The sequence below is a fragment of the Streptomyces sp. NPDC005811 genome (assembly GCF_040630405.1).
Taxonomy (GTDB): Bacteria; Actinomycetota; Actinomycetes; order Streptomycetales; family Streptomycetaceae; genus Streptomyces.
In genome coordinates this window covers 1-115,343 of sequence record NZ_JBEXXK010000006.1, presented here as the reverse complement: position 1 = coordinate 115,343, position 115,343 = coordinate 1, and the positions used below count along the sequence as shown (strand labels likewise).

Here is a 115,343-nt window from a genome sequence, read left to right as displayed (position 1 = left end):
GGGCGTGCAGCAGCGCGGCCGCCTGCTCGTGCAGGTCCTCGTAGGCGACCGTGCCGAACATCCGGGCCCGCGGCCGGTGCACGGCGGAGGCGAGCAGGCCCGGCGCGCGGGCCTCGGGGGCCCGTCCGCCGAAGGCGATCCGGGCGATGTCGGTGACCTCGGCCACGGTGAGGTGCCTCGTCGTGGCCGGTGCAGTGGGCTCCGTGCTCATTCCCCGAGCCTCCTCAGCAACGCGGCATGGGCCCCGGCGAGCCCTTCGGCGACCTCCCGCACCCTGGCCCCCTCCGCACCCAGACGCGCGCGTACGGCGTCCAGCACGATGTCCTCCGGCCCGCACCCGGTGGCGTCCGCGAGGTCCACGAGGGCACGGTGGAGGTCGGGTTCGAGGGGGAGCGAGAGCACGGTGGTACGAACCGGGGGCGGAGAGGGGGCGGGGGCCGAAGTGGGCGCCGGGGCCGGAGTGAGGGGCTGCATGGGGGTGAGGGTAGGAAGGGGCGGGGCGGAGGGCGAGGGGATTTAGGGGGCGATGAATTCGGCAGGCGGCGGACGGGGAAGGTGGCGAGTGTGAAAGACGGCGGACGCGGGGGGCGGCGAGTGTGAAAGACGGCGGACGCGGAGGACGGCGAGCGTCAAAGGCGGCGGACGCGGAGGGCGGCGCGCAAGTCGCGTGCCCGTCAGGCCGCCCGCCCCGGCCGTACCCCGAAGCCGCACCACTCCGCCCAGCCTCACCCTGAGCCGCACCACTCAGCTCGGCCTCCCCCGCCCTCCCCTGAGCCGCACCACTCAGCCCGGCCTCCGCCCCCCCCTGAGCCGCACCACTCAGCTCGGCCTCCGCCGCCCCCCGTGAGCCGCACCACTCAAGCCGTCGCCCCCGCAGGGCGCCGCTCGTCGAGTCGCGTGGTGACCCAGGCCCCGATCAGGGCCACGACGGCCATCGGCAGGAAGACGGCGGCGAAGGCGGCCGGATGCGAGGACCCCGCGGCGGACCCCCCAGTGGTGGCCGCCGCCGCGGCCGTGTGCGCGACGCTCCCGCCGCCGAGCGCCGCGAAGGCCGCACCGCCGGCCGCGAGCAGCAGCGCGTTGGACAGGCCGTCCGAGATCTGGAGCGCGGCGGAGTGGGCACCGGCCTCCTCCGGTGCCGACAGCTTCAGCAGCAGCACGCTGGTGGAGGAGATCACGAGGCCCATCCCGAAGCACCCGACCCCCCAGGCGACGGCCACGGTCCAGGCGGGCACGGAGGGCACGAGCACCGTGGGCGCGGTGGCGATCGCCGCGGCGACGAGCACCATCCCGGCCGTCATCAGCCGCTCCCGGTACGGCTCCGCCCAGGCCCGGGTCTGCACCCACGAGCCCAGCGCCCACGTCCCGCCGGAGGCGGCGAGCGAGAACCCGGCGAGCGTCGGGCTCAGCCCGCGCTCGGTGACGAGCATGAGCGGGACGAAGGCCTCGGCGGAGATGAAGGCCCCGGCGGCGAGGCCGCGCAGCAGCACCACGGACGGCAGCCCGCGGGCCGCCCGCCAGGTCCCGCGCGGCAGCAGCCCGAGCACGGCCGGCACGAGCAGCGCGAGCCCGGCCGCGAGGGGGAGGAGGGAGAGGGGCCGCGGCTCCTGGGCGCCGTACTGGAGCAGTCCGGCCCCGAGGGAGATCATCAGGGCGAGCCGGATCCGCCGCCCGTCGAAGGCGGGCGCGGGCCCCTCCCCCACGGCTCCGCCGGCCCGCCGCCGTATCTGCGGCAGCGCGAGGGCCAGCGGGGGCAGGACGAGCACGGGTATCCCGAGGAACACCCACCGCCACCCGAGCTGTTCGGTCACGGCCCCCGCCGCGAGCGGCCCGACGATGGACGGGACGACCCAGCAGGCGGCGAAGGAGGCCATGATGGCCGGTCGCAACCGCTCCGGGTACGCCCGCCCCACCACCACGTACAGGGCGACGATCACCAGCCCACCCCCGAGCCCCTGCACGGCCCGCCCGAGGATGAACACCCACATGCTCGCCGCGGTCCCCGCCACCACCAGCCCGGCCCCGAAGGCGGCGATCCCGCTCCCCAGCGCGCCGAGCGGCCCCCGCCGGTCCGACCACTGCCCGGCGAGGACCATCCCGAACAGGCTGGTGGTGAAGTACCCGGAGAACGCGAAGGCGTACAACGACACCCCGCCGAGCTCCCGGGCCGCGACCGGCATGGCGGTGCCCACCGCCGTGGCCTCGAACGCGATGAGCAGCACCACGGAGACGATCCCGACGGTGAGCGCCCGGTAGTCCCTCCCGAGCACCCGCTCCCCGTCGGGGGCGCCGGCACTCGCACACGCGTCGTCCACGACCTCGGCGTCGCGGGGTTCCAGGGCTGTCATGCCCGCAAGCGTAAGGTCCGCCAGCGACATTGACCCCTGTCAAAGGGCGGACCTCGGTCTCCACCCTTGGTCGTACGCCTCCCCCGTTCATGAACGCAACATGGCAGCCTCGTTGCAGCGCCCCGGTTCCCCTTGAGCCGCCCTCCACCCGCCCCATACGGTCATCACACCGAGACGGAACGGGCCCCAACCCCCGCTCCCTCCCCGGCCGTGTGCCCGAGTGGCTTAGGGACTCGCCTGCAAAGCGAGGTACGTGGGTTCAATTCCCGCCACGGCCTCCCACACCGCCGTACGGCCGGTCACCTCTGTGTGGCCGGTCGTACGGCCGTCCGCGCGTCGGATGCCGTCCGCCGGTGGCCAAACCCCGTACTGTTCCCCGGATTTAACCTCCGCCCCCTTGGCGGTCTCTCCTCTACGCGCGTAACTTGAGCCGACCCCCACAGGTTTCACGAAATCGGCCGTACCGACGACGTACGAGGAGACCGCCAGCGTGTCCAGAACCGCAGGGAGCAGAACCCGCCGTAGCGTCAACACCCTGATATCCGTGGGTGTGGCCGGCGCGTTTGCCATCGTCTCGCTTCCCGCCGCCTACGCGACGCCGTCCGCCGCGGTGGTGATCTCCGAGGTGTACGGCGGTGGCGGCAACTCGGGGGCGACCCTGACCCGGGACTTCGTCGAGCTCGGCAACGCGGGGTCGGCGGCGTACGACCTGGGCGGGTACAGCGTGCAGTACCTGCCCGGTTCGCCGTCCTCGTCCTCGACGTGGCAGGTGACCGCGCTGAGCGGGTCCGTCGCGCCGGGCGGGCGGTTCCTCGTCGCCGAGGCGGCCGGGTCCGGGGGGACGACCGCTCTGCCGACCGCCGACGCCACCGGTTCCATCGCCATGAGCGCGACGAGCGGCACCCTCGCGCTCGTCTCCGGCACCACCGCGCTGACCTGCAAGACCGCCGCCGACTGCGCCGCCGACGGCCGGATCGTGGACCTCGTGGGGTACGGCACCGCGGTCGTCCGGGAGGGCAGCGGGCCGGTCACCGGGGCCTCCAACACCGCCTCCGTCGCGCGTGGCGCCTCCCTCGCGGACACCGACGACAACGCCGTCGATCTCACGGCCGGGACGCCTTCGCCCGTCAACTCGGCGGGGCAGACGCCCGGTTCGGGTGAGGGTGACGGGGGCGGCGGGGGAGACGACCCCACGCAGCCGGGGACCGTCCGCATCCATGACATCCAGGGCACCACCCGGCTCTCCCCGCTCGCCGGGCAGACCGTCACCCGGGTCCCGGGCATCGTCACCGGCGTCCGGGCGTCCGGGTCGAAGGGGTACTGGATCCAGGATCCGGCCGCCGACACCGACCCCCGGACCAGTGAGGGCGTGTTCGTCTACACCGGGTCCGTCACCCCCACCGTCGCGGTCGGTGACTCGGTGCTGGTCAGCGGCAAGGTGAGCGAGTACTACCCGAGCAGCACCAGCCAGTCCGTCACCGAGCTCACCGGTGCGACGGCGACCGTGCTGTCCAGCGGGAACGCCCTGCCCGCCGCCGTGACCCTGGACGCCACGAGTGTGCCGTCCGCCTACATCCCCACGGCCGGGGGCGGCAGCATCGAGTCCCTCGCCCTCGAACCGGCCGTGTACGCGCAGGACTTCTACGAGGCCAACGAGGGCATGCGGGTCGCGTTCTCCGACGCGCGGGTCGTCGGCGCCGCCAACTCGTACGGCGAGATGTGGGTGACCGTCAAGCCGGACGAGAACCCGACCGTGCGCGGGGGTGCCCTGTACTCGTCGTACGACCGGCCCAACACCGGGCGGATCGAGGTGATGTCGCTCGACTCCGGCACCGCCTACCCGGCCGCCGATGTCGGCGACGAGCTGTCCGGCACCACCACCGGCCCCCTCGACTACTCCACCTACGGCGGCTACAACGTCCAGGCCACCCAGCTCGGCACCCGCGTCGACCACGGGCTGAAGCAGGAGGTGACCCGCCGGCAGAAGGGCGACGAGCTGGCCGTCGCCACCTACAACGTGGAGAACCTGGACGCGCTGGACGACCAGACGAAGTTCGACCGGCTCGCCCAGGGCGTCGCGGTCAACCTCAGCTCTCCCGACATCGTCGCCCTGGAGGAGATCCAGGACGACAACGGCGCCACCGACGACGGCACCGTCACCTCCGAGGCCACCCTCACCCGCTTCACCGACGCCATCCGCGCGGCCGGCGGCCCCCGCTACCGGTGGCGCTACATCGCCCCCGTCAACGACCAGGACGGCGGCGAGCCCGGCGGCAACATCCGTCAGGTCTTCCTGTTCAACCCCAAGCGGGTCTCCTTCACCGACCGGGCGGGCGGGGACGCGACCACGGGCACGAGCGTCGTGAAGTCGCGCAAGGGCGTGCACCTCACCTACTCGCCCGGCCGGATCGACCCGACGAGCGACGCCTGGAGCAGCAGCCGCAAGCCGCTGGTCGGTGAGTTCGTCTTCCACGGCGAGTCCGTGTTCGTGATCGCCAACCACTTCACCTCCAAGGGCGGCGACCAGCCCCTGCACGGCCGCTACCAGCCGCCGGCCCGCAGCTCCGAGACCCAGCGTCAGGCGCAGGCGGCCGAGGTGAACACCTTCGTGAAGTCGCTGCTCGCCGCCGACAAGAACGCCAAGGCGGTGGTTCTCGGCGACCTCAACGACTACGAGTTCTCCCAGACGGTGAGCACCCTCACCGAGGGCAAGGTACTCACCCCGCTGATCACCACCCTGCCGGCCGCCGAGCGCTACACCTACGTGTACGACGGCAACTCGCAGACCCTGGACCACATCCTGACGAGCCCGGCGGTCACCCGCTTCGACTACGACGTGGTGCACCTCAACGCCGAGTTCGCCGACCAGGCCAGCGACCACGACCCGCAGATCGTGCGGATCGACGTCAACCGGTGCCGTTAGGCATACAGCCCTCCGCCCGGCTCGTCCTCGAACATCTCCGGCCAGTAGCGCCAGCCGTCGTCGGTGGGGGTGTTCGGGGTCGGGTCGCAGGCGACCGGGTCCACGGCTGCCAGGGTGCGGCACATCGTCTCGGCGAGCTGGTCGTAGGCCTCGGTGAGTTCGTGGACCGCGTCCAGGGCCTTCTCCCGGCGGATCAGCCAGAGGGTGAACGCCAGGGTGGAGACATCGGCGTTGAGCGGGCGCAGGGCGAGGTCCGGCTCGCTCCAGCTGAGCACCGCGCCCGAGTCGCCGTCGACGACCAGGCTGGTGTCCTCCAGGAGGTGGCCGAGGCGGATCAGCCGGTCCGCGTTGAGCGGGAGCCGCTCGTCGGTGAGGACGCCCTCGTAGGCGTCGGCGCAGTACTCGGCGAGGGTCTGCAGCGGCATGTCCGTCTCCAGCGAGAACCAGACGACCTCCTCCGGCAGGCCCACCTCGCACAGGAAGCGGCGGGTCGGGGCGTGGCTGAGGGCCTTGGGGCAATCGACGTCCTCGAAGCGGGCGATCTCACCGCCGCCGAACTCGTCCTCCAGGAGGCGGGGCGGCAGGTCCAGGGCCAGTCCGGACGCGGTGCCGGGGCCGGCCACCAGGGCGAGCGGGCGGATCACGGCGGCCAGCTTCCAGAACAGACCGGTGCCGTCGCCGGCCGCCCCCGCCTCGAACACGGCGAGGAGCTGCCGGCTCGCCTCGGCGACCGCCTGCGGGCCCAGCCGGCCCGCGTAGGAGGCGAACTGGCCGCGCAGGGCGGCGAGTTCGTCCACCGCCGTGGCGAAGCGCAGCAGCTTCTCCAGGGAGGGGGCCAGGGGACGGGTGTCCATCAGGTCGGGGCGGTCGTGCAGGAAGTACGTCGTGGAGATCTCGCCCGTCGCGCCGTCCAGCAGGACGGACTCCCGCTCGCGGCCGTCGGTGCCCAGGATGCCGCCTATCACCAGGCGGTCCCGCAGCTCCGCCGCCAGCCGGCCCTCGGGGTCGCCAGTGGAGTCGGCGACGGTGCGCAGGCCGTCCGTGCGCAGCGCCTCGAACGTCAGCAGGCCGCCCTCGCCCGGCAGTCCGGGGCCGGTCAGCCAGCGGCGCGTCGCGGCGTGCGTGACGTAGGGGTTCAGCTCGTCATCGGTGAAAACGATCGTGGTGGTGCTCCTGGTCGTGCTCATCGGTCCCCCGTGCGTGAAAGGTGCGTGCGCCGTCCCACTGCTCCGCAGCCTACGCGGGCCCACTGACAATGGCCCCGACCTGCGACGACGCCTCGGCGGCGGCAGCCGCCCCCACTGAAGAGACGTCAAACCACCCTGGCGCGTTCCCTTCCCGCCGGAATCGCCTCGACCGTCTCCCCCACCGTCCACACGGTGGTGTCCGCAGCTGGGCCTTCGGATGCTCAGGTGAAGTAGATGCCGCCCAGGACCACGGCCAGTGCCGCCAGCGCGAACACCGCGATCCACAGCAGCAGTTTGCCCACGCTGGGCGGGGGTTCGTAGCGCTGCGGATCGCTCACTGGCCCGTCACCACCGCGGCCTGGGGGCGGATCGGGAGGCGGTTGACGGGGCGGCCCGTGGCGGCGCGCACGGCGGAGGCGATGGCCGCCGGGGAGGTCACCACCGGTACCGCGCTGGCCGCCTTCGCGCCGAAGGGGGCGACCACGTCCCGTTCCTCGACCAGTCTGACGATCCGGATGTCCGGGGCGTCCAGGGCCGTGGGGAGGGCGTAGCCGGTCAGGTCGGGGTGGCGGACGAGACCGCGCGGGGTGCGCAGGTTCTCGGTGAGCGCGATGCCCACGCCCTGGGTGACGCCCGCCTCGATCCGCGCCACGAGCTGCGCCGGGTTGAGGATCCGGCCGACGTCCTGGGCGACCGCCAGTTCCACGACCCGCACCGAACCGATCTCGATGTCGACGTCGACGACCGCGCGGACCGCGCAGAAGGCCATGCCCACGAACGCGTCGCCCTGGCCCGCGCCGTCCAGCGGCTCGGTGGGGTGCGGGCGGCACTGTGCCGTCGCCCACAGTTCCTTGCCGTGCAGTTCCTCGGCGACCGTCGTCGACAGCACGCCGTCGTACGAGGTGATCTTGCCGTCGGTGATCTGGAGCAGCTCGGTGGACATGCCGAACTTGTGGGCGAGGGGCTGGAGGAGCTGGGTGCGGACCATCCTGGCCGCGCGCTCCACCGCGCCGCCGGACACCCAGGTGTGCCGGCCCCGGCAGCCCGCGCCGGCCGGGGGCTGGTCGGTGTCGACGGGCGCGACGTGCACCTCTTCGACGCCGAGGGTCTCCTGGACGATCTGGCGGGCCAGGGTGGTGAAGCCCTGGCCGGTCTCCACCGCCGCGCACAGGACGGTCGCGACGCCGTCCTGGACCTTCACGGTCGCCGTGGAGACCTCGTCGGCGCCCTCCGCGCCGAGCATGTGCACCATGCCGAGGCCGTAGCCCACGCCCCGGCGCACCGCGCCCGGTTCGCCCGCGCCCTCGGGGCCGCCGGGCAGCAGCCACTCCTCCTCGGGGGTGTCCTTGGGGAGCGGCGGCAGCGGGTACTCCTGGACGGCCTGGAGGAGTTCGGCGACCGGCGCCGGGCAGGTCACGGTCTGGCCGGTCGGCAGGACGTCGCCGGTCGCCATGACGTTGCGCATCCGCAGCTCGGCCGGGTCCAGCCCGAGTTTCTTCGCCAGCTTGTCCATCTGCGCCTCGTAGGCGGCGCAGACCTGCATCGCGCCCTCGCCGCGCACATGGCCCGACGGGGGGTTGTTGGTGCGCACGGCCCAGCCCTCGATGAAGGCGTTCGGGACGACGTACGGGCCGCAGGCGAAGGAGACGGCGGCGGCGAGCGCCTCGGCGGAGGTGTCGGCGTAGGCGCCCGCGTCCAGCAGGATCTGGGCCTCGACCTTGATCAGCCGGCCCTCGGCGTCGGCGTGGTGGCGGTAGCGCAGGAGGGTGGGGTGGCGGTGGACGTGACCGAGGAAGGACTCCTCGCGCGTGGCGGTGAGTTTCACCGGGCAGCCGGTCTTCAGGGCCAGCAGACCGAGCGGGAGCTGGAAGCCCTGGTCCTCGCGGTCGGCCGTGGCGCCGGGCACCCCGGTGACGACGATCTTCACCTGATCGGGTGCCAGGCCGTAGACGGCCGCGGCCGTGTCGCGGTCGGTGTGCGGGTCGGTGGAGGCGAGATAGAGCTCGACGCCGCCGTCGGGGCGGGGCACGGCGAGTCCGGCCTCGGCGCCGATGGGGGCCGGGTCGGCACGGCCGATGCGGTACTGGCCCTCGACGACGATCTCGCCGGCCGCGCTCTGGTCGCCGTGGTGCAGCGGGATGTGCCGGATCAGGTTGCCGTCGGGGTGCAGGGCGTCGGCTTCGAACGCCAGCTCGGGGTCGGTCACCGGGTCGAGCACCTCGTACTCGACGATGACGGCCGCGGCGGCCATCCGCGCAGTGTCCGGGTGGTCGGCGGCGACGGCCGCGATGGGCTCGCCGTGATGGCGTACGACCTCGGAGGCGAACACGGGCCGGTCGGCCTTGCCGCGGCCGTGCACCGGGCTGCCGGGGACGTCCTCGTGGGTGACGACGGCGCGCACACCGGGCATCTCGCGCGCGTGGGAGGTGTCGATCGACACGATCCGCGCGCGCGGGTGCGGGGAGCGCAGCACGGCCGCCCACAGCAGGCCCTCGGCCCACAGGTCGGCCGCGTAGGGGAAGGTGCCCTCCGTCTTCGCGCGCGCGTCGGCGGGCTGCAGGGAGGCGCCGAGACCGTGCGGGATCGGCTCGGGGGCCGGGGCGGCCTCCACGGTGGTCGTCGCGGTGGCGGCTTCGTTGCTCACGCCTGGCCTCCGTCCTGGCCCTGTCCGTACACCGGGTCGTGCGGGTGGGGCTGTGCCGGGTTCTCGAACGCCGACGGGTGGACGCCGCCGGCGCCCGGGCCCGCCTGGTGCGGGATACGCGCCTCGTCGCCGTCCGCGTCCGCCTCGGCCTCGCGTTCGGCGACGACGTCCTTCACGGCCCGCAGGACGCCCTTGTAGCCGGAGCAGCGGCACAGGTTGCCGCACAGGGCCTGGCGGGTCTCCAGCTCGGTGGGGGCGGGGTTGCCCTCCAGCAGGTCGTGCACGGTCATCGCCATGCCGGGTACGCAGAAACCGCACTGCACGGCCCCGCACCGGGCGAGCGCCCGCTGCACGTCGGAGGGCTGTCCGTCGACGGCGAGGCCCTCGACGGTGCGGATCTCGCTGCCGGCGGTGGTGACGGCCGGGACCAGGCAGGAGGCGACGAGGCGTCCGTCGACCTGGACGTTGCAGGCGCCGCACTCGCCCTGGGAGCAGCCGTCCTTGGCGCCCGCGAGGCCGAGGCGCTCGCGCAGGACGTAGAGCAGCGACTCGCCGATCCAGGCGTCGGTGACGGGCCGGTCGGAGCTGTTGACGCGCAGGACGTAGGAGGCGAGGGGGTGTTCGTCCGCCGGGGGCGGGGGGAACTCCTCGGCGGCTTCGTCGGTGTCGTCGGCGGCTTCCCCGTGGACATGGCCGGCCGGGTCGGCGGAACCGGGGGGCCCGGCCTGCCGGTCGGGCGGGGTGTCGTGTCCGGAGGGCGGCTCGGTGGAGGGCTCGGTGGGCCCCTGAGCGGCCCCTGCGGGCTCGTGGGCGTCCCGGCGGCCCCCGGGGGCCCCGTCGGCCTCTTCGGCCTCCGAGGCGTCCTCCAGGGCCTCGGCGCCCTCCAGGCCCCCCACCGCCTCCACGGCCTCCTCGGCGGGGGCTGCCGGGCCGGACGCGTCGGCCGGGTCACCGCCCGGCCAGGGCTCGGCCGCGGGGTGGGCGGGCGCCGCGGTGTCCTCGGGCGCGTGGTCCACTCCGTGCGGGGGCGTGTGGTCGGTGCCGTGCGCGGGGGCGTGGTCCGTGCCGTGCGGCGCGGGCGGGTGGAGCACGTCGTGGACGGGCGTGTGGCTGGTGCCGTACGCGGGCGTGTGGCCGTTGTCGTGCGCCGTCCCGGTGGGCAGGCCGTACGCGGTCCCGTGCCCGGTGTCGTGCGGCGCGCCCCGCTCCTGCGGGTGCCCGAACCCGGGCGTGTCCGGTGCCGGCCGGCCGGTCTCCCGAACGCCGGTGTGCGCGGCCTCGGCATGGCCGGGCTGCTGCGCCTGCTGGGCCCAGTCCTGGCCCGCGCCGTTGGTGGAGCCGGTCGCCCAGGGCGCGGCGGCGCCGCCCGGCAGGGTGGCCGGCGGGGTGCCGCCCCACTGCTCGACCAGGGCCGACGTGGTGAACTCGCCCGACTCGTCGGGCAGATCGCCGCCTGCCACCGGGATCGACCACTGGCCGGTCACGTCGTGGCCCGGGCCCTGCGCGGACGGTCCCCCCGGGTCGGCCGGGCCGGCCGAGGTGTCGGTGAAGCTCCACTGGCCGGTCGAGCCCGGAGTGTACGTGAACCGGTCGCCGCCGGAGGTCTCCGGCGGCAGCTGCGGCGCGGGCCACTCGGTGCCGCCGGCCGGGGCCGCCCAGGTGCCGTCCGTCGCGGGGGGCGCGGCCGCTATCTGCGGCGGCACGTACCCGTGCCCGGGCGCGGCGAGCGGGCTGTCGGCGGCCAGGAGCGCGTCGATGCCGCCCTCGGGGAGCTTGACGAACGCGGTGGCCCCGTCGTCGTAGTCGCCCTGGGGCAGCGGATCCCAGCGGCCGCCGCTCCGGGGCTGCGCGCCCTCTCCGTGCTGGTCGTCGGTCACGACAGCGCCCTCCCCAGTGCTCGTCGGGCCAGCGCGGCGACGGTGCGCCGCAGGTGCAGTACGGCGGGCGGCAGCTCCGGTACGGAACCGTCCACGCCCGGGGTCGGGTCCGGGATGCAGGCGGCGGCGACGTACTCGCCGAACGCGGTCAGCGCCTCCGGGACGATCGTGCGGTTGTTGTCCCAGTCGATGAGCCGGGCGACCCACTGCTCGGCGTCGAGGGGCCGCAGCGGCATCGGCGCTATGGCGCCCACCGCGCAGCGCACACCGCGCCGGGCGGGGTCGAGGACCACCGCGACGGAGGCGACGGCGCGGCCGGGGCCGGTGCGGCCGGTCGCCTTCAGGAAGACCTGCGGGGCGTGCAGCAGCGGCACGCGCACGTACGCGATCAGTTCGCCGCCGCGCAGCATGTCCACACCGGCCAGCAGGTGCGACACCGGGATCTCCCGGCGGGCTCCGCCCTGGCCGGCGATGATCAGTGTCGCCTCCAGCGCGGCCAGCACGGGCAGCGCGTCGCCGGTGGGGGCCGCGCTGGCGATGTTGCCGCCGAGGGTGCCCGCGTTGCGGATCTGCGGCGGGCCCGCGGCGCGCGCGGCGGCGGCGAGCGCCGGGATCAGGGCGGCGAAGTCGGGTCGGCCCATGCGCGCGTGCGTGAGCCCGGCGCCGAGCAGCGCGTGTCCGTCCTGGTACTGCCAGCCGCGGATCTCGCTGATCCGGCCGAGGCCGACGAGCCCGGCGGGCCGGAGCTGCCCCGAGTTGACGGCGGCCATCAGGTCGGTGCCGCCGGCCACGGGCACGGCGGCGGGCATGGCCGCGAGGGCCGCCACCGCCTCGTCCAGCGTCGTCGGCAGCGTGACGGCCTGCGCCGCCTGCGGTGCGTGCGTGCTCAAAACCGGCTGCCCCTTCCCGCTGCCCCACGTGGTCCCGCCTGTGCGCCGTACGGTACGTGCTGACAGGGCGGACGTGGCAACTCTGGCACATGTTCGCCACACCCGAAGACGGGGGTCCGCTAGGAGGCATTCGCCCACCTCGCCCGGGAGATGGTCCGTTTTCGTACGGCATCACCGGTACGCGTGAATTGCCACTCTTCGGTGACAGTGCCGGGGTTTTTCCCTGACGCCGCGCACCGCACGGCGGCTACCGGCGCGGGGGCGGGCCGTCGATCGGGCGGCCGAGGACGCCGGGGCGCCGCTGCCACGGCCGGGGCCCCCCGGGCGGGCGGTAGCCGACCCCGAGGGCGTCGAGCCGGCCGTAGTGGGCCTCCATCCGCCGCTCGAAGTCCGCGAAGTCCCGTTCCCCGGGGGCGGGCAGGGCGCTCCAGGCGACCTCGGCGAACGCGGCGAGCCGGGGGAACGCCTGGTAGTCCACGCGCGCGTGGTCCTCCATCACCTCCGTCCACACGTTGGCCTGGGTGCCGAGGACGTGCGCCCGCTCCTCGGGGGTGAACTCCTCGGGAACGGGCTCGAAGCGGTAGACGTCCTCCAGGGTGCGGACGTACCCGATGGGCACCGGCTCGTCCGGGCCGCCGTCCTGCCGGTGGTCGAGGTAGACCTGCTGCTCGGGGCACATGACGACGTCGTGGCCCGCGCGCGCGGCGGCGGTGCCGCCCGCGTAGCCGCGCCAGGACGACACGGCGGCGCCGGGCGCGAGTCCGCCCTCCAGGATCTCGTCCCAGCCGATCAGCCGGCGGCCGCGCGCGGCGAGCCAGGTGTCGAAGTGCCGGACGAACCAGGACTGCAGCGCGTCCTCGTCGGCGAGCCCGAGTTCCTTCATCCGGGCCTGCGCGGCGGGCGACCGACGCCACTGGTCCTTGGGGCATTCGTCGCCGCCGATGTGGACGAACGCCGAGAACCCGGAGACCGGGGCGGCGTCCGCGGGGAACAGCTCCAGGACTTCCTCGAACACCCCTTCGTAGAAGCGCAGGGTGTCGTCCGTGGGGGCGAGGACGTTCGGGTTGACGCCCCAGGTGTCCCAGACGGAGAGGCGGGCGGTGTCGACGACGTCGGTGTTGCCGAGTTCCGGATAGGCGGCGATCGCGGCCTGGGAGTGGCCCGGTACGTCGATTTCGGGGACGACGGCGATATGCCGTTCGGCGGCGTACGCCACGATCTCCCGGATGTCGTCCTGGGTGTAGTAGCCACCGTGCGGCTTCTCGTCCCACAGGGGTGAGGCGCGATGGCCGAATTTCGTGCGGGCCCGCCAGGAGCCGACCTCGGTCAGCCGGGGATACCTCTTGATCTCGATCCGCCAGCCCTGGTCGTCCGTCAGATGGAAGTGGAAGACGTTCAGTTTGTGCGCGGCCATCAGGTCCAGGTAGCGCAGGACGCCTTCCTTGGGCAGGAAGTGCCGGGAGACGTCGAGCAGGAGGCCGCGCCAGCGGAACCGGGGGGCGTCCTCGATGATCTGGTGCGGGATTCCGTAGCGGATGCCGGGGCGCACGGGAGCGCGGCGGAAGGCGTGCCGGCCGAGGAGCTGACGCAGGGTCTGGGCGCCCCAGAAGACGCCGGCCGGGTCCCCGCCGCGGATCTCGACGCCCCCCTGCGCGACGACGCTCAGCCGGTACGCCTCCGGTTCCAGCGTGTCGTCCACGAGCAGCCGGACGGAGTCGCGGGCGTCCTCGGGGCCCGGCGGCAGGCTCAGACCGAGGGCGGCACCCAGGGTGGAGCGCAGCCAGCGCTCGGTGGTCCCGGTGCCGGGCCCGGCCCACAGCGTGGTGTTCTCGTCGCACACGACACCGCAGCGCATGGGGCCCTCCACGGCGCGCGGCGCGGGAATGAGATCCGTCGGAGAAGTCACGTCAGTCCTTTACCTGCGAAGTGCCGCTGACGGCGGTCGAGTCGGCGGAGAGGAAGCCGTTGCGGGGCGAAAGGAATCCACCCGTGGAAAGCGCGTGCGGCAGCCCCGTCGAGGCCGCGGACATGATCGACAAGGGGGTTCGGAAGCGAAACCGGAATCGGGTCGCGGGGGTCGCGGCGAGAAACGCGATCGACCGGCCGGCGAGGAAGTGATCGAGGAAGTGACGGCCGAATTCCTGCCACCGTCGGCGCTTCATGGGGCATGCCTCCACCAGGGGGTGCGTTGCAACATGCGCAATGGTGATTTCGCTGTACGCAACGCGTGGAGGGCCCAGGCTAGGGACTCCAGGAACACGACGGCAAGAGGTCTCCACCACTCCATGACACGCCGAAGGCCCCCGAGGAGCGCCGAAACGCGCCCGAGGGCCTCAGGGATGCAGAACGACCGGGAGGCTACTTGCCGCCGCCCTTGCCGCCCTTGTCGTCGCCGCCGATGCCCATCGACTCGAAGATCTCCTTGCACATCGGGCACACGGGGTACTTCTTCGGGTCGCGGCCGGGCACCCACACCTTGCCGCACAGCGCCACGACGGGCGTGCCGTCGAGGGCGCTCGCCATGATCTTGTCCTTCTGGACATAGTGCGCGAAGCGCTCGTGGTCACCGTCGCCGTGCGACACCTGCGGTGTCGGCTCGACGAGGGTCCCCGTACCAGTACCGCGCTCGGGCTCAAGTGTGCTCATGCCGCCAAGGGTACTGAAGGTCACAGCGATCAGTTGAGCGAAGGGTCGTCCGGGTACGTCGCCACCATCGCGAGTTCGCTGCGCTGGCGGCGCAGGACCTCGCGCCAGAGTCTTTCCGGGGACGGGGAGGAGACGTCGCCGGGTTCGGACTCGACGACGTACCAGGCGCCCTCGACCAGTTCGTCCTCCAGCTGGCCGGGACCCCAGCCGGCGTAACCGGCGAAGATCCGCAGGGAGCCGAGGGCCGAGGCGAGGAGTTCCGGCGGGGCCTCCAGGTCGACGAGGCCGATCGCGCCGTGCACCCGGCGCCAGCCGAGCGGACCGCGGTCGCCCGAGGAGTCGCCGGGGATCACGGCGACGCCCAGCGCGGAGTCGAGGGACACCGGGCCGCCCTGGAAGACCACGCCCGGTTCCCCGGTGAGGTCGGCCCAGCCCTCCAGGATGTCGCCCACGCCGACGGGGGTCGGACGGTTGAGGACGACACCGAGGGAGCCCTCCTCGTCGTGGTCGAGAAGGAGCACCACCGCACGGTCGAAGTTCGGGTCCGCCAGGGCGGGCGTGGCCACGAGCAGCCGCCCTGTGAGCGAGGACACCTCGGTCATGCCAGACATGATCCCGCATCTTCCCGTGAAGTGGGGAGCCAATGCGGACACCTGGGCGAGGGGCAGGTCGGGCGCACGGATGCGGTCCGGGCGCACGAACACGAAGGGGCCTTCATGGTGACCGCACGTACCCGCCGCGGAACGGTTCGTGTTGTGACACAGCTATGACCTTCCTGGGTCCTCCTCGGGCTTACTAGAGGGGCCCCGGTGGCGATTACCCTGTCTGCTCTGGCCCTTGCCCCGATCCATCGGCCCCTGCCCCAGTCCACCACCCATGGAACGCGAGATACATGACCGTCAACGGCTCTGACGACGTACTGGTTGTCCACGGCGGAACCCCGCTCGAGGGCGAGATCCGTGTCCGCGGTGCGAAGAACCTCGTACCGAAGGCCATGGTCGCCGCCCTGCTGGGCAGTGAGCCGAGTCGCCTGCGCAACGTTCCGGACATCCGTGACGTGCGGGTCGTACGCGGTCTGCTGCAACTGCACGGGGTGACGGTCCGTCCGGGTGAGGAGCCGGGCGAGCTGGTGCTCGACCCGACCTACGTGGAGAGCGCGAACGTCGCCGACATCGATGCCCACGCGGGCTCGAGCCGTATCCCGATCCTCCTGTGCGGTCCGCTCCTGCACCGTCTCGGCCACGCCTTCATCCCCGGTCTCGGCGGGTGCGACATCGGCGGCCGGCCCATCGACTTCCACTTCGAGGTGCTGCGGCAGTTCGGCGCGACGATCGAGAAGCGGGCGGACGGGCAGTACCTGGAGGCGCCGCGGCGGCTGCGCGGCACGAAGATCCGGCTGCCGTACCCGTCGGTCGGCGCGACCGAGCAGGTGCTGCTGACGGCCGTCCTCGCGGAGGGCGTCACCGAGCTGTCCAACGCGGCGGTCGAGCCGGAGATCGAGGACCTGATCTGCGTCCTGCAGAAGATGGGCTCGATCATCGCGATCGACACCGACCGCACGATCCGCATCACCGGTGTGGACAAGCTCGGCGGCTACACCCACCGCGCGCTGTCGGACCGTCTGGAGGCCGCGTCCTGGGCCTCGGCGGCGCTGGCGACCGAGGGCAACATCTACGTCCGGGGCGCCCAGCAGCGCTCGATGATGACGTTCCTGAACACCTACCGGAAGGTGGGCGGTGCCTTCGAGATCGACGACGAGGGCATCCGCTTCTGGCACCCCGGCGGCCAGCTGAAGTCCATCGCGCTGGAGACGGACGTGCACCCGGGCTTCCAGACCGACTGGCAGCAGCCCCTGGTGGTCGCGCTGACCCAGGCCACGGGTCTGTCGATCGTCCACGAGACGGTGTACGAGTCCCGGCTGGGCTTCACCTCGGCGCTGAACCAGATGGGCGCCCACATCCAGCTCTACCGCGAGTGCCTGGGCGGCTCGGACTGCCGCTTCGGCCAGCGCAACTTCCTGCACTCGGCGGTCGTCTCCGGCCCCACCAAGCTCCAGGGCGCCGATCTGGTCATCCCCGACCTGCGCGGCGGCTTCTCCTACCTGATCGCCGCCCTCGCGGCCCAGGGCACCTCCCGCGTCCACGGCATCGACCTGATCAACCGCGGCTACGAGAACTTCATGGACAAGCTCATGGAGCTCGGCGCGAAGGTCGAGCTGCCGGGCAAGGCGCTCGGCTGACCCGTTCGGTTTCCGGTACGACGATGGGGCGGCCCCTGGAGGGGGGCCGCCCCGTTTGTCGTTGTCCGCGCTCACGCCGGACGACGCGCCCCCGAAGGGGCGCGGGGAACTGCGCGACCAGCCGCGGCCGGCCCGCAGTCACCTACGGCGCTCTCAGCGGAGCGTCACTTGCCCTTGGCCGCTTCCTTGAGCTTCGAGCCCGCGGAGACCTTCACGCTGTAGCCGGCCGGGATCTGGATCGGGTCGCCGGTCTGCGGGTTGCGCGCGGTGCGAGCGGCACGGTGGGTGCGCTCGAAGGTCAGGAAGCCGGGGATGGTGACCTTCTCGTCGCCCTTGGAGACGATGTCGCCGACGACCTCGGCGAACGCGGCCAGCACGGCGTCGGCGTCCTTGCGGGTCACCTCGGCGCGGTCGGCCAGCGCGGCCACCAGCTCACTGCGGTTCATGTTCTTACTCCCGTGTTCTTCTTGCCGTTGCGGCGTGCCACGCGGCGGAGCCGCATAGCGGGCACAGCGAAGTGCGATGTGCTCGCGCCCAGGGACGCATCCTGCCCCTACCTGCGGCGGGAAAGCCAATCCGGCACCCGCAGGAGTCGGGAGAACACCCTTGGGAGTCACCCGAAGCGCGCCTGTGGCTCTGGCCACGATAGACACAGCCCCCCGACAGGGGTCCCGCGACGCGCCGGAGGCGGGGACCGTGGTGATCCTCACAGTCCCCGCCCCCGCAGGATTACGAGGCCGACGCGCCGGCCGCCTTCGCGGCGTCCCGGACGGCGCCCGCGACCGCGCCCGCGACCTTGTCGTTGAAGACGCTCGGGATGATGTAGTTCGCGTTCAGCTCGTCGTCGCTGACGACGTCCGCGAGGGCCTTCGCGGCCGCGAGCATCATCTCGGTGTTGACGGTGCGGGACTGGGCGTCCAGCAGACCGCGGAAGACACCCGGGAAGACCAGCACGTTGTTGATCTGGTTCGGGAAGTCGGAGCGGCCGGTGGCCACCACGGCGGCCGTCTGGCGGGCGACCGCCGGGTCGACCTCGGGGTCGGGGTTCGCGAGCGCGAACACGATCGCCCCTTCGGCCATGGCGGCCACGTCGTCGCCGTCGAGGACGTTCGGGGCGGAGACGCCGATGAAGACGTCGGCGCCGCGCACGGCCTCCTTGAGGGTGCCGGTGAGGCCCTCGGGGTTGGTGTTGTCGGCGATCCAGCGCAGCGCCGAGTCGGGGGCGGCGTCGACCAGGTCCTCGCGGCCCGCGTGCACCACGCCGTGGATGTCGGCGACGACCGCGTTCTTCACCCCGGCCGCGAGCAGCAGCTTGAGGATGGCGGTGCCGGCGGCGCCGGCGCCGGACATCACGACGCGGATGGACTCGATGCTCTTGGCCGCCACACGCAGGGCGTTCGTCAGCGCGGCGAGCACGACGATCGCGGTGCCGTGCTGGTCGTCGTGGAAGACGGGGATGTCGAGGGCCTCGCGCAGCCGGGCCTCGATCTCGAAGCAGCGGGGGGCGGAGATGTCCTCGAGGTTGATGCCGGCGAAGCCCGGGGCGATGGCCTTGACGATCTCGACGATCGCGTCGGTGTCCTGGGTGTCCAGGCAGAGCGGCCAGGCGTCGATGCCGGCGAACCGCTTGAACAGGGCCGCCTTGCCCTCCATGACGGGCAGCGCGGCCTTGGGGCCGATGTTGCCGAGGCCCAGCACCGCGGAGCCGTCGGTCACGACCGCAACGGAGTTGCGCTTGATGGTCAGGCGGCGGGCGTCCTCGGGGTTCTCGGCGATCGCCATGCAGACCCGGGCCACACCCGGGGTGTAGATCATCGAGAGGTCGTCACGGTTGCGGATGGGGTGCTTGGACGCCATCTCGATCTTGCCGCCGAGGTGCATGAGGAACGTACGGTCGGAGACCTTGCCGAGCGTGACGCCCTCGATGTGGCGCAGCTGCTCGACGATCTCGTCGGCGTGCGCGGTCGAGGTGGCCGCGATGGTGACGTCGATGCGGAGCTTCTCGTGCCCGGAGGCGGTGACGTCGAGGCCGGTCACCGAGCCTCCGTGGGACTCGACGGCTCCGGTGAGCTGGGAGACCGCGGTTCCGCTCGCGGGCACCTCCAGCCGGACCGTCATCGAGTAGGAGACGCTGGGCGCCGTTGCCATGGCCGACTTCCTCTGCACTGCTGGGTGGGTCGCTGGATTGCCGTCCGATCGTCGCACCTACTGACGAGTACGGGAAAGTCGCCTCAAATTACGGTCGTTTTGTTCGTGCGGGGCGTCACGCGAAGAGGCCCACATCACATCGGATGTGGGCCTCCCCGTCCGTTCATGACACCGACCCGCCATGCTCGCCTCGCGGCAAGTGGTCGCTCGTAGCGACGAAGGTTGGGCCCGGGGGCTTGGATCGAGCCGGTGTCACACCCAGGCTAACAAACGGATCCCCGAACACCATTCCCGTGCGGGGCGGTTCACAGGAAACGTTCGTCCGGACGCGGGCGGGGTCAGTCCCTGAGCAGGTCGGGCACCCCCCGTACGTCCGGTTCGTCCCGCTCCCCCGACACCACCGTGAGCTGCTGGGTGGCCCGGGTCAGGGCGACGTACAGCACCCGCAGGCCGGCCGGGGACTCGTCGGCGATCTCGGCGGGCGAGACGACGACCGTGGCGTCGTACTCCAGGCCCTTGGCCTCCAGGCTGCCGAGGGCGACGACCCGGTCGCCGAGCCCGGCGAGCCAGCGGCGGGCCTCCTCGCGGCGCTGCATGGCGACGACGACGCCGACGGTGCCGTCGACCTGGCCGAGGAGGCGTTCGGCCTCGGCGCGGACGGTGGCGGCGAGGGTGTCCCGCACGGCGGTGAAGCGGGGGACGATCCCGGTGGAGCGGACCGCCCTGGGGGACTCGGCGCCGGGCATGGCGAGGGCGAGGACCTTGGCGGCCAGCTCGGCGATCTCCGCCGGGTTGCGGTAGTTGACGGTGAGCTGGAAGCGGCGCCGCGGCCGGGTGCCGAGGGCCTCGTCGCGGGCCTCGGCGGCCTCGTCGGGGTCGGACCAGGAGGACTGGGCGGGGTCGCCGACGACCGTCCAGGTGGCGTGCCGGCCGCGGCGGCCGACCATGCGCCACTGCATCGGGGTGAGGTCCTGGGCCTCGTCGACGATGACGTGGGCGTACTCGACGCGTTCGGCGGCGAGCCGCTCGGCGCGCTCGCGCTGGGACTCCTCACGCACCGGCATCAGCTCCTCCAGGCCGGTGAGCTGGTCCAGCGGGTCGTACTCGCGCTTCTTGCGGGGGCGGGCCGGGGCGCCGAGGATCGCCTGGAGCTCGTCGAGCATCGCGATGTCGTGCACCGTGAGACCGTCCCGGCGCAGCGAGCGGGCGACCCGGCGGACCTCGCCGGGGTTGAGGATCCGGCGGGCCCAGCGGCCGAGCCGGCGCTCGTCGGCCATCGCCGCGAGGACGGCCGCGGGGGTCAGCTCGGGCCACCAGGCGTCGAGGAACGCGAGGAACGCGTCCTCGGTGGTGACGTCCTCGTCGAAGGAGGAGCGCAGTTCGGCGGCCAGTTCGGGGTCGGTGTGCCGGCCGGCCGCGCCGGAGCGCTCCCACAGGGCGTCCAGGAGGAGCTTGCGGGCGCGGGGGCGCAGCAGGTTGACGGGGGCGGTGCCGCCGAGGGCGCTCTGCCGGATCCGCTCCAGGTCGGCGCCCTCCAGCTCCAGCCGGCGCCCGAAGACGACTACGCGGAGCCGGGTGGGGGTGCCGGCCGCGGTGCCGGTGGGGGCGTCGCCGAAGGCGAGCTGTCCGTCGCGGTCGTCCTCGGTGCCGCCGTGCGTCCGGGTTCCGCCCGATCCCAGCTCCAGGGCCCCGCGGGCCGCCTTGCGCAGCACCCGGAGCATGCGGGAGGAGCCCTTGGCGCGAGCCACGGAGGGGGCGTCGTACAGGGTGGCCTCGGCGCCGTCGACGAGGGAGCCGATGGCGCGGATCGCGACCTGGCCCTCCTCGCCGAGGGAGGGCAGGACGCCCTCGGTGTAGGCCACCAGCAGCGGGGTGGGCGAGACGATGAGGATGCCGCCGGCGTATCTGCGGCGGTCCTGGTAGAGGAGGTAGGCGGCGCGGTGCAGGGCGACGGCGGTCTTGCCGGTGCCGGGGCCGCCCTCGACGTAGGTCACGGAGGCGGCGGGGGCGCGGATGACCAGGTCCTGCTCGGCCTGGATGGAGGCGACGATGTCGCGCATGGTGTGGCCGCGGGCCTGGCCGAGCGCGGCCATCAGGGCGCCGTCGCCGATGACGGGCAGTGCGCCGCCGTCGAGGAAGGCCGTCAGCTCGGGGCGCATCAGGTCGTCCTCGACACCGAGGACCCGGCGTCCCTTGGAGCGGATGACCCGGCGGCGCACGACCCGGCCGGGGTCGACCGGGGTGGAGCGGTAGAAGGGGGCCGCGGCGGGGGCCCGCCAGTCGATGACCAGGGGCGCGTACTCGGAGTCCAGGACTCCGATGCGGCCGATGTGGAGGGTCTCGGCGATGTCGGCGGTGTTGTCCTGCCGCACGGCGCCCTCGGCGGGTTCCACGGCCGTGTAGGCGCCGTCGGGGCCCTTCTTGCCGTCCTTGCCGAGGAGGAGGTCGATCCGGCCGAAGAGGAAGTCCTCGAACTCGTTGTTGAGCCGGTTGAGGTGGACGCCGGCCCGGAAGACCTGGGCGTCGCGTTCGGCGAGGGCGCCGGGTGTTCCCACCTGGCCGCGCTTCGCCGCGTCGTTCATGAGGAACTCCGCCTCGTGGATCTTCTCCTCGAGGCGCCGGTACACCCGGTCGAGGTGTTCCTGTTCGACGCCGATCTCGCGCTTCCGGACCGTGTCCGATGCGGCGCCGACCGCGGTTTCCTGCTGAGCCTGTGCGGCCACCGGGCCCCCTTCTGACGTGCTGGGCAGCCGTCAACCGTACGCGAAGGGAACCCGGTAAAGCTACGAAGGCTACGCGTCGACCTGGACGAGCTTCTCGCCGTCGAAGGTCATGACCTCGAAGTGGTCGATCTCGTTCGGCTTGAAGGCCGCGCCGCCGACGACGTAGAGCGGGTTCTTGGCCTGCTCGGTCTTGGCGCCCGGGAGGCCGTAGCCCCACTCCGGGACGGACCAGGAGGAGACGGTCTCGCGCTTGCCGTCCTTGCCGACGGCGATGAGCGAGCACTTCTCGGGGCCCGAGACGTTCTTCAGTTCGACGCCGACCTCGGTGCCCCAGGCCTTCTCGCCCATGGCGACGGTGGCCGTCACCTTGGAGGAGGAGTCGGTCGCGGAGACCTTGTCGGAGAGCGTCTCGAAGGTCGACTTGGCGGGGTTGGCGGTGCTGCTGGCCACCGGTGCCTTGCCGCCGTCGTTGCCGCCGGTCGCGGCCATGACGCCGACCGGGCCGCCGATGATCAGCGCCGCGGCGGCCGCCACGAGGTAGAAGGAGCGGCGGCGCTTCTGGGCGCGCCGTTCGGACACCTCGTCGACCAGCTTCTCCACGAGGCGCGGGCTGGGCCGGGCGGACAGGGAGTCGCCGATGGCCGGGGTGCCGGAGCCGGGCAGGTCCGCGAGCGCGGCGAGCATCGGTTCCATCCCGGCGAGCTCGTCGAGCTGCTGGGCGCACCACTCGCACCCGGCGAGGTGTGTTTCGAAGGCGGTCGCCTCGGCGTCGTCGAGGATGCCCAGGGCGTAGGCGCCCACGGTCTCGTGTTCGCTCGGGCTCGGAGATCCCACTGATCCCTGCATGGGGCCAGACATACCCGTACCACCTGATCCGAATCCCCCGTACATGCTCATCACGCCGTCACCCCCCGCTCCTCCAGAGCCAGCTTCATCGACCGCAGGGCGTAGAACACCCGGGAGCGGACGGTGCCGCTGGGTATGCCCAGCGTCTCGGCCGCCTCATTGACGGTACGCCCCTTGAAGTACGTCTCGACGAGCACCTCCCGGTGGGCCGGGGTCAGGTCGTCGAGCGCGTCGGACAGCGTCATCAGCCACAGCGCCTTGTCGATCTCGTCCTCCGCGGGGATGACCTCCAGCGGCGACGGGTCGACCTCCTGCGGCCGGGCCTGCCGGCTGCGGTGGCCGTCGATGACGATGCGGCGAGCGACCGTCACCAGCCAGGGGCGTACCGATCCGGTCGCTCGATTGAGCTGGCCGGCGTTCTTCCAGGCACGGATGAGTGTTTCCTGCACCACGTCCTCGGCACGCTGGCGGTCTCCGGCAACCAGGCGAAGGACATACGCAAGCAGGGGTCCGGCGTGCTCCCGATACAGAGCACGCATCAGCTCCTCGTCGGGTTCCGAGGGCTGGGACATGCGATGTCGGGCCCTCGATCCATGTTCATTGGCCACGGCCGCATCCTTGCGCACGCCCACCTCCGGTGTCCGGGGGATCCCCCAGTCGGTCGCTCGGTGACAGGTACGGAAGGGGTGTTCGCGGTGTTCAAACCGGGGCGACAGTTTTCTTCGGGGTGTCATGACGAGGGGGACATGGCGGCACATTCCCACCGCTTCTTCTTCACATTTTCGCCACACGGGCGGAATCAGGCGGGCTGCCCTTACCCAGGCGTGGGCAAACATGATGTTGTCGAAATCACTTCGACAATTTTCCGGCCAGGGTGACACGAGACGCTGTGCAATTGCTGTCAGCTCATCAGAGAAGGCGTATACCGGGCAGTTGGTCACGTGCCAAGGCGGCGCGCCGACGATGCCGTGCGACGCGCTCCCGGTTGCCGCAGACCTCGCTCGAACACCAACGCCTGCGCCGGCCACGGGAGGTGTCGAGGTAGACGATCGGGCAGCTGTCCCCCGCGCACTGCCGCAGCGCCGCCCGGGCCACGGGATCCGTGAGCAGTTCGACGGCGTCCCGCGCCACGGCGGCCAGCAGCGCGGCACACTCCGGCGGTCCGTCCAACTCCCGTACGAGGGTGCCGTCCTCGTCGCGTACGGCGCGGGGGGCGGGCGGCGCGACCCGCGCGGCGTCGTTGAGACGCCCGAGGTCGACCTCGTAGGGGCCGGGGTGCGTGCGCGCCAGCCAGTCCCGCACCAACCGGTCGACACCGGAGCGCAGTTCACGGAAGGCCGGCGGCCAGGAAGGGTCGGCGTGGGCGAGCGGGGTGCCCGGCGGGACGAGTCCGGCGCCGCGGATCCACGCGCACAACGGGCCGACTCCGTCGAGCTGTTCCCGGGGATGGCTGGTCGCGAGGAGGTCGAGGCAACTGCGTCCGGCGTCGAACCGCAGCTCGTAGGGGTCCGTGGCCGTGCCCAGTGTCATGCGCCACCGCCTGCACCGACAGAAGAACGGGAACGAGAGAGAGGAACGGGAAAGCGTTCCCCTCACAGTGCCCTGCGCCCCGCCCCGGCCGGAACCCCCCGTACCACCGGTCCGGCCGGTTCAGTCGTGGCTCACACGTCCGCGTACTTCGCGTCGGCGGCGGGGTCCAGGGCCAGCCGGTAGCCGCGCTTGACCACCGTCTGGATCAGCTTGGGGGTGCCGAGGGCCGTGCGCAGCCGGGCCATCGCCGTCTCCACGGCGTGCTCGTCCCGGCCGGCGCCGGGCAGCGCGCGCAGCAGGTCGGCGCGCGGAACGACCCAGCCGGGCCGCCGTGACAGCGCCCTCAGCAGGGACATCCCGGCCGGCGGCACGGGCCGCAGACAGCCGTCGACCAGGACCGCGTGCCCGCGGATCTCCATCCGGTGCCCGGCGACCGGCAACGCCCGGGCGCGGGCCGGAAGTTCCTGGCAGAGCAGCTGCACCAGCGGGCCGAGCCGGAAGCGTTCCGGCTGCACGGTGTCCAGGCCGCGCGCCTGGAGCGGCAGCGCGGTGACCGGTCCGACGCAGGCCGGCAGCACGTCGTGATGGAGCGCGGCGAGCAGTTCGGACAGCAGACCGCGCTCCTCGGCGCGGGAGAACAGGGACACGGCGGCCGGCGCGCTGGTGAAGGTGATCGCGTCCAGGCCGCGCGAGACGGCCGCGTCCAGGAGCCGGTCGAGCGGCGCGATGTCCTCGGGCGGCATCCACCGGTACACCGGTACGCCCACCACCTCGGCGCCCCCGGCCCGCAGCGCCTCCACGAACCCGGGCAGCGGCTCCCCGTGGAGCTGGACGGCGACCCGGCGGCCCTCGACGCCCTCCTCCAGGAGCCGGTCGAGCACCTCGGCCATGGACTCCGACGACGGCGACCAGTCCTCGGTGAGCCCGGCGGCGCGGATCGCGCCCTTCACCTTGGGGCCGCGGGCGAGGAGTTCGACCTGGCCGAGTCGGCCGAGCAGCGGCTCACCGAGCCCCCAGCCCTCGGCGGCCTCGACCCAGCCCCGGAAACCGATCGCGGTGGTCGCCACGACCACGTCGGGGGCCTGGTCGATGAGGTCCTTGGTGGCGGCGAGGAGTTCACCGTCGTCGGCGAGCGGCACGATCCGCAGGGCTGGCGCGTGCAGCACCGACGCCCCGCGCCGCTGGAGCAGCGCGCCGAGCTCCTCGGCCCGGCGCGCGGCCGTCACGCCCACGGTGAAACCCGCCAGGGGGCCGTGTTCCACGGATCCCGGGGTCGCGGCGTCCGGTCGCTGCTGTTCCACGTACATCACTCTCGTCCCGCACTCGAGTCGCCCTGCACCTACATGCCGACGAGCCTGTCAACGGTGCGTGACAGGCTCGGTTCGGCTTCATGTCGCCGGTGTTACGTCACACCTCGGCATAGCTGAGCTGCGGCTTCGCCTCCGAGGAGGAGCTTGCGGCAGTGATCCTCCCCGCCGGGCGGCGAAGGTATACGGCCCACGTGACCACGAAGCAGGCCGCGTAGAAGGCGAGGAAGGCGACGAACGCGCCGGTGCCGGAGCCGTAGGAGAGGAAGGACTGGCGGAAGGCCAGGTTGATGCCGACACCGCCGAGCGCGCCGACCGCGCCGATGAGCCCCATGGAGGCCCCGGAGAGCCGGCGGCCGTACGCGGCGGCCTCCTCGCCCTCCAGCCCCTTGGCGACGGCCTTCGCCTGGAAGATGCCGGGGATCATCTTGTACGTCGACCCGTTGCCGAGGCCGCTGAGCACGAACAGCACCACGAAGACGGAGACGAACAGCGGCAGCGACTTCTGCATGCTGGCGAAGACCAGGACGGCGGTCGCGGCGGCCATGCCGACGTAGTTGTAGAGGGTGATGCGGGCGCCGCCGTACTTGTCGGCGAGCCAGCCGCCCAGCGGACGGATCAGGGAGCCGAGCAGCGGGCCGATGAAGGTGAGGTAGGCCGCCTGGAGGGGCGTACGGCCGAACTGGTTGGTGAGGACCTGGCCGAAGGCGAAGCTGTAGCCGATGAACGAGCCGAACGTGCCGACGTACAGGAAGGACATGATCCAGGTGTGGGCGTCCTTGGCGGAGTCGATCGCGGCGCCGGTGTCGTTCTTCACGGAGGCCAGGTTGTCCATGTACAGCGCGGCGAGGGTCGCGGCGATCAGGATCAGCGGGATGTAGATCCCGAGGAGCACGCGCGGGCCGCCGCTCGCGCCGATCACGGCGAGGCCGACGAGCTGGAGGACCGGCACGCCGATGTTGCCGCCGCCCGCGTTCAGACCGAGCGCCCAGCCCTTCTTCCGCAGCGGGAAGAAGGCGTTGATGTTGGTCATGGAGGAGGCGAAGTTACCGCCGCCGATGCCCGCGAGCAGGCCGACCAGCAGGAAGGTGGAGAAGGAGGTCCCCGGCTCCATCACCGAGAACGCGGCGACGGTGGGGATCAGCAGCAGCGCGGCGGAGATGATCGTCCAGTTCCGGCCGCCGAAGATCGCGACGGCGAAGGTGTACGGCACCCGGACGACCGCGCCGACCAGCGTCACCATCGACGTCAGCAGGAACTTGTCGGCCGGGGTGAGGCCGTACTCCGGGCCCATGAAGAGCACCAGCACGGACCACATCGTCCAGATCGAGAAGCCGATGTGCTCGGAGAGGACCGAGAAGACGAGGTTCCGGCGGGCGGTCTTCTCACCCTTGTCGTTCCAGAAGGTCTCGTTCTCCGGGTCCCACTCCTCGATCCAGCGGCTCCCCTTCTTCGTGGGGGACACGGTGGGGGACGGGGGTGCGGTGTCTGTGCTCGGGGCTGTCATGACGCCTCCACGTGCTCCGGACTCGGGCGGTTCGGGGGGATGAGCGGTGATGAGTCCCGAAGGTAGGGAGGGCGCGTTTCCGGTCCGGTGGCTGTCGGTGACCGGAAGGGAACGTTGCTCTCACCTCCGGCGACGGGCGGGTGAGAGGTTGTGGGCACAGGTGCGCGCACCGTCGGGCCACAGCCGGGGCCTGCGCCGGGCCGCGAGGTCCTCGGCCCAGCCGAAGCAGACCACGCACAGCGCGGTGAGCAGCCAGACGGCCGGGAGCTGCGGCCAGGGGCTCACCAGCAGCCAGGACGCGTGCTGCTCCAGGCCGGGGACGCCCCACAGCCGGTCCCACAGCCCCTCGACGACGTCGATGCACACGTTGTGCCACAGATAGATGGTGACAGCGCGCGAGTTGAGGAGCGTGACCAGCCGGTCCCAGCGGCGCAGCGGGCGGGGCCAGTCGGTCCAGGACGGGCTGAGGTGCAGGAGCAGCAGGACCGTGGCGAAGGACCACAGGGACTGGGCGAAGGGCATGTCGTCCAGGTCGTGGCCCGCCTCGAAGCCGTGCCCGAGCGCGTACCAGAGGCCGATTCCGGCCACCCCGGGCGCGAGCGACGGCACGACATAGCGGGGCAGGCGGCGCAGTACGCCCTCCTGGTGGGCCATGCCGAGCAGCCAGCACGCGCCGAAGGCGCCGACGTCGCTGAGGTTGGACTCCAGCCGCCAGCTCGTCACCGACACGACATGGAACTCCAGGGCGGCGGACAGGGCGAGCGGCGCGAGGACCGTCGGCCAGGGCGCGGCCCGCAGGGCGCGCAGCAGCAGCGGGGAGAGCAGGACGAACCAGAGGTAGGCGCGGAGGTACCACAGGGGTACGGCGAGGTCGACGGCCCAGCCGTCGGCGATCAGCGTGTGGATCCCGGGGAGGTCCGCGCCGTACGGCGGGTCGCTGAGCGGGAGGATCCAGAAGGTGAGGTGGACCCACCACCAGCCGGGATGCCCCTCGTCGTCCGGTCCCCACCCGGCGAGCAGCATCCCGCTCACCCCGACCGCGCCGAGCAGCCACAGCGGGGGCAGCAGCCGGCGCATCCGGCCCCGGACGACCTCCAGGGCGGGCCGGCCGCCGAGGGAGCGGGCCATGAGGGTGCCGGCGAGGGCGAACATCACGCCCATGGAGGGGAAGACGACGGGCAGCCAGGCCCAGCCCATCAGGTGGTAGAGGACGACCCGGAAGAGGGCGACGGCGCGGAGCAGATCGAAGTAGCGGTCGCGCCCGCCGCCCTTGGGCGCGGGGGCCGGGGCGGCGATGTCGGCGGGCTGTGTGGCGGTCATGCCGCGCTCCCCTCCCTCACGGCGGTCCCGGCGGGCGGCGCCGCCACCTGGCCCTTCCTCCGGAGTTTCTGCCAGCGGAGCCGGCCGCCGGTGAGGGCGGTGATCCAGGACTGGAGCAGGACGACGTACATGAGCTGGCGGTAGAGGATCTGCTGGAGCGGCAGGGAGATCAGCGGGGTGAGCTTCTCGCGGTCGAGGACGAACGCGTACGCCGCGCAGCCCGCCTGGACGGCGAGGACCCCGAACCAGGCGGCGACGGTCCGGGCCGTCGGGCCGAAGAGCAGCCCGTAGACGAGGAACAGGTCGATGAGGGGGGCGAGGAGCGGGGCGACGACCATGAAGAGGGAGACGAGCGGCAGCCCGACGCGTCCGAAGCGGCCGGAGGGCCCCTTCTCGACGACGGCGCGCCGGTGCTTCCAGATCGCCTGCATGGTGCCGTAGCACCAGCGGTAGCGCTGCGACCACAGCTGCTGCACCGATTCCGGGGCCTCGGTCCAGGCCCGGGCCTTCTCGGCGTAGACGACCTTCCAGCCGTCGCGGTGCAGGGCCATGGTGATGTCGGTGTCCTCGGCGAGGGTGTCGTCGCTCATGCCGCCGACCCGGTTGAGGGCGGAGCGGCGGAAGGCGCCCACGGCTCCCGGGATGGTGGGCATGCAGCGCAGGACGTCGTACATGCGGCGGTCGAGGTTGAAGCCCATCACGTACTCGATGTGCTGCCAGGCGCCGATGAGGGTGTCCTTGTTGCCGACCTTGGCGTTGCCGGCGACGGCACCGACGGCCGGGTCGGCGAACGGCTGCACGAGTTCACGGACGGTGGCCGGCTCGAAGACGGTGTCGCCGTCCATCATCACGATCAGGTCGTGGCGGGCGTTGGCGACCCCGCGGTTGAGGGCGGCGGGCTTGCCCGCGTTGAGCTGCCGCACGACCCGCACGCCGGGCAGGGCGAGGTCCTCGACGATCCGGGCGGTGCCGTCGGTGGAGCCGTCGTCGATGACGACGACCTCGATCGGGTGCTCGCTCGCCCTCAGTGAACGGACGGTGTTCTCGATGCACTTGGCCTCGTTGTACGCGGGCACGAGCACCGACACCGGTTCCGTGACGGGCGCGTCCGGGCCCCAGGTGAAGCCCCGGCGGCGGGTGCGGCGGGTGTGGACCGCGGACAGCAGCAGCATCAGGCCGAAGCGGGCGAGGACGAGGAGGCCGATGGCGGCGAGACCGACGACGAGGACGCCGGTGAGGTCGTCGGCCGCTGTCACCAGGAACACCCAGGCCCTGCCCTTCCACAGGTCCGCGCCGGTGACGGGGGTGTGCGCGCTGGGTGCGTCCAGGGCCTCGGTGAGGTTCTGGAAGGCGTACCCCTTCTTCCGGAGGTCGGGGAGGTAGGTGTCCAGGGCCCGCACCGTCTGGTGGCGGTCGCCGCCGGAGTCGTGCATCAGGACGATCGCGCCCCGGCCGCCCTTCGGGGTGGCGTTGCGGATGATCTGCCGGACGCCGGGCCTGCGCCAGTCCTCACTGTCGGCGGTGGTGAGGACGGTGAGGTAGCCGCGGCTGCCGATGTAGCGGGTGACCGGCCAGGACGCGTTGTCGAGGGCGTCGGCGGAGGAGGAGTACGGCGGCCGGAACAGCGAGGTGCGGATTCCGGCCGCGCCCTCCAGGGCGAGCTGGTTCTGGGTGAGCTCCCAGTCGATGCGCTTCTTCGACTGGTAGGAGAGGTCGGGGTGGTTGAAGGTGTGCAGCCCGATCTCGTGACCCTCGTCCACCATCCGCTTCACCAGGTCGGGGTAGCGGGAGGCCATGGTGCCGGTGATGAAGAAGACGGCGTGCGCGCGGTGCTTCTTCAGGACGTCGAGGACCTTCGGCGTCCACTTCGGGTCGGGGCCGTCGTCGAAGGTGAGGACGATCCGGTGGTCCGGCACGTCCAGGCTCGCGGTCCGGCCGCCCCGGGTGTCCACGACCGGCCCGCCGTCGAGGATCTGCCGCGGCACCCGGTCGGCGGGGGCCTCGGAGCGGATCCGGTGGTCGGCGAGGATCTCGCTGTGCACATAGCCGCGCAGCATGAGCATGGCCATCGTCGCCAGCAGGAGGGCGAGCGGAAGCAGTCGGCGCAGCCGCAGCGGCGGCAACAGCCGCCGGGGGGGCCGGTGGTGGGTGCGTGCAGGCATGAGTGGTCGTACTCCGGGGACGGGAAGGGACGACGGGAGACAGAGAACAGAGACGGGAGAGGGGAGGGAAAGAGGGCGGACCGGGGGAACCGGGCGCGGGAAACCAACGGGTCGGCGCGCGGCCGGTCACACTCCTGGGCGCCGGGGGCGGACGCCTCGGCCCTCTCGGTACGGCCCCACAGCCCCCGGCACGGGACGGGTGCCGCGGGCCAGGGCCGGGCGGACCCTGGCTCAGGCCCCCGGGGACGCCGCCACGGGTGCCCGACGGGGGGCGCCGTCGGCGACCGTGTCGGTGCCGTCCGCCGGGGTCGGGGAGGAGTCGGGCGGGGGGCTGGTGTCCGGGGTGGACTCCGTGGGCTGGGGGCTGGTCGAGCCGCCGCCGACGGGGTTGCCGGGGCCCGGGTCGGAGGGCGTGGCGCTGGATGCCGTACTGGCGCGGGGGCTGCCGCTCGCCGAGGGGCGGGCGCCCGTGGAGCCGGTCGGCGCCGCGGCGCTGCCGGAGGCGCTGGGTCCGCCGCTCGCGCCGCCCCGGGACGGGGCTCCGGCCGAGGCGGAGACGCCGGGGCTGCGGGGTGCCGCGAAACCGGGGGCGCCGGAGGCCGTGCCGGCGGAGGCGCTGGGCGCCCGGGTGGTCTCGACCTGGCCGGCCGGCGGATCGTCGTCCGGCCCCGGCACGGGCAGCCAGGGCGCGCCCGCGTTGCCGGACAGCAGGGTGGCGACGATGACGACGGCGTAGGCCCCGCAGGCGAGGCCCGCGAGGATGCCGATGCGGCGGAAGGTACGGCTGCGGCGGCCGGACTCGTCGACGAACACGGGTGCGTCGGAGGCCGATTGCCGGGCCGCCGCGGCGGCGTGCGGGGTGTCGAGCTGGACGGTCACCTCGTCGGGGTCGTTGCCCTCACCGGAGCGCCCGCTCGACCGTTCATTTTCGGAAAGGGTGTTCGAGGGTGAGCCTCGACGGCTTCGCCCCGCTTTATCCGATAAAGCCACTTCCGGCCACCCCGAGGGCTCCGGTTGGGCGTCTTCCGGCCATTTCTCCATGTGTGCACGTACCCCCAAAGAACCTGTTCAGGGTGCGCCCACGACCTTGAGCGCACGTCGACGAGACCGGGCCCCACCCGGAATCCGCGCCCCATTTACCCCACTGCGTTCAGGTCGACGAATCTAGCGCAGGTGTGGGACCCGTGTGCGCGATGTGTCATTTGTGTGCAGACGTCATGCCCATGTCCATGGCTGGAATCCATCCATCGACGGGCTGCCGGAGCCAGCCTTCCGCTCCGGCGATCTCGGCCGCGGACCGTCGAAGCGCATCGAGCCCGGGATGGACCAGCCCCTTTCGCCACACCAGTGACACGGGGGACAGCGGGACCGGGTCGATCAAGGGCCGCGAGACGGTCCCCGTCATGGCCTGAAAGCCCACCACGGCAAGTACGGGATTGCCCAGCTTTGTGGTGATACGCCGGAACTCCTCCTCCCCGATGGCCAGCGGCGCGGGCGGGGCGAGACGGATCCCGCGCCCCTCGAACAGCCGCTCCGCGAGATCGGTCCACTCGGGCGTCCGGGGGTTGCCGGCCCCGGCGTACACCGTCTCCCCGGCGAGCGCGGCCAGCGGCACCTCGGCCAGCCCCGCCAGCCGGTGCCCCTCGGGCAGCACCACCGCCATCGGCTCATAGCGCACGAGCAGGTGCTCCAACTGCCCCCGCAGCATGGGGTCCAGCCCGGCGTACCGCCCGAACGACGCGTCCAGCCGGCCCGCGACGATCTCGGCCGCCGCACCCGTCAGCCCGCTCTCGTACCGGGCCATCAGCTCCAGCTCGGGGGCGAGTTCCCGGGCCCGGTGCAGGACGCGCCGCCCGGTGGCCAGGTTCGGCGAGTTCAGGTCGACCAGCAGGGGGCGGGCCCGCCCGAACGCGGCGACGAGGTCGTCCTGCGCCTGGAGCACCCGGCGGGCGAACGGCACCAGCCGCTCCCCGTCCGCCGTCAGCGTCACCTGCCGGGTGGTCCGGACGAACAGCTCGGCCCCGAGCTCGCGCTCCAGCCGCCGTACGTCCCGGCTGAGCGCCTGCTGGGCGACGTACAGCCGGGCGGCGGCACGGGTGAAGTGCAGTTCCTCGGCGACGGCGAGGAAGGCGCGCAGCAGACGGGGGTCGACGTGGGAACGGCCGGGTGCGGACATCCGGCGAACTTACAACGGGAGTGCGTGAATCGGCACCGAACAGGTGTTGGACCCCCTGATCACCGGCGGGAGACGGTTTCCTCCATGCCGGACAGCCCTCAGCGTCTCTTCACCGTCACTTCCGACACCCTCGTGATCGCCGACCTCACCCCTCGCCGCGCCGCGGAACGCCACCCCCGCGAGCACGGCTCCTACCGCCGCCTCCTCGCCCTCCCCGGCGCCCGCGCCTTCACCGCCGGGAACCTCCTCGCCCGGCTGCCCATGGGCATGTTCAGCGTGAGCGCGGTGGTGATGATCGCCGGGACGCGCGGCTCGTACGCCCTCGCCGGCGCGGTCACCGCGACCGGCCTCGCGGCCACCGCGCTCCTCGCGCCCTGGATCGCCCGGCTGGTGGACCGGCACGGACAGGCCCGGGTGGCGGTCCCCGCGACCCTCTTCGCCGCGCTCGGCAGCCTGGCCCTGCTGCTCTGCGTCCACTACGGCGCCCCGGACTGGACCCTGTTCGCCGCGTACGCCGCGACCGCGACGACCCCCAACACCGGAGGGATGTCCCGCGCCCGCTGGAACCACCTCCTGAACGGCGACCCGGCCGCCCTGCACACCGCGAACGCCTTCGAACAGGCCGTCGACGAGCTGTGCTTCATGCTGGGCCCGGTGCTCGCCGCCTTCCTGTGCGGCACCTTCTTCCCGGAGGCGGGCACCCTGACCGGGGTGGTGCTGCTGGTCACGGGCATCCTGACGTTCGCCGCCCAGCGGGCGACGGAACCACCCCCGCACCCCCGCCCCGCACCCGGATCGCCTTTGCGCACCCCCGGCCTGCCACCGCTGCTGGGCGTCTGCCTCCTGCTCGGCGCGGTGTTCGGGGCGACGGAGGTGGCGACGATCGCGTTCGCCGACGAGCACGGCCACCGTACGGCGGCGGGGATCGTCCTCGCCCTCCAGGCGGCCGGCTCCTGCGCGGCCGGTCTCGCCTACGGGGCGATACGACCGTCCGGCCCCGCCGCCCGACGACACCCCTGGTGCGTCGCCACGATGGCCACCCTCCTCACCCTCCCCCTCCTCGCGGCAACCGTGCTCGACTCGCTCCCCCTACTGGCCGCGGCCCTGCTCGTCTCGGGTACGGCGACCGCCCCGACGATGGTCACCACCATGGCCCTGATCCAGGAACGCACCCCCGTGGCCCGCCTCAACGAGGGCATGACCCTCGCGGTGACGGGCCTGCTCGGCGGCATCGCCTGCGGCAGCGCGACAGCCGGCTGGCTCACGGACCACACGTCCCCGGCGACCGCGTACACGATCCCCCTCGGGGCGGCGACGACGGCCCTGCTCATCGCCCTCGCCGCAGGTCGGCGCGGGCGCCTCACTCGACGGACAGCATCGGAACCCAGTGCGCGGTGACCTCGTGCAGGCGCCGCCGATGATCGGCGATCCAGCCGTCCGGCGGGAGGAGCGGCACGTGCACGGTGACCATCGATCTCGACTCGTCCTCCACCACGACCTCCGGACAGTCGTGTTCGCCGCTGAGCCGGACCCAGATGGACGGCCCTCTGTCCCACTCCATCCAGGCGGCATCCTCACCGGCGTCCAGCCTGTGCAACGCGTCGCCCCAGCCTTTCAGCTTCGAGACCGAGAGCACCAAGGGGATTCGGCCCGCCACGAAAGGCGTGTCGACGACGATCTCGGCCTCGAGCCCCACCGCCCATCGGGGGTGCCGCCCCTGAACGGTGACAGTGACGCTGTTGCCCTCGTCGTCGGCGAGAACGATGAGGTCTCTGGGCACGGAGCCGGCCATGTGCGTCAGCGCCTTCGGGGGCGAAGGGGCTTGGCGCGTATGCCTGCCAGGAGGTAGGCGAGGGCGGTCGGTGTGGGGGTGAGGACGGTGTGGGGGGTGTCGGATTCGCGGAGGTGGAGGGTGGTGGGGGTGGCGGCGAGTTCGAGGCAGTTGTTGCCGTCGCCGCTGCCGGAGAAGGACGACTTCTGCCAGTTGTCGATAGTGGTCACAGTTCCTTCGCCAACCTGTGGATGAAGTCCCGCGATGGGTCGGGTTCGAGCGATACGGACTCCACCTTACGGAAAAGCGTTCGAAAGGCGCCGAGTTGTGCCTCGGAGTCGATGAAGCCCGCTCCTTGGGGGCCGTCACGCAGGGCCGTGTCCAGCTTCGGCACGACCCCACCCACGTACATCATCGCGTTCGTGGCGCCGGCGAACCTGTCCAGGTCGAAGGGGATGACCCGTACGGTGATGTGCCCCTCCGCCGCGAACTCGAGGATGCGGATGAGTTGAGCCCTCATGGCTGCGCGGTCGCAGGCTCGGATGCGCAGCGCGGCTTCGTGGATCACCGCTGTGTACGGAACGGGCGACGGCCCCCTGATGATCGCCTTGCGTGCCGTCCGATGCCGGACTCGCAACTCCAGGTCGGCATACGGCAGTTCGGGAACTCGGTACGAGAAGACGGCGCGAGCGTAGTCCTCGGTCTGGAACAGCCCCGGTACGTGCAGAAACTCGACGTCGAGCCGGTATGCGCCGTGGTGTTCCAACTCGGCGAGGTCCAGGAACGACGAGGGCAGCAGCCCTCGGTACTCCTCCCACCAGCCCCGAGTGCGATCGGTCGCCATGTCCACGAGTGCGCCGATCAACTCAGCGTCCGTGCAGGAGTAGTGGGCGGCCAGCTGTCGTACGCGCGCCTCACTGACTCCCGCCGTACCGAACTCGATCTGACTCATCTGCGCCGAGTCCGTGCCGAGCAACGCGGCAGCCTCGCGCCCCTTGAGTCCTGCCGCCTCGCGTAGTTTCCGCAGTTCAGCACCCAGGCGAGCCTGACGTGCAGTCACCTGCGTCCTGCGGGCCACGACGTCCTCCTTGAACTCGTTCGGGTAGCAGATTACGGCAGCGGCTTGCATGGTCCCAAAATATGGCCCTACCTTCAGTGATGAGACATTCACCCAGCGGAAGCGCACCGCTTCGTCCTGCCACGACGCCTGCGGCACTGCCACCGCACCCTGCCACTCAACCGCTCGGAGCTGACCCATGTCTGAGAACGACTCCTGGGAGTACTCCCTGTACATCCCCACCGACCCCAGATCGGTTACGGTTTCCCGCCGCACCCTCCGCCTGATCCTCACCCTCCACGGTCTCGCCCACCTCACCGAGACCGCCGAACTCCTGGCCTCCGAGCTGGTGTCCAACGCCGTACTCCACACCAAGGGTCCCGCCTGCCTCCGCATCCGCCACCGGGACGGCGTACTCCAGCTCGGCGCGTGGGACGCGGATCCCGAACCGCCGGAGCCCCCGGGTGACTTCACGGAATCGACCGACGCCGAGAGCGGGCGCGGGTTCGCCCTCGTACGGGCCTGCTCGGATCTGTGGGGATGGCAGCCGCTGTCCCGGCTGGGGCTGCGCGGCAAGCTGGTCTGGTGCGAACTTCCAGCGGCATAGCTCGTTGATCACGTCGGACAGAAAGGAGAGCCGATGGTCAGCTCGTCGCACGAGGCTCTGCACCGCATCTTCCAGAAAGACCCCGCGCTCCTCACCCGCGCCCTCCAGCAAGTGCTGCACGTCCCCTTCCCCGAGCCGCGTGACTTCGCCGGCATGAACGTCGACCTCACCGAGATCGAGCCCGTCGAGCGCCGCGTGGACACGCTGTTGCGGGCCGAGACCGATGACGGCGCCTATCTCCTCGTCGTCGAATCGCAGGGCAAGCCGGACGAGCGCAAACGCAGCAGCTGGCCCTACTACCTCAGCTACCTTCACGAGAAGTACCGCGGCGAGCCCGTCCTGATCGTCGTCACGCAGAGCAGGGCCACCGCCCGGTGGGCGGCCGAGCCCATCCACCTCGGCGTGCACGGCATGCCGTCGCTGACGGTCCGGCCGTTCGTGCTCGGCCCGGAGAACGTCCCGCTCATCGCGACCGAGCAGGAGGCCAGACAGGATCCATCCCTTGCGGTGCTCTCGGCCATGACACACGGCCGTGGGCGGCAGGCTCCGGCGATACTGGAATCGCTGGAAGCCGCCCTGCGGACCCTGGACCGCGAGACCGCCCTGGTGCTCGCGCAGTTCGTCGACTCGTGCCTGGGGGACGCCCAGGCCCGGCAGATGTGGAGGGACATGATGACGGCGATGCAGTACTTCTGGCGCCACCCGTGGGCCGAGGAAGGCCGGGAAGAAGGCCGAGAAGAGGGGCGGGAAGAAGGGCGGATCCAGGAGCGGGCGGAAATGGTCCTGAACATCCTGCGCTGGCGCGGCATCGACATCCCCGACGAGGTACGCGACCGCGTCGAGGCCTGCACCGACCTCGACCAGCTCACCACCTGGTCCCAGCGTGCCGTACACGCCACCACCGCCGACGACCTCTTCAACACCGCCCCCGCCGGCTAGAGCGACAGATGGACCCCGACCCGTACATATCCCAGAGCTTCACCAGGCATCCCAAGCGTTACGCCGTTGCCCTCCTCGTTCTCCCGCTGCTGCTCGTGTCCGGGTGCAAGGGCAGATATGCGGAGCAGTACGAGGAGGGCTACCGCTTCGGCCAAGGGGGACCTGCGAGGCATCTCGGGGATCCCACCTCTTTCGACAACACCGGTGCGGCAAGGGGCGAGTGCGTCGAGCACGCAGAGGCGCTGGATCTGGAAACATCCCAGAACTGGATGGCGGGCTGCGTCGACGGCGCGCTGGGCCGGCCGGCCGCCCCACCGACATCCCGTTAGCGGTCTACTTGCTCTTCCGGCGCTCGGGCGGATGAACCTTCCTGGCCCCGGGCGCGGGACGCGAGGCGGTCCGCGAGGGCGGTGACGAGGTCGCGCAGTTCGTCGGGGCGCTCGATGACGAATGGGCGGTCGAGCGAGGCGAGTACCCCAGGCAGCCAGTCGAGGCGCTCCACCCGCAGCTCGACGCGCAGCCAGCGCTCGGTGGCAGGGTCCCGGTCCGCCTCGGGCTCGTGTTCCTCCACACTCGCGACGCTCGCAGGAAAGTGGGCGCGGATCTGTTCGACCGTCCCCTGGATCCGCAAGGTCACCTCATGCCGGTACTCGGCCGTGGCGAACCCCGACAGCAAGCGCTCCGCAGGAGCGGGACCCTCGGGCGCTTCGAAGGAGCCGGGCAGGATTCGCGCGTCCGCGATGCGATCGAGCCGGAAGGTCCGGTCCTCGCCGCCGTGGGGGTCCTCGCCCGTGACGTACCACCGGCCCCCGTGGGCGACGATCCCGTACGCGTGCAGTGTGCGTTCGCTGCGCCGTCCGCCGCGGTCGGTGTAGCGGATCGAGACCGGTCGGCGGTGGCGTACCGCATCGGCGAGGGTGAGCAGGACCCCGGCGTCCGGGGTGTCCGACTCGGCGGGCCGATCCGTGAAGGCGAGGGAGTCCAGGAGGGCGTCGAGCCGACGGGCGATGTGCCGGGGCAGCACCCGCCGGATCTTCGCCGACGCCGTCTCGCTCGCCGTGAGCTGCGACGACGTCAGCCCCGCCCGGCGGCCGGCGACCAGGCCCAGCAGCACGGCCAGCGCCTCGTCGTCGCTGAGCATGAGCGGAGGCAGGCGGTACCCGGGGGCGAGCCGGTACCCGCCGTAGCGGCCGCGCACCGATTCCACGGGCACGTCCAGGTCGATCAGCTGGGCCACGTACCGCCGCACGGTGCGCCCTTCGACGCCGAGCCGGTCGGCGAGTTCGGCCACGGTCCGGGTGCCGCCCGACTGGAGCAGTTCCAGGAGTGTCAGCACGCGGCCGGTGGGGCGAGGCATGTGCACAACCTAGCGCGCATACAGGACCGATTCCGTCCCCTATTTCTCCTAGCCTGCGACACGCACGCCTCCAGCACAACCAAGGAGAACCACATGGACTTCGTCTCTATCCGCATCATCACCGGCGACGTCGCCCGCCTCGTCGCGTTCTACGAGCGGGCCACCGGGGCGCGGGCCACGTGGGCCACCGAGGACTTCGCCGAGCTCAGGACGCCGGGTGCCACCCTCGCGATCGCCGGCACCCGTACCGTCCCGCTGTTCGCCCCGGGTTCCGCACGCCCCGCGGACAACCACAGCGTGATCACCGAGTTCCTCGTCGACGACGTGGACCGTGTGCACCGGAACCTGACCGGGTTCGTCACCGACTTCGTCACCGAGCCCACCACCATGCCCTGGGGCAACCGGTCGCTGCTGTTCCGCGACCCCGACGGCAACCTCGTCAACTTCTTCACCCCCGTCACCCCTGCGGCCATCGAGAAGTTCGCACGCTGACCCGCGAACCGACTCACCCCCCGTCGGTCAATTCCCGCCCGCCCCATTGACGCGCGTCACAGCCGCCCCCTACCTTCCCCCGTCGAAGCGCTTCGACGTCACGCATCGAAACGGTTCGACGACCTCGTCGAACGCCGCGTGACGGCTGTTCCTGCCCGAGAGAACCATCCCGAACTCCCCCGGAGGCAGAGGATGTTGACGGCGAGAAGGCGTGCGGCGGCGAGTGCGGCGGCGGCCCTGGCGGGTGCCCTGCTGCTGGCCTCCTGCGGCGGCACGAACGACAGCGGCAGTTCCGATCCCCAGACCCTGCGACTGTGGCACTACGAGGGCCCGACCAGCGCGATGGGCGTCGCCTGGGCGGAGGCGATCAAGGAGTTCGAGGCCCAGCACCCGGGCGTGAAGGTGAAGTTCGAGGAGAAGAGCTTCGAGCAGATCCAGAAGACCGCCCCCATGGTCCTCAACTCCTCCGACGCACCCGATCTGATGGAGTACAACAAGGGCAACGCGACGGCCGGCCTGCTGTCGAAGCAGGGGCTGCTCACCGATCTGTCCGCCGAGGCGAAGAAGCGCGGCTGGGACAAGCTGCTGAGCCCGGGCGTGCGCACCACCAGCCAGTACGACGACAACGGTGTCATGGGCTCCGGCAAGTGGTTCGGCGTGCCGGACTACGCCGAGTACACGATGGTCTACTTCAACAAGGATCTGTTCGCGAAGTACGACCTACCCGAGCCGAAGACGTTCGACGACCTGGTCACCGCGATGGACACCTTCGTCGAGCACGGCGTCACCCCGCTCGCCGACTCCGGCGCCGAGTACCTCGCCCAGCAGTACCTCTACCAGCTCGCCCTGTCCAAGGCCGACCGCTCCTGGGTCGACTCCTACGAGCTGTACCGGGGGAAGACCGACTTCCATGACCCGGCGTGGACCTACGCGGCCGAGACCTTCGCGGACTGGGTGAAGAAGGGCTATCTCGGCAGGACGGCGAGCGGCGCCAAGGCCGAGGAGGCCGGGGTCTCCTTCATCCGGGGCAAGGCTCCGATCCTGTTCTCCGGCAGCTGGTGGTACGGCCGTTTCCAGGCGGAGGCGACGGCGTTCGACTGGGGCACCACCCTGTGGCCCGGCTCGGACCTCACCCTGGGCTCCGGCGGCAACCTCTGGGTCGTCCCCAAGAACGCCGGCAACAAGGAACTCGCCTACGACTTCATCGACATCACCCTGTCGAAGAAGATCCAGAACCTGCTCGGCAACAAGGGCGGGGTCCCGGTCGCGGCGGACCCGGCCGCGATCACCGACCCGAAGGCCAAGGAACTCATCGCCCAGTTCAACACCCTCTCCGACCGCGACGGGCTCGCCTTCTACCCCGACTGGCCGGTCCCCGGCTTCTACGACGTCCTGGTCTCCGAGACCCAGAAGCTGCTCACCGGCAGCACGAAACCGGACGCCTACCTGGACGCGTTGCAGAAGGCGTACGACAAGGGCGTGCCGCAGCGATGAGGGCGCGCGGCGCTCACGGTTCCTACGCCCTGTTCCTGCTCCCCGGTGCGCTGGCCTTCCTCGCCGTCGTGATCGTCCCGTTCCTGGTGAACACGGGCGTGAGCTTCACCGACTGGCAGGGCGTGGGCAGTCCGTCGTGGTCCGGGCTCGCCAACTACCGGGAGCTGCTGGACGACGCGGAGTTCTGGGCGAGTTTCCGGCACAGCCTCTTCATGGTCGTGGCGATGGCCGCGATCCCCACGGCCCTCGGGCTGGTGCTCGCGGCCGCCCTGTTCGACCACGTCGGCAAGCACTTCGGCTCCCGGATCACCGCCGTCCTGCGCGCCTGCTTCTACCTCCCGCAGGTGCTGCCGATCGCGGTCGCGGGGATCGTGTGGAGCTGGATCCTCGCCCCCGACGACGGCGCCCTCAACACGTTCCTGAACGCCGTCGGGCTGGGCGGCCGGCAGCGGGACTGGCTCGGCGACCCCGACTTCGCGCTGTACAGCGTGATGGGCGTGATGGTGTGGGTGCAGATCGGCTTTCCGCTGGTGATCTTCATGGCCGGTCTGCAACGCGTCGACCCCCAGCTCCACGAGGCGGCCGAGTTGGACGGCGCCGGCTGGTGGAACCGCTTCCGGCACGTGACGCTGCCGCAGCTCCGCCCGGAGATCTCCGTCGTGCTGACCTGGTGCACGATCGCCGCGCTGAAGGTGTTCGGCGCGGTGTACGTCCTGACGAAGGGCGGACCGGGCGGCGCGACGGACGTCCCGTCCTACTTCTCCTTCACCACCTTCTTCGAGAAGACCCAGGTCGGCTACGGCGCCGCGATCTCCACGGTCCTGACCGTGATCATCCTGGCCCTCGCCCTGATCGGCCTGGGACTGCAGACCCGCGCGGAGGACGCCGAGGAAGGGACACGCCCATGAGGGCCGTCCGCCGTTACCCGGTCCTGGTGGCCCTCTGCCTCGCCGCCCTCTTCATGATCGTCCCCTTCCTGATCGTCGTGGTGAACGCGGTCAAGTCCCCGGCGGAGTACGCGCGCAACGGCCCGCTGAGCCTGCCGGACGGCCTGTACCTGGACGGTCTGGAGGACTTCTGGGAGCGGGTCGACTACAGCCGGAAGCTGGTCAACTCGGTCCTCATCAGCGGCTCGGTGGCGGTGCTGGCGGTGGCCCTGTCGATCCTGAACGCGTACGCGATCGGCATCGGCAGGATCAGGGGCCGCACCTGGGTCCTGGCCTTCTTCGTCCTCGCCACCATGCTCCCGCAGGAGGCACTGGTCTACCCGGTCTACTACCTGAGCAAGCAGGTGGGCCTCTACGACACCCGGCTGAGCGTGATCATCGTCTTCACGGTGCTCCAGGCCGCCTTCGGCACCTATTTGCTCTCCTCCGTGCTGAGCCGGTTCCCCCGGGAGATCGTCGAGGCGGCCCGCATCGACGGGGCGAACAAGTGGCAGGTGCTGTGGCGGATCGTCGTCCCCGTCAGCCGTCCCACCCTCGGGGTCCTCCTCGTCCTCTTCTTCGTCTGGACCTGGAACGAGTTCCTCCTCCCGCTGGTCATGCTGATCTCCAACGACAACCAGACGGTGTCGGTGGCCCTCGGCGTCCTCCAGGGCCAGCGGCTGATGGACGCCACCATGACCAACGCCGCCGCCCTGCTCGGCGTCCTGCCCGCGCTCGTCTTCTTCCTCGTCTTCCAGCGCACGCTCACCCGCGGCATCGCGGTGGGCGCCGTGAAGTAAGGAGACCCCCCACCATGAAGTTCTCCGACGGTTACTGGCTGCTGCGCGAGGGCGTCACCGCCGCGTACCCGGCCGAGGTCCTCGACGTCACCGAGCCCGACGGCCCCGACACCGGCGCCGGCGCCGGCGCCCTGGAGATCCACGCGCCGACCCGGCCCATCCGCAGCCGCGGCGACCTGATGACGGGACCGGTCATGACGCTCACCGTCCGCACCCCGATGCCGGACGTCATCGGCCTGACCCTGCGCCACTTCACGGGCGAGCGGCCGCGCGAGCCGGTCTTCGAGCTCACCGGCTCCGCCGCCACCCCGCTGCTCTCCCACGACGACGACCACACGACCCTCACCTCCGGGGCGCTGTCGGTCCGGGTGGCCCGCTCCGGCCCCTGGCGGGTGGAGTTCCTCGCCCACGGCCGCCCCCTCACCGCCAGCGGCCCCAAGGGCATGGCCATCCTGCGGGACGCGGCCACCGGCGGCCACTACCTGCGCGAACAGCTCGACCTCGGGGTCGGCACCTCCGTCTACGGCCTCGGCGAACGCTTCGGCCCGCTCGTCCGGAACGGCCAGGTCGTCGACATCTGGAACGCCGACGGCGGCACGGCCACCGAACAGGCGTACAAGAACGTGCCGTTCTACCTCACCGACGCCGGCTACGGCGTCTTCGTCGACCACCCCGGCAGGGTGAGCTTCGAGGTCGGCTCGGAGGCCGTCTCCCGGGTGCAGTTCAGCGCGGAGACCCAGGAACTGACGTACTACGTCATCCACGGCCCGACCCCGAAGGACATCCTCCGCCGGTACACCGCCCTCACCGGCCGCCCCGCGCTCCCGCCCGCCTGGTCGTTCGGCCTGTGGCTGTCGACCTCCTTCACCACCTCCTACGACGAGGAGACGGTCACCTCCTTCATCGAGGGCATGCGGGAGCGCGAACTTCCCCTGTCCGTCTTCCACTTCGACTGCTTCTGGATGCGGGAGTTCCACTGGTGCGACTTCCGCTGGGACCCCCGGGTCTTCCCCGACCCGGAGGGCATGCTGACCCGGCTGAAGGCCAAGGGCCTGCACATCTGCGTGTGGATCAACCCGTACATCGCCCAGCGTTCCCCGCTGTTCGCCGAGGGCAGGGCGCTCGGCCATCTGCTGCGCCGCCCCGACGGCAGCGTCTGGCAGTGGGACATGTGGCAGCCCGGCATGGCGCTGGTCGACTTCACCAGCCCCGCCGCCCGCGAGTGGTACGCCTCCCACCTGGAGGCGCTGCTCGCACAGGGCGTCGACTGCTTCAAGACCGACTTCGGCGAACGGGTGCCGCTGGACGTGGAGTGGTCCGACGGCTCCGACCCGGAGCGGATGCACAACTACTACACCTACCTCTACAACCGCACCGTCTTCGACGTCCTGCGCAAGCACCGGGGCGAGGGCGAGGCGGTCGTCTTCGCCCGCTCGGCGACCGCCGGCAGCCAGAAGTTCCCCGTCCACTGGGGCGGCGACTGCGAGGCGACGTACGCCTCGATGGCCGAGTCGCTGCGCGGCGGGCTGTCGCTCGGCCTGTCCGGGTTCGGCTTCTGGAGCCATGACATCGGCGGCTTCGAAGGCACCCCGACGCCCGCGCTGTTCAAGCGCTGGCTGGCCTTCGGGCTGCTGTCCTCGCACAGCCGGCTGCACGGCAGCTCCTCGTACCGCGTCCCCTGGCTCTTCGACGAGGAGTCCGTGGACGTCCTGCGCCACTTCACCCGCCTCAAACTGCGGCTCATGCCCTACCTGTACGACGTCGCCCGCGTCGCCCACGAGGAAGGGCTGCCGGTGATGCGGGCGATGGTGCTGGAGTTCCCCGACGACCCCGGGTGCGCGCAGGTCGAGCGGCAGTACATGCTCGGCCCGGATCTGCTGGTCGCCCCCGTCTTCAGCGACGAGGGGGACGTCACCTACTACGTCCCCGAGGGCACCTGGACCGACTTCCTCACCGGGCGCACCGTGACCGGACCGCGCTGGGTGCGCGAACGGCACGGGTTCCGCAGTCTGCCGCTGCTGGTGCGGCCGGGCGCGGTGCTCCCGGTGGGCGCGCACGCCGACCGGCCCGACTATCCGCACGCCGACGGGGTGACGCTGCGGACGTACGGCCTGGAGCGGGGGGCGGAGGTGACGGTGCGGGTCGGCGACACGGTCTTCACCGTCGTACGCGAAGGGGACACCCTGCGGGCCTCCGCGGGCGACTCCCCCGCGCCCTGGGCGCTCGCGGCCGGCGACCGGGTGGCCCGGGCCGAGGCGGGCACCGGCTTCCTCACGCTGGAGCTGCGCTGATGGTGAAGATCACGGACGTGGCGCGGCGGGCCGGGGTCTCCGCCAGCACGGTGTCGTACGCGCTCAGCGGCAAACGCCCGATCTCGACGGAGACCCGGCAGCGCGTCGAGGCGGCCGCCCGCGAGCTGGGCTACCGCCCGCACGCGGGCGCCCGGGCCCTCGCCGGACGGCGCTCCAACGTCCTGGCCCTGGTCGCCCCGCTGCGGGCCGGCATCCATGTCCCGGTGGTCATGCAGTTCGTGGCGTCGGTGGTGACGGCGGCCCGGCGGCACGACCACGACGTCCTGCTCCTCACCCAGGAGGAGGGCGAGGACGGTCTGCGCCGGGTCGCGGACACCGCCCTGGTCGACGCGCTGATCCTGATGGACGTCCAGCTCCACGACCCCCGGCTGCCGCTGCTGCGCAGCCTGGACCGGCCGTCCGTGATGATCGGCTTCCCGCGCGACTCCGCCGGGCTGACCTGCGTCGACCTCGACTTCCGGAGCGCGGGCGAGCGGTGCGTGGAGCATCTTGCCCAGCTGGGGCACCGGGTGGTGGCGCTGGTCGGCTCGCCCCCGGAGGTCTACGTCCGGGGCACGGCCTTCGCCCAGCGTGTGGTCCAGGGCTTCACCGCGGCCGCCGACCGCGGCGGGCTCGCCTCGGCCGTCCACCCCTGCGAGGCGACCCCGGCGGCGGCCCGGCGGGTCGCGGAACGCCTCCTGCGCGACCAGCCGGCCCTCACGGGCGTGGTCGTCCACAACGAGGCGGTCCTCGAACCCCTGGTCACCGCCTTCGAGCAGCTCGGTCTCCGGGTCCCCGGAGACCTCTCGGTGACGGCGATCTGCCCCGACGAACTCGCCGACCGCCTCCACCTCACGTCCGTGGCCCTCCCGTCGGAGGAGCTGGGCGAACGCGCGGTGGACCTGCTGATGGAGAAACTGACGGGCGCCCCGGTCCCGGAGGCCACCCTCCTCCAGCCGACGCTGACGCGGCGGGCGAGTACGGCGGCGCGGACGACCGCGTGACCGTATGACCGCGTGACCCCCACGGAAAAGGGGCCCGCACTCGGGTGAGTGCGGGCCCCTCTTCCGTGCGGTCACGCGGTCAGGGCGTCTCCACCAGGAACCGGACGCGGTCCACGACGAACTCGCCGTAGTGGAGGGCCGTCCCGATGCTCTCCATCGCCCGGTACTGCTCCGGGGTCAGGGTCGCGCCGGGCGCGTGCTCGACGGCGTTCAGCAGCACGCGGAGCGCCAGATCCGGGGTGCAGTCGCGGGCGCACTCGACGAGCGCCTCCCGCACCTCGGCCGGGAGGAACCGCGCCCGCTCGATCTCGGCGACGACCGCGTCCCGCCGGGACAGGCCGTCCTCCGTGTCCGCACCGGTGAGGGGACGCACGTCGGCCCGCGCGGACAGCACGGCGTCGCACAGGCCGACGACCGTCCGGGTCCACTCGGCTCCCGTGATCCCCACGAATCCCGGCATGTACTGGGCTCCGGCGGTCCACAGCACCTCGAGTGTCTCCGAGGGCAGCCGGTCGGCGAGCGCGAGGGCGTCCCGGCGTACCGCGAGGACCTCCTCGTCGCTCTCCTCCGCCAGGTGTTTCGCCACGACGTCGGTGGCCGTCGGCCCGTCGTGGATCCAGTCCTGGTGGAAGAACCCCATCACCCATGGGACTCCGAATCCGAAATCGGTGAAGCGCGGCACCGTGTGTCTCTCCTTGCCTCGGGCTTACTTCGGGTAGCAGGTCTGCACGTAGTAGCCCCGGGGGTGCTTCGGGATCCCCGGACCCTTCGGTGCCCTGACCAGCTTGATGTAGTAGCCGTTGCCGGCGGCCGTGGGGGCCCGGCCCGCCGCGGTCCCGTTGGCGTAGTACACCGTGCCGAGGGAATCGCTCTTCGGTCCGAAGAAGCCCGACCAGTCCAGATCGACCTTCTTGCCCCGCAGCCAGTTGCTGATCATGCTCGCCTTGTCGGCCAGGGCGGCGTCGACGACCTTCTGGGCCGTGTCCTGGTCCACCCACACGCTGTTCGGGGTGTCCTTGCCGTACTTGGCCGTCTTCTGGGCGGCCAGGGCCTCGGCCGCCGCCCTGTTGGGCGTCACGTGCTCCGTGATCGTGTGCGCCAGGCCGGGGAACTTGGCGCCGTCGAACACGATGTCGTTGCAGTTGTGGACCAGCACCGGAGTGCTGCCCGCCACCGCGTAGAACGTGTGCAGGCCCGACACCGTCAGGTCGTAGACCGTCCGGGGTGCCCGGTCGTCCCGGTCCCTCACCGCCGCCACCGTACGGAGGGTGCCGTCGGAGGTGCGCACGCTGTCGCCTGCGCGCAGGTCGGACGCGAAGGTCCAGTCCCGGCCGGTGACGTAGAAGCGGTGGCCCGGCGTGCTCGTCAGACGCCCGCCGTCCGCCAGGGTGATGTCCAGCAGGTCCTCGGTCGGGTGCGAGAACGTGCGGGTGACCGGCTCGGCCTGGGTACGGCCGGTGAGCGGGTCCGTGGCCAGCAGGAGGTCGCCGAGCCGGACGTCACTGATCGCCTTGCGGCTGCCGTCGGCCAGGACCACCTCGGTGGCGCCGGGGAAGCTGTTGATCTTGCACGCCGTGCGCGCGTCCTCGTACGCCTTCACACTGCGCTCGATCTGGGCCAGTGTCTCCGGGTCCAGGTTGTCCAGCGTCTTCAGCGCCTTGAACGCGTCGGTGACCCCGATCCCGGTCTTCATGGCGGCGTCCAGGGCGCGCAGCCCCTCGGCGACCTTCGTGAAGGCCTTGCCCGGGATGAAGTTGGACGCGAACCAGGCGCAGCCCGCGGCGTCACCGTGGTAGCAGCGGACGGCGTCGCCGAGCACGACCTCGTAGAGGACCGCGCCGAGCGTGTCCCCGAAGAGGGCCTGCCAGCCCAGGCGCGTGATGTCACCTGCGGAGAAGTGGTGCGTCCACTCCTGCTTCTGGTTCTTGAGGACCACCGTCTTGAGGAAGAGCGTGTCCTCCGCCGGGCAGCCCGACTCGGTGGCCGGGACGTCCGGGTTGGTGCAGAGGTAGTAGCTGACCGTGAGGTCGAGGTGCAGTTCGTACGTCACCGTGCAGCCCTGGAGCGTGTAGTCGCACTTGTTGAGCTGCTTGGCCGGGGCCGCGTCGGTCATCTTCTCGATGACGTAGAAGACCCCGTTGGCACCGGTGCCGGCGCCCGCCTGGACCTGCCCGTTGGCCTCCTTGCGTTCGGCCGAGTCCGCCGCCTGCTGGGCCGACTCCGCGTACTTCTGGGCGTCCTTGGCGGCCTGCTCGGCCAGGGTGGCCTCGGCGTCGGCGCGGTCGGCCGCCGCGCGGGCGTCCTTGGCGGCCTGCTCGGCCTGGGAGGCGGCCGTGCGGGCGGCCTCCGCGTCCAGCGCGGCCTGGTCGGCCGAGGCACGCGCGTCGGTCGCATAGCCCTCGGCGCGTCCCGCGGCCTTGTCGGCCGCCGCTGCGTCGGCGCCGGCCTGCTGGTCGTACTCGATGGTGCGGGCCAGCGAGGACTGCGCGTCGGCGGCGTACTGGGCGGCCTCGGCCGCGTAACCCAGGGCCTCCTTCGCCGACTTGCGGGCCGTCGCGGCGAACCCGGCGGCCTCCGCGGCCAGCGTGTACGCCGCCTTCGCGTCGCCCGTCGCCGCCGCGGCGAGGCTCGCCGCCTGGTCGGCGTTCTTCTGCGCGTTGGCGGCATGCGCCTCCGCGACGGCCTTCTGCTGCTCGGCGATCGTCTTCGACGACTGGCCCGTCAGGACCACCAGCCCCGCGGTCGCGTCGGTGTCGACATACGGCGAACCGAGCTGGACGGCGTCGTTGGCCGGCACGGCGACCTGCTGCGCCGAGGCACCCGCGTCCGCCGCGGCCTGCGCGGTGGTGTACGCGTGACCGGCCGCGTCGGCCGCTCCGGCGACCGCCTTGACGGACTCCGCCTTCGCCGCGTCCGCCTGGGCCTTCGCGTCGGCCGCGTGCTGGTCCGCCTCGTCGGCCAGCTTCACAGCCGTACGGGCGGCGGAGGCGGCGGCCTCGGAGGCCTTGATGGCGTCGGCGGCGGCACTGGTCGCCGTACGGACGGCCGCGTCCGCCTTCAGCTTGGCGGCCTGGGCCGCGTCCGCGTCCGAGCGGGCCCGCTTGGCAGCGGCCTCCGCGCGGGTGGCGGCGGCGTCCGCGTCCGCGGCCGCCTGGGTCGCGGCGTTCGCCTCCGCACGGGCCGAGGTCGCCGCGGACTCCGCGTCGTCGGCCGCCGAGTCGGCGGCGTCGGCCGCGGCCCGCGAGTCCTTGGCGTCGGCGTCCGAGTCATGGGCCTCGGCGTAGGCGTCCTTCGCGTCGGCCTTGGCCCGGGCCGCGTTCGCCTTGGACTCCGCGTCCCAGGCGTCGTCGCGCTTGCCCTTGGCCCGGTCCCGGGCGGCCTCGGCGTCCTGCCGCTTGGCCCGCGCGGTGGACTCGGAGGTCTCCGCCCGGCCCTTGGCCTCGGTCGCGGTCGCCGCGTAGCCCTCGGCGTTCTTCTTGTGCTGGGCGGCCTCGGCCTGCTTGGCGGCGGCGGTCTCCTTCTCCGCCTTCGCCGTGGCCTCCTCGGCCTCCGCCGCGAGCCGCTTGGCGTGCGCGTCGGCCGCCGCGGCCTTCGCGTCCGCCTCGGCCTTCTGCGTCTCGGCCAGCTTCGCCTTCGCCAGGTCCCGGGCGGCCTTGGCGGCCTGCGCCTGGACGGCGGCAGCGTCGGCGGCGGCCTTCGCCTGGGCACGGGCCTCGTTCGCGGCGGCCGTACGGAACGCCGCCTTCGACTGCGCGGCCTGCGTCAGGGCGCGGGCCGCGATGGTCTCGCTGTCGCCGACGGCGGCCTTGGTCGCGGAGTACGCCGTGTCACCGGCCTTGGCCAGCGCCTCCAGGGCAGCCGCCGAGGCCTTGGTGACCTGGGCCTTCTGCTGGGCGACGAGCAGGCCCCGGCCGCGCGGGGCGCCCGCCTTGTCGGCGATGGCGTAGGCGGCCTGGGTCGCCGTGTCGGTGTCGGTGGCCGCCTTCTTCGCAGCGGCGGCCTGCGCCTTCAGCAGGTCGAGCTGCTTCTTCGCCGCGGCCTGGGCGTCGGTGACGCCCTTCTTCGCCTTGTCGAACTGCGCCTTGGCCGGGTAGTCGAGGTCGTCGGTGCCGTTGTGCCCGGAGGGGACGACGTCGAACTGCTGCGGGGCCTTGCCCGTGCAGTCCCACATCCGCCCGTCACGGCTGTTGGTGTAGTCGGCGAGGTCGAGGCAGTTGGCGGTACCCGGGTTGTAGAGGCGGGTGGTGCCGTGGGTGCCGTACTCCCACTGCTGCGAGGCACCCGTGCCACAGGTGGAGATCTGCACGGCGGTCCCGTTCGCGCTCGCGCCGCCCTTGACGGTCAGGCACTTGCCCGAGTTCGGGTTGACCAGCTGGTCGCCGGAGATCTGCCACTTCTGCCCGGCGCCGCCGTTGCAGGTGTAGAGCTGTACGGCCGTGCCGTTGTCCTTCTTGGCGCCCGCGACCTCCAGGCACTTGTCGGTGGCGCCGTGGGCGTGGATCACGAACGGGCTGTCGCCGATCCAGCCGGGGCCGCCGGCCGACCACCAGTCCTGCCAGCGGGCGAGATGGTCGGCGATCCAGGACTGGCCCAGCATCTCGCCGAGCGCGGAGGCGCCGTCGGCGAGGGCCTTGGTGGCGTCCCGGCTCGCGTTCAGGATCTGGTTGCGCTGGGTCGCCTGGGCGGCGATCTCCTGCTGCCACTCGGCGGAGGCGTCCGCGACCTCCTTGCCGAGGACCTTGTTCGGGTCGGCGGGGCTGTGCCAGTCGCACGAGGCGAACCGGGACTTCAGGTCCTCGACGGCGATGCGGTGCTCGACGCTGCCCGGCTCGGGCGCGGTGCGCGGGAAGCCGCCGGAGGAGAGGAAGATGCGGGCGTCGTCGGCCCACTGCTTGTGCATGAAGACGCGGTCTTCCCAGGCCCGCTGCTCGGCCAGGGCCCGGTTCCACTCGGCCTGCGGGAGGTGCGGGTCGGGGTCCTTGCCGTAGAGCGGGGTGCCGAGGTCGGTGACCGCCTTCGCGGTCGCGTCGTCGGCCTTCGGGGTCGGGTCCTCGTAGTAGTCGCCCTCGCTCTTCCACCACTGGGCGCCGAGCCACGGCGTGATGCCGACCTGCGCGAAGTAGTCCTTGCCGCGCCCGGCGAGGCCCGGCGGGTCGGCGAAGTCCGCGACGCTCTGGAAGCCGCCCGGGTAGGAGAGCCCGGACAGGGGCTTCTTCCACTCACCCAGCCGCCCGTACAGGTCGATCTTGTCGATGTCGTCGCGGTCCTTCTGGAACGCGGTGCTCAGCGGGGTGGTGTTCCAGTACTCCCGGTTCGCCGCCGTGTGCAGCGAGTCCGGTGGCTGGTTCAGTCCGTTCTGGGCGACGCCGTACATGGCCGGTCCGCCCATCCGCAGGACCTCGGTCATGAGGCACTGGTCCTGGCGGAGCTGTTCGGCCGCCTTCGCGTCGAAGCCGTCGTAGCTGTCGGCCACGGGCGCCATGTCGTCGGCGGCGTACCGGCCGAGCAGCGACGGCTGGACGGCGAGACCGCCCAGTACGGCGGCCGCGACGGTGGCCGTCAGCAGTGTGGTGAGTGGCCCGGACCGTGGTGATCCGGGCCTGATGAACCCTCGTACGGGGCGCAAGAGGCATCCCTTCATCGCATGGAGGCGACCGGGGGCACCCGTGGATCAGGGCATGCGTGAAGAGTCGGCTCGCGGCACGACGAAACGGTCTGTCTCTCCCCGTGGCGACGGACATCCCCCCGGTCGCCTGTGGTCGCGCACGATGACGGAGTGGTCGGCTCCGTCGGGCGCGGCGAACACCATAGGCAGAGGTGACGGGTTCAGGACAAGAGTTTTCTGAGAGAATTGTGAGAAACGTGATGCTGCTGTGGCGTCGTCGGCCTGTGCTCCCGGGCTGGCCCCGTGGGCCCGGGCAGCACGAAGGCCCCGCCGCGATGCGACAGGGCCTTCGTCCACATGGGATGAGTGGAGATGGCGGGAATCGAACCCGCGTCCAACGGTGCGGAACCAGGGCTTCTCCGTGTGCAGTTCGCTGCGCTTTTCTCGGCCCCGGCGATCACGCGAACAAGTCGCCGACGGGCCCAGTCACTGTTTGATTTCCCTCTTCACCCCGTGACCGGGATCAAGGTTTAGTCCCCTAGCTGATGCCAGGAACCGGGTCGGGAACGAGCCCGGGCTGACACTCCCATGAAGGAGCTAAACGATCACTACCTGATCAGGCAGCGAGAGCGTAGAGCTCGGGAGAATCGCTCTTGGAATTGGCGATTATTTTTTTCGGCCTGTGGTTTACGAGATCATGGCCGCTTTCTCGACACGCTTCACCTGCTTCGACAGCCGCTGTCGAAACCGATCATCCCCATGTTGTTTTTTCAAACCCCTCCGGAGAGGGCCCTCCGGAGAGGGAGCCGCACCCTCTGTGGGGTGCGATGCCATCGTACGTGACCAACGCACGCGGATGCCACTGTATTCCGGGGGGCTAGACGCCCCGCTGCCGCCGCTTCGCCGCCGCGATCGCCCGGTCCGTCTCCCGGCGGTCCTGCTGCTCGCGCAGGGTCTGCCGCTTGTCGTACTCCTTCTTGCCGCGCGCCAGCGCGATCTCCGCCTTCGCCCGGCCGTCCTTGAAGTACAGGGCGAGCGGCACGATGGTGTGCCCCGTCTCCTCGGACGTCACGGCCAGCTTGTCGATCTCCTCGCGGTGCAGCAGCAGCTTGCGCTTGCGGCGCGCGGAGTGGTTGGTCCAGCTGCCCTGGCTGTACTCGGGGATGTGGGCGTTGTACAGCCACGCCTCACCGCCGTCGATCTGGACGAAGCCGTCGGCCAGCGAGGTCCGCCCCTGGCGCAGCGACTTCACCTCGGTGCCGGTGAGGACGATCCCGGCCTCGTAGGTGTCGATGATCGCGTAGTCGTGGCGGGCCTTCTTGTTCTGGGCGACGATCTTGCGCTTGCCGCCCCTCTCGCCGTCCTTGGCCTTGGCGGCCGCCCCGCCCTGCTTGGGCTGGGACTCCTTCGGTACGTACATTCCCTTGCTCATAGTCCCGCCATTTTCGCACCTGGAGGGGGCCGGAGGGAAAGCCGATTACGCGCGGGCCGCGGACACGTTCAGGAAGGGTCGCCGAGGCCGCCGAGCACCGTCTCGGCCCGTTCCAGGGCCCCGTCGGTGGCGTCCAGGTCGGGGGTGATGCCGGTGCCGTCGACCGCGCGGCCGGACGGGGTGCGGTAGTGGCCCACGGTCAGCTCGGCGACCGAGCCGTCGGGCAGCTCGCTCGGCATCTGCACCGAGCCCTTGCCGAAGGTGCGCGAGCCCACGACGACCGCGCGGCCGCGGTCCTGGAGGGCGCCGGTGAGCAGTTCGGCCGCGCTCATGGTGCCGCCGTCGACGAGGGCGACGAGGGGGCGGTCGGTGTCACCGCCGAGGTCGGCGTGCAGGGCGCGCTGGTCGCCGTCCACGTCGTAGGTGGCGACGAGGCCGCCGTCGAGGAAGACGGAGGCGGTGGCGGTGGCCTCGGCGACCAGTCCGCCGGAGTTGCCGCGCAGGTCCAGGACGATGCCGGCGCCGGCCGGGGCCGCCCGGACGGCGGAGCGTACGGCGTCACCGACGCCCTTGGTGAACGCGGAGATCTTGATGACGACGGCGCCGCCGGAGACACGGCGGACGGTGACGGAGTCCGTGGACAGCAGGGCCCGGCGCAGTGTCTCGCGCCACGCGCGCGTACCGCGCTGAAGGCCCAGGGTGACGGTCGTGCCGGCGGCCGCGTCCGTGGCGTCACCGCGCAGTAAGGAGACCACCTCGGTGACCGGGCGGCCGTCGACCCCGTGGCCGTCGACGCTGCGCAGCCGGTCCCCGGCGCGGATCCCGGCGCCGGCCGCGGGCGACCCGGGCCGTACCCCGGTGACCTCGATCCGCCCCTGCGCGTCGCGCCGCGCCCACAGGCCGACGCCGGTGTAGCGGCCGTCGAGGGACTCCTCGAACTCCTCGTACTCGCCCGCGGAGTAGACGGCGGCCCAGCGGTCCCCGCTGCGGCTGACCGCGCGCTCCGCCGCCTCCATGGGGGACTTGCCGACCGCGGCGGCCTCCTCGGCCGCGCGGGTCACGTCCCGCGTGTGCCCGGCGGGCGCCTCACGCGTCCCGTCCGGGGCGGTCCGGCCCCCGTCGCCCGGCAGCGACCCGGTCGCGGCACCGGCGACGAGCACGCTCGCGAACACCAATGTCAGGGCGGCCCCGCGGCCGAAACGGCGGGGCTGACAGAACAGGTCGCGGCCTGACATGGCGGTGAGTCTAGGGGAACGCGAAGAGCCGTACGGTCGCTTGACCGTACGGCTCGCGGGGCGTGCGTCACACCTTCAGGTACTTGCGCAACGCGAAGAACGCCGCCAACGCCGGCATCAGCAGGCTGGTGGCGAGGATCAGCGGAAGCTTCGTCAGGACCGCGTCCCAGCCGATGAAGTTGATCAGGTTCAGCTTCTCGGACAGGGCGAGGCCGTGGTCGATGATGAAGTACCGGGCGATCACCAGGAAGCCGCAGGCGACCGTGCCGCCGATCAGTCCGGCGACCGCGGCCTCGGCGATGAACGGGGCCTGGATGTAGAAGCCGGAGGCGCCGACCAGGCGCATGATCCCGGTCTCCCGCCGGCGGCTGAACGCCGAGACCCGCACCGTGTTGACGATCAGCATCAGCGCGACCACCAGCATCAGCGCCATCACCGCGCGCGCGGCCCAGTTCATGCCGTTGAGGAGCCCGAAGAGGTTGTCCAGGATGCCCTTCTGGTCCTGCACCGACTGCACGCCGTCCCGGCCGTCGAAGGCGGTCGCGATGACCTGGTACTTCTCCGGGTCCTTCAGCTTGATCCGGTACGACTCCTGCATCTGGTCCGGGGTGAGGGAGGCGGCCAGCGGGGAGTCGCCGAACTGCTCCTTGTAGTGCTTGTACGCGTCGTCCTGCGACTCGTACGTCACGTTCTCCACCACCGACATCTTGCCGAGGTCGGTCTTGATCTGCTTCTTCTGGTCGTCGGTCACCGCGCCCTTGGCGCAGTTGGGGTCGGACTCGGCGTCACTCTTGTTGCAGAGGAAGATCGAGACGTTGACCTTGTCGTACCAGTAGCCCTTCATGGTGCTGACCTGGTCGCTCATCAGCAGCGACCCGCCGAACAGCGCGAGCGACAGGGCCACGGACACGATGACGGCGAAGGTCATCGTCAGATTGCGACGGAGACCGACGCCGATCTCGGAGAGTACGAACTGGGCACGCATGGCGTGTACTTGAGGCCTTTCCGGGAACGTCTGCGGGGGCGGTCAGTGCTGGTAGCCGTAGACGCCGCGCGCCTGGTCACGGACGAGGCGGCCCTTCTCCAGCTCGATGACGCGCTTGCGCATCTGGTCCACGATGTTCTGGTCGTGCGTGGCCATCACGACGGTCGTGCCGGTCCGGTTGATCCGGTCGAGCAGCTTCATGATGCCGACGGAGGTCTGCGGGTCGAGGTTGCCGGTCGGCTCGTCGGCGATCAGCAGCTTGGGCCGGTTCACGAAGGCCCGCGCGATCGCGACGCGCTGCTGCTCACCGCCGGACAGCTCACCGGGCCTGCGGTCCTCCTTGCCGCCGAGCCCGACCAGGTCGAGCACCTGCGGCACGGACTTGCGGATCTCGCCCTTGGACTTGCCGATGACCTCCTGCGCGAAGGCGACGTTCTCCGCCACCGTCTTGTTGGGGAGCAGCCGGAAGTCCTGGAAGACGGTCCCCAGCTGGCGGCGCATCTGCGGCACCTTCCAGTTGGAGAGCCGTGCGAGGTCCTTGCCGAGGACGTGCACCTGGCCGTGGCTGCATCGCTCCTCGCGGAGGATCAGCCGCAGGAAGGTGGACTTTCCGGAGCCGGAGGACCCCACGAGGAAGACGAACTCGCCCTTCTCCACTTCCAGGGAGACATCCCTGAGTGCGGGGTGGGTCTGCTTGGGGTAGACCTTGGAGACGTTGTCGAATCGGATCACGGGTGCACCACGGGTCGCCGGGGGTAGATGAGCGTGACCATACGCGAATAGGGCGCGCGGGCGCAGTCGCCGGGAGGGGTTGCGGCAGGCTTGTGCGTTTTTGTACGGGACTTTGTCCCGGAGTTCGTCGGGGCCCCTCTCCGGCAGGGCCGCGCGGGCCCGGCGGGAACCTGGCACAGTGGAGGGGGAACGTTCTCGGTGGCGTGAGCGTTGAGATACGTGGAACCGGTGCAAGGAGGGCGAGGCGCATGACGTACGACCGGCTGGTGTGCGCTAACTGCGCGGCGCCCGTGAGCGAGGGCCGGTGCCCCGTGTGCCGTGCGAACCGCGAGCGGCTGCAGCAGGAGAACTTCTTCGCGGGGCTGAACCCCATGGCGCTGATCGCGCTGCTGGCGGTCCTGGTGGCGGCGGTGGCGCTGCTGGCCCACCAGACCGCGTAGCGGCCCGTCCTACGACGCAACGAGAAGGGCCCGGAGCCGATCGGCTCCGGGCCCTTCTCGCGTACGTCACCTCACGTCACGCGCAGGTACGGCTACCGTCAGGCAGCGGCCCCGCCACGGCCCGCCACGAGGCGCGGCAGAACGCGGAAGGCGACACCGCCCGCGATCATGGTGGCGGCACCGAGGATCAGGAAGGTGGTCTCGCCGGCACCGGTCTCGGCGAGTTCCCCGCCGCCGCCCTGGGCGGTGGTGTCGGAGGCGCTGTCCGAGGTGTCGGTCAGGGCGGAGGTGCCCTCCTCCTGGGTGGAGGTGCCGTCGGTGTCGGTGCCCCCGCTGGTGGAGGAGGAGGAGCTTCCACCGTCGGTGGAGGACCCACCGGTGCTGGAGGACCCACCGGAGGTGGAGCTGCCACCGTCGGAGGAACCTCCGGTGCTGCTGCTCGACCCGCCGTTGGACTGGTCGCCCGTGGAGGACGAGGACGAGGAGGAGTCCGACCCGCCGTTGCTCTGGTCGCCCGAGGACGACGAAGAGGAGGAGGAGGAGGAGTCCGACCCGCCGTTGGACTGGTCGCCCGAGGACGACGAGGAGGAGTCCGACCCACCGTTGCTCTGGTCACCCGAGGACGACGAAGAGGAGGAGGAGGAGTCCGACCCGCCGTTGGACTGGTCGCCCGAGGACGACGAGGACGAGGAGGAGTCCGACCCACCGTTGCTCTGGTCGCCCGAGGACGACGAGGAGGAGTCCGAGCCGCCGTCGCTGGACGTGCCGCCGTCCTCACAGCTGGGGTCGACGATGATGTCGCACGGGTCGTCGCCCGTGGTGGTGACACCCTCGGCGGCCGTGGAGACCAGGTTGCTCTCGTTGCCGTCCACGGCCGAGGCGACGCCCGCCACGGTCAGGGAGGCGCCCGCGGCGATCACGGCGCCGGCTGCGAGCCGCGCGACCCGGATCCGCGTCTTCTTTGTCATATAGCTGCTACCCCCAGTAGCTGAATCGTCGATGAGGGCGCGCTCGGGGCGGTGATCGACGGGGGTAGCTGAACTACTGGCTGAAACCCCCCGGTTCACATGCGCCCCGAAGATACGCATGCCACACTGCACCCTCCCGATTTTTCATACCAACGTCAAGGTCGTTGCGGGCGCAATGTCCAAGTCGGGAGTCTTTGACCGAGGTTGAAGCTGTGAATGTGACGTAAAAGGCAAGACGAAAGGCAACCACCCCTGAAGCAGGGGCGGTTGCCTTGTCGACAAAACTACTTCTCCTGCTGCTTGCGCCAGCGAATTCCTGCTTCGAGGAACCCGTCCAGCTCACCGTTGAAGACGGCCTCGGGGTTGCCGACCTCGAACTCGGTGCGGAGGTCCTTGACCATCTGGTACGGGTGCAGGACGTAGGACCGCATCTGGTTGCCCCACGAGTTGCCGCCGTCGCCCTTCAGGGCGTCCATCCTGGCCTGCTCCTCCTGCCGGCGCCGCTCGAGGAGCTTGGCCTGGAGGACGTTCATCGCGGTCGCCTTGTTCTGGATCTGCGAGCGCTCGTTCTGGCAGGAGACGACGATGCCGGTGGGCAGGTGGGTCAGGCGCACCGCGGAGTCGGTGGTGTTCACGCCCTGGCCGCCGGGCCCCGAGGAGCGGTAGACGTCCACCCGCAGCTCGGACTCGTCGATCTCGATGTGGTCGGTCTGCTCGACCACGGGGAGCACCTCGACGCCCGCGAAGGAGGTCTGGCGGCGCCCCTGGTTGTCGTAGGGCGAGATGCGCACCAGCCGGTGCGTGCCCTGCTCCACCGAGAGGGTCCCGTAGGCGTACGGCACCTGCACGGCGAAGGTGGTCGACTTGATGCCGGCCTCTTCCGCGTACGAGGTCTCGTAGATCTCGGTCTTGTAGCCGTGCTGCTCCGCCCAGCGCAGGTACATGCGCTGGAGCTTCTCGGCGAAGTCGGCGGCGTCCACGCCACCGGCCTCGGCGCGGATGTTCACCAGCGCCTCGCGGGAGTCGTACTCCCCGCTGAGCAGCGTCCGCACCTCCATCTCGTCGAGCGCCTTGCGGACGGCGGCGAGCTCGGACTCGGCCTCGGCACGGGTGTCCGGGTCGTCCTCCTCCTCGGCCATCTCGAAGAGCACGGCGAGATCGTCGATCCGGCCGCGCAGCGCTTCCGCCTTCCTGACCTCGGCCTGGAGGTGGGAAAGCTTGCTGGTGATCTTCTGCGCCTCGTCCGGGTTGTCCCACAGGGACGGCGCGGCCGCCTGCTCCTCGAGCACGGCGATGTCTGCCCTCAGCTTGTCGAGGTCCAGAACGGCCTCGATCGACTCCATGGTCGAGGAGAGGGACTTGAGCTCTTCGGATACATCGACGACTGCCACGCCTCCAGCGTAACGGACCCGTCATCCGCTCCCCTCCGGCGCCGGTCGCGGCCCCCGGAGGGGCTGCGCGTGGCTACGGGGTGGACGGGGCCGAGGTACCGCTGTCCCGGGGGGACGCGCCCGCGTCGTCGCCCGAGGTCGCCGCCCAGGTGCCGACGCCCACCGCCGCGACGAGCGCGACCGCCGCCGCGCCCAGGGTGATCCGGCGGCGCCGGGTGACCGCCCGGTTCCGCGCGGAGCCGGGGCGGGGTGCCCCCGCGGCGCGCGGCACCCGTGCCGTCCCGTGCGCCCCGCCCGCCAGCTCGTCGGGCGCCGGCACCCGCATCGAGGTGTGGGTGTCCCGGTTGGAGTCCGGCTTGGCGCCCGGCACCAGCGGCACCGAGCCCCGCCGTACCCTCCCGGAGGGTGCCGCCGGGGCGGGCGCGGCCGGGTCCGCGGGCTCGCCGCCCTCGGCCGCCGGCTCGGTGTCCGGCTCGTCCACGTCGAGCGGCGGCATCCCGGCCAGCATGGGCAGCTGCTCCCGCAGCCGCGCCGCCAGCTCGGAGGCCCGCAGCCGCGAGGCCGGACCCTTCGCCAGGCACTGCACGATCAGCTGCCACAGCTCGTCGGGGATGCCGGGGAGCGGGGCGACCGTCTCCGTGACGTGGCGCCGCAGCACGGCCCCCGGATGTCCCCCGCCGAACGGCGTGAACCCGGCGAGGAGCTCGTAGAGCACGGTCGCGAGCGCGTAGATGTCCACGGAGGCGCGGGGCGGCAGGCCCTCGACGATCTCCGGGGCGAGGTAGTCCGGCGTGCCGATGATCTTCGTGGCCCGGGTCCGCTTCGGGGTGTCGATCAGTTTCGCGACCCCGAAGTCGGTCAGCAGCGCGCGGTGCGAGCCGCCGGGGCCCAGCGGGCCCTGCATGTCGAGCAGGACGTTCTCCGGCTTGACGTCCCGGTGCACCACCCCGGCGGCGTGCGCCGCGGCCAGTCCCTCCGCGACGTCGGCGACGATCGCCACCGCGGCCTCGGGCGCGAGCCTGCGGTCCCGGTCGAGCCGGGTGCGCAGATCGGTGCCCCGGACCAGGTCCATGACGAGCGCCAGGTCGTTGCCGTCGACCACCAGGTCCCGTACGGAGACCACGTTCGGGTGTTCGAGCCCGAGCAGCGCCGTGCGCTCCTGCACGAAGCGGCCCACGAGCTCCTCGTCGGAGGCGAGGTCCTCGCGCAGCAGCTTGATGGCGACGGGCCCCTCGGGGCCCTCGCCCAGCCACACCGTGCCGGCGCTGCCCCGTCCCAGGATCTGGTGGGCGGTGTACCGGCTGCCGATCTTCCGTGCCAAGACTGCTCCTACAGACGCGTGTTGCCGAACAAAGTACGCGTCCTACGAGCCAACCTTCACCGCGGAGACGGAAATCACCCGCCAGATGTCGACAAGTCAACAGGTCAGGGCTTGCCCGGGCCGCCGGAGTCGCCGCCGACATCGGCGAGGTCACCGACGAAGCTCGTGAACTGGCCGAACAGATGGGTCAGCTCGCCCCACCAGGTGCGGCCCGTGCCGATCCATCCCTGGAGCGGGCTGAACTCCCAGATGAGCCAGCCGGCCACGAAGAAGATGACGAGGGTGAACAGGCAGCCCTTCAGACAGCCGAGCCCGGGGATCTTCATCGGGTTGGCGCTGCGCTGCCTCGGCTCGCGGGGCTCCCGGGGCTGCCGCGGCTCGGGCGCGGGCGCGGGCCGCGGGGCCTGCCGCTGCGGCTGGGGCTGCGGAGCCGGTGCCGGGGCGTACCGCTGCTGCTGGGGCTGCTGCGGCGGCGCGTACTGCTGCTGGGGCTGCTGCTGATAGCCGTACCCGCCGCCCTGCTGGGGCGGGTAGCCGCCCTGCTGGGGCCGCTGCTGCGGGCGCTGCGGCGGCTGCTGCGGCGGCTGCTGCCGGGACACCTGCCGCTGGGGGCGGCGGCGCAGCGGGTCCTCGCCGGGGTCGAGGTACTGCTGGACCTGCGTCTGTTCGTTGCGGTCGCGGGCCGCCCGGAGCTGGGTCTGCCAGGGGTGCGGCTGCTCGGGCTGCGGCTGCCCCGGCTGGTGCGGGGGCACCGGCGGCAGGACGGCCGTCGGGTCGGCGCCGCCTCCCGGGCCGCCCGTGTGCGGCAGGACGGCGGTGGGGTCGGCTGCGCCGGCGGGCCCCGCGGCGGCACCGGTGTGCGGGAGCACGCTGGTCGCGGCGTTCGGGTCGTACGCCCCCTGGGGCAGGCCCGCTCCGGCGTCCGCGCCCGGCACCTGTGCGGGCGCCGGGTCCGGGGTGAGGAGATGGACGACGCCGTCGGCGGCGGCGATCTGCATCGCGTTGGCGTGCACCCCGATGCCCTCGGCGACGATCCGCAGTCCGCGCGCCAGGTTCTGGGCGCTCGGCCGGCCCTCGGGGGTCTTGCTCAGACAGCGCTCGATGACCGTCCACAGCGGGTCGGGGACGGTGGAGGGGCGGCGCGGTTCGGCGCTGAGGTGCTGGTGGAGCACTTCGAGCGCGGAGCCGCCGGCGAACGGCGGACGGCCGGTGACCAGTTCGTACAGCAGGATGCCGGCGCCGTAGATGTCGACCGCCGAGGTCTGCGGACGGCCTTCGGCCGACTCGGGCGCAACGTACGCGGGCGTGCCGACGAACTCGCTGGTGCGGGTCAGGCCCGGGGAGTCGGCGAGGCGGGCGATGCCGAAGTCGGTGAGCATCGGGTGCATCTGGCCGCCCTCCTGCATCAGCAGGACGTTGGCCGGCTTCAGGTCGCGGTGGACCACGCCGTCGGCGTGGCTCGCGGCGAGCGCGTCGGCGACCTGGGCGGTGAGCAGCGCGGCGGCGACGGGCGTCAGCGGTCCGTTCTCGCGCAGGTAGCGGTGCAGGTCGGGGCCGTCGACGAGGTCCATGACCAGCGCCAGCAGATCGCCCTCGACGACCAGGTCGCGGACCCGCACGATGTTCGGGTGGGTCAGGCGCAGCAGCACCGACCGCTCGCGCAGGAACCGCATCACGACATCGGGGTCGCTCGCGAGCTCCTCCTTGAGGACCTTGATCGCGACGGTCTCTCCGGGCTGACCGGGCACGGCCGCCTCGGCGCCCGCGGTCTCGCGCTGGCGGGCTCGCCAGACGGTGCCCGTGGCGCCGCGTCCGAGCGGCTCCTCGAGCAGGTACTTGCTGCCGACTGGCCGCACGTCACGCGCTCCCTGCTGCTTGCTTGCCTGTTCTGCCTGTGTTCCGACCCACTGTAGTGCCGGGGTCTCCGGACCGGGCTGTCCTCTTCCTATGGGCCTTACGTACGGTTACGTGCTTTCTTCCCTGCCCGTTCGAAGGGAAGACGCGCACCCCGGTCCCCCGGTTGCCGCACCCCGGCGTGACCGATCTCAACTGATCGTCGTCCGATCGCCCGCGATCGAATGGTCAGGCACTTTTGCGGGCAGAGCCGACCAATCAAGATCACTTGCATGCGGGCGGTGGGCGGATTGTCGGTGACAGGTGCGAGGATGCCTGGAGTACTGGCCGATGTGCTCGTGCGGGGTGGGGGGTTGTCCGCGCCCGGGCAGAAGGGACCGCTGACGGCGATGCAGATCCGGCTGACCGTCGTAGACCCGTTGGGCGCGTCCGCGGAGGGGCGGGGTCGCGCCGCGAGCTGCGACGTACTGGTCACGGCGCCCGCCGGCACGGCGCTGGCCGAGGTCGCGTCCGCCCTGTCCGCCGCGGTCTCGGGGGAGAGCGCGAGCGGCGCGCCCGTCGTCCTGTACGCGGGCGCGGAGCGGCTCGACAGCCGGCGCTGCACCCTCGGCGAACCTCCCCTGACGGACGGCGCGGTCCTCGCCGTGGGCGCCCCGGCCGACCCCGAGCCGCATCCCGAGGTGGACGACGCCCCGGCCCGGCTGCACGTGGTCGCGGGCCCGGACGCCGGCGGGGTGCACCTGCTGCACGGCGGCCAGGTCCGGGTGGGCCGCTCGGCGGAGGCCGACGTCCCGCTGGACGACCCGGACGTCTCCCGGCTGCACTGCGCGGTGACCCTGACCCCCGACGGGCGCGCCACGGTCACCGACCTCGGCTCCACCAACGGCACCACCCTGGACGGCAGCCGGATCCAGTCCCGCCCCGTCCGGCTGGCCCCGGGCGCGCTGCTCCGGGTCGGCGAGTCCGCGCTGCGGCTCGCTCCGCCCGGCGGCCCGGGGGCCCGTGTGCCCACCACCCCGGACGGCGAGGGGCACGTCCGCGTGCCCTGCGGCGCCGGTACGGCACAGGGCGCCCCGCCCTCGACGGCCGCCGCCGGGGGAAACCCGGGCGAGGCGGCTGCGACCGGCGCGTCTCCCGCGCGCGAGACGCCCGACCCACGCTCCGGCGGCCTCGCGGGCACCGCCCACGCACGCGTGCCGGGCGCGCGGACCGACGGCCCGCACCCGGCGGGCACCCCCGCACCGCCCCACGGCCCGACCGGCCACGCCTACGGCACGGTCGACTGGACCGGTTCCGCGGCTCCCCGCCCCGAGCACCCCCACCCCTCCCGCGAGACCCCCTCGGTGCCGGGCCAGGGCGGCGCCCCGCGCATCGAGAGCCACCCGGCCCCCGGCACGGCTCGCCGCGCGCCCTCGCCCGGCGCGTCCCACGACACCCACGCCGGCCACGCGGGCGTGGGCTCCTTCACCCGGCCGCACCACGACGAGCCCGACCACGGCGCGTCCCAGCACGGCACGCCCCACGACGGCGGGCCCCACGACTCCGGCCCGCAGGACGGCGCCCGAGGCCCGCACGGCGCCTCCCCCGACCCCGACGACGACACACCCTCCGCCTCCCGCCGCAAGGGCACCCCCCTGCGCGGCACCGACGTCCCGCCCGGTCTGCGCAAACGCGGCGGTCTCTCCGCCTGGGCGCGGAAGCTGGCCGGCGGCCGCGGCAGCGCGCAGGACGCCCCCGACCCGGACGCCCACGACGACGCACCGGGCGCCGCGGCCCCCTCGGCGGCCGTCGCCGCGCCCGCTCCGGAGACCTGGCCGGACCCGGCGGCGCTGCTGCTGACGGCCCTGGCCCCGGGCCCCCGGCTGTGGGAGCGCGCCCCCGGTCACCCGGAGGCGCTGACGGTCCGGCTCGGCACGGCGGACCGGCCGGCGCCCGACGGCTCGGGCCTGCTGCCCGCCGTCCCGGTGACGGCGGGGCTGCGCGAGGCGGGCGCGCTGGGCCTGGCCGGGCCGCGCCCGCGGCTCGCGGGGCTGGCCCGCGCGGTGCTGGCGCAACTGGCCGCGCTGCACTCGCCGGACGCCCTGGAGATCGTCCTGATCAGCACGGACCGGGCGCGCGGCGAGCAGGAGCGCACCGCGGAGTGGGCCTGGCTCGGCTGGCTGCCCCATCTGCGTCCCGGCCACGGCCAGGACTGCCGTCTGCTGCTCGCCTACGACCACGACCAGGCGGCGGCCCGCACCGACGAGCTGCTGCGCCGGCTGGCGGACCGGCAGCCGGACGGCGGCGCCCCGGCACCGGCCACCGCGCACCGCCCGTCCTGGGCGCGGGCCGAGGACGGGGCGGGCTTCCCCGGCCCCTACACGGTGGTCGTCGTGGACGGCGACCCGGGCGGCGCCGATCTGCGCGAGGCGGTCACGCGGCTCGCGGTGGCGGGCCCCCGGGCCGGCATCCATGTGCTGTGCCTGGCCGAGACGCCCGCCGTGTCGCCGGCCGCCCCGGTGACGCAGGCGTACGAGACGGCCTGCGCGGCGGCACCGGCGTTCCGCGCGTGCGGGGCGGTGGCGCTGCTGAGCGGGGACGTGGCGACGGCGCTGCGGCTGTTCCGGGTGGCGCCGGAGGGCGACGGCCGGTCCGGCCCGGTGGGTCAGGGCACGCTGGCCGCCGTGGACGCGGTCTCCCCCGCCTGGGCCGAGCGGTTCGCGCGCGCCCTGGCCCCGCTGCGCCCCGACGGCGGCGGCGAACGGCACGCCCGCGTGTCGGCCCCCCTGCCGCCGTCCGCCCGGCTCCTCGACGAACTGGGCCTGGCCCGGGCCACCCCGGCCTCCCTGATGGCCCGCTGGGCCGACGCGGCCGACGACACCGAGGCGCTCGGCGGCCGGGCCTGGGCCGTGCTGGGCGCGGGCCCGCGCGGTCCGGTCGCGGTGGACCTCGCGGCCGAGGGCCCGCATCTGCTGATCGAGGGCCCGTCCGGCAGCGGCCGTACGGAACTGCTGCGGGCGGTCGTGGCCTCGCTGGCCGCGGCCGAGCGCCCGGACCGGCTGAGCGTGCTGCTGCTGGACGGCGGCGACACCACGGGCCAGGGCACCGCCGGCCAGGGCGACGGGCTGCGCGTCTGTACGGACGTCCCGCATGTCACCGGTCATCTGACCGCCAACGACCCGGTGCGGATGCGGGAGTTCGCGCAGTCGCTGAGCGCCGAGCTGAAGCGGCGGGCCGAGCTGCTCGGGCTCTCCGACTTCGCCGAGTGGCACACGCACCGCGAGGTGTCCGGCCGGATCGTCCCGCAGCGCACCCCGGCCGCCCCCGCGCCCGCGCCCTCGTCCTCCGGGGCCGCCGACCTCGACACCCCGCCCAGCGCCACGATCCGGCTGCGCCCCTCGGCGGCCGCCCGGCGCCAGGCGGAGACGCCCGCCCCGCTGCCCCGTCTGGTGGTCGTGGTCGACGACCTCGACGCGCTGGTCTCGCCGGCCCTGGGCTCCCCCGGGCGCCCCGCCGCGGGCTCGGTGATGCGGGCGCTGGAGGCGGTGGCCCGCGAGGGCGACCGGCTGGGCGTGCACCTGGTGGCGGCGACGGCTCCGGACGCCCGCACGGCCGAGTCGGAACCGGCCCGCCGTTCCAGCGTTCGGGTCAATCTGGAGCCCCCGGGTTCGGGCGCGGACGAGCCCGCCCCCGGCCGGGGCCGGCTCAGGGGCGCGGACGGCCGTCTCACCCCCTTCCAGGGCGGCCGCGTCACGGGCCGTATCCCCCGCACGGCGACCCTGCGCCCCACGGTGGTCCCCCTGGAGTGGCAGCGCATGGGCGACCCGCCTACCCGCCGCCCGGTCCGCGAGCTGGGCAACGGCCCGACCGACCTGGCGCTCCTGGCGAGCGCGCTGGAGCGGGCCTCGCGCAGCCCGTCGGGGGTCTGACGGGAAGCACACCCCGCTCAGCGCCCCCGCACAAGCGTGCACCGTGCAGTCACGACGCGGTCACGATCTCCCGGTGGACAGGGTGGGCGCTCTTGCCGACCCCCGTCACCCGGCGTAGACCAGTGCTCACGGGACAGCGCTCGACGTTCGACGAGAACCGAAGAACGGGGTCGTGATGCGCAGGACGAGCCACACCATCCGGACACGCAGGACCGTGAAGACGGCCGCCGCGCTGGCGGCGGGAGCCCTCGCGCTCTCGCTGACCGCGTGCGGCGGGGACGACGACAAGAGCAGCGGCAACGGAAGCGGAACCGGCACCGAGGACACCGGCGGGGGCCTGAGCCTGCCGAAGCTGGACGGGACCACGCTCGAGGTGGCCGCCGTGTGGACCGGCGCGGAGCAGGCGAACTTCAAGAAGGTCCTGGCGGAGTTCGAGAAGCGCACCGGCGCGAAGGTGACCTTCGTGCCCGCGCAGGACCCGATCATCAACTTCCTGGGGTCGAAGATCGCGGGCGGTGCGCCGCCGGACGTGGCGATGCTCCCCCAGCCCGGTGCGATCAAGCAGGCGGTGGACCAGGGCTGGGCGAAGCCGCTGGGCGCGGCCCCCCTGAAGGAGCTCCAGAAGAACTACGCGCAGGGCTGGCAGGACATCGGCAAGGTCGGCGGCAAGCAGTACGGCGTCTACTACAAGGCCGCCAACAAGTCGCTGATCTGGTACAACGCGCAGGTCTTCGAGAACGCGGGCGCGAAGGAGCCCGCGACGTGGGACGAGCTGCTGGACACCGCGCAGACGGTGTACGACTCCGGTGTCACGCCGTTCTCGATCGGCGGCGCCGACGGCTGGACGCTCACCGACTGGTTCGAGAACGTGTACCTCTCCCAGGCGGGCCCGGAGAAGTACGACCAGCTCGCCCAGCACAAGATCAAGTGGACGGATCCCTCGGTGAAGGAGGCGCTGACCACGCTGGCCCAGATCTGGGGCAAGAAGGACTGGATCGCGGGCGGTGCGAGCGGCGCGCTCCAGACGGAGTTCCCGGCCTCGGTGACGCAGACGTTCACCGGCGGCGACCAGCCGAAGGCGGCGATGGTCTACGAGGGCGACTTCGTGCAGGTCAACATCGCGGACACCAAGGCGAAGGTGGGCACGGACGCGAAGGTGTTCCCGTTCCCGAAGGCCGGTGACACCGCGCCGGTGGTGTCCGGCGGTGACGCGGCGGTCGTCTTCAAGGACTCCGAGGGCGCGCAGGCGCTGGCGACCTTCCTGGCCTCGCCGGAGGCCGCGACGATCCAGGCGAAGCTGGGCGGCTACCTCTCGCCGAACAAGAACGTCGCGATCTCCTCGTACCCGAACAAGGTCCAGCAGACGATCGCCAAGGCCCTGATCGCGTCCGGCGACGACTTCCGCTTCGACATGTCCGACCAGGCCCCGCAGGCCTTCGGCGGCACACCCGGCAAGGGCGAGTGGAAGGATCTCCAGGACTTCCTGAAGAACCCGACGGACGTGGCCGGCGCCCAGAAGAAACTGGAGTCGGACGCGGCGGCGGCGTACGGGAACTGACCCGGCGATGAGGCAGTCCGTAACCGGCACGCGCAAGACCGTGGCGGCCCTGTTCCTGCTGCCCTGCCTCGTGCTGCTGGGCGCGCTCGTGGTCTACCCCATCGGGTACTCGGTCGTGCGCAGCTTCTACGACCCGTCGGGCGACGGTTTCGTCGGCGTCGACAACTACCGGGCCCTCTTCACGGACGACGGCATCCGTACGGCCCTGAAGAACAACGTGATCTGGGTGGTGTTCGCGCCGACGGTGGCGACCGCCCTCGGACTGATCTTCGCGGTGCTGACCGAGCGGGTGCGCTGGGGCACGGCGTTCAAGCTGGTCGTCTTCATGCCGATGGCGATCTCGATGCTCGCCGCCGGGATCATCTTCCGGCTGGTGTACGACCAGGATCCGGACAAGGGGGTCGCGAACGCGGTGTGGGTGGGGGTGCACGACACGTTCGTCCAGGCGTCCGCGTTCCCCAAGGCCCACCCCGGCCGTGACTCGCCCCTGGCGGCCGAGGGCGGCGGTTACGTCACCAGGGCGACCGTGCGCACCGGTGAGACGGTCGCCCTCCCCCTGGTCGGTGTCGCGCCCGACCGGATGCCCGACGACGCGAAGAAGGCCGTACCGGCCGAGGCCGACCCCGCGAAGATCACCGGCACCACCTGGCAGGACTTCACCCGCGGCAAGGGCGTGGGCACGCTCGGCGCCCCCGACCCCACCGAGCTGGGCTATGCCGGGATGAGGATCGAGGCGGTGAAGGACGGCAAGGTGGTCGCCTCCACCCAGGCCGCCGACGACGGCACGTTCACCCTCCCCGCCGCAGCGGACGGGGCCCGGCTCAGGCTGCCCGCGGGCAACTTCGCGGAGCCGTACAACGGCGTGGACTGGCTGGGCCCCTCGCTGGTCACCCCGGCGATCATCGGGTCGTACATCTGGATGTGGGCCGGTTTCGCGATGGTGCTGATCGCGGCCGGGCTCGCCGGGGTGCCGCGGGAACTGCTGGAGCAGGCGCGGGTCGACGGCGCGACCGAGTGGCAGGTGTTCCGCCGGGTCACCGTCCCGCTGCTGGCGCCGGTCCTCGCGGTCGTCACCGTCACTTTGATGATCAACGTGCTGAAGGTGTTCGACCTGGTGTTCATCATCGCCCCGGGCTCCTCGCAGGACGACGCGAACGTGCTGGCGCTGGAGCTGTACCGCAAGGGCTTCTCGGAGAACCAGCCCGGCATCGCCAGCGCGATCGCGGTGTTCCTGCTGCTGCTGGTGATCCCGGTGATGTGGTTCAACGTCCGCAGGCTCAGGCGGGAGGTGCGGCGATGACGACCGCGGGCAGGTGGCTGATCGAGAAGGTCAACGGCGGTCTGGTCCGGGGCTTCCTCCTCGTCGTCGGCCTGTTCTGGCTGGTGCCGACGATCGGTCTGCTGATCTCCTCGCTGCGCTCCCCGGCGGACCTGAGCGCCAGCGGCTGGTGGACGGTGTTCTCGAAGCCCTCCCAGCTCACCTTCGACAGCTACCACAAGCTCCTGGAGAACGGCGACATCACCGGCTCGCTCGTCAACACGGTGCTGATCACCGTCCCGGCGACCCTGCTGGTGGTCTTCATCGGCTCGCTCGCCGGATACGCCTTCGCCTGGATGGAGTTCCCGGGCCGCGACTGGTGGTTCCTGGCCGTCGTGGGGCTGCTGGTGGTGCCGGTGCAGGTGGCGCTGATCCCGATCGCCGAACTCTTCGGCAAGCTCGGCCTGTTCGGGTCGGTCTTCGGGGTGATCCTGTTCCATGTCGGCTTCGGCCTGCCGTTCGCGGTGTTCCTGCTGCGGAACTTCTTCGCGGAGATCCCGCGCGAGCTGCTGGAGGCGGCCCGGCTGGACGGGGCGGGCGAACTGCGCCTGTTCTTCCGGGTCGTGATGCCGCTGGGCGGCCCGGCGATCGCGAGCCTGGCCATCTTCCAGTTCCTGTGGGTGTGGAACGACATGCTGGTGGCGCTGGTGTTCACCGACGCCGACAGCCAGCCGATCACGGTCGCCCTCCAGACCCAGGTACGGCAGTTCGGCAACAACATCGACGTGCTGGCGCCCGGCGCGTTCCTCTCGATGGTGATCCCGCTGGCCGTGTTCTTCGCGTTCCAGCGGCAGTTCGTGTCCGGGGTGATGGCGGGCGCCGTCAAATAGCCCGGAGGACAACGTGCGGGAGGGGGCGGGACGTCACGGTCCCGCCCCTGCTCGTTCACCCGGAATCCCCCGAATGCCGTACGAACCGTAACCGATTCACTCCATCGGCCGTTCCCGGGCAAGGCCCTGCCCGCGCCGACCCATGGATGTCCCTTGCCCAGGTTCAGTGTCATCGTCCCCGCGTACAAGGTTCAGGCGTATCTGCACGAGTGCCTCGAATCGGTGCTGTCCCAGTCGTGGACCGATCTCGAACTGATCGCCGTCGACGACTGCTCGCCGGACGCCTGCGGAGAGATCATCGACGAGTTCGCGGCGCGCGATCCACGGGTGCGCGCGGTGCACCTGCCGGAGAACGCGGGTCTGGGCCGGGCCCGCAACGCCGGGATGCGGGTGGCGGTCGGCGACTATCTGCTGTTCCTGGACTCCGACGACACCCTCACCCCGGACGCGCTGCGCGCGATCGCCGACCGGCTGAAGGAGACCGGCGAGCCGGACGTCCTGGTCTACGACTACGCGCGCACCTACTGGACGGGCGAGGCGGAGCGCAACAAGGTCGCCTCCGTGCTCGGCGAACAGGGCCCGGCCCCGTTCCGGCTGGAGGACCGCCCGGAGCTGTTCCGGCTGCTGATGGTGGCCTGGAACAAGGCCTGCAAGCGGGAGTTCGTCGACCGCGCGGGCCTGGCCTTCCCGCCGGGCTACTACGAGGACACGCCGTGGACGTACCCGGTGCTGATGGCGGCGGAGTCGATCGCCACGCTCGACCGGGTCTGTGTGCACTACCGCCAGCGCCGCCGCGGCAACATCCTGTCCACCACCAGCCGCCGGCACTTCGACGTCTTCGAGCAGTACGACCGGGTCTTCGCGTTCGTCGAGGAGCACCCCGAACTGGCCCGCTGGCGGCCGGTGCTGTTCCGCCGCATGGTCGACCACTTCACGACGATCTTCGCCAAGCGGGACCGGCTGCCGCGCGCCGCGCGCGCCGAGTTCCTGCGCCGGGCCCGCGCCCACTACCGCCGCTACCTCACCCCCGGTACCAGGATCCCGCTGCGCTCCCGGCTGCGGCACAGCCTCGTCCACCTCGGCCTGCACCGCACCTACCGGGGGCTCCAGGCGGCCATGACCCTGCGCCGCCGCACCCTGAAACTCGCCGTGAAGCTCGCCCGCGCGCTGCGGGCCGGTCTGCTCCAGACGCACTACCGCGTCCAGCTGCGGCTGCCCCTGTGCGCCGACCGCGCGGTGTTCGGGGCGTACTGGGGGCGCGGGCACGGCTGCAACCCGGGCGCGCTGGAGGCCGCGTTCCGCGCCCACGCGCCCGAGGTGCGCACCGCGTGGATCGCCCGCCCCGAGCATGTGCGGGCGATCCCGCCGGGCCCGCGCCCCCTGACGCCCGGCACGGCCGCCTACTGGACGGCGCTGGCCCGCTCCAAGTACCTCGTCAACAACGTCAACTTCGACCGCCGGCTGGTCAAACGGCCCGGGCAGGTCTTCGTGCAGACCCAGCACGGCACCCCCCTCAAGCACATGGGCCTCGACCTCCAGGAACGCCCGGCGGCCGCCCGGGACATGGACTTCGAGGAGCTGCTGCGCGGCGTCGACAAATGGGACTACGTACTGTCCGCCAACCGCCACACCACCCTGACCTGGGAGCGCGTCTACCCCGGCCGCTACCGGACCCTGGAGTACGGCTATCCGCGCAACGACGTCTTCCAGCGGGCGACCGCGGCGGACGTGGCCCGGCTGCGCGACTCCCTCGGCATCCCCCGCGACACGGTCGCGATCCTGTACGCGCCCACCCACCGCGACCACCGGCGCACCCAGCACCCCGCCCTGGACCTGGAGCGCGTCCTGCGCCGTCTGGGCCCGCGCTTCGTGGTGCTGGCCCGCGCGCACCGCGGGCAGGGCGCCTTCCTCGCCCGGCGCACGCCCGGGGTCATCGACGTCGGCGACCACCCCAGTGTCGAGTCGCTCTGCCTCGCCTCGGACGCCCTGGTCACGGACTACTCGTCGATCATGTTCGACTACGCCAACCTGGACCGCCCGATCGTCGTGCACGCGCCCGACGAGGACTGGGCGGCGTACCGGGCGGCGCGCGGCGTCTACTTCGATCTGCGGGCCGTCCCGCCGGGCGCGGTGGCCCGCAGCGAGGACGAGCTGATCGACATCTTCAGCACCGGCCACTGGCGCGGCTCCCGCTCGACGCAGCTGCGGGCCGGGTTCCGCGAGCGGTTCTGCCCGTACGACGACGGGCGCGCCGCCGAGCGGGTCGTCCGGCGGATCGTGCTGGGCGAGACCCAGCTGCCGCCGGTCGTGCCGCTCGCCGAGCGCCGGCCCGTGCCGTCCGCGGCGGCCTCGGGCCACCCCCCGCTCACCGCCGTACCGCAGCCTTCCGGCGCGCACCCCGTCACCGACGGCCACTGACCGCCGTTCACCCGACGAACACACCGGCGCAGCACGCCCGACAGAGCCCGCAGAGCCCAGAGCCCAGAGCCCACAGAGCCCACAGAGCCCACAGAGCCCACAGAGAAAGAGCAGCATGCCCCGCTTCAGCATCATCGTCCCGTCCCATGGGGTCGCGGGCCGGCTGTCCCTGGCGCTGGACTCCGTCCTCGCCCAGTCCTTCGGCGACTTCGAGCTGATCCCGGTCTGCGACGCCCCGGACGCCCCGGCCGCCGGCCTCGTCGCCGGGTACGCCGGGCGGGACCCCCGGGTGACGCCGGTCCACTCGCCGCCGTCGGCGGGCCTGGCGGGGGCGCGCAACACCGGGACGCGGGCGGCGCGGGGGACGTACCTGCTGTTCCTCGACGGCGACGACACCCTCGCCCCGGGCGCCCTGGCGGCCCTGGACGCCCGCCTCGCCGCCACCGGTGACGTGGACGTGCTGTACGCCGAGCACGAGCGCGTCCCGTGGTGGGAGGGCGAGCCGGCCAACCCGGCGGCCCCGCTGCTGGCCAAGGCCCCCCGGGACGCCTTCACCCCGGCCGAGGCGCCCCGGATCACCGGGGTGCTGCTGCCCGCCTGGAGCGCCGCCTACCGCCGCGCCTTCCTCACCGAGCGGCGGATCGCCTTCCCCGAGGGGCACTTCACCGACATCGGCTTCGGCTCCCTGGTCACCCTGCACGCCGAGCGGATCGCGGTGCTGCGCTCGGTCGTCGTACGGCATCTGCTGCGCCGGCAGGGCAGCCGGCTCAACCTGCCGGGCGAGCACCACACCGAACTGCTGGACCGGATCGAGCCGGTGCTGGCGGCGGCCGGCGGACTCGGGCTGCCCGCCGACCGGTCGGGGCCGCTGTTCGAGCAGCTCTTCGCGCTCGTCCTCAAGACGGCCGCGCATCCGCGCCGGCTGCCCCACCGCCGTCGCCGGGCCTTCTTCCGCCGCGCGGGCCGGCTCTACCGCCGCCACCGCCCCGCCGGTCTGCGCCGGCCGGGTGGCAGCCTCGGGGTGCAGCACCGGCTGCTCGCGGCGGGGGCGTACACGGCGTTCCGTGCGCTGCGCGGCGCCCGTCAGCGGCTGTCGGCCGCCGCCCGGCTCCTCCCGCGCCCCCGCGGGCTGCGCACCCGCCTGTACTACCGGCGTCAGCTGCGCCGCCGTATCGACCCGAACCTGGCGGTGTACTGCGCCTACTGGGGCCGCGGTTACGCGTGCAGCCCGGCCGCGATCCACGCCAAGGCCGCCGAACTCGCCCCGCACATCCGCTCGGTGTTCCTCGTCGAGCCCGGCCAGGCGCACACCGTGCCGGAGGGCGTCGAGCACGCGGTGATCGGCAGCCGCCGCTCCTGGCAGGTCCTGGCCCGCGCCAAGTACCTGGTCAACAACGCCAACTTCGCGGAGGGAGTGGTCAAGCGGGAGGGCAGTGTGCATGTGCAGACCCAGCACGGCACCCCGTTGAAGAAGATGGGCGTCGACCAGTCGACGTACCCCGTGGTGGCGGCCGCGAGCGGCTCGTTCACCAAGCTGCTCGGGCGGGTGGACCGCTGGGACTTCAACCTCTCCTCCAACACCCACTCCACGCAGATGTGGGAGCGCGCCTTCCCGGGCCGCTACGAGCACCTGGAGTACGGCTATCCGCGCAACGACGTCCTCTACACGGCGACCGCCGAGGACGTGGCCCGGATCCGGCGCGAGCTCGGGGTGCCGGAGGGGCGGACGGCCGTGCTGTACGCGCCGACCCACCGCGACTGGTCGACCGGCTTCGAGGGCGGCCTGGACCTGGAGGCCTTCTGCGAGGCGGCCGGCGAGGACGTCGTCGTCCTGCTGCGCGCCCACTACTTCTACGACCTGGGCCGGGCCCGGGGGACGGGCCGGATCCTCGACGTCACCGGCCACCGCTCCTCCGAGGAGGTCTGTCTGGCCGCCGACGCGCTGGTCACGGACTACTCGTCGATCATGTTCGACTACGCCAACCTGGACCGCCCGATCGTCGTGTACGCCGACGACTGGGAGGTCTACACCGAGACGCGGGGCGTGTACTTCGACCTGATGGCGGAACCGCCGGGACCGGTGGCCCGTACGCCGCAGGAGCTGGCGCGGGTGTTCCGCGACGGCGTGTACGCCTCGCCGGAGTCCGCGGAGCTCAGGGCCGCCTTCCGGGCCCGTTTCTGCCAGTTCGACGACGGCCGGGCCGCCGAGCGCGTGGTGCGCAGGGTGCTGCTCGGCGAGCCCCCGGAGGCGATCGGGCCCGTGCTGCCGCTCGCCGACCGCGTCCCGGCCCCCGCCGCCGCCACCCCCGTGAGGAGCTGACCCCCGCAGTGCCCCGCTTCAGCGTCATCGTCCCCTGTTTCAAGGTGCAGGGCTTCCTGCGCGAGTGTCTCGACTCGCTCCTTTCGCAGTCGTACGCGGACTTCGAGGTGATCGCCGTCGACGACCGCTCGCCCGACGGCTGCGGCGCGATCCTCGACGAGTACGCGGCCCGCGACGAGCGGGTCCGGGTGCTGCATCTGCCGGAGAACGTGGGTCTCGGCCGCGCCCGCAACGCGGGCCTGCCGCACGCGGGCGGCGACTACCTGTTCTTCCTCGACAGCGACGACACCCTCACTCCGGGCGCCCTGCGCGCGATGGCCGACCGGCTCGCCGAGGCCGACAACCCGGACGTGCTGGTGTTCGACTACGCGCGCACCTACTGGTGGGGCGGCACCCGCCGCAACGCCCTCGCGCACGTCCTGACCGAGGTCGGCGCCGACGCCTTCACGGCGGCCGAGCACCCGGAGATCCTGGACCTGCTGATGGTCGTGTGGAACAAGGTCTACCGGCGCGACTTCGTCGGGCGGAACGGCTTCTCCTTCCCTCCCGGCTACTACGAGGACACGCCCTGGACGTTCCCGGTCATGCTCAGCGCGGAGCGGATCGCCGTGCTGGACCGGATCTGTCTGAACTACCGCCAGCGCCGCCAGGGCAACATCCTGTCCACCACCAGCCGCAAGCACTTCGACATCCACGACCAGTACGAGCGGGTCTTCGCCTTCGTCGACTCGCGCCCGGCGCTCGCGGACTGGCGGCCGTATCTGCACCGCAAGATGGGCGAGCACTGCCTGGACATCCTGGCCAAGCCGGACCGGCTGCCGCCGTCCGACAAGAAGGAGTTCTTCCGCCGCACGGCCGAGATGTTCCGCTCCCGCCGGCCGGACGGCGCACCGGTGCCGGCGGAACTGCGGGTGCTGGAGCACGGGTACGCGGCCTACCGGGCTCGGCGGCAGGCCGAGCGGGCGGGGCGGGAGCTGGCGCGGCGCGGGACACTCGTCCGCCGGGCGGCCGGGGCACGGGCCCGGCGCGCGGCGGACGGGGTGCGCGCCCGCCGGCCGATCGACCCGCAGCTGGTCGTGTACTCGGCGTTCTCGCACCGGGGGGTACTGGGCGATCCGGGGGCGGTCTACCGCAAGGCGCGGGAGATCGCGCCGCAGTTGCGCGGGGTGTGGGTGGTGCGCGACGAGGAGACGGCCGCGGGGCTCCCGGCGGGCGTCGAGCACGTCCTGCTGGACTCGCCCGCGTACCGGCGGGTGACCGCGCGGGCGGGTTTCTTCGTCAACAACGTCAACTGGCCGGGCGCGCTGGCCAAACGCCCCGGCAGCGTCCACATCCACACCCACCAGGGCACCCCGCTGAAGTACATGGCCGCCGATCTGCTGGACCGGCCCGGGGCCCGGTACGGGGTGGACGTGCCGCAGATGCTGCGCCGCGCCGACCGCTGGGACCACAGTCTGGTCGCCAACCGGCACTCGGAGCTGGTGTGGGAGCGGGCGTACCCGTGCCACTTCGCCTCCGCGCGCACCGGCAGCCCGCGCAACGACGTGCTGGTCGGCGCGGACGCGGCGGCGGGCGCGGCGGTGCGGGCCCGGCTGGGCGTGCCGGCCGGGCACACCGTGGTGCTGTACGCGCCGACGCGGCGGGAGTACGTCCGGGGCGGGCACGTCGACCGGATCGACCTGGCCCGGTTCGCCGCGTGCCTGGGCGAGGGCCACACCCTCGTCGTACGGCTGCACCCGTCGCTGGCGACCGGGCACGCGCGCGGGATGGGCCTGACGGACCTGCACCGGCGCGGGGTGCTCGTCGACGCGACGGACGAGCCGCACGTGGAGGACGTGATGCTCGCCTCGGACGTGCTGGTCACCGACTACTCGGCCCTGATGTTCGACTACGCCGCCCTGGACCGGCCGATCGTGGTGCACGCCGACGACTGGGAGGCGTACACGGCGAGCCGGGGCACCTACTTCGACATCACCGCCGAGGCGCCGGGCCATGTCTCGCGCTCCTTCGACGAGCTGACCCGGCTGCTGGCCTCCGGGAGCTGGCGGGACGAGGACTCCGCCCGGCTGCGGACCGCGTTCCGGGCGCGGTTCTGCGCGTACGACGACGGACACGCCGCCGAACGGGTCGTACGGCGGCTGCTGCTGGGCGAGGAGTTCCCGGACGCCGGGGCGGCACGGGTGCCCGCACCGGGCGCGCCGCACGAGGAGCTCGCGTCGACCTGAGCGGCGGGTCCGCGGGACGGGGCCCGTGCGCGGGAACGACTCCGTTCGGGCTCACCCGTCGGGGTGACAGGGGGCGAGGCCGTTGACGCGGGAGGGAAGGTACGACCAATGCCCCTCTTGCTCGACTTTGCCCCCGTATGTCACTTTTCGGTCCGCGCCCGGTGAGCGCCGGTGTCCTGATCCGGCGTCCGGCGCGCGGTGCCGGGGCGCTGCGCCGCCGGCCGGTGTGGCGTCCGAGCCCGTACCAGGTCTTCGGTTTCCTGTTCTGGCTGGTGACGACGCTGGCGTTCTGGCGGGTGCCGCTGTGCTGCGACGCGGGGGTGCACGCGGCGGTGGTGGAGCGGCTGAGGGCCGATCTGCTGCATCCCCGGCATCCGATGGCCGATCTGCCGGGCGCGGGCAGCCCCTACTACTCGCCGTACGCGCTGGCCGAGGGCGTGTTCGCGCGGCTGACGGGGCTGACGGGCTGGGAGGTGCTGAGGGTCGCCGGGCCGGTGAACCTGGTCGTGCTGCTGACCGGTCTCGGCCGGTTCGTGCGGGCGCTGACGCCGAGACCGTGGGCGCCGGTGCTCGCACTGGCCGCGATGACGCTGCTCTGGGGCACCGAACGCGCCTGGTGGAGCGGCTATCTGGGCCTGATGTCGATGACCGGCAACCTCGGCTATCCGTCCACCTTCGCGATCGGCCTGGCCTTCTGGGCGTGGGCGCTGACGGCGGCACGCGCGCGGGACGAACGCCTGGTCCGCTACGTCGGCCCGGACGGGCTGCGCGGTTTCACCGGGTACGCGGGGGTCGGCGCGCTGTACGGGGCGATCCTGCTGGTGCATCCGATCTCGGCGGTGGCGGCCGTGACGGGCGGGGCCGCGGTGGCCCTGGGCCGGCAGCGGGAGTGGCGGCCGGCGGTCGCGGCGCGCTGGGCGGTGACGGCGACGGCGGCGCTGCTGGTCGCCTCCGCCTGGCCGTACTTCGACGTGTTCGCGCTGGCCGGGGACGGCAGCGTCGACGGGATGCACCGGCGGCTGTACGACGACCCGGCCGGCCATTTCTGGCTGGCGCTGCTGGGCCTGCCGGCGCTGTGGGCGCGGGCGCGGCGCTCGGTGCGCGATCCGCTGGTGCTGATGTTCGCCCTGGACTGTCTGGTGGTGGCGTACGGGTTCGTCAGCGGTCACTACACCTACGGGCGGATCCTCGGCCTGACGCTGGTGCCGCCGCAGTTCGCGCTGGCGGTGGAGCTGGCGGCGCCCCGGCCGTGGGGGGTGCGGCGCAGGGCGCTGGGCGCGGTGGCGGCCGCCGGGGCCTGTCTGGGGCTGCTGACCGTGCAGGCGGGGGCGGTCGTGCCGCGCGCGCTGGATCCGGTGGGCTTCGACCAGCCGCCGCGCTGGGCGCCGTACGACTGGGCGGCGCGGCACATCGGGCCCGGGGAGGTGGTGATCACCGACGGGTACTTCGCCGTCCACGCGATCGCCGGGTACGGGCCGAACCTCGCCGCGCCGCCCTGGCCGGACGCGGCGCTGGACGAGCGCGCGAGGCTGCGCCGGACGGCGGACGTCCGGGCGTATCTCGCGCCCGGTTCGACGCGGGCCGGGCGGGCGGCGATCGTCCGCCGCTACCGGGTCCGCTGGCTGCTGCTGACGCGCTGGCACCCGGTGCCCGAGGAGGCCGTGGTGGTGGCGTGGAGCCGGCGGACCGGGGAGGTGCTGGCGCGGGTGGGGTGAGCCGCGGGGGCGCCGGTGGGGGCGGCGGGGGCGCGGCCGATGGAAAAAGGCCTCCCGAGGGGGGCGCCCGATGGTCGGATCCCCCGGGAGGCCCCGGTCCGGTGCGGGTTACTCGATGACGAGGTCGACCTCGATGTTGCCGCGCGTGGCGTTGGAGTAGGGGCAGACCTGGTGGGCGGTCTCGACCAGCTTGCGGCCGGTCGCCTCGTCCAGGGTGTCGGGGAGCTCGATGCGCAGCGTGACCTTCAGGCCGAAGCCCTCGCCCTGCTTGCCTATGCCGACCTCGGCGGTCACGGCGGCGTCGGAGACGTCGACCTTCGCCTGGCGGCCGACGAGGCCGAGAGCGCTGCCGAAACAGGCCGCGTAACCGGCGGCGAACAGCTGCTCCGGGTTGGTGCCCTGACCGTTGCCGCCCATCTCCACCGGCAGGGCGAGGGCGAGGTCGATCTTCCCGTCGTTGGTGACGGCGCGGCCCTCGCGGCCGTGGGTGGCGGTGGCGACTGCGGTGTAGAGCGCGTCCATGGATGAACCGTCCCTCTCGGAAGAGTCTGTGTCGGGGGGTGGCCGGGCCGGCCGCTTCTCGCGTCCGGGCCGCTCACGGCGATAATTAGAGCACACAATTCAGTTGTGCACAACTAAATGGCCCACCGGCGTTACCCTGGAGACATGACCCCGACGTCGACCCCGCTCCCCGCCCCCGTCCCCTCGGAGAACTGGCTGCGCCTGGACAGCCAGATCTGCTTCTCCCTGCACGCGGCGTCGCGCGCCTTCAACGGCGTCTACCGCGTGATCCTCAAGGAGCTGGGGCTGACCTACCCCCAGTACCTGGTGATGCTGGTGCTGTGGGAGCAGGGCGAGCTGCCCGTGAAGAAGCTCGGCGAGCATCTGCGCCTGGACTCCGGCACACTGTCCCCGCTGCTCAAACGGCTGGAGACGGCCGGTCTGGTGATCCGGGAGCGCAGCGCGCGCGACGAGCGCTCGGTGGAGATCCGGCTCACCGAGGAGGGCGCCGCGCTGCGGGAGCGGGCACTCCAGGTGCCCCGGCGGATCGCCTCGGCGACCGGGTTCGGGCTGGAGGAGATCAGCGAGCTGAGGGAGCGCCTCGACCAGCTCACCGACGCACTGGACGCGGCGGCGCTGGAGGAGGAGCCGGGCGGCGGACGTAGAGACGCAGGGTGACCCCGTCCCGGACGAACTCGCGCCTCGGTTCGCCCGGCACGAACTCCTCCGTCACCACGGTCAGCTTCACCCGCTCGGTCGGATTGCGCGGGTACCACGGGGAGCGCAGCGCGTACGGCTCGGCCAGCACCCACAGCCGGTCCAGCGCGAGCAGCTCGCGGCGCAGCTCGGCGGCGCCCCGCTCCCGGCCGTAGAGCGTGCCCGAGGCAGGACCGGACGCCCGGAGCGCCACGTCCCGCACCCCCCGGAAGCCCTCGGGGTGCGACACCTTCGCCCGCCGCCCGATGGCCGGCAGGAACACCACCGCCTCGCCCGGCCGCACCTCCCGCGCGGCCAGCGCCGAGACGGCGGCGAGGGTGTCGGGGCGGCCCCGCAGGGTGCGGTCCTGGCGGTACACGGGCAGGTACTGGGTGAACGCGAGGGCGACGGCCAGGGTTCCCGCGAGCGGGACCAGGGGCGACCTCACCCCCTTCGCCCCGAGCACCCGGTCGGCGCCCGCCGCCACCAGCAGCGGCGCCCCCGCGAGGGCGTACAGCACATAGCGCTCGTCGTACATCGGGCGGAGCTGGGAGACGGCCAGCAGGGTCAGCGGGGGCACGACCGCCCAGGGCAGGGCCACCGACGCGAGGGTCAGCCGGCGGGGGCCCGGCAGGGCGGCGAGGGCGAGCAGCAGACAGGTCCAGAAGAGAGGCCCGCCCGGCCCGAGGAACGCGTGCAGCAGCCGCAGCGCGCTGCCCGCACCCGGCCGGGACAGCCACGCCACCTGACCGGCCTGGGCCCGCGACACGACGGCGAGCGGCGCCAGGACCAGCACCGCGGCACCCGCCGCCACGGCCCACCGCACCCCGTCCCGTCTCCCTACGCGCGCGTGAAGGAGCGTCACCCCGTGGGCGAGCACCAGCAGCACCGCCAGCTCGTGCAGCAGACAGGTCGACGCGAGGACGACGCCGTACGGCCACCAGGGGCGCCCCTGGAGCGCCCGGACGAGCAGCAGGGTCGCCCCGGCCGCGCCGGCGCAGACGAGGGCGTAGGAGCGGCCCTCCTGCGCGTAGTGGCCCACGAGCGGAGTGGCGGCGTACAGCAGGCCCGCCCACAGGCCGACGCGCGGCCGGGCCAGCCGGGTGCCGAGGGCCGCGACCAGGCCCGCCGCGAGGGCCGCCGCGCAGACGGACGGCAGGCGCAGGAGGACCTCGCCGGGGCGGACGGCGAGGACGGCGTGCAGGAGGAGGTAGTACAGGCCGTGCACGGCGTCCACCCCGTGCAGCAGCCGCCAGATCTGCGGCACCGAGCGCCGCGCCACCTGGAAGGTGACGGCCTCGTCGCGCCACATGCCACCGCGGTCCAGCCCCCACAGACCGAGCGCGAGCCCCGCTCCGACGGGAGGGAGCACCGCCGCGCCCGCCCTGTTCCTGATGTCCACGGACCCCATTTTGTTGGATTTAGTACCGCTTCTTGGCTATTGACGGAGTATCTGAACAAAAGAGGCATTCGGGCGCCTTACGATCCGCCGTCATGAGACGTCGTCACCTTCTCGTCGCCCTCGCCGCCGCCTGGCTGGCCTCCCGCGCCCTGATGCTGTGGCTGCTCGCCCACGACTCCCTCGGAATCCTGGGCGGCCGGGTGGGCCGGGAGGTGTGGCACCTGTACCACCACTGGTACGGCGTCCTCGCGCACGGCGCCTTCCCCGCGCACGACACCCTGTGGCAGTACCCGCCGGGCGCCGGCCCCGTGCTGCTGTCGCCGGGCGTGCTGCCGTGGTGGACGTACTTCCAGGCGTTCGTCGCCCTCACCGTCCTCGCGGACGCGGCGATCGCCTGCGCGCTCGCCCGCGCGGGCACCCGCCCCGGCCGCCGCCTGGCCGGGGCCGCGGTCTGGGTGGGCGGGCTGCCGCTGCTGGTCCGCGTCCCGTTCGCCCGCTACGACGTGCAGGTCACGGCGCTCGCGGTGCTCTCCCTGCTGGCGCTCGCCCGCTCCACGCGCGTGTGCGGGGCGTTCGCGGCCGTGGGGGCGCTGGTGAAGGTGTGGCCGGCGCTGGTGCTGATCGGGGTGCGGCGCGGGCGCGACTCCCGGTCGGTGTGGTCGTCGGTGGCGCTCACCGGGGCATCGCTGTTCCTGCTGCTGGTGTTCGTGTTCCGCAATCCGCTCGCCTTCGTGCGCCAGCAGGGCGGCCGGGGCGTGCAGATCGAGTCCCTGGGCGGGACCGTGCTCTCGCTCGCGACCCACGCGGGATGGCCGGGCAAGGTCCACTACCGGTACGGCGCGATGGAGTTCACCGGGCCCTACGTCTCCAGCGTGGCGCACGCCTCGCTGGCCCTGACCGCCGTCGCCTTCGGCCTGCTCCTGCTGTGGCGCATCCGCGCCCGGCACTGGACCGAGGCCGTGCCCTTCGACGCGGCACTGAGCGCGGTCCTGCTGTTCACCGTGACCAGCAGGGTGATCAGCCCGCAGTACATGATCTGGCTGGTCGGCCTGGCCGCCGTCTGCCTCACCTCCCGGCACACCACCCAGCGCCCGGTGGTGGCGCTGATCCTCGCGTCGACCGCGGTCAGCGCCGTGATCTTCCCGGTCGAGTACGGCAGGGTCATCGAGTGCACCTGGACCGGAACCGGGCTGATGGTCCTGCGCAACGGCATGCTGCTCACGGCCGCGGTGCTGTCGTACGTCCGCCTGTGGCGCGCGACGACGGCGCGCGCCCCCGAGCGCGCCGGGAGTTGTCCACAGGCCCTGCGGGAGAGCCGCACGCCTGCTTCACTGTGAGACGAACGGGCCGATCGCGGACGAATCACATCGCAACCGGCCATCCTGCTTGGGGGAATCCACATGACCTGGCTGATCACCGGCGGCGCCGGCTACATCGGGGCGCACGTCGTCCGGGCGATGACCGCGGCGGGCGAGCGGGCGGTGGTGTACGACGACCTGTCGACCGGCGTCGCCGCGCGCGTGCCGGCGGGGGTGCCCCTGGTGACGGGGTCCACGCTGGACGGGGAGCGGGTCGCCCGCACCCTCGCCGAGCACGCGGTCACCGGTGTCGTCCATCTCGCGGCGAAGAAGCAGGTCGGCGAGTCGGTGGAGCGGCCCCTGCACTACTACCGGGAGAACGTGGAGGGCCTCAGAGTCCTCCTGGAGGCGGTCACCGGGGCCGGTGTCGCGTCCTTCGTGTTCTCCTCCTCGGCCGCCGTGTACGGCATGCCGGACGTCGATCTCGTCACCGAGGACACCCCGTGCACACCGATGTCGCCGTACGGCGAGACGAAGCTGGCCGGCGAGTGGCTGGTCCGCGCGACCGGCTGCGCCACCGGTCTGTCCACGGCCTGTCTGCGCTACTTCAACGTGGCGGGCGCGGCCTCCCCCGACCTGGCCGACACCGGTGTCTCCAACCTCATCCCGATGATCTTCGAAAGACTCACCGGGAACGCGCCGCCCCGGATCTTCGGCGCCGACTACCCCACCCCCGACGGCACCTGCGTCCGTGACTACATCCACGTGGCCGACCTCGCCGAGGCCCATGTGGCCGCCGCGCACGCCCTGCGCACCTCCCCGGGCCGCGACCTCACCCTCAACATCGGCCGCGGCGAGGGCGTCTCGGTCCGGGAGATGATCGACCGCGTCCGGACCGTCACCGGAATCACCCTCCCCCCGACGATCACTCCCCGCCGCCCCGGCGACCCGGCCCGTGTGATCGCCTCCGCGGACCGCGTCACCGCGGAACTGGGCTGGAAGGCGGTCCACGACGTCCAGGACATGATCACGTCGGCCTGGGAGGGATGGCTGCGCCTCCATCCGGAGACGGGGCGGGTGTAGGCGGGGCGACCTCGTACGCTGACAGGATGATCGATAGCGCACGTGCCGTCGGGTGTGTCGTCGGGTCCGCCGTGGGGGACGCGCTGGGGGCGCCGTTCGAGTTCGGGCCGGAGGGGGCCTTCTCGGCGCGGTTCCCGGTGACGGGGCACGGCGGCGAGATGTGCGGGGGCGGCGGCTGGGAGCCGGGGGAGGCGACCGACGACACCCAGATGGCGGTGCTCGTCGGGGAGTCGCTGGTGGAGCGCGGCGGGCTGGACCCCGCCGATGTCTTCGACCGGTTCCGGCGCTGGGCGGCCGCCGGCCCCAAGGACATCGGCATCCAGACCGAGGCGGTCCTCGGCAGCGGCGACCCGTGGGACCTGGCGGCCGCGCTGCACTTCCAGACCGGCGCGCGCGCCGCGGGCAACGGCGCGCTGATGCGGGCGGCGACCTCCGCCGTGCACTTCGCGCCCCGGGGCCGTGCCGCCACCCTGGACGCCGGCCGCCGTCTCGCCGCGCTCACCCACGGGGACGCGGCGGCCTGGGAGGGCACCGCGATCTTCCACGAGCTGGTGCGGGCCGCGCTGACCGGAGGCGACCCGCTGGCCGCCCTCCCGGAGACCCTGGCCGAGGTCCGCCCCGAGCACCGCGAGCGCTACGCCACGGTTCTCGCCCCCGACTGGCACCCGGACCTCGCCACCGAGTTCAACGGCGCGGTCTGGCCCTGTCTGGGCTCCGCCGTGTGGGCGCTGCGCACCACCTCCTCCTTCGAGGGGGCCGTCCGCGCCGCCGTCGACGTGGGCGGCGACACCGACACGGTCGCCGCGGTCACCGGCGGGCTCGCCGGGGCGGTGTACGGCATCGGCGGCGTCCCCGAACGCTGGACGGGCGTCGTGCACGTACCGCTGCCGGGCTGGGGCGAGCGGGTGCTGCGGCTGCCCGAACTCACCGCGCTCGCCCGGCGGCTCGCCGGCTGAGCGGGCCGCGCGGGCGCTCCCGCTAGGCGTTGTTGAGGTACGCCAGTACCGCCAGGACCCGGCGGTGGCCGCTGTCGCTCGGGGGGAGGCCCAGTTTCAGGAACACGTTGCCGATGTGTTTGCTGACCGAGCGTTCGGTGATGACGAGCGTGCCCGCGATGGTGGTGTTGTCGTGGCCCTCGGCCATCAGCTTCAGGACCTCGCGCTCGCGGGGCGTGAGCTGGTCGAGGGGGGAGTCCTTGCGGCGGGTCAGCAGCTCGGTGACCACCTCGGGGTCCAGGGCCGTACCGCCGCCCGCGACCCGCTGCAGGGCGTCCAGGAACTCGTCGACGCGGCCCACGCGGTCCTTGAGCAGATAGCCGACGCCGTTCGCGCCGCCGCCGAGCAGTTCGGCCGCGTAGGACTCCTCGACGTACTGGGAGAGCACCAGCACCGGCAGGCCGGGGATCCTCTCGCGGGCCTCCAGCGCGGCCCGCAGCCCCTCGTCACGGAAGCCCGGCGGCATCCGCACGTCGAGCACGGCCGCGTCGGGCCGGTGCTGCAGCAGCGCCGGAAGGATCTCGGGGCCGGAGCCGACGACGGCCGCCACCTCGTGCCCGGCCGACGTCAGCAGCAGGACGAGGCCCTCCCGGAGCAGGGCGTTGTCCTCGGCCAACACGACTCTCATGCCACCTCGACTCCCGTCGACCCCTGTCGACTCCCGTCACGGCGCCCGGAGTTCCCCGGTCACAGCGCCTTGATCGCCTCCGCGGTCGCCCGCGCCAGCGCGCCCAGGTAGCCCTTGGGCAGCTTCGGACTGCGGATCACCACCGAACGCCAGTAAAGCGGACCCGAGATCAGATCGAGCGCCAGCTCGTCGTCCAGGCCCGCCCGGACCTCGCCGCGCTGCTCCGCCGCCGCGACGATCTTCAGCGCGACCCCCTCCTGGCCCTCGCGCAGCGTCTTCTGGAGCGCCTCGGCGATCTCCGGGTTGCGGGCCGCCTCGGCCTGGAGGTCCGGGATGATCTGCGAGGCCGCGGGGTGCCGCAGCGCCCGGGAGGTCACCTCGTACAGCATCCGCAGATCGCCCTCCAGGCTGCCCGTCTCCGGGGCCGGAAGGCCCTGCACGGCGAGCGCCGAGACGAGATCGAGGACCAGGTGCAGCTTGGAGCGCCAGCGCCGGTACACCGCGGTCTTGCCCACGCCGGCGCGCCGGGCGATGCCCTCGATGGACATCCGCGCGTAGCCGACGGTGGCGAGCTCCTCGAACACGGCAGCCCGGATGGCTTCCGTCACATCCTCGCGAAGCACGGCCGCGCCCGCCGGAGCCCGGCGGCGCGGCTTCGCCTGCGGTTCGTCGGCGTTCGTCGCGTTCGTCGTCATGTCCCCCAGCATAGGGCGTTACGACGAAACGGTTGCGTTCCGACGTCGATTAGGCCTACGCTCACGTTGCGACGATACGGTCCCGTCCCGACGTAAGAAAACGTAAAGAGAAGCGTAAGAGAACGCCGGGCGACGGCAGAGTGCAGCCGGAACAGCCGCACACGCACCCCCACCCCCCGAGTGAAAGCAGCGGATGTGAGCCAGGTACTCCACACACCGCCCATGACACAGGCCGGACCCCCCGACGACGACCTTGCGGCCCTCGCCGCCCGTCACGGCCTCGCGGTCAGCGGTGCCCGCCCCTCCCTGCCCCAGTACATCCGCCAGCTGTGGGCGCGCCGCCACTTCATCACCGCGTTCGCCACCGCCAAGCTGACCGCGCAGTACAGCCAGGCGAAGCTGGGCCAGATCTGGCAGGTGATGACCCCCCTGCTGAACGCGGCGGTCTACTACTTCATCTTCGGTGTGCTGCTGCAGACCAAGAAGGGCGTCCCGGACTACATCCCCTTCCTGGTCACGGGCGTGTTCGTGTGGACGTTCACCCAGAGCTCGATCATGTCGGGCACCCGGGCCATCTCCGGCAACATCGGCCTGGTGCGGGCCCTGCACTTCCCGCGGGCCGCGCTGCCGATCTCGTACTGTCTCCAGCAGCTCCAGCAGCTGCTGTTCTCGATGGCCGCGCTGGTGTTCATCCTGCTCGCCGTCGGGGTGCCGCCGGCCGTCTCGTGGGTCCTCGCCCTTCCGGCCCTGCTGCTGCAGTTCATCTTCAACGCCGGCGTGTCGATGATCCTCGCCCGGGTGGGCGCGAAGACCCCCGACGTCGCCCAGCTGATGCCGTTCGTGCTGCGCACCTGGATGTACATCTCCGGCGTGATGTGGAGCATCGACAACCTCCTCAGCAAGCACAGCGACTGGCCGGCCTGGGCCACGGACCTGCTGCGCGCCAACCCGGCCGCCGTCTACATCGACCTGATGCGCTTCGCCCTGATCGACACCTTCCACGCGAGCCAGCTGCCGCCGCACGTGTGGGTCTGGGCGACGGGCTGGGCCCTGCTCGCCGGCGTCGGCGGCTTCATCTACTTCTGGAAGGCTGAGGAGACGTACGGCCGTGGCTGAGAACTCACCGCACACCGGGCCCGGCACCGCCGAGCCGGTCCCCACCGTCATCGCGGACGGCGTCGACATCGTCTACCGGGTCAACGGCACCGGCGCCGGCCGGGGCACCGCCACCGCCGCCCTCAACCGCATCCTGCGCCGCAAGAAGGCCGAGCAGGCGGCGGGCGTCCGCAAGGTCCACGCGGTGAAGAACGTCTCGTTCGTCGCCTACAAGGGCGAGGCCATCGGGCTGATCGGCACCAACGGCTCCGGCAAGTCGACCCTGCTCAAGGCGGTCGCGGGCCTCCTGCCGGTGGAGAACGGCCGTATCTACACCCACGGCCAGCCCTCCCTCCTCGGGGTGAACGCGGCCCTGATGAGCGACCTGACCGGCGAGCGCAACGTCTACCTCGGCGGCCTCGCCATGGGCATGCCCCGCGAACACATCAAGGAGCGCTACCAGGAGATCGTCGACTTCTCCGGCATCAACGAGAAGGGCGACTTCATCACCCTGCCGATGCGCACCTACTCCTCCGGCATGCAGGCCCGGCTGCGCTTCTCCATCGCCGCCGCCAAGGACCACGACGTCCTCCTCATCGACGAGGCGCTGTCCACCGGTGACGCGAAGTTCCAGCGGCGCTCGGCCGACCGCATCCGCGAGATGCGCGAGCACGCCGGCACCGTCTTCCTCGTCAGCCACAGCAGCAGCTCGATCCGCGACACCTGCGAACGCGTGCTGTGGCTGGAGCGCGGCGAGCTGAGGATGGACGGGCCCACCGAGGAGGTCATGGAGGCCTACGAGGAGTTCAGCGGCGACCAGCGGGGCAAGAAGAGGGCCGCAGCGAAGAAGCGGGCGGCGGACTCCGCTCCCGAGCCGGCCACGACCGTCTGAACGGCCGACCCGACCAACGGTAAGGGGCGCCTCCTCGGGGAGGCGCCCCTTACGTCGTCCCTGCTACGAGTGCGTCCGCAGCAGCGTCCTCATCGTCCGCATCGCCACCGACAGGTTCGCCAGGTCGAACGTCTCCGAGCCCTGGATCTCCTCCAGCGTCGTCCGCGCCCGACCCAGGATCGCCGCGTTCTTCTCGTCCCACGCCTTGAACCGCTGCTCGGGCGTCGAGGTGCCGTTGCCGACGGCCAGGACGTCCGCGGTCAGCGCCGCATGGGCCGCGTAGAGGTCCTCACGGATGGAGGCACGCGCCATGGACTGCCAGCGGTCGGCCCGCGGCAGCTCGATGATCCGGTCCATCAGCTGGGTGATGTGCAGCCGGTCCGCGAGGTCGTAGTAGACCTCGGCGACGTCCTGCGGGTCCTTGCCCATCCGGTCGGCCACCGACACGATGTCCAGCGCCGGGAAGGCGGAGGAGAACCCGGCCACCCGCGCGGCCAGCTCGTCCGGCACCCCGGCGCCGCTCAGCTCGTCGTAGATCTTCTGCCACCACTCCAGGTCCGCGCCGCGCAGCAGCTTGGTCAGCTGCGACCAGACCTGCTCGACGCGCTCGGCGAAGAAGTCGACCGTCTCGGCGAGCTGGAGCGGCTGCGGCCGGTTGTTGAGCAGCCAGCGCGTACCGCGCTCGACGAGCCGGCGCGAGTGCAGCCGGATCCGGGTCTGCACGGCCGCCTCGACCGTGTTGTCCAGCTCCTCCACCGCGTCCCACACCGGCGCCGACCGGAAGATCGCCCGCGCCGCGGTCTGCGCCCGCACGATCTCCTCCAGCGAGGCCCCGGTCTCCTCCCGCAGCCGGTGCAGATACGTCGTACCGCCCGTGTTGACCGTGTCGTTGACCAGCACGGTCGTGGTGATCTCACGGCGCAGCGGGTGGCTGTCGATGTACTCCGGGAACCGCTCGCGCAGCGCCGTCGGGAAGTACGCGTACAGCAGACCGCGCAGGTACGGGTCGTCCGGCAGGGAGGTCTGGAGCAGCTCGTCCGAGACGGTGATCTTCGTGTACGCCAGCAGGACGGCCGTCTCCGGGCCGGTCAGGCCGTGGCCGGAGCCGAGGCGCTCACGGATCTGCCGGTCGCTCGGCAGGAACTCCAGCGCCCGGTCGAGGTGGCCCTCGCGCACCAGGTGGCGCAGGAAGCGCTGCTGGGCGTGGAGCATGTCCTTGGACTGGGCGAGGGCGTTGGCGATCGCCGTGTTCTGCGCGTAGTTGTTGCGCAGGACCAGCGCGCCGACCTCGTCGGTCATCTCGGCGAGCAGCTTGTTGCGCTGCTTGACCGTCATGTCGCCGTCGGTGACCAGCCCGTTGAGCAGGATCTTGATGTTCACCTCGTGGTCGGAGGTGTCCACGCCCGCACTGTTGTCGATGGCGTCGGTGTTGATCCGGCCGCCCTGGCGGGCGAACTCGATCCGGCCGAGCTGGGTCAGCCCCAGGTTGCCGCCCTCACCGACGACCTTGACCCGCAGGTCCTGGCCGTCGACCCGGATCGGGTCGTTGGCCTTGTCGCCGACGTCGGCGTTCGACTCGGTGCTCGCCTTGACGTACGTGCCGATGCCGCCGTTCCACAGCAGGTCCACCGGCGCGGACAGGATCGCCTTCATCAGGTCGGCCGGGGTCAGCTTGGTGACGCCCGCCTCGATGCCGAGGACCTGCCGGATGTGCGCGTTGACGGGGATCGCCTTCGCCGTACGGGGGAAGACACCGCCGCCGGCGGAGATCAGGTCGGCGCCGTAGTCGGCCCAGGAGCTGCGCGGCAGCTCGAACAGCCGGCGGCGCTCGGCGTAGGAGACCGCGGCGTCCGGGTTGGGGTCGATGAAGATGTGCCGGTGGTCGAAGGCGGCGACCAGACGGATGTGCTCGGACAGCAGCATGCCGTTGCCGAACACGTCACCGGACATGTCACCGATGCCGACGACCGTGAAGTCCTCGACCTGGGTGTCGACGCCCATGTCGCGGAAGTGCCGCTTGACGGACTCCCAGGCGCCACGGGCGGTGATGCCCATCGCCTTGTGGTCGTAGCCGGCGCTGCCGCCGGAGGCGAAGGCGTCCCCGAGCCAGAAGCCGTACGATCCGGCGACCTCGTTGGCGATGTCGGAGAACGTCGCCGTGCCCTTGTCGGCGGCGACCACCAGATAGGTGTCGTCCTCGTCGTGCCGTACGACGTCGGAGGGCGGCACGACCTCCCCGGCGACCATGTTGTCGGTGATGTCGAGGAGCGCCGAGATGAAGGTGCGGTAGCTGGCGATGCCCTCGGCGAGCCACGCGTCGCGGTCCACGGCCGGGTCGGGCAGCTGCTTGGCGACGAAGCCGCCCTTCGCGCCGACCGGCACGATGACGGTGTTCTTCACCATCTGCGCCTTGACCAGGCCGAGGATCTCCGTGCGGAAGTCCTCCCTCCGGTCCGACCAGCGCAGACCGCCGCGCGCGACCTTCCCGAACCGCAGGTGCACACCCTCCACCCGGGGCGAGTACACCCAGATCTCGAACGCCGGCCGCGGCGCCGGAAGGTCCGGGATGACCTGCGGGTCGAACTTCATCGACACGTACGCGTGCGGCGTGCCGTCCTCGGTGGTCTGGAAGAAGTTGGTGCGCAGGGTCGCCTTGATGACGGTGAGGAAGGACCTCAGGATCCGGTCCTCGTCGAGGGAGGCCACCTGGTCGAGCGCGGCGTCGAGCTCCTCGAGGAGCGCGTCGACGATCTCCAGACCGGCCCGCTGCCGGCCCGGCGACATCCGCGCCTCGAAGAGGGAGACGAGCAGCCGGGTGGTGTGGACGTTCGTCCGGAGGGTGTCCTCCATGTAGTCCTGGCTGAACGTGGACCCGGCCTGCCTCAGGTACTTGGCGTAGGCGCGCAGCACCATCGCCTGCCGCCAGTTCAGCCCGGCGCCCAGCACCAGCGCGTTGAACCCGTCGTTCTCCGCCCGGCCGGTCCAGGTCGCGGCGAACGCCTCCTGGAACCGCTCACGCCCGTCGTCGCCGAGCAGATCGGTGCTGCCGCCGCCCAGCGCCTTGGGGATGCGCAGCCCGAAGTCGTAGATCCAGGCCACCGACCGGTCCGAGCAGCGCAGTTCGTACGGCCGCTCGTCGATGACCTCGACACCGAGCCGGTTCAGCACCGGCAGCACCGCCGACAGGGAGATCGCGTCGCCCTTGCGGTAGATCTTGAAGCGGCGCTCGTCGGGCGCGGCACCCACCGGCTCGTACAGGCTGAGCGAGAAGCTCTGTTCCTCGGTGAGCCGTTCGAGGTGGACGAGGTCGGCGACCGCGGCGCGCGGGGTGTGGTCGGCCTTGTAGCCCTCGGTGAAGTTGTTGTAGCGGCGCAGCAGCTCGGCGGCCCGCTCCTCGCCGAGTTCGGCGGTGAGCGCCTCGGCGAACGCGTCGGCCCAGGACCGGGCGGCCTCGACGAGACGCGCCTCGATGCGGTCCTTGTCGGCCTCCGACAGCTCCGGCAGCTCGGTGCCCGGCGCGACCCGGACCACGAAGTGCAGCCGGGACAGGATCGACTCGGTGTTCCAGGCGGTGAAGTCGACGCTCGTCCCGGCGAGCTCCTCCTTCAGGATGTCGATGATCCGCAGCCGTACCCCGGTGGTGTAGCGGTCGCGGGGCAGGTAGACGAGCGCCGAGTAGTAGCGGCCGTACTCGTCCTGGCGCAGGTAGAGCCGCAGCCGGCGGCGCTCCTGGAGGTAGAGCACCGAGGTGACGATGGAGCGCAGCTCGTCGACCGGGGTCTGGAACAGCTCGTCGCGCGGGTACGTCTCCATGATCTGGAGCAGGTCGCGCCCATCGTGGCTGTTGGGCGAGAACCCGGCGCCCGTCAGGACGGCGTCGACCTTGCGGCGCACGACGGGGACGCGCAGCACGGACTCGGTGTAGGCGGCGGAGGAGAACAGGCCGAGGAAGCGGCGCTCCCCGACGACATTGCCGTCGGCGTCGAACTTCTTCACCCCGACGTAGTCGAGGTACGACGGCCGGTGCACGGTGGCCCGGCTGTTGGCCTTGGTCAGGACGAGCAGCTTGTGCTCGCGGGCCTTGGCGCGGGCGTCGGCCGGCAGCCGCTCGAACGAAGGGCTGACGGGGTGGGCGTCCTCGGCCGCGTGGTGCGGGTCGGCGCGCAGGATGCCGAGCCCGGTGCCGGGCACGGCCGTGAGGGAGTCGTCCTCGCGCAGCTGGTACTCGCGGTAGCCGAGGAAGGTGAAGTGGTCGGCGGCGAGCCAGCGCAGCAGCTCACGCGCCTCCTCGACGTCGGCGGAGGCCAGGTCGCCGGGCCGGGGCTCCTCGGTGAGACCGTCGGCGATCCGCAGCGCCGAGTCCCGCATCTTCTCCCAGTCCTCGACGGCCTCCCGGACGTCGGAGAGCACCCGCAGCAGATCGGCGGTGACCTGCTTGAGGTCGGCGCGGTCGGTCTCGCGGTCCATCTCCACATGGATCCACGACTCGATGTGCGCGTCGTGCGGAAGACCGGCCGCGGGCGCGGCGGGCAGCACCTCGATCAGCTTGCCGGTCACATCGCGCCGCACCACGACCTGCGGGTGCACGACGAGGTGGATGCCGCGCCCCTGCCGGGTCAGCTCGTTGGTGACGGAGTCCACGAGGAAGGGCATGTCGTCGGTGACGACCTCGACGACGGAGTGGCTGCAGGTCCAGCCGTTCTCCTCGACGGTCGGGGTGTGGACCCGGACGTTGGCGGTTCCCTGCGGCCGCGTCTCGGCCAGCCGGTAGTGGGAGAGAGCGGCTCCGAAGACATCGACCGGGTCGCGGCCCTTGAGGTCCTCCGGAGCGGTGTGCAGGTAGTAGCGCTGGAGGAACGCGAGCAGGGCGTCGTGGTCCGGGGTGCCCGGAGCTCCTGGCGTGCCCTCGCTCGTCGTCCCAGTCGGTAGGTACCCCCCGACCGGGCTGTTCTCAGCGACCCGCGCCGCCCTCTCGAGCAGCTCGGCCTTGGCTTCGTCCAGCTTGGTCTGCATTGTCCTCTGACTCCTGTCGCGCGCCGTTGCGTGACGTAGAAGGAAGTACGGTCTCTTCCCTTGCGGCTCGCCGCCACGGCCCGGGGTCTCCGGTCTGCTCCGACGCTATGCCGCAAGATGAGATGAGCGGGGGGTTATCGGCCATTCTCGACACCGCCGCGAGGTGTGACGCTGCTCTCCGCATCGCGTCTTCCGCGTGGGTGTACGGCGTCCCGGGGCACCTTGCGCCCCTGTCCCGCCCGCAAGAACCAGCGTCCGCCGCCCGGCCGCGGAGATGGTCCGCACACACCGGGCGCAGGGCAGGGGCAACAGAACCCCCGCGAACTATCGCGCTGATCACGCCACTAAGGCTATCGCTCCCCACCGGGGGCCCGTCATGAGCCGTATGTGTACAAAACAAGGGGCAGAACTTTGACGTTCTGCACAGGGGCACGGGTCGACGCCGGTGCCGCCACCGAGAGACCCTGAGGCTGGAAGCGCCCCCGAGAGAGGAGCCGCACCATGCCCGCGAAGATCCTCATCGTCACCGGCGACGCGGCGGAGTCCCTGGAAGTCCTCTACCCCTACCAACGCCTGCGCGAAGAGGGCTACGAGGTCCACATCGCCGCCCCCACCCGCAAGACGCTCCGGTTCGTCGTCCACGACTTCGAGACCGGCTTCGACACCTACACCGAGAAACCCGGCTACACCTGGCCCGCCGACCTCGCCTTCTCCGAGGTCGACCCCGGGCAGTACGCCGCCGTCGTCATCCCCGGCGGACGCGCCCCCGAATACCTGCGCAACGACCCCGAACTCCGCAAGATCCTCAAGTCGTTCTTCGACGCCGACAAACCCGTCGCCCAGATCTGCCACGGCCCCCTGCTCACCGCGGCCGCCGACGCGCTGAGGGGGCGCCGGGTCACCGCCTATCCCGCGCTGGAGCTCGACATGCAGACCGCCGGCGCCACGTTCCAGGACACCGAGGCCGTGGTCGACGGCACCCTGGTCTCCTCCCGCGCCTGGCCCGACCATCCGGCCTGGATGCGCGAGTTCCTGAAGGTGCTCCGCGCGAAGACCCCGGCGACCTGACCCTTCCCGGGTGCGGCGCCGGCTCCCCGGAGGCGCCGCACCGCCACGCGGCCGCCCGCGGTGTCGGCGGCCGCCCGCAGCGTCAGGCGGCGGCCCGCAGCGTCAGGCGGCCGCCCGCGAGGCGACCTCCACCGCCTCCTCCAGGGTGTCCACGACCGGTACGCCCACCGCCTCCAGGCTCGCCCGGCTGTGCGAGCCGCCGGTGTAGAGCACGGCCCGCGCACCCGCGTGCAGCGCCGCCACCGCGTCGTCGGCGGCGTCCCCGATCACCACGGTCCGGGCGGGCTCCACCGACTTCCCCAGCGCGGCGAGATGCCGCACCATGTGCTCCGCCTTGCTGCCCCCGGACGGCCCGACCCGGCCGTCCACCCGCACGAAGTGCGGTTCTATGCCGAAGCCCCGCACCACCGGCACCAGTTCCTCGTGCACGTACATGCTCAGCAGGGACTGGCTGCGCCCCGCCGAACGCCACCCCGTGAGCAGCTCCACCGCCCCGTCGGTGAGCCCGCACCGCACCCGGTGCTGCGCGTAGTACCGGTGGAAGATCTCGTCCATGAGCTCCCACTCGGCGTCCGTGGGGAGCCGCCCCATGAGCCGCTCGTAGAACTTCGGCACCGGCACGCAGTACAGCGCGCGGTAGCGCTCCAGCGTCAGCGGCTCCAGGCCCAGCTCCGCGAACGCCGCGTTCGTCGCCCCGATGATCGCGTCGTTGTCATTGAGCAGCGTCCCGTTCCAGTCCCAGACGATGTGCGCCGCCACCTGCTGTTTCCCCATGCAGCAAACGTACCCGCCCGCACCGACAATCAAGTGCGGAGGCGACCTCGCGCCCCCGCCCCGGGCGCCCGCCCCCTCGGTCGTCCTCCGCGCCCCTCAGGCGCCGGCGCCGACCAGGTTCGGGATCTCCTGCGTGGCGAACCACAGCAGCTCGTGGTCCTCGGCCCCGTCCACCACGAACTGGGCGTCGTCGTCCCCGCCGTCCGCCGCGCCGAGCGCCTGCGCCGCGGCGGCCACGTCGGCCTCCGCGTCCCCGGCGTCGACGTGCACCGAGGCCGCCTTCGCCAGGGTCACCGCCCCCGACACCCGCACCTCGCCGAGCGCCGCCGGGTCCAGCCCGCGGTCGGGGTCCACCTCGGTCGCACGGTCGGGTACGTCGACGGCGACCACGACCCTGCGGCGCGGCGCGCCCCCGTCCGCCGCGAGCAGCCGCAGCGAGGCGAGCGCGGCCCGGCTCAGCGCCGCGTACTCCAGTTCCTCGATGTCGTCGGAGAGGTACCACTCGCGCAACGCGGGCGTGACGGCGTAGGCGACGAGCGGCCCGGACCCCAGCTCCCCCGTCTTGTGCGCCTCGGCGAGGCCGGGGAGGGTCAGGGGGACGTAGACGCGCATGGCAGGCCGCTCTTTTCGTCGTCGGATTCGGCCCGGACGCTCGGCCCGGAGGCCTTCAGGATACGTGCGGCCGTCCCCTTTCGGGCCCCTCCCCGCAGACACCGAAGCGTCCACCCCGCGCCCCGGAATTCACCCCGCACACCGCTCCCACCGGGGCTTTCCCCTCCTCCGGCCACCCTGATAGGTGAATCACCCTTCACCCGCCCCACTACTCTGTGCCCCCTTGCCCTCACTCACCGCGACCGCATACAAGATCGACGACGGCAAGTTACCGACCGGTAGAAGGTCGGGCCGGCCCACCCATCAAGTCGATCCGACGGGGACACGATGAACAAGGTCATGACGAGGAAGCACACCCCTGCCCACCGAGCCGCCGCACCTGTCACGGACGAAGCCGCGGGCAGTCGCGCCGCCGGGGCGGCACGGGTGGGCGCAGCGGCACCCGCGACAGCCGGCACCCGCCGACCCGCAGCGGCACCCGCAGCGACCGGCACCCGCCCACCCGCAGCGGCACCCGCCACCGCCGGGACGCGTCCACCAGGCCGCCGCGACCCCCGCCGCCCCGCGGGCACCCCACCCCGCACCCGCCAGACCCACCCGCCCCACACCCCCACGAGCCACCCGTCCACGAGCCACACCCCCACGACCCGCCGCCCCGCTCCGGCCACCCCCGCCCGAAGCCCCCAGCGCCCCTCTCCCGCCCCGCCGCAACCCCGCCCCACCGATCTCTTCGCCGACCGCCTCCTCGCGGTCCTCAGCGGCCGGCGACCCGTCCACTCCATGCTCCGCCACACCCTCGGCAGCGCCTACGACGACCTCTCCCACCTCGCCGAACGCGGCCCCCTGCGCACCACCCGCGGCCCCGGCCCCACCGTCCGGGACATCGGCTACTACATCCCCCGCCCCGGCGCCATCGAGGCCTTCGCCCGGATCGGCACCGGCGACCGGCTGCGCGCCATGGCCTTCCGCCTGGAACTCGGCACCGACCACCGCTGGCGCTGCACCGCCGTGGAACTCGACGGCCCCCGCAGGCCCCGCGACCAGGACGACTGAACCCCGGACCGTCTCCCGGACACCGGACACACGAAAGGGCCGGGTCACCCGAGGCGACCCGGCCCTCACACCGCTCGACGGCTCCTTACGCGCGACGCCTACTTCTTGCGCCGCCCCCGCGCCTTCGCCTGCTTGCGGCGCTCCGCACGCGTGAGACCGTCGGCCTCGGAACGCACCGGCTCGTCCTCGTCGTCGAAGTCACCCTCGATCGTGCCGCCCTCGCCGTCCACCGTCGGAGCCGAGAAGTGCAGGTTCCGCCGCTGCGGGGCGTCGAGCCCCTTGGCACGGATCTCCGGACGCGCACCCGCCTGCGCCGGCACCACGTCCTGCTTGGCCAGGTCGACCGGCTCGGCGTCCTCCACCGGAACCTCCTCGACCTGCTGCTCGACCTGGACCTCCAGGTTGAACAGGTAGCCGACCGACTCCTCCTTGATGCCGTCCATCATCGCGGAGAACATGTCGAAGCCCTCGCGCTGGTACTCCACCAGCGGGTCCTTCTGCGCCATCGCGCGCAGACCGATGCCCTCCTGGAGGTAGTCCATCTCGTAGAGGTGCTCACGCCACTTGCGGTCCAGGACCGACAGCACGACCCGGCGCTCCAGCTCACGCATGATCTCGGAGCCGAGCTGCGTCTCCCGCTCCTCGTACTGCTCGTGGATGTCGTCCTTGATGGACTCGGAGATGAACTCGGCCGTCAGACCCGCCCGGTCACCGGCCGCCTCCTCCAGCTCGTCCACCGTGATCTTCACCGGGTACAGCTGCTTGAACGCGCCCCACAGCCGGTCCAGATCCCAGTCCTCCGGGAAGCCCTCGGCGGTCTCCGCGGACACATACGCGTCGATCGTGTCGTCCATGAAGTGCACGACCTGCTCCTGAAGGTCCTCACCCTCCAGGACGCGACGGCGCTCGCCGTAGATGACCTCACGCTGACGGTTGAGGACCTCGTCGTACTTCAGAACGTTCTTACGGGTCTCGAAGTTCTGCTGCTCGACCTGCGACTGCGCCGACGCGATCGCGCGCGTGACCATCTTGTTCTCGATCGGCACGTCGTCCGGGACGTTCGCCATCGACATCACACGCTCGACCATCTGCGCCTTGAACAGACGCATCAGGTCGTCACCCAGCGACAGATAGAACCGGGACTCGCCCGGGTCGCCCTGACGGCCCGAACGACCACGCAGCTGGTTGTCGATACGACGCGACTCGTGCCGCTCCGTGCCCAGCACGTACAGCCCGCCGAGCTCCTCGACCTCTTCCTTCTCCGCCTTGACGGCCTGCCCGGCCTTCTCCAGGGCGGCGGGCAGCGCGTGCGCCCACTCCTCGATGTGCTCCTCGGGATCCAGACCGCGCTGACGCAGATCCGCGTCCGCGAGGTCCTCGGGGTTGCCGCCGAGCTTGATGTCCGTACCACGGCCGGCCATGTTGGTGGCCACCGTCACCGCACCCCTGCGGCCCGCCTGGGCGACGATCGACGCCTCACGCTCGTGGTGCTTGGCGTTCAGCACCTCGTGCTGGATGCCCCGCTTGGAGAGCTGCTGCGAGAGGTACTCCGACTTCTCGACGGACGTCGTGCCGACGAGGATCGGCTGGCCCTTCTCGTGCTTCTCCGCGATGTCGTCGACGACCGCCTCGAACTTGGCGACCTCGGTGCGGTAGATCAGGTCCGACTGGTCCTTGCGGATCATCGGCTTGTTCGTCGGGATCGGCACCACGCCGAGCTTGTAGATCTGGTGGAACTCGGCGGCCTCGGTCATCGCCGTACCGGTCATGCCGGACAGACCGGGCTCTTCCTTGCCGTTGTGGTCGTGCCGCTTGTAGAGGCGGAAGAAGTTCTGCAGGGTGATCGTCGCGAGCGTCTGGTTCTCGTCCTTGATGTCCACCCCTTCCTTCGCCTCGATCGCCTGGTGCATGCCCTCGTTGTAACGGCGACCGGCGAGGATACGGCCGGTGTGCTCGTCGACGATCATGACTTCGCCGTCCATGACGACGTAGTCCTTGTCCTTCTTGAAGAGCTCCTTCGCCTTGATGGCGTTGTTCAGGTAGCCCACCAGAGGCGTGTTCACCGACTCGTACAGGTTGTCGATGCCGAGCCAGTCCTCGACCTTGCCGACACCCGCCTCGTGGATGGCGACCGTGCGCTTCTTCTCGTCGACGTCGTAGTCGCCGGTCTCCTCCAGGCCCTTCAGCGGGTTGCCCGCCTCGCCCTTCTTCAGACGCGTCACCAGCTTGGCGAAATCGCCGTACCACTTCGTCGCCTGGTCGGCCGGACCGGAGATGATCAACGGCGTACGCGCCTCGTCGACCAGGATCGAGTCGACCTCGTCCACGATCGCGAAGTTGTGGCCCCGCTGCACCAGCTCGTCCTTCGCCCACGCCATGTTGTCGCGCAGGTAGTCGAAGCCGAACTCGTTGTTCGTGCCGTACGTGATGTCGCACGCGTACTGCTCGCGCCGCTGGGCCGGCGTCATGTTGGCCAGGATGCAGCCGACTTCCAGACCCAGGAACTTGTGGACGCGCCCCATCATCTCGGAGTCACGCTCGGCCAGGTAGTCATTGACCGTGATCAGGTGGACACCCTTGCCGGACAGGGCGTTCAGATAAGCGGGCAGCGTACCGACGAGGGTCTTGCCCTCACCGGTCTTCATCTCGGCGACATAGCCGAGGTGCAGGGCCGCACCACCCATGATCTGCACGTCGTAGTGACGCTGCCCCAGCGCACGCTTGGCCGCCTCACGCACCGTGGCGAACGCCTCGGGCAGCAGGTCGTCCAGGGACTCGCCGTCGGCGTACCGCTGCTTGTACTCCGCGGTGAGGGCCCGCAGCTCGGCGTCGGAGAGGTCGACGAAGTCCTCTTCGATGGAGTTGACCTGGTCCGCGATGCGGTGCAGCTTGCGCAGGATCTTGCCTTCGCCTGCACGCATGATCTTCGAGAGGACGGACACGGGGGTTGGTCTCCTTGCCGGTCGGGCCTGGCACGGTCGGTTTCCATTTGACTTACTGAGCAACGGCCATCGTATGCGAGGACCCCGCCACGCCGGGAGGCCTGCCGTGACGAGGACCGCACACTGTCGCACTCACGCGCCAAAATCTTCTTCAAACGGGACAACGTCCGGCCCCCGCCGATGGTGCCGCCCCCCGCCCACGAATTGCGCGAATCGTGATCACCCGCTCACACCCCGCACAACCGGCACGGCCCGCCCCCACCCGGGGACACCCACCACGCGCGCGGGCACGACCCCGCAAACCGATGGCGCCCACCCGCCGCACCCCACCACAATCTCCCGATGGAGCCCGTCACCCTCACCACCGACCGCCTGGTCCTGCGCCCCGTCGGCCCCCAGGACACCGACGCCGTCCTCACCGCCGCCCAGGACCCCGACATCCAGCGCTGGACCACCCTCCCCTCCCCCTACCTCCCCGAACACGCCCACAGCTTCACCGAACAGGTCGCCCCCGACGGCTGGGCCGACGCCTCCATGTACACCTTCGGCGTGTTCCTCCCCGACGGAACCCTCACCGGCATGCTCGGCCTCACCATGCGCTCCCTCGGCACCGCCGAGATCGGCTTCTGGGCCGCCAAGGAACACCGCGGCCACGGCTACACCACCGAGGCCGCCCGCACCGCCACCCACTGGGCCTTCACCCACCTCGCCGTCGACCGCGTCGAATGGCGCGCCGAGGTCGGCAACCAGGCCTCCCGCGCGGTCGCCCGGGCCGCCGGCTTCACCCTGGAGGGCACCCTCCGCTCAGCCCTCAACAACAAGGGCGTACGACGCGACTGCTGGGTCGGCTCCCTCCTCCCCTCCGACCTCGGCCTCCCCTCGGCGGCCCCCTACCTGCCGCCACCGGCCCGGCACACGCCGTAGGACACATCTCGCACCTCTCGCCCCCCTGACACCCCCAGGACCCCCCTGAGACCCTCGCCAGGCACCCCCTCGCCGCCGAATCCCCAGCTCACCCCGGGCTGTCAGTGCCACCGCCTATCGTGCGAGACATGACGACCCCGCGCCCCGCCACCGAGCTCTCCGCAGACGAAGCCCGCAGGATCGCGCTGCGCGCCCAGGGCCTCCTCGGCAGCCCCGACCGCAAGGCCGGCGTCCGCGGCATCCTCCGCCACCTCGGCGCGGTGCAACTCGACACCATCTCCGTCCTCGCCCGCTCCCACGAACTGATCCCCTACGCCCGCCTCGGACGCGTGGGCCGCACGACCGTCGAGGACGCCTACTGGAAGGACACCCACGCCTTCGAGTACTGGTCCCACGCCGCCTGCATCCTCCCCATCGAGGAATGGCCCCACTTCGCCTTCCGCCGCCGCGCCTACCGGGGCCGCCCCCACTGGAACCACGACCTCCCCGAGGGCACCTACGACCAGGTCGTCAAACAGCTCCGCGCGGAAGGCCCCCTCACCGCCACCGAACTCGGCGGCGCGAAGAAGACCAGCGAATGGTGGGACTGGTCCGGCACCAAGGTCGCCGTGGAACGCGCCCTGATGTACGGCGAGGTCGTCTGCGTGGAGCGCCGCGGCTGGAAACGCGTCTACGACCTCGCCGAGCGCGCCGTCCCCGCCGACCTGCTGCACGACGAACTCGACGACACCGAGTGCCTGCGCCGCCTGGTCCGCCTCGCCGGCCAGTCCCTCGGCGTCGGCACGCGCGCGGACATCGCCGACTACCACCGCCTCAAGGGCGAACAGGTCGACGCGGTGATCGCCGATTCGGGCCTGGTCCCGGTCACCGTCGAAGGCTGGTCCAAGCCGGCCTGGGCCGACCCGGCGGCCCTGGCGGCACCCCCGCGCGGCCGCCACCGTACGACCCTGCTGTCCCCGTTCGACTCCCTCATCTGGGAACGGGCACGCACCGAGCGGATCTTCGGCTTCACCCACCGCCTGGAGGCGTACGTCCCCAAGCCCAAGCGGATCCACGGCTACTTCGCGATGCCCGTCCTGGCCGGCGGCCGGCTCGTGGGCCGCGTGGACCCGGCCCGCGAGGGCCACACCCTGGTCGCCCGACAGGTCAGCCTGGAAAGCCCCAAAGCCGTGCCCGCGGTCGCGGAGGCACTGGTCGAGGCGGCGAGCTGGGTCGACTGCATGGACGTACGCGTGGAACGGGTCGACGCACCGGAACTGCGCGACGCCCTCACCCAGGCGGTGACCCGCGCCCTGGTCACCGCCCTGCGCTGACCGACCTCACCCGCTGCGCCGGCCTCAGCGGATCTCGAGGATCTTCTCCCGCATCGCGTACACCACCGCCTCCATCCTGGAGTGCAGCTGCAGCTTCTCCAGGATGTTGCGCACATGGTTCTTCACGGTGTTCTCGGAGATGAACAGCTCCTTGGCGATGTCCCGGTTGTTCATCCCGGTCGCCACCAGCTTCAGCACCTCCAGCTCACGGTCCGTCAGCCGGGGCGCGGGCACCAGCCGACGCTCGTCGGTGCGCTGGATCATCGACTTGAACTCGGTGAGCAACTTCGACGCCATCGACGGGCTGATCTGCGACTGCCCGTCCGCGACCGCCCGGATCGCGGTGGCGACCTCGTCCGTCGAGATCTCCTTCAGGAGATAGCCCGTCGCCCCCGCCTTGATCGCGTCGTAGAGGTCGGCCTCCTCGTCGCTGATCGTCAGCATGATGATCTTCGCACTGGGAGCCACCTCCTTGATGGAGGTGCAGGCCTCGATACCGCCACGCTTGGGCATCCGCACATCCATCAGCACGATGTCCGGCAGCAGATCGGCCGCCTTGTCCACGGCCTCCGCGCCGTCCCCGGCCTCACCGACGACCTGGATGTCCTCCTCGGCCGCGAGCACGATCTCCAGCCCCCGACGGAACAGGGCGTGGTCGTCCACGACAAGGACTCTGATCGGCTCCTTGCGTGAAGCACCCACGTCCGGGCCCATGCCGACGACGCCGTCGTCGGCATCCTCGTCCCGCATCGGTCCGAAGCTGTCCGCCATCGTTCCTCCCCCTGCAAGGCTGCGGCTGTGGTCCTGAGCCATCGCCAACCCAAGGCTGCGGCCCACCGATTGGGCCGCACCGGCCATGATTCCATGCCCGTACGACAAAGCGGTGACAGAGCGCTGCCCCGAAGGGTCGCGCACGGGTGCCCCTGGGGGCGCACACAGCGCTCCAGGGGCACACCGCGTCAACCAACTGTCACCGGGCAGGGTCAGCCGCCCAGCGCCCCGCCCGCCTCGGGAGAGTGTGCCTGGGCGACCATCGGGTCCGTGTCGAGGTGGATCACGCCGTAGTCGTAGGCGTGGCGCCGGTAGACGACGCTCGGCTGCTTGGTCTCGGAGTCGACGAAAAGATAGAAGTCATGGCCGACCAGTTCCATCTCGTAGAGGGCCTGGTCGAGAGTCATCGCAGCGGCGACGTGGGTCTTCTCGCGGACCACGAGCGGGCCATCGCCCTGCACCTCCAGCGAACCGATCTTCTTCGTCGGCACGCTGTCCGATGCTTCGGCCGGAACGGGGTGTCCGTTGCCGTTGAGCGTCGCCACGCCCGGGACGTGGTCGGGAACCTCTGCCGCGCTGAGCCGGCGTGCGCCACGGCGCGTGTACCGCTTGTCGTGCTGCTTGCGCAGCTGGGCGTCCAGCTTCTCCGCCGCCAGGTCGAGTGCCGCATACGGGTCGCTGGCCGCGGCCTCCGCCCGGATCACGGGGCCACGGGAGCGCAGCGTGATCTCCACTCGCTCGCACCGGTCGGCCTGTCGGGGGTTGGGCTCCTTGGACACCTCGACGTCGAGGCTGATCACCTTGCCGTCGAGCTTCTGGATCTTCTCCAGGTTCAGCTTCTCGGCCACGTGCTTGCGGAACCGCTCGGGCACCTCGGTCTTGCGGCCCTTGACGACGATGTCCACGCAGAACTCCGTTCCCGGATCACTCCGCCTCAGTGCGGAGCGTCTCCCTTTTGCACCAGGCGCCGGTGAGCACCGGAACCTCGGACTTGGTGACTTCCACCTCCTCCTCCCCCATCGGCGAGATCTACACCCCAGGTGCCACGGACGATTACCCAAACCGCAGCACGGCATTCGGATATGAGAGGTGTGGCCTGCGGCTTTCCCTCACAACCGAACATATCTCGCTCGGACGGATGTCGTCACCCTCTACTGCGCCATACCTCCGTTCAGGTGAATTGACCCTGTCATTACCTGCAACGACGCAAGTTCTCAGTCAGTTCCGGTTTATTGCGAAGGAATCCGGCGACGCCGCGACCACGGCCGCGCAGAGCACGTCACCGCCACGCCACACCCCCACCACTCCCTCCGTCGTCCCGAACCGCCGTACCCCTCTCCCTTCCCGACCGGCCCCGACGTACACGGCCGACCCACCACGACCACCCCGGAGGACCCGCCCGGGGACCGCCATCGGACGGGGGTCCGCCGTCACACGATGCCCCCGCGCCTGTCCCACAGGCTCCGCCGCCGTCGCGGCCCGCACCGCTCGCGCCGCCTCCGCGAGCGAGGCACCCGTCGTCATCAGATCGTCGACGAGCACCACCGGCCCACCGCACAACAACCGCCCGCCCCCGCGCACCACCGCCAGCGCGCCCACCAGGTTCTCCTGCCGCTCACGCGCGTTCAGCCCCGCCTGATCGGCCACCGGCCCGCGCTGCCGCAGCACCGGCGCCACCCGCGCCCGCACCCCGGCCCGCCGCAGCTCCCCGGCCGCCGCGAGCGCGATACGACGGGCGGGGTCGTGGCCGCGGGCGCGGGTGGTGGCGGGGGAGGAGGGGACGGGGACCAGGAGGAGAAGGGGCGCCGGGGGCGGGGGGCCCTCCCCCTCCCCCACCCCCGCCTCCCCCACCCCCACCCGCACCGCCCCCGCCACCGCCACCCCCAGCACCCCCGCCAGCCCCAGCCCACCCCTTTCCTTGTGCGCCAGCAGCACCGCCCTGACCTCGTCCGCGTAGGGCGCCGCCGCGTGTACGGCGGGCAGTCCGGCCGGTTCCGGTTCCGGCCGTACCCGCCGCGGCCGGTTTCCGTGGAGTGCGCCCCGGCACCGCGGGCAGAGCACCGTACGGGCCCGTCCGCAGCCCGCGCACTCGGCCGGCAGTACGAGGCCGCTGAGTTCCTGCCACCAGGTGCGAACGCCTTCCACGTGCTCCACTGTGCCGAGGGGGGAAGGCGACGGCCACCCCTGTGGAAAACCGTGGGCGGCGGCCTGTGGAAAACCGACCGGTAAGTCAGATAAAAGGCCGGCCGGGCTCTCCCGCGGAGAGCCCGGCCGGCCAAATCGGAGGACGGCCCCGGAAAGGCCGACGCCGAAGGGATCACCCCGGATAAAACGCCGTCGAGGCGGTTTCCTTCAGCGTGCGCCACCCGCTCCCGCCGGGCAGCCACAGCAGTCCGTCCTTGGAGGTCGCGAAGAGGGGTTTGTCGCTGTTCTCGGAGGCGGCGATGCTGGTGACCTCGGTGAGGCCGGGCAGGGTGCCGGACTCGGGGATCGAGCCGTCGCACTGCACGTACTGCACCTGTTCGACGCCGCCGGATTCCTGCCCGACCACGACGAGACGGCTGTCACCGGCCCATGCCACGGCCGTGACCTGTTCCAGCTCGGGCGTGGCGGAGCGCAGTTCCTGCACGGACACGGACGGCTGGTCTCCGCTGCCCGCGGACCGTTCGATGCGCCCGATGAGCAGGGACTGCTTGCCGTCCTTGTCCACGACGAGCGCGATCCTCGCGCCGTCGGCGGCGACCCGTACGGCGTTGATACGGCCGTCCAGGCGCGGTGTGAGCACCTCGACGGGTTTGCCGCCGCCCTTCTGCAGGAGCAGGAGCCGGGGGTCGACGGGGTTGCGGTCGGCGATCCACAGGTCGCCCTGGGCGTCCCAGGTGGGGGTGGTGAGGCGGTCGGCCTCGGTCTTGCCGGTGCTGGTGAGGACGGGGTCGCCGAGGGAGCCGCTGGTCACGGTGGAGGTGACGTAGAGGCTCTTGCCGTCGAGGGTGACCCCGGCGGCGCTGTGTTCGTCGCGCGCCACGGCCACCGAGAGCAGCGGCTTGGTGCCGTCGCCGAGCGCGCCGGGGACGGGGTCGGCCTTGGCGTTGCCGCTGCCGCCGGCTCCGGAGGGCATGCGGAGGAGCTGGTGGTGGCCGTCGATGAAGTAGAGGTACTCGGGGTCGGCCTCGCTGCCGCGGGCGGCGACGGCGGAGGCGGCGTCGTCGCTGAGCGAGCACAGTTGCCGGCCGCCGGCCCGCAGCGCGATCTCCTGCACGGTGGGGGTGACGCTCTGGATGGTGAACAGCAGCTGGGCGGCCATCTCGGAGCACTTGCCCCGGCCGATGTGGGCGGCCTTGTCGTTGAGCGGCACGGTGAGCTTGTTCTGGTCGTCGGGCGTGAGTGCGCTGACGCCCTTCCTCAGTGCCGTGCCGGTGGGGAAGCTGGATCTGACGACCGGGCGGAGCCAGCTGGTGGGTCCGCCGAGGAGGGAGCGGACCATCTGGGTCGTGGGGTCGACGCGTTCCCGTACGTAGACGGGGTCGGCGACGGCCATGGGCTGCCCGGAGGCGGCGGAGGTGGTGTTGGAGGCGAAGTAGTACTTGTTGACGGACATGTAGTTGCGCTGGAAGTCCGACTTGCCCATGACGACTCCCTGGGGGAGCACGTCGATGCGCCACTGTTCGCTCTTCTTGTCGCGGGTGAGGTGGACCGTCTGGTCGTAGCCGCCGGAGGAGGGTGTGTACGACTGCTGGGCGTCGACGGTGGCGACCTTCGTGCCGGTCAGAGTGAAGGAGGTGTCGTCGCCGTCCCGGCCGCCCGACCGTCCGGCCTCGGCGCCGGGTCCGTCGGCGAGGACGGTGGTGGAGAGTTCCGGCTGCCAGGTCTGTGCGGCGCTGGTGGTCAGGTACTGCCGCGCCGTCGCATAGCTGGGGTCGTCGCTGGTCAGGGCCTCGAGGAAGCCCTGGACGATCTCCGAGGGCGGGGCGTCGTCGCGGGGCGGCATGGCGAACACCCGTACCTGGGTGTCCTGGCGCGGTGTGGACTCGACGTCCCGCAGATCGCCGCGGTCGGGCATGGAGGCGCATCCGGCCAGCAGTACGACACCACAGGCGGCGTACGCCACCACGCGCGCCGGTGTGCGCCGGTCGCGCTTCTGGCGGTCAGCGCCCACGGAATGCCTCCCCTTGTTCGTCCGGGCCCTGCGGTCCGGCGTCCGGCCGGCCCGGGGTGTGCTCCGGGGCGTCGCTGTGTGCCGTGTCCCTGTGTGCCGTGTCCGTGTGCGTCGCGCCCCTGTGTGCCGCGTCGGTGCGTTCCGCGGCGGTGCCACCGGCCGGTTCGTCGGTGCTCCGGGTCGCCGAGGCGGCAGCGGGCCGGGGTACGACGCGTGCGCCGTTGCCGGGCAGGGCCGTCGGGTCGGCGGTGGGCGTGGCCGTGGCCATGCGGGGGGCGAGCGGGGCGTGTGCGGGCGAGAGCGGTTCCCGGGCGGGCTGCACGGGTACGGTGGCGCTCTTCTCGCCGCCCCGGCCGGCCTGTCCGGATTCGCCGAGGCCGCGGTTGCGCCGCGAGTCCTTGGGTTCCAGGGGTATCGGCGAGCCCCGCAGCGGTTCGTCGGCGGTCCTGGGCAGGGTCAGGCGGAACTGTGAGCCGCCGCCGGGTTCGCCCCAGGCCTGCAGCCAGCCGCCGTGCAGCCGGGCGTCCTCCAGGGCGATGGACAGTCCGAGGCCCGTGCCGCCGGTGGTACGCGCGCGTGCCGGGTCGGCGCGCCAGAAGCGGCTGAAGACACGGGTGGCCTCGCCGGGCTTGAGTCCGACGCCGTAGTCGCGTACGGCGACGGCGACGGCCCCGCCGGCCGCGGCGAGCTTGACGACGACGTCCTTGCCCTCGCCGTGTTCGACGGCGTTGACGACGAGGTTGCGCAGGACGCGCTCGACCCGCCGGGCGTCGGCCTCGGCGACGACGGGCTGCTGGTCGCCGAGCACGCGGATGGTCGTGCCCTTGCGGTCGGCGAGGGGCGCGGCGCCGCTGACGACGCGCCGGACGACCTCGCGCAGGTCGATGGGTTCGGCCTCCAGGGCGGCGGCGCCGGCGTCGAAGCGGCTGATCTCCAGCAGGTCGGCGAGCAGGGACTCGAACCGGTCGAGCTGGTCGGCGAGGAGTTCGGCGGAGCGCGCGGTGACGGGGTCGAAGTCCTCCCGCGCCTCGTGGATGACGTCGGCGGCCATCCGTACGGTGGTCAGCGGTGTGCGCAGCTCGTGCGACACGTCGGACACGAAGCGCCGCTGCATCCGTGAGAGGTCCTCCAGCTGCTGGATCTTGAGCTGGAGGTTCTGCGCCATCTTGTTGAAGGCCTCGCCGAGGCGGGCGATGTCGTCCTCGCCGGTGACCTTCATCCGTTCCTGGAGACGTCCGGCGGAGAGCCGTTCGGCGATGCCCGCGGCCATCCGGACGGGTGTGACGACCTGCCGTACGACGAGCCAGGCGATCGCGCCGAGGAGGACGACGACGAAGAGGCCGGCGGTCGCGAGGGTGCCCTTGACGAGGCTGAGGGACTTCTCCTCCTGGGTGAGCGGGAAGAGGTAGTACAGCTCGTAGGGGTCGCCGTTGGGGTCGTTGAGCTGTTTGCCGATGACGAGGGCCGGCTGGGAGTCCTTGTCGTTGCTGTAGAGGATGCGGGAGTAGCTCTGGGCCGCTCCGGCGTTGGTGTTGATGTGGTCGCGCAGGGCTTCGGGGACGCTCTTGTTGGGGTCGACGTAGCCGGAGGAGCGGGGTCCCGGTCCGCCGCCGCTGTCGTCGCCCGGGGGGAGGGTGACGACGTCGAAGGCGCCCTGGCCGCCGCTGGACAGCGACGACACGAGTTCGCTCATCCACTCGGTGACGTTCTGGGAGGAGCTGCTGTCGATGGCGTTCCCGTCGCCGCCGCCTGCGGCGACCGCCTCGTCGGCCTTCTGTTTGGCGACGGCGAATCCGCCGGCGGCCTGGCTCTGGGAGGCCTTGACCTTGGCGTCGAGCAGTCCGTTGCGGACCTGCCCGATGACGACGAAGCCGAGCAGCAGGACGACGCCCAGCGACATCAGCAGGGTGGTCGCGACGACCTTGAGCTGGATGTTGCGGCGCCACAGCCGCATGACGGGCAGCAGCGGCCGGCGCACCCAGCGCAGCAGCAGGCGCAGGACGGGGCTGCCCTGCATCCCGCCCTGGAGCAGCCCGCCTTCGAGGAGGCGTCCGAAACGTGAACCCATGGTCTTCCGGCCGACAGGCCGCTCCGGTCGGACCCCGGACCGGCCGGGGGCCGAAGCGGCACTGTCCCCGGACATGTCAGCTCGGCCCCGCCTTGTATCCGACGCCTCGGACGGTCACCACGATCTCCGGGCGCTCGGGGTCCTTCTCGACCTTGGAGCGCAGTCGCTGGACGTGCACGTTGACCAGGCGGGTGTCGGCGGCGTGCCGGTAACCCCACACCTGTTCGAGGAGCACTTCGCGGGTGAACACCTGCCACGGCTTGCGCGCCAGCGCGACCAGCAGGTCGAACTCCAGCGGTGTCAGCGCGATGGACTGCCCGTCGCGCTTCACGGAGTGCCCGGCGACGTCGATCACGAGGTCACCGATCGCCAACTGTTCCGGCGCCGGCTCCTCCGACCTGCGCAGCCGCGCCCGGATGCGGGCGACGAGCTCCTTCGGCTTGAACGGCTTGACGATGTAGTCGTCGGCGCCGGACTCCAGCCCGACGACCACGTCGACGGTGTCGCTCTTCGCCGTGAGCATCACGATCGGCACACCGGACTCCGCCCGGATCAGGCGGCACACCTCGATGCCGTCCCGTCCGGGCAGCATCAGATCCAGCAGCACCAGATCGGGCTTCGCCTCGCGGAACGCGGCCAGCGCCTTGTCACCGTCGGCTACGAAAGACGGCTCAAAACCTTCACCACGCAGCACGATGCCGAGCATCTCGGCCAGTGCGGTGTCGTCGTCGACGACAAGGACTCGTCCCTTCATAAACGACATCATCCCATTCTCATAACGGTGAAGGTGACGCAGGTGAGAAGCCTCACCGCCCGGTGACGATAGTCGTACGGGACCGTCACTGTCTGCCCTCGCCGACAGACCGTGATCTCCGGGGCATCAGGCACCCGTCCCGGGACGGGCCCTCGCGCACAGTTCGGCGAGTCCTTCGGCCGTCACCGGCGACACCGCGCCCTCCTCCGTCACGATCGCCGTCACCAGCTCCGGCGGCGTCACGTCGAACGCCGGGTTGTACGCCTGGGTCCCCAGCGGCGCCACCGGAATCCCGCCTCCCGCTCCCGTCACCGGCGCCTGTGGCGCCGTCACCTCGGTCACCTCGAACCCGGGGCGCTGCTCGACCTCGATCGCCGCCCCGCTCGCCGTGTGCGGGTCGACGGTCGTCACCGGCGCGACCACGATGAACGGCACATGGTGGTACCGCGCGAGCACCGCGAGCGGATAGCTCCCCACCTTGTTCGCCACCGAACCGTCGGCCGCGATCCGGTCCGCCCCGATCAGCACCGCGTCCACCTCACCCGCCGCGAACAGCGATCCCGCCGCGTTGTCCGTCAGCAGGGTGTACGCCATACCGCTGCGCGCCGCCTCGTACGCGGTCAGGCGGGCGCCCTGCAGCAGCGGACGCGTCTCGTCCACCCACAGCCGCCGCAGCCGCCCCACCCGATGCGCGGCCAGGGCCACGGCGAACGCCGTCCCTTCCCCGCCCGACACCAGCGAGCCGGTGTTGCAGTGCGTGAGGATCCGGTGCCCGCCGCCGGGCAGCAGCTCGTCCAGAAGCGCCAGCCCGTGCCCGGCCATCCGGGTGCTGGCCTCGGCGTCCTCCCGGTGCAGCCGCCGAGCCGCCGCCAGCGCGGCCTGCGCCCCCCGCGCCGGATCTCCTCCCCCCGCCAGCTCCGCCCGGTAAGCGGCCCGGGCCCGGTTCACGCCGAGGGACAGGTTCACCGCGGTGGGCCGTGCTCCGGCCAGCGCGGTGGCCGCCTCCTCCACGTCGAAGCCCCGGGCGGCGGCGAGCGCGACACCGTACGCCCCGGCGATGCCGAGCAGCGGCGCCCCCCGCACGGCCAGCGAGCGGATCGCCTCCACCAGCGCCGACGCGTCCGTACAGACCAGCTCGACCTCCTCGGCCGGCAGCCTCGTCTGGTCCAGAAGCACCAGCACGGGGCCTTCGGGCGGCTCTTCCCAACGGATCGCCGGTATCTCGGCCTGCCGCTTGTCCTCACCGGATCGCGCGTACTGATCAGCCATGCGGTCAGTCTGCCCATAGTCCGGCGGACAATTGAAGGTGTGCAGCCCCTACCGCGGCCGGTCTCCCGATGACCACCCCATGGCACGATGGCAGCCAACCTGCCACCGCGCCCGCGGACGGGCATCGTGAAGGAGCGACGATGAAAGACACTCCGGGCTGGGCCTCGCCCGGATCCGCCCCGTCCGACGGGCGGGAGCCCGGCGCGTCCGACCCCGCAGACCAGCCCACCGACACGCAGCCCGAGGGCCGGTCGACCGCGAATCCACCGGACCCCCAGGCGAAGTGGTCCAAGGAGCAGCCGCCCCCCGGCCAGTGGTCCGCGCCCGCAGGCCCCCAGCACCCGGGTCAGGCCGCCCCGCAGAACCCCGTCCAGCCTCCGCCGCCCCCACCGCCCGGCCCGGGCTGGGGCAGCCGCCCGCCCGCCGGCCCGTACGGCGGTGCGCCCCACGGCCACCCGGGCTACGCCCCCTACCCGGCCTGGGGCAACGGCTGGGGCGGTCCGCCGCCCGCGGCGAAGCCCGGTGTGATCCCGCTGCGCCCGCTCGGCGTCGGCGAGATCCTCGACGGCGCAGTCGCCACCATGCGCACCTACTGGCGCACGGTGCTGGGCATCTCGCTGACCGTCGCAATCGTCACCGAGGTCATCGTCGTCCTGCTCCAGGGACTGGTCCTGGACCACACCACGGACACCTCCGCCCTCAGCGACCCCAGCGCCACCCTCGACGAGCAGACCCGCGCCATGGGCGACGTCCTGCTCAACTCCGGTGTCCTGCTGCTGGTCTCGCTGGTCGGCACCATCTTCGCGACAGCCCTGCTCACGGCCGTCATCAGCCGCGCGGTCCTCGGCAAGCCGGTCACCCTCGGCGACGCCTGGCGCGATGCCCGTCCCCGGATCCCCCGGCTGTTCGGCCTGATCTTCCTGCTGCTGCTCATCGCGGGCGCGGTGGGCGCCGCCGGCGCACTGCCCGGCATCCTGGTGAGCGCCGCCGGGGCCGGTGAGGGCGGGGCCGCGCTCTCGGTCCTCGGCACCTTTGCCGCGGTCTTCGTCGCCCTGTGGCTGCTGGTCCGCCTCTCCCTCTCCTCGCCCGCGCTGATGCTGGAGAAGCAGAGCATCACGAAGGCGATGGGCCGCTCCGCCAAACTCGTCCGCGGCTCCTGGTGGCGGGTCTTCGGCATCCAGCTGCTCGCCCTGATCATCGCCAACATCGTCGCCACGATCGTCCTCGTCCCGTTCGCCTTCGCCGGCGCCGCGATGAGCGACAGCGGCGTCGGCGGCCTCGTCGACGGCACGGGCGACTACGGCTGGACCTACCTGATCGTCAGCGGTATCGGCTCGGTGATCGGCTCCATGATCACCTTCCCGATCGCGGCCGGGGTCGTCGTCCTCCTCTACATCGACCAGCGCATCCGGCGCGAGGCCCTCGACCTCGACCTGGCCCGTGCCGCCGGTGTCCAGGGCCACGGCTCCCCCGACCCCGGCACCACCGCGGGGAGCTGATGCGGTGAGCCTGACGGGGGGAACCCTCACCGCACCACCACTTCCGCACGGCACACTCGTCCGCTCCGACGACGCGCCTCCGCTGACCATCCCGCGCGATCCCGCGCGCGAGGCGGCCCGGCGCGAACTGTCCGAACGCCTGTACCACGAGCACGACCCGAGCCTCCTCCAGCGCGCCCTCAACACGCTCTGGGACTGGATCGGCGACCTGTTCGCCACCGCGTCCGGTGCCACTCCAGGGGGCACCGTCGGGCTGCTGGTCGTCCTCGCGGCCGTCGTGGCCGTGGTGGGCGCCCTGTGGTGGCGCCTGGGCACCCCCCACCGCCAACCCACCTCCACCGCCACCCTGTTCGACGACCGCCCCCGCACCGCCGCCGAACACCGCGCCGCCGCCGAGGCGCACGCCTCCCAGGGCCACTGGAGCCATGCCCTCCAGGAACGCATGCGTGCCGTGGTCCGCTCCCTCGAGGAACGCGCCCTCCTCGACATCCGCCCCGGCCGCACCGCCGACGAGGCCGCCGCGGAAGCCGGCCGCACCCTCCCCGCCCACGGCGACCGACTCCACGCCGCCGCCCGCGCCTTCGACGACGTGACGTACGGAGGCCGCCCGGCCACCGAACAGGCGTACCGCCACATCGCCGAACTCGACCACGACCTGGAACACACCAGACCCCTGCTCACCACGAGCAGCACCGCCGACACTCCCCCCACCACCCGCCGGGGAGCCGCCGGATGACCGCCGAGGCCACACTCCCCTCCACCGCCGCCTCGCCCACCGCCCGCCAGGTGTGGACCCGCACGCGAGGAGTGGCCCTCGCCGTCACGCTCCTCCTGGCGGCCGGCGTCACACTCGCCGTCCTGCGCTCCGACGCCCGGCACGGCGCCCTCGACCCCCGCTCCGCCGACCCCTACGGCAGCCGCGCCGTCGCCGAACTCCTCGCCGACCGCGGCGTGTCCACCCATGTCGTCACCACCCTCGCCGAGGCCCGCGCCGCGACCGGCCCCGACACCACCCTCCTGGTCGCCTCCCCCGACCTTCTGACGGAACGCCAGCAGCAGGAACTGCACACCGCGACCTCCGGCTCCGGCGGCCGCACCGTCCTCGTCGCCCCCGGCAGCCCCTCCGTCTCCACCCTCGCCCCCGGAGTCACCGCGGACCCGGCCACCAGCCGCGGCTCCACCCTCACGCCCGACTGCGCCCTGCCCGAGGCCCGCCGCGCCGGCACCGCCGAGACCGGCGGCATCCGCTACAGCACCCGCCACCTCGACGCCGACACGTGCTATCCCAGCCAGCGCCTGGCCACCCTCCTGCGCATCCCGGACACCCCCGCGAGCGGCGACACCATCGTCCTCGGCGCACCCGACATCCTCTACAACACCCGACTCGACCAGCAGGGCAACGCCTCGCTCGCCCTCCAACTCCTCGGCTCCCGCCCCCATCTGACCTGGTACCTCCCCTCACTCTCCGACACCTCCGCCACCGAACCCGGCGACGAGAAGACGTTCGTCGACCTGCTGCCCTCCGGCTGGCTCTGGGGCACCCTCCAACTCTTCGTCGCGGCAGCCCTCGCCGCCCTCTGGCGGGCACGCCGACTCGGCCCGCTCGTCCCCGAGAAACTCCCCGTGGCGATCCGCGCCTCCGAAACCGTCGAAGGCCGCGCCCGCCTCTACCGCAAAGCCCGCGCCCGCGACCGCGCGTCCACCGCTCTTCGCTCCACCACCCGCACCCGACTCGCCCCTCTCGCAGGCGTCCCCGTCGCCCAGGCACACACGCCCGAAGCACTCCTCCCCGCCCTGTCCGCCCGCCTCCAGTCCGGCGGACAGCCCCTGCACTCCCTTCTCTTCGGCCCGCCGCCCAGCGACGACACGGCCCTCATCGCACTCGCCGACCAACTCGACGCCCTCGAAAGAGAGGTACGCCGTCCATGATGGACCCGACCACCGACAACGCCGGGAACACCGGGGACCCGGGCCGCACCCGCGCCTCCCTGGAGGCCCTGCGCGCCGAGATCTCCAAGGCCGTGGTCGGCCAGGACCCCGCCGTGACCGGCCTCGTCGTCGCCCTCCTCTGCCGCGGACACGTTCTCCTTGAAGGAGTCCCCGGAGTGGCCAAAACGTTGCTCGTCCGCGCCCTCGCCTCCGCACTCGAACTCGACACCAAACGCGTCCAGTTCACCCCCGACCTCATGCCGAGCGACATCACCGGCTCCCTCGTCTACGACGCGCGCACCGCCGAGTTCTCCTTCCAGCCCGGCCCGGTCTTCACCCACCTCCTCCTCGCCGACGAGATCAACCGCACCCCGCCGAAAACCCAGTCCTCCCTTCTGGAGGCCATGGAGGAACGGCAGGTCACCGTCGACGGCACCCCCCGCCCCCTGCCCGACCCGTTCCTCGTCGCCGCCACCCAGAACCCCGTCGAGTACGAGGGCACCTACCCCCTCCCCGAAGCCCAACTCGACCGCTTCCTCCTGAAACTGACGATCCCTCTCCCCTCCCGCCAGGAAGAGATCGACGTCCTCACCCGCCACGCCGAGGGCTTCAACCCGCGCGACCTCCACGCCGCCGGCGTACGCCCCGTCGCCGGCCCCGCCGACCTGGAAGCGGCCCGCGCGGCCGTCGCCAAGACGACGATCTCCCCCGAGATCACCGCGTACGTCGTCGACATCTGCCGCGCCACCCGCGAATCCCCCTCCCTCACCCTCGGCGTGTCGCCCCGCGGCGCCACCGCCCTCCTCGCCACCTCCCGCGCGTGGGCCTGGCTCACCGGCCGCGACTACGTCATCCCCGACGACGTCAAAGCCCTCGCCCTCCCCACCCTCCGCCACCGCGTCCAGCTCCGCCCGGAAGCCGAAATGGAAGGCGTGACAGCCGACTCCGTCATCACCGCACTCCTCGCCCACGTTCCCGTGCCCCGCTGATGGCACTCACCGGACGCGCCGCCCTCCTCGCGGCCCTCGGCTCCCTCCCCGTCGGCATCTGGGAACCCAGCTGGACGGGCCTCCTCGCCGTCAACGCCCCCCTCGCCCTGGCCTGCGCCTGCGACTACGCCCTGGCGGCTCCCGTACGCCCCCTGCGCCTCACCCGCTCCGGTGACACCACCGCACGCCTCGGTGAGCCCGCAGACGTCACCCTGACCCTCACCAACCCCTCCCGCCGCCCCCTGCGCGCCCGCCTCCGCGACGCCTGGCCGCCCAGCAGCTGGGAGCCCGGCACCGAGACCGAAGCCTCCCGCCACCAGCTGACCGTCCCCGCCGGCGAACGCCGCCGCATCACCACGCGCCTGCGCCCCACCCGCCGCGGAGACCGCCAGGCCGACCGCGTCACCATCCGCTCCTACGGCCCCCTCGGCCTCCTGGCCCGCCAAGGCACCCACAAGGTCCCCTGGACGGTACGCGTCCTGCCCCCGTTCACCAGCCGCAAGCACCTGCCCTCGAAACTGGCCCGCCTCCGCGAACTCGACGGCCGCACCAGCGCCCTCACCCGCGGCGAGGGCACCGAGTTCGACAGCCTGCGCGCATACGTCCCCGGCGACGACACCCGCTCCATCGACTGGCGCGCCACAGCCCGCCACTCCACCGTCGCCGTCCGCACCTGGCGCCCCGAACGCGACCGCCACATCCTTCTGGTCCTGGACACCGGCCGCACATCCGCCGCCCGTGTCGGCGACGCCCCCCGCCTCGACGCCTCCATGGACGCCGCCCTCCTCCTCGCCGCCCTCGCCTCCCGCGCCGGCGACCGCGTCGACCTCCTCGCCTACGACCGGCGGGTACGGGCCCTCGTCCAAGGCCGCTCGGCCCGCGACGTCCTGCCCTCCCTCGTCGCCGCCATGGCCACCCTCGAACCCGAACTGGTCGAGACGGACGCCAGGACTCTCATCACCACCGCACTCCGTACGGCACCTCGCCGGTCCCTCATCGTCCTGCTGACCACACTCGACGCCGCGCCCGTCGAGGAAGGCCTCCTCCCCGTCCTCCCTCAGCTCACGCAGCGCCACACCGTCCTCGTCGCATCGGTCGCCGACCCCCACATCGCCCTCATGGCCACCTCCCGCGGCAGCGCCGACGCGGTCTACGACGCTGCATCCGCCGCCCAGGCCCAGGCGGAACGCCACCGCACAGCCGAACAACTCCGCCGGCACGGAGTCACCGTCGTGGACGCGACTCCGAACGACCTCGCCCCGGCCCTCGCCGACGCCTACCTGGCGCTGAAGGCAACAGGGCGGCTATAAGAAAAGCGGGCTCTCCTGCGGAGCCCGCGAAAATCCAAATGCCTTATGCCCTGAACGCAGAAAACCCCCGCACCATACGGTGCGGGGGTTTCCCGGAATGATTGTTCGGCGGTGTCCTACTCTCCCACAGGGTCCCCCCTGCAGTACC

The 115,343-nt window shown here is 72.1% G+C and carries 88 protein-coding genes, 1 tRNA gene and 1 other RNA gene (1 of these 90 running past the window's edge); 37 read left to right on the top strand and 53 right to left on the bottom strand.

The genetic code is table 11. From position 1 onward, the window contains the following. The 3 genes from ABZ490_RS08470 to ABZ490_RS08460 form a co-directional block, all read right to left on the bottom strand. Window positions 1-211 carry the 5' portion of a type II toxin-antitoxin system death-on-curing family toxin gene (locus ABZ490_RS08470; RefSeq protein ID WP_358986237.1) on the bottom strand. Its footprint begins 191 nt before the window's first position, so only the first 211 of its 402 coding nucleotides appear in the window; its start codon is at window positions 209-211; its stop codon lies beyond the left edge, outside the window. Continuing rightward, window positions 208-474 (bottom strand): hypothetical protein, encoded by a 267-nt coding sequence (locus ABZ490_RS08465; protein WP_358986234.1) that lies wholly within the window; start codon window positions 472-474, stop codon window positions 208-210. Before ABZ490_RS08465 ends, ABZ490_RS08470 begins: the two co-directional genes overlap by 4 nt. Window positions 475-857: 383 nt before the next feature. Next, window positions 858-2,348 carry an MFS transporter gene (locus ABZ490_RS08460; RefSeq protein ID WP_358986231.1) on the bottom strand — a complete coding sequence of 497 codons (1,491 nt, stop codon included), beginning with the start codon at window positions 2,346-2,348 and terminating at the stop codon, window positions 858-860. 206 nt (window positions 2,349-2,554) lie between these two features. Between ABZ490_RS08460 and ABZ490_RS08455 the strand changes: the two genes are divergently transcribed. Both ABZ490_RS08455 and ABZ490_RS08450 read left to right on the top strand, forming a co-directional pair. Next, window positions 2,555-2,626: transfer RNA gene (locus ABZ490_RS08455), tRNA-Cys, on the top strand. A 212-nt stretch (window positions 2,627-2,838) separates the two neighbouring features. Further along, on the top strand, window positions 2,839-5,271 hold the full coding sequence (locus ABZ490_RS08450) for a lamin tail domain-containing protein (protein WP_358986229.1): 2,433 nt from the start codon (window positions 2,839-2,841) through the stop codon (window positions 5,269-5,271). Here the strand turns inward: ABZ490_RS08450 and ABZ490_RS08445 are convergent. The 8 genes from ABZ490_RS08445 to ABZ490_RS08410 all read right to left on the bottom strand — a co-directional run bounded on the left by ABZ490_RS08445 (window position 5,268) and on the right by ABZ490_RS08410 (window position 15,117). Then, entirely contained in the window at window positions 5,268-6,458 is a 1,191-nt protein-coding gene (locus ABZ490_RS08445; protein ID WP_358986226.1) for an SUKH-4 family immunity protein, read from the bottom strand. The genes ABZ490_RS08450 and ABZ490_RS08445 overlap by 4 nt on opposite strands. A gap of 334 nt (window positions 6,459-6,792) precedes the next feature. After that, the gene (locus ABZ490_RS08440) at window positions 6,793-9,102 is read right to left on the bottom strand and encodes a molybdopterin cofactor-binding domain-containing protein (protein ID WP_358986223.1); all 2,310 of its coding nucleotides are present in this window, start codon (window positions 9,100-9,102) and stop codon (window positions 6,793-6,795) included. Next, on the bottom strand, window positions 9,099-10,979 hold the full coding sequence (locus ABZ490_RS08435; protein ID WP_358986220.1) for a 2Fe-2S iron-sulfur cluster-binding protein: 1,881 nt from the start codon (window positions 10,977-10,979) through the stop codon (window positions 9,099-9,101). The genes ABZ490_RS08440 and ABZ490_RS08435 overlap by 4 nt, the downstream gene beginning before the upstream one ends. Beyond that, the gene (locus ABZ490_RS08430; protein ID WP_358986217.1) at window positions 10,976-11,869 is read right to left on the bottom strand and encodes an FAD binding domain-containing protein; all 894 of its coding nucleotides are present in this window, start codon (window positions 11,867-11,869) and stop codon (window positions 10,976-10,978) included. The genes ABZ490_RS08435 and ABZ490_RS08430 overlap by 4 nt, the downstream gene beginning before the upstream one ends. A 247-nt stretch (window positions 11,870-12,116) precedes the next feature. Then, window positions 12,117-13,775, bottom strand: coding sequence for a beta-N-acetylhexosaminidase (locus ABZ490_RS08425; protein WP_358986214.1), 1,659 nt, complete (start codon window positions 13,773-13,775; stop codon window positions 12,117-12,119). Window position 13,776: 1 nt separating this feature from the next. Next, complete coding sequence (locus ABZ490_RS08420) at window positions 13,777-14,031, bottom strand: hypothetical protein (protein WP_358986211.1); 255 nt, start codon at window positions 14,029-14,031, stop codon at window positions 13,777-13,779. A 196-nt stretch (window positions 14,032-14,227) separates the two neighbouring features. Continuing rightward, a complete protein-coding gene (locus tag ABZ490_RS08415) occupies window positions 14,228-14,515 on the bottom strand; it encodes a DUF3039 domain-containing protein (RefSeq protein WP_358986208.1) in 288 nt (95 codons plus the stop codon). 29 nt (window positions 14,516-14,544) lie between these two features. Then, complete coding sequence (locus ABZ490_RS08410) at window positions 14,545-15,117, bottom strand: YqgE/AlgH family protein (RefSeq protein ID WP_358986206.1); 573 nt, start codon at window positions 15,115-15,117, stop codon at window positions 14,545-14,547. A 290-nt stretch (window positions 15,118-15,407) separates the two neighbouring features. Here ABZ490_RS08410 and murA point away from each other — a divergent pair, with 290 nt between their 5' ends. Then, window positions 15,408-16,754 (top strand): UDP-N-acetylglucosamine 1-carboxyvinyltransferase, encoded by a 1,347-nt coding sequence (gene murA / locus ABZ490_RS08405; protein WP_358986203.1) that lies wholly within the window; start codon window positions 15,408-15,410, stop codon window positions 16,752-16,754. A 164-nt stretch (window positions 16,755-16,918) separates the two neighbouring features. On the opposite strand, the gene ABZ490_RS08400 is transcribed toward murA, so the two are convergent. The 12 genes from ABZ490_RS08400 to ABZ490_RS08345 form a co-directional block, all read right to left on the bottom strand. Beyond that, window positions 16,919-17,200, bottom strand: coding sequence for an HU family DNA-binding protein (locus tag ABZ490_RS08400; RefSeq protein ID WP_004000874.1), 282 nt, complete (start codon window positions 17,198-17,200; stop codon window positions 16,919-16,921). Between the two features lie 283 nt (window positions 17,201-17,483). Next, window positions 17,484-18,902, bottom strand: coding sequence for an NAD-dependent malic enzyme (locus ABZ490_RS08395; protein WP_358986198.1), 1,419 nt, complete (start codon window positions 18,900-18,902; stop codon window positions 17,484-17,486). 338 nt (window positions 18,903-19,240) lie between these two features. Further along, window positions 19,241-21,625, bottom strand: a complete 2,385-nt coding sequence (locus tag ABZ490_RS08390; RefSeq protein ID WP_358986195.1) for a UvrD-helicase domain-containing protein — start codon at window positions 21,623-21,625, stop codon at window positions 19,241-19,243. A 69-nt stretch (window positions 21,626-21,694) separates the two neighbouring features. Continuing rightward, window positions 21,695-22,471, bottom strand: a complete 777-nt coding sequence (locus ABZ490_RS08385) for a zf-HC2 domain-containing protein (protein ID WP_358986193.1) — start codon at window positions 22,469-22,471, stop codon at window positions 21,695-21,697. 50 nt (window positions 22,472-22,521) lie between these two features. After that, complete coding sequence (locus ABZ490_RS08380) at window positions 22,522-23,043, bottom strand: sigma-70 family RNA polymerase sigma factor (RefSeq protein ID WP_010039908.1); 522 nt, start codon at window positions 23,041-23,043, stop codon at window positions 22,522-22,524. Window positions 23,044-23,380: 337 nt separating this feature from the next. Next, window positions 23,381-24,001 carry an ABATE domain-containing protein gene (locus ABZ490_RS08375; protein ID WP_358986190.1) on the bottom strand — a complete coding sequence of 207 codons (621 nt, stop codon included), beginning with the start codon at window positions 23,999-24,001 and terminating at the stop codon, window positions 23,381-23,383. A 131-nt stretch (window positions 24,002-24,132) separates the two neighbouring features. Next, complete coding sequence (locus tag ABZ490_RS08370; protein WP_358986186.1) at window positions 24,133-25,308, bottom strand: uroporphyrinogen-III synthase; 1,176 nt, start codon at window positions 25,306-25,308, stop codon at window positions 24,133-24,135. 100 nt (window positions 25,309-25,408) lie between these two features. Then, on the bottom strand, window positions 25,409-26,815 hold the full coding sequence (locus tag ABZ490_RS08365) for a nitrate/nitrite transporter (RefSeq protein WP_358986182.1): 1,407 nt from the start codon (window positions 26,813-26,815) through the stop codon (window positions 25,409-25,411). A 120-nt stretch (window positions 26,816-26,935) separates the two neighbouring features. After that, entirely contained in the window at window positions 26,936-28,135 is a 1,200-nt protein-coding gene (locus ABZ490_RS08360) for an acyltransferase family protein (RefSeq protein WP_358986179.1), read from the bottom strand. Next, entirely contained in the window at window positions 28,132-30,297 is a 2,166-nt protein-coding gene (locus ABZ490_RS08355; RefSeq protein ID WP_358986176.1) for a glycosyltransferase, read from the bottom strand. Before ABZ490_RS08355 ends, ABZ490_RS08360 begins: the two co-directional genes overlap by 4 nt. A gap of 231 nt (window positions 30,298-30,528) precedes the next feature. Continuing rightward, window positions 30,529-31,176 (bottom strand): hypothetical protein, encoded by a 648-nt coding sequence (locus tag ABZ490_RS08350; protein WP_358986173.1) that lies wholly within the window; start codon window positions 31,174-31,176, stop codon window positions 30,529-30,531. A 319-nt stretch (window positions 31,177-31,495) separates the two neighbouring features. After that, the gene (locus ABZ490_RS08345) at window positions 31,496-32,473 is read right to left on the bottom strand and encodes a LysR family transcriptional regulator (protein ID WP_358986170.1); all 978 of its coding nucleotides are present in this window, start codon (window positions 32,471-32,473) and stop codon (window positions 31,496-31,498) included. Window positions 32,474-32,557: 84 nt separating this feature from the next. On the opposite strand from ABZ490_RS08345, the gene ABZ490_RS08340 reads away from it, so the two are divergent. Further along, window positions 32,558-33,871 carry an MFS transporter gene (locus tag ABZ490_RS08340; RefSeq protein WP_358986167.1) on the top strand — a complete coding sequence of 438 codons (1,314 nt, stop codon included), beginning with the start codon at window positions 32,558-32,560 and terminating at the stop codon, window positions 33,869-33,871. Here ABZ490_RS08340 and ABZ490_RS08335 read toward each other — a convergent pair. From ABZ490_RS08335 to ABZ490_RS08325, 3 genes are read right to left on the bottom strand one after another with little or no spacing between them, the layout of a single operon-like run. Beyond that, complete coding sequence (locus ABZ490_RS08335) at window positions 33,834-34,265, bottom strand: DUF5959 family protein (protein WP_358986164.1); 432 nt, start codon at window positions 34,263-34,265, stop codon at window positions 33,834-33,836. The genes ABZ490_RS08340 and ABZ490_RS08335 overlap by 38 nt on opposite strands. Window positions 34,266-34,270: 5 nt before the next feature. Beyond that, window positions 34,271-34,474 carry a DUF397 domain-containing protein gene (locus ABZ490_RS08330; RefSeq protein WP_358986161.1) on the bottom strand — a complete coding sequence of 68 codons (204 nt, stop codon included), beginning with the start codon at window positions 34,472-34,474 and terminating at the stop codon, window positions 34,271-34,273. Further along, a complete protein-coding gene (locus ABZ490_RS08325) occupies window positions 34,471-35,322 on the bottom strand; it encodes a helix-turn-helix transcriptional regulator (RefSeq protein ID WP_358986763.1) in 852 nt (283 codons plus the stop codon). The genes ABZ490_RS08330 and ABZ490_RS08325 overlap by 4 nt, the downstream gene beginning before the upstream one ends. Window positions 35,323-35,500: 178 nt before the next feature. Between ABZ490_RS08325 and ABZ490_RS08320 the strand changes: the two genes are divergently transcribed. From ABZ490_RS08320 to ABZ490_RS08310, 3 genes are read left to right on the top strand one after another with little or no spacing between them, the layout of a single operon-like run. Further along, complete coding sequence (locus ABZ490_RS08320) at window positions 35,501-35,908, top strand: ATP-binding protein (protein WP_358986158.1); 408 nt, start codon at window positions 35,501-35,503, stop codon at window positions 35,906-35,908. Window positions 35,909-35,941: 33 nt separating this feature from the next. Further along, complete coding sequence (locus ABZ490_RS08315; RefSeq protein ID WP_358986155.1) at window positions 35,942-36,847, top strand: hypothetical protein; 906 nt, start codon at window positions 35,942-35,944, stop codon at window positions 36,845-36,847. Between the two features lie 8 nt (window positions 36,848-36,855). Next, on the top strand, window positions 36,856-37,176 hold the full coding sequence (locus ABZ490_RS08310) for a hypothetical protein (RefSeq protein WP_358986152.1): 321 nt from the start codon (window positions 36,856-36,858) through the stop codon (window positions 37,174-37,176). Here the strand turns inward: ABZ490_RS08310 and ABZ490_RS08305 are convergent. Further along, on the bottom strand, window positions 37,173-38,204 hold the full coding sequence (locus tag ABZ490_RS08305) for a YafY family protein (RefSeq protein WP_358986149.1): 1,032 nt from the start codon (window positions 38,202-38,204) through the stop codon (window positions 37,173-37,175). The two genes, ABZ490_RS08310 and ABZ490_RS08305, sit on opposite strands and share 4 nt — an antisense overlap. 93 nt (window positions 38,205-38,297) lie before the next feature. Between ABZ490_RS08305 and ABZ490_RS08300 the strand changes: the two genes are divergently transcribed. From ABZ490_RS08300 to ABZ490_RS08275, 6 genes are all read left to right on the top strand, one after another. Beyond that, window positions 38,298-38,696 carry a VOC family protein gene (locus ABZ490_RS08300; protein ID WP_358986146.1) on the top strand — a complete coding sequence of 133 codons (399 nt, stop codon included), beginning with the start codon at window positions 38,298-38,300 and terminating at the stop codon, window positions 38,694-38,696. Window positions 38,697-38,888: 192 nt separating this feature from the next. Then, window positions 38,889-40,190, top strand: a complete 1,302-nt coding sequence (locus ABZ490_RS08295; protein WP_358986143.1) for an extracellular solute-binding protein — start codon at window positions 38,889-38,891, stop codon at window positions 40,188-40,190. Continuing rightward, entirely contained in the window at window positions 40,187-41,098 is a 912-nt protein-coding gene (locus tag ABZ490_RS08290; RefSeq protein WP_358986140.1) for a sugar ABC transporter permease, read from the top strand. Before ABZ490_RS08295 ends, ABZ490_RS08290 begins: the two co-directional genes overlap by 4 nt. Beyond that, window positions 41,095-41,916 (top strand): carbohydrate ABC transporter permease, encoded by an 822-nt coding sequence (locus tag ABZ490_RS08285; protein ID WP_358986137.1) that lies wholly within the window; start codon window positions 41,095-41,097, stop codon window positions 41,914-41,916. Before ABZ490_RS08290 ends, ABZ490_RS08285 begins: the two co-directional genes overlap by 4 nt. A 14-nt stretch (window positions 41,917-41,930) precedes the next feature. Further along, a complete protein-coding gene (yicI, locus tag ABZ490_RS08280; protein ID WP_358986134.1) occupies window positions 41,931-44,207 on the top strand; it encodes an alpha-xylosidase in 2,277 nt (758 codons plus the stop codon). After that, the gene (locus ABZ490_RS08275; RefSeq protein WP_358986130.1) at window positions 44,207-45,211 is read left to right on the top strand and encodes a LacI family DNA-binding transcriptional regulator; all 1,005 of its coding nucleotides are present in this window, start codon (window positions 44,207-44,209) and stop codon (window positions 45,209-45,211) included. Before yicI ends, ABZ490_RS08275 begins: the two co-directional genes overlap by 1 nt. Before the next feature lie 79 nt (window positions 45,212-45,290). Here the strand turns inward: ABZ490_RS08275 and ABZ490_RS08270 are convergent, their stop codons facing one another. The 7 genes from ABZ490_RS08270 to ftsE form a co-directional block, all read right to left on the bottom strand. After that, window positions 45,291-45,893 (bottom strand): contact-dependent growth inhibition system immunity protein, encoded by a 603-nt coding sequence (locus ABZ490_RS08270; protein ID WP_358986127.1) that lies wholly within the window; start codon window positions 45,891-45,893, stop codon window positions 45,291-45,293. A gap of 24 nt (window positions 45,894-45,917) precedes the next feature. Continuing rightward, the gene (locus tag ABZ490_RS08265; RefSeq protein ID WP_358986124.1) at window positions 45,918-50,837 is read right to left on the bottom strand and encodes a ricin-type beta-trefoil lectin domain protein; all 4,920 of its coding nucleotides are present in this window, start codon (window positions 50,835-50,837) and stop codon (window positions 45,918-45,920) included. Window positions 50,838-51,180: 343 nt separating this feature from the next. Then, window positions 51,181-51,575, bottom strand: a transfer-messenger RNA (tmRNA) gene (gene ssrA / locus ABZ490_RS08260). 118 nt (window positions 51,576-51,693) lie between these two features. Then, window positions 51,694-52,236 carry an SsrA-binding protein SmpB gene (gene smpB / locus ABZ490_RS08255; protein ID WP_358986760.1) on the bottom strand — a complete coding sequence of 181 codons (543 nt, stop codon included), beginning with the start codon at window positions 52,234-52,236 and terminating at the stop codon, window positions 51,694-51,696. An 80-nt stretch (window positions 52,237-52,316) separates the two neighbouring features. After that, a complete protein-coding gene (locus ABZ490_RS08250; protein ID WP_358986121.1) occupies window positions 52,317-53,483 on the bottom strand; it encodes a S41 family peptidase in 1,167 nt (388 codons plus the stop codon). Between the two features lie 67 nt (window positions 53,484-53,550). Further along, the gene (gene ftsX / locus ABZ490_RS08245) at window positions 53,551-54,468 is read right to left on the bottom strand and encodes a permease-like cell division protein FtsX (protein ID WP_358986118.1); all 918 of its coding nucleotides are present in this window, start codon (window positions 54,466-54,468) and stop codon (window positions 53,551-53,553) included. 42 nt (window positions 54,469-54,510) lie between these two features. Continuing rightward, complete coding sequence (ftsE, locus tag ABZ490_RS08240) at window positions 54,511-55,200, bottom strand: cell division ATP-binding protein FtsE (RefSeq protein WP_059203505.1); 690 nt, start codon at window positions 55,198-55,200, stop codon at window positions 54,511-54,513. Between the two features lie 248 nt (window positions 55,201-55,448). Here ftsE and ABZ490_RS08235 point away from each other — a divergent pair, with 248 nt between their 5' ends. After that, window positions 55,449-55,640, top strand: coding sequence for a hypothetical protein (locus tag ABZ490_RS08235; RefSeq protein ID WP_055639109.1), 192 nt, complete (start codon window positions 55,449-55,451; stop codon window positions 55,638-55,640). Between the two features lie 98 nt (window positions 55,641-55,738). Here ABZ490_RS08235 and ABZ490_RS08230 read toward each other — a convergent pair whose 3' ends face one another. The 4 genes from ABZ490_RS08230 to ABZ490_RS08215 all read right to left on the bottom strand — a co-directional run bounded on the left by ABZ490_RS08230 (window position 55,739) and on the right by ABZ490_RS08215 (window position 61,176). Next, complete coding sequence (locus ABZ490_RS08230) at window positions 55,739-56,608, bottom strand: hypothetical protein (protein ID WP_358986113.1); 870 nt, start codon at window positions 56,606-56,608, stop codon at window positions 55,739-55,741. A gap of 284 nt (window positions 56,609-56,892) precedes the next feature. Further along, a complete protein-coding gene (gene prfB / locus ABZ490_RS08225) occupies window positions 56,893-57,999 on the bottom strand; it encodes a peptide chain release factor 2 (protein WP_358986110.1) in 1,107 nt (368 codons plus the stop codon). 73 nt (window positions 58,000-58,072) lie between these two features. Further along, window positions 58,073-59,320 carry a serine/threonine-protein kinase gene (locus tag ABZ490_RS08220; RefSeq protein WP_358986107.1) on the bottom strand — a complete coding sequence of 416 codons (1,248 nt, stop codon included), beginning with the start codon at window positions 59,318-59,320 and terminating at the stop codon, window positions 58,073-58,075. A gap of 104 nt (window positions 59,321-59,424) precedes the next feature. After that, a complete protein-coding gene (locus tag ABZ490_RS08215) occupies window positions 59,425-61,176 on the bottom strand; it encodes a serine/threonine-protein kinase (protein ID WP_358986103.1) in 1,752 nt (583 codons plus the stop codon). A 387-nt stretch (window positions 61,177-61,563) separates the two neighbouring features. Here ABZ490_RS08215 and ABZ490_RS08210 point away from each other — a divergent pair, with 387 nt between their 5' ends. The 8 genes from ABZ490_RS08210 (at window position 61,564) to ABZ490_RS08175 (ending at window position 77,466) form a co-directional block, all read left to right on the top strand. Continuing rightward, window positions 61,564-65,082 carry an FHA domain-containing protein gene (locus tag ABZ490_RS08210; RefSeq protein WP_358986755.1) on the top strand — a complete coding sequence of 1,173 codons (3,519 nt, stop codon included), beginning with the start codon at window positions 61,564-61,566 and terminating at the stop codon, window positions 65,080-65,082. Window positions 65,083-65,257: 175 nt separating this feature from the next. Beyond that, window positions 65,258-66,640 (top strand): ABC transporter substrate-binding protein, encoded by a 1,383-nt coding sequence (locus tag ABZ490_RS08205; protein ID WP_358986100.1) that lies wholly within the window; start codon window positions 65,258-65,260, stop codon window positions 66,638-66,640. Window positions 66,641-66,647: 7 nt separating this feature from the next. Further along, window positions 66,648-67,940, top strand: coding sequence for a sugar ABC transporter permease (locus ABZ490_RS08200; RefSeq protein WP_358986097.1), 1,293 nt, complete (start codon window positions 66,648-66,650; stop codon window positions 67,938-67,940). After that, window positions 67,937-68,788: a carbohydrate ABC transporter permease gene (locus ABZ490_RS08195; protein ID WP_358986094.1), complete on the top strand. Its 852-nt coding sequence runs from the start codon at window positions 67,937-67,939 to the stop codon at window positions 68,786-68,788. The genes ABZ490_RS08200 and ABZ490_RS08195 overlap by 4 nt, the downstream gene beginning before the upstream one ends. Window positions 68,789-68,941: 153 nt before the next feature. Further along, window positions 68,942-71,206: a bifunctional glycosyltransferase family 2 protein/CDP-glycerol:glycerophosphate glycerophosphotransferase gene (locus ABZ490_RS08190; protein WP_358986091.1), complete on the top strand. Its 2,265-nt coding sequence runs from the start codon at window positions 68,942-68,944 to the stop codon at window positions 71,204-71,206. Between the two features lie 115 nt (window positions 71,207-71,321). Further along, window positions 71,322-73,526 (top strand): CDP-glycerol glycerophosphotransferase family protein, encoded by a 2,205-nt coding sequence (locus tag ABZ490_RS08185; protein WP_358986088.1) that lies wholly within the window; start codon window positions 71,322-71,324, stop codon window positions 73,524-73,526. 8 nt (window positions 73,527-73,534) lie between these two features. Further along, window positions 73,535-75,751 (top strand): CDP-glycerol glycerophosphotransferase family protein, encoded by a 2,217-nt coding sequence (locus ABZ490_RS08180; RefSeq protein ID WP_358986085.1) that lies wholly within the window; start codon window positions 73,535-73,537, stop codon window positions 75,749-75,751. 161 nt (window positions 75,752-75,912) lie between these two features. Continuing rightward, a complete protein-coding gene (locus ABZ490_RS08175; protein WP_358986752.1) occupies window positions 75,913-77,466 on the top strand; it encodes a hypothetical protein in 1,554 nt (517 codons plus the stop codon). 108 nt (window positions 77,467-77,574) lie between these two features. Here the strand turns inward: ABZ490_RS08175 and ABZ490_RS08170 are convergent, their stop codons facing one another. Next, on the bottom strand, window positions 77,575-77,988 hold the full coding sequence (locus ABZ490_RS08170; protein WP_358986082.1) for an organic hydroperoxide resistance protein: 414 nt from the start codon (window positions 77,986-77,988) through the stop codon (window positions 77,575-77,577). 144 nt (window positions 77,989-78,132) lie between these two features. Between ABZ490_RS08170 and ABZ490_RS08165 the strand changes: the two genes are divergently transcribed. Beyond that, window positions 78,133-78,645 carry a MarR family transcriptional regulator gene (locus ABZ490_RS08165; protein WP_358986079.1) on the top strand — a complete coding sequence of 171 codons (513 nt, stop codon included), beginning with the start codon at window positions 78,133-78,135 and terminating at the stop codon, window positions 78,643-78,645. Here ABZ490_RS08165 and ABZ490_RS08160 read toward each other — a convergent pair. Then, window positions 78,578-80,065 (bottom strand): glycosyltransferase family 39 protein, encoded by a 1,488-nt coding sequence (locus ABZ490_RS08160; RefSeq protein ID WP_358986076.1) that lies wholly within the window; start codon window positions 80,063-80,065, stop codon window positions 78,578-78,580. The genes ABZ490_RS08165 and ABZ490_RS08160 overlap by 68 nt on opposite strands. Window positions 80,066-80,157: 92 nt before the next feature. Between ABZ490_RS08160 and ABZ490_RS08155 the strand changes: the two genes are divergently transcribed. The 3 genes from ABZ490_RS08155 to ABZ490_RS08145 all read left to right on the top strand — a co-directional run bounded on the left by ABZ490_RS08155 (window position 80,158) and on the right by ABZ490_RS08145 (window position 83,402). Next, window positions 80,158-81,402: a glycosyltransferase family 87 protein gene (locus tag ABZ490_RS08155; RefSeq protein WP_358986073.1), complete on the top strand. Its 1,245-nt coding sequence runs from the start codon at window positions 80,158-80,160 to the stop codon at window positions 81,400-81,402. Between the two features lie 63 nt (window positions 81,403-81,465). Next, window positions 81,466-82,446 carry a UDP-glucose 4-epimerase GalE gene (gene galE, locus ABZ490_RS08150; RefSeq protein WP_358986070.1) on the top strand — a complete coding sequence of 327 codons (981 nt, stop codon included), beginning with the start codon at window positions 81,466-81,468 and terminating at the stop codon, window positions 82,444-82,446. Window positions 82,447-82,472: 26 nt separating this feature from the next. Next, window positions 82,473-83,402, top strand: coding sequence for an ADP-ribosylglycohydrolase family protein (locus tag ABZ490_RS08145; protein WP_358986067.1), 930 nt, complete (start codon window positions 82,473-82,475; stop codon window positions 83,400-83,402). A 22-nt stretch (window positions 83,403-83,424) separates the two neighbouring features. Here the strand turns inward: ABZ490_RS08145 and ABZ490_RS08140 are convergent, their stop codons facing one another. Together ABZ490_RS08140 and ABZ490_RS08135 are read right to left on the bottom strand one after the other, a co-directional pair. Continuing rightward, the gene (locus ABZ490_RS08140) at window positions 83,425-84,069 is read right to left on the bottom strand and encodes a response regulator transcription factor (RefSeq protein ID WP_358986064.1); all 645 of its coding nucleotides are present in this window, start codon (window positions 84,067-84,069) and stop codon (window positions 83,425-83,427) included. A 59-nt stretch (window positions 84,070-84,128) separates the two neighbouring features. Continuing rightward, window positions 84,129-84,764, bottom strand: a complete 636-nt coding sequence (locus ABZ490_RS08135) for a TetR/AcrR family transcriptional regulator (protein WP_358986061.1) — start codon at window positions 84,762-84,764, stop codon at window positions 84,129-84,131. Window positions 84,765-84,959: 195 nt separating this feature from the next. Between ABZ490_RS08135 and ABZ490_RS08130 the strand changes: the two genes are divergently transcribed. Further along, the gene (locus ABZ490_RS08130; RefSeq protein ID WP_358986058.1) at window positions 84,960-85,880 is read left to right on the top strand and encodes an ABC transporter permease; all 921 of its coding nucleotides are present in this window, start codon (window positions 84,960-84,962) and stop codon (window positions 85,878-85,880) included. Continuing rightward, the gene (locus ABZ490_RS08125; RefSeq protein WP_358986055.1) at window positions 85,873-86,751 is read left to right on the top strand and encodes an ABC transporter ATP-binding protein; all 879 of its coding nucleotides are present in this window, start codon (window positions 85,873-85,875) and stop codon (window positions 86,749-86,751) included. Before ABZ490_RS08130 ends, ABZ490_RS08125 begins: the two co-directional genes overlap by 8 nt. Window positions 86,752-86,814: 63 nt before the next feature. Here ABZ490_RS08125 and ABZ490_RS08120 read toward each other — a convergent pair whose 3' ends face one another. Next, entirely contained in the window at window positions 86,815-91,764 is a 4,950-nt protein-coding gene (locus tag ABZ490_RS08120) for an NAD-glutamate dehydrogenase (RefSeq protein ID WP_358986052.1), read from the bottom strand. A 501-nt stretch (window positions 91,765-92,265) separates the two neighbouring features. On the opposite strand from ABZ490_RS08120, the gene ABZ490_RS08115 reads away from it, so the two are divergent. Then, a complete protein-coding gene (locus ABZ490_RS08115) occupies window positions 92,266-92,832 on the top strand; it encodes a DJ-1/PfpI family protein (RefSeq protein ID WP_358986049.1) in 567 nt (188 codons plus the stop codon). Between the two features lie 102 nt (window positions 92,833-92,934). On the opposite strand, the gene ABZ490_RS08110 is transcribed toward ABZ490_RS08115, so the two are convergent. Continuing rightward, window positions 92,935-93,606 (bottom strand): HAD family hydrolase, encoded by a 672-nt coding sequence (locus ABZ490_RS08110; RefSeq protein ID WP_358986046.1) that lies wholly within the window; start codon window positions 93,604-93,606, stop codon window positions 92,935-92,937. 96 nt (window positions 93,607-93,702) lie between these two features. Next, the gene (locus tag ABZ490_RS08105) at window positions 93,703-94,218 is read right to left on the bottom strand and encodes a hypothetical protein (RefSeq protein WP_358986043.1); all 516 of its coding nucleotides are present in this window, start codon (window positions 94,216-94,218) and stop codon (window positions 93,703-93,705) included. Between the two features lie 426 nt (window positions 94,219-94,644). On the opposite strand from ABZ490_RS08105, the gene ABZ490_RS08100 reads away from it, so the two are divergent. Further along, window positions 94,645-95,271 carry an Rv3235 family protein gene (locus ABZ490_RS08100; protein ID WP_358986749.1) on the top strand — a complete coding sequence of 209 codons (627 nt, stop codon included), beginning with the start codon at window positions 94,645-94,647 and terminating at the stop codon, window positions 95,269-95,271. Between the two features lie 98 nt (window positions 95,272-95,369). Here the strand turns inward: ABZ490_RS08100 and secA are convergent, their stop codons facing one another. Then, on the bottom strand, window positions 95,370-98,213 hold the full coding sequence (gene secA, locus ABZ490_RS08095; RefSeq protein ID WP_358986040.1) for a preprotein translocase subunit SecA: 2,844 nt from the start codon (window positions 98,211-98,213) through the stop codon (window positions 95,370-95,372). A gap of 342 nt (window positions 98,214-98,555) precedes the next feature. Between secA and ABZ490_RS08090 the strand changes: the two genes are divergently transcribed. Then, entirely contained in the window at window positions 98,556-99,137 is a 582-nt protein-coding gene (locus ABZ490_RS08090; protein ID WP_358986037.1) for a GNAT family protein, read from the top strand. A gap of 128 nt (window positions 99,138-99,265) precedes the next feature. Beyond that, window positions 99,266-100,450, top strand: coding sequence for a crosslink repair DNA glycosylase YcaQ family protein (locus ABZ490_RS08085; protein WP_358986034.1), 1,185 nt, complete (start codon window positions 99,266-99,268; stop codon window positions 100,448-100,450). A gap of 24 nt (window positions 100,451-100,474) precedes the next feature. Here ABZ490_RS08085 and ABZ490_RS08080 read toward each other — a convergent pair whose 3' ends face one another. From ABZ490_RS08080 to mtnA, 7 genes are all read right to left on the bottom strand, one after another. Then, a complete protein-coding gene (locus tag ABZ490_RS08080) occupies window positions 100,475-101,221 on the bottom strand; it encodes a response regulator transcription factor (RefSeq protein WP_358986030.1) in 747 nt (248 codons plus the stop codon). A gap of 212 nt (window positions 101,222-101,433) precedes the next feature. After that, the gene (raiA, locus tag ABZ490_RS08075) at window positions 101,434-102,126 is read right to left on the bottom strand and encodes a ribosome-associated translation inhibitor RaiA (protein ID WP_358986027.1); all 693 of its coding nucleotides are present in this window, start codon (window positions 102,124-102,126) and stop codon (window positions 101,434-101,436) included. A gap of 313 nt (window positions 102,127-102,439) precedes the next feature. After that, complete coding sequence (locus ABZ490_RS08070; protein WP_358986024.1) at window positions 102,440-103,366, bottom strand: ComF family protein; 927 nt, start codon at window positions 103,364-103,366, stop codon at window positions 102,440-102,442. Between the two features lie 172 nt (window positions 103,367-103,538). Continuing rightward, a complete protein-coding gene (locus tag ABZ490_RS08065; RefSeq protein ID WP_358986021.1) occupies window positions 103,539-105,377 on the bottom strand; it encodes an LpqB family beta-propeller domain-containing protein in 1,839 nt (612 codons plus the stop codon). After that, complete coding sequence (mtrB, locus tag ABZ490_RS08060) at window positions 105,367-107,520, bottom strand: MtrAB system histidine kinase MtrB (RefSeq protein WP_358986018.1); 2,154 nt, start codon at window positions 107,518-107,520, stop codon at window positions 105,367-105,369. Before mtrB ends, ABZ490_RS08065 begins: the two co-directional genes overlap by 11 nt. A gap of 1 nt (window position 107,521) precedes the next feature. Further along, a complete protein-coding gene (gene mtrA, locus ABZ490_RS08055; RefSeq protein WP_187283109.1) occupies window positions 107,522-108,211 on the bottom strand; it encodes a two-component system response regulator MtrA in 690 nt (229 codons plus the stop codon). A gap of 114 nt (window positions 108,212-108,325) precedes the next feature. After that, window positions 108,326-109,468, bottom strand: a complete 1,143-nt coding sequence (mtnA, locus tag ABZ490_RS08050; protein ID WP_358986013.1) for an S-methyl-5-thioribose-1-phosphate isomerase — start codon at window positions 109,466-109,468, stop codon at window positions 108,326-108,328. A gap of 140 nt (window positions 109,469-109,608) precedes the next feature. On the opposite strand from mtnA, the gene ABZ490_RS08045 reads away from it, so the two are divergent. The 5 genes from ABZ490_RS08045 to ABZ490_RS08025 are packed head-to-tail and all read left to right on the top strand — an operon-like array spanning window position 109,609 to window position 115,195. Next, window positions 109,609-110,967, top strand: coding sequence for a glycerophosphoryl diester phosphodiesterase membrane domain-containing protein (locus ABZ490_RS08045; protein WP_358986010.1), 1,359 nt, complete (start codon window positions 109,609-109,611; stop codon window positions 110,965-110,967). 4 nt (window positions 110,968-110,971) lie between these two features. Beyond that, complete coding sequence (locus ABZ490_RS08040) at window positions 110,972-111,703, top strand: DUF4129 domain-containing protein (protein WP_358986007.1); 732 nt, start codon at window positions 110,972-110,974, stop codon at window positions 111,701-111,703. Then, window positions 111,700-112,896 (top strand): DUF4350 domain-containing protein, encoded by a 1,197-nt coding sequence (locus ABZ490_RS08035; protein WP_358986004.1) that lies wholly within the window; start codon window positions 111,700-111,702, stop codon window positions 112,894-112,896. The genes ABZ490_RS08040 and ABZ490_RS08035 overlap by 4 nt, the downstream gene beginning before the upstream one ends. Continuing rightward, window positions 112,893-113,885: a MoxR family ATPase gene (locus ABZ490_RS08030; protein ID WP_358986001.1), complete on the top strand. Its 993-nt coding sequence runs from the start codon at window positions 112,893-112,895 to the stop codon at window positions 113,883-113,885. Before ABZ490_RS08035 ends, ABZ490_RS08030 begins: the two co-directional genes overlap by 4 nt. After that, window positions 113,885-115,195, top strand: coding sequence for a DUF58 domain-containing protein (locus tag ABZ490_RS08025; RefSeq protein WP_358985997.1), 1,311 nt, complete (start codon window positions 113,885-113,887; stop codon window positions 115,193-115,195). The genes ABZ490_RS08030 and ABZ490_RS08025 overlap by 1 nt, the downstream gene beginning before the upstream one ends. Window positions 115,196-115,343 lie beyond the last annotated feature (148 nt).

Coding starts and splice junctions, on each gene's coding strand:
- ABZ490_RS08205 (WP_358986100.1), top strand. CDS start 65,258: ATGCGCAGGACGAGCCACACCATCCGGACACGCAGGACCGTGAAGACG.
- ABZ490_RS08275 (WP_358986130.1), top strand. CDS start 44,207: ATGGTGAAGATCACGGACGTGGCGCGGCGGGCCGGGGTCTCCGCCAGC.
- ABZ490_RS08145 (WP_358986067.1), top strand. CDS start 82,473: ATGATCGATAGCGCACGTGCCGTCGGGTGTGTCGTCGGGTCCGCCGTG.
- ABZ490_RS08105 (WP_358986043.1), bottom strand. CDS start 94,218: ATGCGCGTCTACGTCCCCCTGACCCTCCCCGGCCTCGCCGAGGCGCAC.
- ABZ490_RS08285 (WP_358986137.1), top strand. CDS start 41,095: ATGAGGGCCGTCCGCCGTTACCCGGTCCTGGTGGCCCTCTGCCTCGCC.
- ABZ490_RS08380 (WP_010039908.1), bottom strand. CDS start 23,043: ATGTCCCAGCCCTCGGAACCCGACGAGGAGCTGATGCGTGCTCTGTAT.
- ABZ490_RS08375 (WP_358986190.1), bottom strand. CDS start 24,001: ATGACACTGGGCACGGCCACGGACCCCTACGAGCTGCGGTTCGACGCC.
- ABZ490_RS08035 (WP_358986004.1), top strand. CDS start 111,700: ATGACCGCCGAGGCCACACTCCCCTCCACCGCCGCCTCGCCCACCGCC.
- mtrB (WP_358986018.1), bottom strand. CDS start 107,520: ATGTCCGGGGACAGTGCCGCTTCGGCCCCCGGCCGGTCCGGGGTCCGA.
- ABZ490_RS08200 (WP_358986097.1), top strand. CDS start 66,648: ATGAGGCAGTCCGTAACCGGCACGCGCAAGACCGTGGCGGCCCTGTTC.
- ABZ490_RS08370 (WP_358986186.1), bottom strand. CDS start 25,308: ATGTACGTGGAACAGCAGCGACCGGACGCCGCGACCCCGGGATCCGTG.
- ABZ490_RS08420 (WP_358986211.1), bottom strand. CDS start 14,031: ATGAAGCGCCGACGGTGGCAGGAATTCGGCCGTCACTTCCTCGATCAC.
- ABZ490_RS08230 (WP_358986113.1), bottom strand. CDS start 56,608: ATGACAAAGAAGACGCGGATCCGGGTCGCGCGGCTCGCAGCCGGCGCC.
- ABZ490_RS08170 (WP_358986082.1), bottom strand. CDS start 77,988: ATGGACGCGCTCTACACCGCAGTCGCCACCGCCACCCACGGCCGCGAG.
- ABZ490_RS08295 (WP_358986143.1), top strand. CDS start 38,889: ATGTTGACGGCGAGAAGGCGTGCGGCGGCGAGTGCGGCGGCGGCCCTG.
- ABZ490_RS08335 (WP_358986164.1), bottom strand. CDS start 34,265: ATGGCCGGCTCCGTGCCCAGAGACCTCATCGTTCTCGCCGACGACGAG.
- ABZ490_RS08310 (WP_358986152.1), top strand. CDS start 36,856: ATGGACCCCGACCCGTACATATCCCAGAGCTTCACCAGGCATCCCAAG.
- ABZ490_RS08120 (WP_358986052.1), bottom strand. CDS start 91,764: ATGCAGACCAAGCTGGACGAAGCCAAGGCCGAGCTGCTCGAGAGGGCG.
- ABZ490_RS08340 (WP_358986167.1), top strand. CDS start 32,558: ATGCCGGACAGCCCTCAGCGTCTCTTCACCGTCACTTCCGACACCCTC.
- ABZ490_RS08195 (WP_358986094.1), top strand. CDS start 67,937: ATGACGACCGCGGGCAGGTGGCTGATCGAGAAGGTCAACGGCGGTCTG.
- ABZ490_RS08305 (WP_358986149.1), bottom strand. CDS start 38,204: ATGCCTCGCCCCACCGGCCGCGTGCTGACACTCCTGGAACTGCTCCAG.
- ABZ490_RS08320 (WP_358986158.1), top strand. CDS start 35,501: ATGTCTGAGAACGACTCCTGGGAGTACTCCCTGTACATCCCCACCGAC.
- mtrA (WP_187283109.1), bottom strand. CDS start 108,211: ATGATGTCGTTTATGAAGGGACGAGTCCTTGTCGTCGACGACGACACC.
- ABZ490_RS08400 (WP_004000874.1), bottom strand. CDS start 17,200: ATGAACCGCAGTGAGCTGGTGGCCGCGCTGGCCGACCGCGCCGAGGTG.
- ABZ490_RS08345 (WP_358986170.1), bottom strand. CDS start 32,473: ATGTCCGCACCCGGCCGTTCCCACGTCGACCCCCGTCTGCTGCGCGCC.
- murA (WP_358986203.1), top strand. CDS start 15,408: ATGACCGTCAACGGCTCTGACGACGTACTGGTTGTCCACGGCGGAACC.
- ABZ490_RS08165 (WP_358986079.1), top strand. CDS start 78,133: ATGACCCCGACGTCGACCCCGCTCCCCGCCCCCGTCCCCTCGGAGAAC.
- ABZ490_RS08135 (WP_358986061.1), bottom strand. CDS start 84,764: ATGACGACGAACGCGACGAACGCCGACGAACCGCAGGCGAAGCCGCGC.
- ABZ490_RS08080 (WP_358986030.1), bottom strand. CDS start 101,221: ATGGCGGACAGCTTCGGACCGATGCGGGACGAGGATGCCGACGACGGC.
- ABZ490_RS08085 (WP_358986034.1), top strand. CDS start 99,266: ATGACGACCCCGCGCCCCGCCACCGAGCTCTCCGCAGACGAAGCCCGC.
- ABZ490_RS08385 (WP_358986193.1), bottom strand. CDS start 22,471: ATGCAGGGATCAGTGGGATCTCCGAGCCCGAGCGAACACGAGACCGTG.
- ABZ490_RS08115 (WP_358986049.1), top strand. CDS start 92,266: ATGCCCGCGAAGATCCTCATCGTCACCGGCGACGCGGCGGAGTCCCTG.
- ABZ490_RS08315 (WP_358986155.1), top strand. CDS start 35,942: ATGGTCAGCTCGTCGCACGAGGCTCTGCACCGCATCTTCCAGAAAGAC.
- ABZ490_RS08250 (WP_358986121.1), bottom strand. CDS start 53,483: ATGTCAGGCCGCGACCTGTTCTGTCAGCCCCGCCGTTTCGGCCGCGGG.
- smpB (WP_358986760.1), bottom strand. CDS start 52,236: ATGTACGTACCGAAGGAGTCCCAGCCCAAGCAGGGCGGGGCGGCCGCC.
- ABZ490_RS08185 (WP_358986088.1), top strand. CDS start 71,322: ATGCCCCGCTTCAGCATCATCGTCCCGTCCCATGGGGTCGCGGGCCGG.
- ABZ490_RS08290 (WP_358986140.1), top strand. CDS start 40,187: ATGAGGGCGCGCGGCGCTCACGGTTCCTACGCCCTGTTCCTGCTCCCC.
- ABZ490_RS08300 (WP_358986146.1), top strand. CDS start 38,298: ATGGACTTCGTCTCTATCCGCATCATCACCGGCGACGTCGCCCGCCTC.
- ABZ490_RS08395 (WP_358986198.1), bottom strand. CDS start 18,902: ATGGCAACGGCGCCCAGCGTCTCCTACTCGATGACGGTCCGGCTGGAG.
- ABZ490_RS08235 (WP_055639109.1), top strand. CDS start 55,449: ATGACGTACGACCGGCTGGTGTGCGCTAACTGCGCGGCGCCCGTGAGC.
- ABZ490_RS08410 (WP_358986206.1), bottom strand. CDS start 15,117: ATGACCGAGGTGTCCTCGCTCACAGGGCGGCTGCTCGTGGCCACGCCC.
- ABZ490_RS08445 (WP_358986226.1), bottom strand. CDS start 6,458: ATGAGCACGACCAGGAGCACCACCACGATCGTTTTCACCGATGACGAG.
- ABZ490_RS08355 (WP_358986176.1), bottom strand. CDS start 30,297: ATGCCTGCACGCACCCACCACCGGCCCCCCCGGCGGCTGTTGCCGCCG.
- ABZ490_RS08415 (WP_358986208.1), bottom strand. CDS start 14,515: ATGAGCACACTTGAGCCCGAGCGCGGTACTGGTACGGGGACCCTCGTC.
- ABZ490_RS08045 (WP_358986010.1), top strand. CDS start 109,609: ATGAAAGACACTCCGGGCTGGGCCTCGCCCGGATCCGCCCCGTCCGAC.
- ABZ490_RS08030 (WP_358986001.1), top strand. CDS start 112,893: ATGATGGACCCGACCACCGACAACGCCGGGAACACCGGGGACCCGGGC.
- galE (WP_358986070.1), top strand. CDS start 81,466: ATGACCTGGCTGATCACCGGCGGCGCCGGCTACATCGGGGCGCACGTC.
- ABZ490_RS08460 (WP_358986231.1), bottom strand. CDS start 2,348: ATGACAGCCCTGGAACCCCGCGACGCCGAGGTCGTGGACGACGCGTGT.
- ABZ490_RS08465 (WP_358986234.1), bottom strand. CDS start 474: ATGCAGCCCCTCACTCCGGCCCCGGCGCCCACTTCGGCCCCCGCCCCC.
- ABZ490_RS08210 (WP_358986755.1), top strand. CDS start 61,564: ATGCAGATCCGGCTGACCGTCGTAGACCCGTTGGGCGCGTCCGCGGAG.
- ABZ490_RS08155 (WP_358986073.1), top strand. CDS start 80,158: ATGAGACGTCGTCACCTTCTCGTCGCCCTCGCCGCCGCCTGGCTGGCC.
- ABZ490_RS08025 (WP_358985997.1), top strand. CDS start 113,885: ATGGCACTCACCGGACGCGCCGCCCTCCTCGCGGCCCTCGGCTCCCTC.
- ABZ490_RS08110 (WP_358986046.1), bottom strand. CDS start 93,606: ATGGGGAAACAGCAGGTGGCGGCGCACATCGTCTGGGACTGGAACGGG.
- ABZ490_RS08360 (WP_358986179.1), bottom strand. CDS start 28,135: ATGACCGCCACACAGCCCGCCGACATCGCCGCCCCGGCCCCCGCGCCC.
- ABZ490_RS08365 (WP_358986182.1), bottom strand. CDS start 26,815: ATGACAGCCCCGAGCACAGACACCGCACCCCCGTCCCCCACCGTGTCC.
- mtnA (WP_358986013.1), bottom strand. CDS start 109,468: ATGGCTGATCAGTACGCGCGATCCGGTGAGGACAAGCGGCAGGCCGAG.
- ABZ490_RS08090 (WP_358986037.1), top strand. CDS start 98,556: ATGGAGCCCGTCACCCTCACCACCGACCGCCTGGTCCTGCGCCCCGTC.
- ftsX (WP_358986118.1), bottom strand. CDS start 54,468: ATGCGTGCCCAGTTCGTACTCTCCGAGATCGGCGTCGGTCTCCGTCGC.
- ABZ490_RS08140 (WP_358986064.1), bottom strand. CDS start 84,069: ATGAGAGTCGTGTTGGCCGAGGACAACGCCCTGCTCCGGGAGGGCCTC.
- yicI (WP_358986134.1), top strand. CDS start 41,931: ATGAAGTTCTCCGACGGTTACTGGCTGCTGCGCGAGGGCGTCACCGCC.